The organism is Zhihengliuella flava, assembly GCF_015751895.1.
Taxonomy (GTDB): Bacteria; Actinomycetota; Actinomycetes; order Actinomycetales; family Micrococcaceae; genus Zhihengliuella; species Zhihengliuella flava.
In genome coordinates, this window is the sequence record NZ_JADOTZ010000001.1 from 344,562 (window position 1) to 459,904 (window position 115,343).

General features: G+C 65.6%; 100 protein-coding genes and 6 tRNA genes (2 of these 106 cut by a window edge). 30 read left to right on the forward strand and 76 right to left on the reverse strand.

The genetic code is table 11. From position 1 onward, the window contains the following. Positions 1-446: the 3' portion of a DUF3515 domain-containing protein gene (locus tag IW252_RS01650; RefSeq protein WP_196834981.1), read on the forward strand. Its footprint begins 46 nt before the window's first position; only the last 446 of its 492 coding nucleotides appear in the window; the start codon falls outside the window, past its left edge; its stop codon occupies positions 444-446. A gap of 35 nt (positions 447-481) precedes the next feature. Here IW252_RS01650 and IW252_RS01655 read toward each other — a convergent pair whose 3' ends face one another. The 6 genes from IW252_RS01655 to leuC form a co-directional block, all read right to left on the reverse strand. Continuing rightward, positions 482-1,633 carry a D-alanine--D-alanine ligase family protein gene (locus IW252_RS01655; protein ID WP_196834982.1) on the reverse strand — a complete coding sequence of 384 codons (1,152 nt, stop codon included), beginning with the start codon at positions 1,631-1,633 and terminating at the stop codon, positions 482-484. A 3-nt stretch (positions 1,634-1,636) separates the two neighbouring features. Then, complete coding sequence (locus IW252_RS01660; RefSeq protein WP_408065777.1) at positions 1,637-2,686, reverse strand: NAD(P)H-dependent glycerol-3-phosphate dehydrogenase; 1,050 nt, start codon at positions 2,684-2,686, stop codon at positions 1,637-1,639. A gap of 56 nt (positions 2,687-2,742) precedes the next feature. Continuing rightward, positions 2,743-3,504, reverse strand: coding sequence for a lysophospholipid acyltransferase family protein (locus IW252_RS01665; protein ID WP_196834983.1), 762 nt, complete (start codon positions 3,502-3,504; stop codon positions 2,743-2,745). A 5-nt stretch (positions 3,505-3,509) separates the two neighbouring features. Then, positions 3,510-4,832, reverse strand: a complete 1,323-nt coding sequence (gene murA / locus IW252_RS01670; RefSeq protein WP_196834984.1) for a UDP-N-acetylglucosamine 1-carboxyvinyltransferase — start codon at positions 4,830-4,832, stop codon at positions 3,510-3,512. Between the two features lie 187 nt (positions 4,833-5,019). Next, positions 5,020-5,619, reverse strand: coding sequence for a 3-isopropylmalate dehydratase small subunit (gene leuD / locus IW252_RS01675; RefSeq protein WP_196834985.1), 600 nt, complete (start codon positions 5,617-5,619; stop codon positions 5,020-5,022). Between the two features lie 12 nt (positions 5,620-5,631). Continuing rightward, the gene (gene leuC / locus IW252_RS01680; RefSeq protein ID WP_196834986.1) at positions 5,632-7,080 is read right to left on the reverse strand and encodes a 3-isopropylmalate dehydratase large subunit; all 1,449 of its coding nucleotides are present in this window, start codon (positions 7,078-7,080) and stop codon (positions 5,632-5,634) included. Positions 7,081-7,187: 107 nt separating this feature from the next. Between leuC and IW252_RS01685 the strand changes: the two genes are divergently transcribed. Beyond that, positions 7,188-7,904 carry an IclR family transcriptional regulator gene (locus IW252_RS01685; protein WP_196834987.1) on the forward strand — a complete coding sequence of 239 codons (717 nt, stop codon included), beginning with the start codon at positions 7,188-7,190 and terminating at the stop codon, positions 7,902-7,904. Between the two features lie 19 nt (positions 7,905-7,923). Here the strand turns inward: IW252_RS01685 and IW252_RS01690 are convergent, their stop codons facing one another. The 13 genes from IW252_RS01690 to IW252_RS01750 all read right to left on the reverse strand — a co-directional run bounded on the left by IW252_RS01690 (position 7,924) and on the right by IW252_RS01750 (position 19,429). Then, positions 7,924-8,991, reverse strand: a complete 1,068-nt coding sequence (locus tag IW252_RS01690; RefSeq protein ID WP_196834988.1) for a thiamine-phosphate kinase — start codon at positions 8,989-8,991, stop codon at positions 7,924-7,926. Next, positions 8,988-10,628: a GTPase gene (locus IW252_RS01695; protein WP_196834989.1), complete on the reverse strand. Its 1,641-nt coding sequence runs from the start codon at positions 10,626-10,628 to the stop codon at positions 8,988-8,990. Before IW252_RS01695 ends, IW252_RS01690 begins: the two co-directional genes overlap by 4 nt. Beyond that, the gene (locus tag IW252_RS01700; protein ID WP_196837042.1) at positions 10,625-12,403 is read right to left on the reverse strand and encodes a dynamin family protein; all 1,779 of its coding nucleotides are present in this window, start codon (positions 12,401-12,403) and stop codon (positions 10,625-10,627) included. The genes IW252_RS01695 and IW252_RS01700 overlap by 4 nt, the downstream gene beginning before the upstream one ends. An 80-nt stretch (positions 12,404-12,483) precedes the next feature. After that, entirely contained in the window at positions 12,484-12,906 is a 423-nt protein-coding gene (locus IW252_RS01705; protein ID WP_331271398.1) for a hypothetical protein, read from the reverse strand. A gap of 69 nt (positions 12,907-12,975) precedes the next feature. Continuing rightward, a tRNA-Glu gene (locus IW252_RS01710) sits at positions 12,976-13,048 on the reverse strand. A 91-nt stretch (positions 13,049-13,139) separates the two neighbouring features. Continuing rightward, positions 13,140-13,212: transfer RNA gene (locus IW252_RS01715), tRNA-Glu, on the reverse strand. A gap of 73 nt (positions 13,213-13,285) precedes the next feature. Then, a tRNA-Gln gene (locus tag IW252_RS01720) sits at positions 13,286-13,357 on the reverse strand. A gap of 153 nt (positions 13,358-13,510) precedes the next feature. Continuing rightward, complete coding sequence (gene gltX / locus IW252_RS01725; RefSeq protein ID WP_196834990.1) at positions 13,511-15,025, reverse strand: glutamate--tRNA ligase; 1,515 nt, start codon at positions 15,023-15,025, stop codon at positions 13,511-13,513. Positions 15,026-15,092: 67 nt separating this feature from the next. Beyond that, positions 15,093-15,233, reverse strand: coding sequence for a hypothetical protein (locus tag IW252_RS13425; protein WP_231365865.1), 141 nt, complete (start codon positions 15,231-15,233; stop codon positions 15,093-15,095). Positions 15,234-15,381: 148 nt separating this feature from the next. Continuing rightward, a complete protein-coding gene (locus IW252_RS01735; protein ID WP_196834992.1) occupies positions 15,382-16,143 on the reverse strand; it encodes a fumarylacetoacetate hydrolase family protein in 762 nt (253 codons plus the stop codon). 10 nt (positions 16,144-16,153) lie between these two features. Further along, entirely contained in the window at positions 16,154-17,182 is a 1,029-nt protein-coding gene (galE, locus tag IW252_RS01740) for a UDP-glucose 4-epimerase GalE (protein ID WP_196834993.1), read from the reverse strand. Positions 17,183-17,189: 7 nt separating this feature from the next. Further along, complete coding sequence (locus IW252_RS01745; RefSeq protein WP_196837044.1) at positions 17,190-18,278, reverse strand: branched-chain amino acid aminotransferase; 1,089 nt, start codon at positions 18,276-18,278, stop codon at positions 17,190-17,192. A gap of 89 nt (positions 18,279-18,367) precedes the next feature. Then, positions 18,368-19,429, reverse strand: coding sequence for a 3-isopropylmalate dehydrogenase (locus tag IW252_RS01750; protein WP_196834994.1), 1,062 nt, complete (start codon positions 19,427-19,429; stop codon positions 18,368-18,370). 84 nt (positions 19,430-19,513) lie between these two features. On the opposite strand from IW252_RS01750, the gene IW252_RS01755 reads away from it, so the two are divergent. Both IW252_RS01755 and IW252_RS01760 read left to right on the forward strand, forming a co-directional pair. Next, positions 19,514-20,719 (forward strand): sensor histidine kinase, encoded by a 1,206-nt coding sequence (locus tag IW252_RS01755; protein WP_196834995.1) that lies wholly within the window; start codon positions 19,514-19,516, stop codon positions 20,717-20,719. Then, positions 20,716-21,402 carry a response regulator gene (locus tag IW252_RS01760; RefSeq protein ID WP_196834996.1) on the forward strand — a complete coding sequence of 229 codons (687 nt, stop codon included), beginning with the start codon at positions 20,716-20,718 and terminating at the stop codon, positions 21,400-21,402. Before IW252_RS01755 ends, IW252_RS01760 begins: the two co-directional genes overlap by 4 nt. A 10-nt stretch (positions 21,403-21,412) precedes the next feature. Here the strand turns inward: IW252_RS01760 and IW252_RS01765 are convergent, their stop codons facing one another. Next, positions 21,413-22,585 carry an LCP family protein gene (locus IW252_RS01765; protein ID WP_196834997.1) on the reverse strand — a complete coding sequence of 391 codons (1,173 nt, stop codon included), beginning with the start codon at positions 22,583-22,585 and terminating at the stop codon, positions 21,413-21,415. A gap of 97 nt (positions 22,586-22,682) precedes the next feature. Between IW252_RS01765 and IW252_RS01770 the strand changes: the two genes are divergently transcribed. Then, entirely contained in the window at positions 22,683-23,486 is an 804-nt protein-coding gene (locus IW252_RS01770) for an ABC transporter ATP-binding protein (RefSeq protein WP_196834998.1), read from the forward strand. 1 nt (position 23,487) lies between these two features. Then, positions 23,488-25,968 carry an FtsX-like permease family protein gene (locus IW252_RS01775; protein WP_196834999.1) on the forward strand — a complete coding sequence of 827 codons (2,481 nt, stop codon included), beginning with the start codon at positions 23,488-23,490 and terminating at the stop codon, positions 25,966-25,968. A 111-nt stretch (positions 25,969-26,079) separates the two neighbouring features. On the opposite strand, the gene metG is transcribed toward IW252_RS01775, so the two are convergent. After that, positions 26,080-27,636, reverse strand: coding sequence for a methionine--tRNA ligase (gene metG / locus IW252_RS01780; RefSeq protein ID WP_196835000.1), 1,557 nt, complete (start codon positions 27,634-27,636; stop codon positions 26,080-26,082). Between the two features lie 128 nt (positions 27,637-27,764). Beyond that, entirely contained in the window at positions 27,765-29,357 is a 1,593-nt protein-coding gene (serA, locus tag IW252_RS01785; protein ID WP_331271399.1) for a phosphoglycerate dehydrogenase, read from the reverse strand. 382 nt (positions 29,358-29,739) lie between these two features. Here serA and IW252_RS01790 point away from each other — a divergent pair, with 382 nt between their 5' ends. Beyond that, on the forward strand, positions 29,740-31,503 hold the full coding sequence (locus IW252_RS01790) for an S-layer homology domain-containing protein (protein WP_196835002.1): 1,764 nt from the start codon (positions 29,740-29,742) through the stop codon (positions 31,501-31,503). Between the two features lie 105 nt (positions 31,504-31,608). Here the strand turns inward: IW252_RS01790 and IW252_RS01795 are convergent, their stop codons facing one another. The 5 genes from IW252_RS01795 to ilvD form a co-directional block, all read right to left on the reverse strand. After that, positions 31,609-33,480: a SpoIID/LytB domain-containing protein gene (locus IW252_RS01795; RefSeq protein ID WP_196835003.1), complete on the reverse strand. Its 1,872-nt coding sequence runs from the start codon at positions 33,478-33,480 to the stop codon at positions 31,609-31,611. A 114-nt stretch (positions 33,481-33,594) separates the two neighbouring features. After that, positions 33,595-34,620, reverse strand: coding sequence for a ketol-acid reductoisomerase (gene ilvC / locus IW252_RS01800; protein WP_196835004.1), 1,026 nt, complete (start codon positions 34,618-34,620; stop codon positions 33,595-33,597). A gap of 34 nt (positions 34,621-34,654) precedes the next feature. Further along, complete coding sequence (gene ilvN, locus IW252_RS01805; RefSeq protein WP_196835005.1) at positions 34,655-35,173, reverse strand: acetolactate synthase small subunit; 519 nt, start codon at positions 35,171-35,173, stop codon at positions 34,655-34,657. A gap of 2 nt (positions 35,174-35,175) precedes the next feature. Then, the gene (locus IW252_RS01810; protein ID WP_196835006.1) at positions 35,176-37,053 is read right to left on the reverse strand and encodes an acetolactate synthase large subunit; all 1,878 of its coding nucleotides are present in this window, start codon (positions 37,051-37,053) and stop codon (positions 35,176-35,178) included. A gap of 322 nt (positions 37,054-37,375) precedes the next feature. After that, positions 37,376-39,079, reverse strand: coding sequence for a dihydroxy-acid dehydratase (gene ilvD, locus IW252_RS01815; protein WP_196835007.1), 1,704 nt, complete (start codon positions 39,077-39,079; stop codon positions 37,376-37,378). 117 nt (positions 39,080-39,196) lie between these two features. On the opposite strand from ilvD, the gene IW252_RS01820 reads away from it, so the two are divergent. Then, entirely contained in the window at positions 39,197-39,688 is a 492-nt protein-coding gene (locus IW252_RS01820) for a hypothetical protein (RefSeq protein WP_196835008.1), read from the forward strand. Positions 39,689-39,691: 3 nt separating this feature from the next. Here the strand turns inward: IW252_RS01820 and IW252_RS01825 are convergent, their stop codons facing one another. Further along, positions 39,692-40,654, reverse strand: a complete 963-nt coding sequence (locus tag IW252_RS01825) for an NAD(P)-dependent oxidoreductase (protein WP_196835009.1) — start codon at positions 40,652-40,654, stop codon at positions 39,692-39,694. A 165-nt stretch (positions 40,655-40,819) separates the two neighbouring features. Here IW252_RS01825 and IW252_RS01830 point away from each other — a divergent pair. The 7 genes from IW252_RS01830 to IW252_RS01860 all read left to right on the forward strand — a co-directional run bounded on the left by IW252_RS01830 (position 40,820) and on the right by IW252_RS01860 (position 46,796). Then, positions 40,820-40,892: transfer RNA gene (locus tag IW252_RS01830), tRNA-Lys, on the forward strand. An 85-nt stretch (positions 40,893-40,977) separates the two neighbouring features. After that, positions 40,978-41,448: a thioredoxin-dependent thiol peroxidase gene (gene bcp / locus IW252_RS01835; protein WP_196835010.1), complete on the forward strand. Its 471-nt coding sequence runs from the start codon at positions 40,978-40,980 to the stop codon at positions 41,446-41,448. Positions 41,449-41,536: 88 nt separating this feature from the next. Further along, a tRNA-Leu gene (locus IW252_RS01840) sits at positions 41,537-41,621 on the forward strand. A gap of 343 nt (positions 41,622-41,964) precedes the next feature. Then, complete coding sequence (locus tag IW252_RS01845; RefSeq protein ID WP_196835011.1) at positions 41,965-43,494, forward strand: ABC transporter substrate-binding protein; 1,530 nt, start codon at positions 41,965-41,967, stop codon at positions 43,492-43,494. A 78-nt stretch (positions 43,495-43,572) separates the two neighbouring features. Continuing rightward, a complete protein-coding gene (locus IW252_RS01850) occupies positions 43,573-45,063 on the forward strand; it encodes a malate:quinone oxidoreductase (protein ID WP_196835012.1) in 1,491 nt (496 codons plus the stop codon). Positions 45,064-45,214: 151 nt separating this feature from the next. Continuing rightward, entirely contained in the window at positions 45,215-46,339 is a 1,125-nt protein-coding gene (locus IW252_RS01855) for an LLM class flavin-dependent oxidoreductase (protein ID WP_196835013.1), read from the forward strand. A 22-nt stretch (positions 46,340-46,361) separates the two neighbouring features. Then, positions 46,362-46,796: a MarR family winged helix-turn-helix transcriptional regulator gene (locus tag IW252_RS01860; protein ID WP_331271400.1), complete on the forward strand. Its 435-nt coding sequence runs from the start codon at positions 46,362-46,364 to the stop codon at positions 46,794-46,796. 24 nt (positions 46,797-46,820) lie between these two features. Here the strand turns inward: IW252_RS01860 and IW252_RS01865 are convergent, their stop codons facing one another. From IW252_RS01865 to IW252_RS01885, 5 genes are read right to left on the reverse strand one after another with little or no spacing between them, the layout of a single operon-like run. Next, the gene (locus IW252_RS01865) at positions 46,821-47,960 is read right to left on the reverse strand and encodes a cysteine desulfurase family protein (protein WP_196835015.1); all 1,140 of its coding nucleotides are present in this window, start codon (positions 47,958-47,960) and stop codon (positions 46,821-46,823) included. Continuing rightward, positions 47,957-48,892 (reverse strand): carboxylating nicotinate-nucleotide diphosphorylase, encoded by a 936-nt coding sequence (nadC, locus tag IW252_RS01870; protein WP_196835016.1) that lies wholly within the window; start codon positions 48,890-48,892, stop codon positions 47,957-47,959. Before nadC ends, IW252_RS01865 begins: the two co-directional genes overlap by 4 nt. Continuing rightward, the gene (locus tag IW252_RS01875) at positions 48,870-50,519 is read right to left on the reverse strand and encodes an L-aspartate oxidase (RefSeq protein ID WP_196835017.1); all 1,650 of its coding nucleotides are present in this window, start codon (positions 50,517-50,519) and stop codon (positions 48,870-48,872) included. Before IW252_RS01875 ends, nadC begins: the two co-directional genes overlap by 23 nt. Beyond that, on the reverse strand, positions 50,516-51,784 hold the full coding sequence (gene nadA / locus IW252_RS01880; protein ID WP_196835018.1) for a quinolinate synthase NadA: 1,269 nt from the start codon (positions 51,782-51,784) through the stop codon (positions 50,516-50,518). Before nadA ends, IW252_RS01875 begins: the two co-directional genes overlap by 4 nt. After that, positions 51,781-52,599, reverse strand: coding sequence for an NUDIX hydrolase (locus IW252_RS01885; RefSeq protein WP_231365866.1), 819 nt, complete (start codon positions 52,597-52,599; stop codon positions 51,781-51,783). Before IW252_RS01885 ends, nadA begins: the two co-directional genes overlap by 4 nt. Positions 52,600-52,789: 190 nt before the next feature. On the opposite strand from IW252_RS01885, the gene IW252_RS01890 reads away from it, so the two are divergent. The 5 genes from IW252_RS01890 to IW252_RS01910 all read left to right on the forward strand — a co-directional run bounded on the left by IW252_RS01890 (position 52,790) and on the right by IW252_RS01910 (position 58,594). After that, positions 52,790-54,274 carry a fumarylacetoacetate hydrolase family protein gene (locus tag IW252_RS01890; protein WP_196835019.1) on the forward strand — a complete coding sequence of 495 codons (1,485 nt, stop codon included), beginning with the start codon at positions 52,790-52,792 and terminating at the stop codon, positions 54,272-54,274. After that, positions 54,261-54,947: a GntR family transcriptional regulator gene (locus tag IW252_RS01895; RefSeq protein ID WP_196835020.1), complete on the forward strand. Its 687-nt coding sequence runs from the start codon at positions 54,261-54,263 to the stop codon at positions 54,945-54,947. The genes IW252_RS01890 and IW252_RS01895 overlap by 14 nt, the downstream gene beginning before the upstream one ends. Positions 54,948-54,970: 23 nt before the next feature. Further along, positions 54,971-56,473, forward strand: coding sequence for a 5-carboxymethyl-2-hydroxymuconate semialdehyde dehydrogenase (hpaE, locus tag IW252_RS01900; protein ID WP_196835021.1), 1,503 nt, complete (start codon positions 54,971-54,973; stop codon positions 56,471-56,473). A 73-nt stretch (positions 56,474-56,546) separates the two neighbouring features. Beyond that, entirely contained in the window at positions 56,547-57,650 is a 1,104-nt protein-coding gene (hpaD, locus tag IW252_RS01905) for a 3,4-dihydroxyphenylacetate 2,3-dioxygenase (protein WP_196835022.1), read from the forward strand. Between the two features lie 188 nt (positions 57,651-57,838). Further along, the gene (locus tag IW252_RS01910) at positions 57,839-58,594 is read left to right on the forward strand and encodes an IclR family transcriptional regulator (RefSeq protein WP_196835023.1); all 756 of its coding nucleotides are present in this window, start codon (positions 57,839-57,841) and stop codon (positions 58,592-58,594) included. Here IW252_RS01910 and IW252_RS01915 read toward each other — a convergent pair. The 3 genes from IW252_RS01915 to IW252_RS01925 all read right to left on the reverse strand — a co-directional run bounded on the left by IW252_RS01915 (position 58,551) and on the right by IW252_RS01925 (position 64,120). Then, entirely contained in the window at positions 58,551-59,759 is a 1,209-nt protein-coding gene (locus tag IW252_RS01915; protein WP_231365867.1) for an MFS transporter, read from the reverse strand. The genes IW252_RS01910 and IW252_RS01915 overlap by 44 nt on opposite strands. Positions 59,760-59,906: 147 nt before the next feature. Then, complete coding sequence (locus IW252_RS01920) at positions 59,907-62,960, reverse strand: AAA family ATPase (protein ID WP_196835025.1); 3,054 nt, start codon at positions 62,958-62,960, stop codon at positions 59,907-59,909. Further along, positions 62,957-64,120, reverse strand: coding sequence for an exonuclease SbcCD subunit D (locus tag IW252_RS01925; RefSeq protein ID WP_196835026.1), 1,164 nt, complete (start codon positions 64,118-64,120; stop codon positions 62,957-62,959). The genes IW252_RS01920 and IW252_RS01925 overlap by 4 nt, the downstream gene beginning before the upstream one ends. A 66-nt stretch (positions 64,121-64,186) precedes the next feature. Here IW252_RS01925 and IW252_RS01930 point away from each other — a divergent pair, with 66 nt between their 5' ends. Then, the gene (locus tag IW252_RS01930; RefSeq protein WP_196835027.1) at positions 64,187-65,044 is read left to right on the forward strand and encodes a hypothetical protein; all 858 of its coding nucleotides are present in this window, start codon (positions 64,187-64,189) and stop codon (positions 65,042-65,044) included. A gap of 52 nt (positions 65,045-65,096) precedes the next feature. Here IW252_RS01930 and IW252_RS01935 read toward each other — a convergent pair whose 3' ends face one another. The 7 genes from IW252_RS01935 to clpS form a co-directional block, all read right to left on the reverse strand. After that, positions 65,097-66,101, reverse strand: coding sequence for an exonuclease domain-containing protein (locus IW252_RS01935; RefSeq protein ID WP_196835028.1), 1,005 nt, complete (start codon positions 66,099-66,101; stop codon positions 65,097-65,099). Between the two features lie 58 nt (positions 66,102-66,159). Next, positions 66,160-66,780 (reverse strand): RdgB/HAM1 family non-canonical purine NTP pyrophosphatase, encoded by a 621-nt coding sequence (gene rdgB, locus IW252_RS01940; protein WP_196835029.1) that lies wholly within the window; start codon positions 66,778-66,780, stop codon positions 66,160-66,162. Then, positions 66,777-67,565 (reverse strand): ribonuclease PH, encoded by a 789-nt coding sequence (gene rph / locus IW252_RS01945; protein WP_196835030.1) that lies wholly within the window; start codon positions 67,563-67,565, stop codon positions 66,777-66,779. Before rph ends, rdgB begins: the two co-directional genes overlap by 4 nt. A gap of 67 nt (positions 67,566-67,632) precedes the next feature. Continuing rightward, positions 67,633-68,538, reverse strand: coding sequence for an MBL fold metallo-hydrolase (locus IW252_RS01950; protein WP_196835031.1), 906 nt, complete (start codon positions 68,536-68,538; stop codon positions 67,633-67,635). Then, a complete protein-coding gene (murI, locus tag IW252_RS01955) occupies positions 68,535-69,467 on the reverse strand; it encodes a glutamate racemase (RefSeq protein ID WP_196835032.1) in 933 nt (310 codons plus the stop codon). Before murI ends, IW252_RS01950 begins: the two co-directional genes overlap by 4 nt. A 43-nt stretch (positions 69,468-69,510) precedes the next feature. Beyond that, positions 69,511-70,140, reverse strand: a complete 630-nt coding sequence (locus IW252_RS01960; protein WP_196835033.1) for a DUF2017 domain-containing protein — start codon at positions 70,138-70,140, stop codon at positions 69,511-69,513. Then, entirely contained in the window at positions 70,140-70,439 is a 300-nt protein-coding gene (clpS, locus tag IW252_RS01965) for an ATP-dependent Clp protease adapter ClpS (RefSeq protein WP_231365868.1), read from the reverse strand. Before clpS ends, IW252_RS01960 begins: the two co-directional genes overlap by 1 nt. Before the next feature lie 99 nt (positions 70,440-70,538). Here clpS and IW252_RS01970 point away from each other — a divergent pair, with 99 nt between their 5' ends. Together IW252_RS01970 and IW252_RS01975 are read left to right on the forward strand one after the other, a co-directional pair. Next, positions 70,539-71,846 carry a nicotinate phosphoribosyltransferase gene (locus tag IW252_RS01970; RefSeq protein WP_196835035.1) on the forward strand — a complete coding sequence of 436 codons (1,308 nt, stop codon included), beginning with the start codon at positions 70,539-70,541 and terminating at the stop codon, positions 71,844-71,846. Positions 71,847-71,949: 103 nt separating this feature from the next. Continuing rightward, the gene (locus tag IW252_RS01975) at positions 71,950-72,552 is read left to right on the forward strand and encodes an isochorismatase family protein (protein ID WP_196835036.1); all 603 of its coding nucleotides are present in this window, start codon (positions 71,950-71,952) and stop codon (positions 72,550-72,552) included. Here the strand turns inward: IW252_RS01975 and IW252_RS01980 are convergent, their stop codons facing one another. From IW252_RS01980 to IW252_RS02005, 6 genes are all read right to left on the reverse strand, one after another. Further along, positions 72,553-74,322 carry a DEAD/DEAH box helicase gene (locus IW252_RS01980; RefSeq protein ID WP_196835037.1) on the reverse strand — a complete coding sequence of 590 codons (1,770 nt, stop codon included), beginning with the start codon at positions 74,320-74,322 and terminating at the stop codon, positions 72,553-72,555. Positions 74,323-74,391: 69 nt separating this feature from the next. Then, positions 74,392-74,676, reverse strand: coding sequence for a DUF3039 domain-containing protein (locus tag IW252_RS01985; RefSeq protein ID WP_196835038.1), 285 nt, complete (start codon positions 74,674-74,676; stop codon positions 74,392-74,394). A 25-nt stretch (positions 74,677-74,701) separates the two neighbouring features. Then, positions 74,702-76,276 (reverse strand): transporter, encoded by a 1,575-nt coding sequence (locus IW252_RS01990; RefSeq protein ID WP_196835039.1) that lies wholly within the window; start codon positions 76,274-76,276, stop codon positions 74,702-74,704. Continuing rightward, positions 76,261-77,052: an ABC transporter ATP-binding protein gene (locus IW252_RS01995; protein ID WP_196835040.1), complete on the reverse strand. Its 792-nt coding sequence runs from the start codon at positions 77,050-77,052 to the stop codon at positions 76,261-76,263. Before IW252_RS01995 ends, IW252_RS01990 begins: the two co-directional genes overlap by 16 nt. A gap of 72 nt (positions 77,053-77,124) precedes the next feature. Next, the gene (locus IW252_RS02000; RefSeq protein WP_196835041.1) at positions 77,125-78,036 is read right to left on the reverse strand and encodes a tetratricopeptide repeat protein; all 912 of its coding nucleotides are present in this window, start codon (positions 78,034-78,036) and stop codon (positions 77,125-77,127) included. Positions 78,037-78,055: 19 nt separating this feature from the next. After that, the gene (locus IW252_RS02005; protein WP_196835042.1) at positions 78,056-79,831 is read right to left on the reverse strand and encodes a hypothetical protein; all 1,776 of its coding nucleotides are present in this window, start codon (positions 79,829-79,831) and stop codon (positions 78,056-78,058) included. A gap of 573 nt (positions 79,832-80,404) precedes the next feature. Here IW252_RS02005 and nucS point away from each other — a divergent pair. The 3 genes from nucS to IW252_RS02020 all read left to right on the forward strand — a co-directional run bounded on the left by nucS (position 80,405) and on the right by IW252_RS02020 (position 82,782). After that, positions 80,405-81,100, forward strand: coding sequence for an endonuclease NucS (gene nucS, locus IW252_RS02010; protein WP_196835043.1), 696 nt, complete (start codon positions 80,405-80,407; stop codon positions 81,098-81,100). A gap of 29 nt (positions 81,101-81,129) precedes the next feature. Further along, positions 81,130-82,374 carry an N-acetylglucosamine-6-phosphate deacetylase gene (locus IW252_RS02015; protein ID WP_196835044.1) on the forward strand — a complete coding sequence of 415 codons (1,245 nt, stop codon included), beginning with the start codon at positions 81,130-81,132 and terminating at the stop codon, positions 82,372-82,374. Positions 82,375-82,578: 204 nt separating this feature from the next. Further along, positions 82,579-82,782, forward strand: a complete 204-nt coding sequence (locus IW252_RS02020) for a cold-shock protein (RefSeq protein ID WP_196835045.1) — start codon at positions 82,579-82,581, stop codon at positions 82,780-82,782. 72 nt (positions 82,783-82,854) lie between these two features. Here IW252_RS02020 and IW252_RS02025 read toward each other — a convergent pair whose 3' ends face one another. The 21 genes from IW252_RS02025 to argS form a co-directional block, all read right to left on the reverse strand. Further along, the gene (locus IW252_RS02025) at positions 82,855-83,229 is read right to left on the reverse strand and encodes a DUF2550 domain-containing protein (RefSeq protein ID WP_331271545.1); all 375 of its coding nucleotides are present in this window, start codon (positions 83,227-83,229) and stop codon (positions 82,855-82,857) included. Between the two features lie 58 nt (positions 83,230-83,287). Next, entirely contained in the window at positions 83,288-83,572 is a 285-nt protein-coding gene (locus IW252_RS02030; RefSeq protein WP_196835046.1) for a F0F1 ATP synthase subunit epsilon, read from the reverse strand. Between the two features lie 2 nt (positions 83,573-83,574). Then, complete coding sequence (gene atpD / locus IW252_RS02035; protein ID WP_196835047.1) at positions 83,575-85,035, reverse strand: F0F1 ATP synthase subunit beta; 1,461 nt, start codon at positions 85,033-85,035, stop codon at positions 83,575-83,577. Positions 85,036-85,086: 51 nt separating this feature from the next. Continuing rightward, the gene (locus IW252_RS02040; protein WP_196835048.1) at positions 85,087-85,980 is read right to left on the reverse strand and encodes a F0F1 ATP synthase subunit gamma; all 894 of its coding nucleotides are present in this window, start codon (positions 85,978-85,980) and stop codon (positions 85,087-85,089) included. Between the two features lie 71 nt (positions 85,981-86,051). Beyond that, complete coding sequence (atpA, locus tag IW252_RS02045) at positions 86,052-87,689, reverse strand: F0F1 ATP synthase subunit alpha (protein ID WP_196835049.1); 1,638 nt, start codon at positions 87,687-87,689, stop codon at positions 86,052-86,054. A gap of 103 nt (positions 87,690-87,792) precedes the next feature. Further along, on the reverse strand, positions 87,793-88,605 hold the full coding sequence (locus tag IW252_RS02050; RefSeq protein ID WP_196835050.1) for a F0F1 ATP synthase subunit delta: 813 nt from the start codon (positions 88,603-88,605) through the stop codon (positions 87,793-87,795). After that, positions 88,605-89,156 (reverse strand): F0F1 ATP synthase subunit B, encoded by a 552-nt coding sequence (locus IW252_RS02055; RefSeq protein ID WP_196835051.1) that lies wholly within the window; start codon positions 89,154-89,156, stop codon positions 88,605-88,607. The genes IW252_RS02050 and IW252_RS02055 overlap by 1 nt, the downstream gene beginning before the upstream one ends. Positions 89,157-89,213: 57 nt before the next feature. Next, positions 89,214-89,426, reverse strand: a complete 213-nt coding sequence (atpE, locus tag IW252_RS02060; protein WP_102159851.1) for an ATP synthase F0 subunit C — start codon at positions 89,424-89,426, stop codon at positions 89,214-89,216. 87 nt (positions 89,427-89,513) lie between these two features. Then, positions 89,514-90,323: a F0F1 ATP synthase subunit A gene (atpB, locus tag IW252_RS02065; RefSeq protein ID WP_196835052.1), complete on the reverse strand. Its 810-nt coding sequence runs from the start codon at positions 90,321-90,323 to the stop codon at positions 89,514-89,516. 78 nt (positions 90,324-90,401) lie between these two features. Beyond that, positions 90,402-90,650: a hypothetical protein gene (locus IW252_RS02070; protein WP_196835053.1), complete on the reverse strand. Its 249-nt coding sequence runs from the start codon at positions 90,648-90,650 to the stop codon at positions 90,402-90,404. Next, positions 90,637-91,119 (reverse strand): hypothetical protein, encoded by a 483-nt coding sequence (locus IW252_RS02075; RefSeq protein WP_196835054.1) that lies wholly within the window; start codon positions 91,117-91,119, stop codon positions 90,637-90,639. Before IW252_RS02075 ends, IW252_RS02070 begins: the two co-directional genes overlap by 14 nt. 91 nt (positions 91,120-91,210) lie before the next feature. Next, on the reverse strand, positions 91,211-92,332 hold the full coding sequence (locus tag IW252_RS02080) for an MraY family glycosyltransferase (RefSeq protein ID WP_196835055.1): 1,122 nt from the start codon (positions 92,330-92,332) through the stop codon (positions 91,211-91,213). A gap of 6 nt (positions 92,333-92,338) precedes the next feature. Continuing rightward, positions 92,339-93,100: an L-threonylcarbamoyladenylate synthase gene (locus IW252_RS02085; RefSeq protein WP_196835056.1), complete on the reverse strand. Its 762-nt coding sequence runs from the start codon at positions 93,098-93,100 to the stop codon at positions 92,339-92,341. A 72-nt stretch (positions 93,101-93,172) separates the two neighbouring features. After that, positions 93,173-94,051 (reverse strand): peptide chain release factor N(5)-glutamine methyltransferase, encoded by an 879-nt coding sequence (gene prmC / locus IW252_RS02090; protein WP_331271401.1) that lies wholly within the window; start codon positions 94,049-94,051, stop codon positions 93,173-93,175. Positions 94,052-94,058: 7 nt separating this feature from the next. Next, complete coding sequence (gene prfA / locus IW252_RS02095; RefSeq protein ID WP_196835058.1) at positions 94,059-95,141, reverse strand: peptide chain release factor 1; 1,083 nt, start codon at positions 95,139-95,141, stop codon at positions 94,059-94,061. A 177-nt stretch (positions 95,142-95,318) separates the two neighbouring features. Then, a complete protein-coding gene (gene rho / locus IW252_RS02100) occupies positions 95,319-97,391 on the reverse strand; it encodes a transcription termination factor Rho (RefSeq protein WP_196835059.1) in 2,073 nt (690 codons plus the stop codon). A 256-nt stretch (positions 97,392-97,647) separates the two neighbouring features. Next, complete coding sequence (gene thrB / locus IW252_RS02105; RefSeq protein ID WP_196835060.1) at positions 97,648-98,613, reverse strand: homoserine kinase; 966 nt, start codon at positions 98,611-98,613, stop codon at positions 97,648-97,650. A gap of 24 nt (positions 98,614-98,637) precedes the next feature. Beyond that, on the reverse strand, positions 98,638-99,738 hold the full coding sequence (thrC, locus tag IW252_RS02110) for a threonine synthase (RefSeq protein ID WP_196835061.1): 1,101 nt from the start codon (positions 99,736-99,738) through the stop codon (positions 98,638-98,640). Continuing rightward, positions 99,739-101,037, reverse strand: a complete 1,299-nt coding sequence (locus IW252_RS02115) for a homoserine dehydrogenase (RefSeq protein WP_196835062.1) — start codon at positions 101,035-101,037, stop codon at positions 99,739-99,741. An 8-nt stretch (positions 101,038-101,045) separates the two neighbouring features. Beyond that, positions 101,046-102,461 carry a diaminopimelate decarboxylase gene (gene lysA, locus IW252_RS02120; RefSeq protein ID WP_196835063.1) on the reverse strand — a complete coding sequence of 472 codons (1,416 nt, stop codon included), beginning with the start codon at positions 102,459-102,461 and terminating at the stop codon, positions 101,046-101,048. Between the two features lie 3 nt (positions 102,462-102,464). Beyond that, on the reverse strand, positions 102,465-104,105 hold the full coding sequence (gene argS / locus IW252_RS02125) for an arginine--tRNA ligase (RefSeq protein WP_196835064.1): 1,641 nt from the start codon (positions 104,103-104,105) through the stop codon (positions 102,465-102,467). A 145-nt stretch (positions 104,106-104,250) separates the two neighbouring features. Between argS and IW252_RS02130 the strand changes: the two genes are divergently transcribed. Further along, a tRNA-Arg gene (locus IW252_RS02130) sits at positions 104,251-104,323 on the forward strand. A 91-nt stretch (positions 104,324-104,414) separates the two neighbouring features. Here IW252_RS02130 and IW252_RS02135 read toward each other — a convergent pair. The 3 genes from IW252_RS02135 to IW252_RS02145 form a co-directional block, all read right to left on the reverse strand. Beyond that, positions 104,415-105,206, reverse strand: coding sequence for an ABC transporter ATP-binding protein (locus tag IW252_RS02135; RefSeq protein ID WP_196835065.1), 792 nt, complete (start codon positions 105,204-105,206; stop codon positions 104,415-104,417). Next, entirely contained in the window at positions 105,199-106,143 is a 945-nt protein-coding gene (locus IW252_RS02140; protein WP_196835066.1) for an ABC transporter permease, read from the reverse strand. The genes IW252_RS02135 and IW252_RS02140 overlap by 8 nt, the downstream gene beginning before the upstream one ends. A gap of 125 nt (positions 106,144-106,268) precedes the next feature. Continuing rightward, positions 106,269-107,276, reverse strand: a complete 1,008-nt coding sequence (locus tag IW252_RS02145) for an ABC transporter substrate-binding protein (protein ID WP_196835067.1) — start codon at positions 107,274-107,276, stop codon at positions 106,269-106,271. Positions 107,277-107,763: 487 nt separating this feature from the next. Here IW252_RS02145 and IW252_RS02150 point away from each other — a divergent pair, with 487 nt between their 5' ends. Both IW252_RS02150 and hrpA read left to right on the forward strand, forming a co-directional pair. After that, the gene (locus IW252_RS02150; RefSeq protein ID WP_231365870.1) at positions 107,764-108,978 is read left to right on the forward strand and encodes a D-alanyl-D-alanine carboxypeptidase family protein; all 1,215 of its coding nucleotides are present in this window, start codon (positions 107,764-107,766) and stop codon (positions 108,976-108,978) included. Positions 108,979-109,021: 43 nt separating this feature from the next. After that, positions 109,022-113,104, forward strand: a complete 4,083-nt coding sequence (gene hrpA, locus IW252_RS02155; protein ID WP_196835069.1) for an ATP-dependent RNA helicase HrpA — start codon at positions 109,022-109,024, stop codon at positions 113,102-113,104. On the opposite strand, the gene IW252_RS02160 is transcribed toward hrpA, so the two are convergent. Further along, a complete protein-coding gene (locus IW252_RS02160) occupies positions 113,101-113,529 on the reverse strand; it encodes an HIT family protein (RefSeq protein WP_196835070.1) in 429 nt (142 codons plus the stop codon). The genes hrpA and IW252_RS02160 overlap by 4 nt on opposite strands. Before the next feature lie 141 nt (positions 113,530-113,670). Here IW252_RS02160 and IW252_RS02165 point away from each other — a divergent pair, with 141 nt between their 5' ends. After that, positions 113,671-114,114 (forward strand): Fur family transcriptional regulator, encoded by a 444-nt coding sequence (locus IW252_RS02165; RefSeq protein WP_196835071.1) that lies wholly within the window; start codon positions 113,671-113,673, stop codon positions 114,112-114,114. Here IW252_RS02165 and IW252_RS02170 read toward each other — a convergent pair. Beyond that, on the reverse strand, positions 114,111-114,986 hold the full coding sequence (locus tag IW252_RS02170) for a metal ABC transporter permease (protein WP_196835072.1): 876 nt from the start codon (positions 114,984-114,986) through the stop codon (positions 114,111-114,113). The genes IW252_RS02165 and IW252_RS02170 overlap by 4 nt on opposite strands. Continuing rightward, positions 114,983-115,343, reverse strand: partial view of a metal ABC transporter ATP-binding protein gene (locus IW252_RS02175; protein ID WP_231366111.1) — the 3' end only. Its footprint extends 434 nt past the window's final position; 361 of the gene's 795 nt are visible here — the last part of the coding sequence; the start codon falls outside the window, past its right edge; its stop codon occupies positions 114,983-114,985. The genes IW252_RS02170 and IW252_RS02175 overlap by 4 nt, the downstream gene beginning before the upstream one ends.

Sequence of the window (115,343 nt, forward strand, 5' to 3'; positions counted from 1 at the left end):
TCGTTGTGACCGGTCTGCTCGCCGGCTGCAGCTCCATGGTGGACGTTGAACCGGCGCCTGATGCCAATAACCCGGCCTGCGCCGACGCCATGGTGTTCCTGCCGGATACGGTCTCCGACTACGAGCGGCGCGAGACAACGAGTCAAGCCACCGCTGCGTGGGGTGACCCCGCGGCGATCGCGCTACGCTGCGGCGTGACGCCACCGCCGAGTGCTACCACCGACGCGTGCGTCGACGCCAACGGGGTGGATTGGATCGCCCAAGAGGGCGAGGACGTCTGGACCCTCACCACCTACGGCCGAGAGCCCGCCATTGAGGTCCTCTTCGACCCGAATAAGGTCCCCTCGTCCAACGTGCTGCCGGAGTTGGCGCCCTCGGTCCAGAAGATCGAGGCACAGAGCAACTGCCTCAGCTACGAAAACTCCACCGAACTCCCGGAAAGTTAGACTCCGCCCCCCTGCCGCTCGGCGCGGGGCCACGACTAACGCAGGCCGGTGCGGCGCTCCAGTGCCAGCTGGATGAGCTCGTCAATCAAGTCGGGATAGCTCAGTCCGGTCTTTTCCCACATTTGCGGGTACATGCTGTGCGGAGTAAAGCCGGGAAGCGTGTTGATCTCATTGATCACCCACCGACCATCGGGCGTATAGAAAAAGTCGACCCGGGAGAGCCCCTCGGCCCCGATGGCATCAAACGCCGCCGCGGCCAGTTCACGCACGCGGTCTAGCTCGGCATCGGGCAGTGAGGCCGGGCAGCTCAGTTGCGCAGCCGCCCCGTCCACATACTTCGCCTCAAAGTCGTAGAACGTGTGGGAGCCATCCGCCACGGCGATCTCCCCGGGCAGGGTCGTCCGGGGTGCGGCAGCGCCGCGACCCTCGAGGACGCCGCACTCGATTTCCCGCCCCTCGATGCCCTGTTCGATCACCACTTTGGGGTCATGCTGACGGGCTTCCTCGACCGCGGCGCGCAGGCCCGCCGGTTCATCGACCCGCGTGATTCCCATCGAGGAGCCAGCACGGGCCGGCTTAACGAACAAGGGATACACGAGGTGACCGGCCGACGCCAGCGCTACCTGCGGGTCGCGTCGCCACTGCTTGTCCGTGATGACGGCGTACGGCCCCACGTCGAACCCGGCCGCGGCAAAGGCAACCTTCATATGGTGCTTGTCCATCCCGATGGCGCTCGCGGCCACACCAGCACCCACATAGGGCATGTCGGCCAGTTCGAGCATGCCCTGGAGCGTGCCGTCCTCACCGAACGGCCCGTGCAGGAGCGGGAAGACGACGTCGATCCGGCCCAGGCTCTCGGCGCCGCCTCGATCCCGTTCGGCAGACGGCGTCGACGCGGAGACCGTCAGCTCAGCGCCCCGTTCGTTGGCGGCCGCATCGAGGGACAAGTGCGCCGTCAGCCCATTGGCCGTAACCTCCGGCAGCGCCCCCGATTCGAAGCTCCACTGCTCCGGCGTGGCTGCGACCGGCGTCCACGTTCCATCCTTGGTGATGCCCACGGCCACGACGTCGTAGGTGGCCGTGTCGATCGCGGAGAGTACGCCGGCCGCTGTCACGCAGGAAACGGAGTGTTCCGACGAGCGGCCGCCGAACAACAGGAGAACGCGCGGCAGGGAAGCGGAAGTCATCGTCTAGTGGGTTTCCTTTGCGGGTCGTTCGGACTTCAGGTCTCGGCCAAGGAGGCGGGCACCCATTTGCTCGGGGGTAATCTGGCCTTCGAGGACCGCCACCACGGCCTCGGTGATGGGCATTTCGATGCCGCGTTGGGCGGCGAGGTGCAGGACGGCCGGAGCGGACTTGACCCCCTCGGCGGTTTGCGTCATCGCCTCGGCCACTTGGTCCCGGGTCCGTCCCTCGCCGAGCAGGCGTCCGGCGGTGCGATTGCGTGAGAGCGGCGAGGAGCAGGTCGCCACCAAGTCTCCGAGCCCGGACAGTCCGGCCATCGTTTCGAGACGCCCGCCGAGGGAGAGCGCGAGTCGGGTGGTCTCCGCCAGGCCCCGCGTGATGACGGAGGCTTTCGTGTTGTCCCCCATGCCCATGCCGTCACAGATGCCGACGGCGAGGGCAATGACATTCTTGACGATGCCCCCGAGTTCCACCCCCGCCACATCGGTGTTGGTGTAGGGGCGGAAATAGGGTGCGCTTGCCGCCTGTGCGACGGCCGTCGCCACGGACTCGTCCGCCGCGGCCACAACGGACGCGGTGGGCTCCTCGCGCGCGATTTCGAGGGCCAAGTTGGGGCCGGAAACCACCGCCAAGTGCTCGGGCGCGATCGCCAGCTCCTGCATGATGACCTCGGACATCCGAGCATCCGTCCCGCGCTCGAGCCCCTTCATCAGGGACACGACGACGGCCCCGGGCTCCACCGCGCTGGAGACCTCGCGCAGCTGCTCTCGGAGCGACTGCGCGGGAATCGCCAAGATCACGAGTGCCGCCCCCTGCAGGGCCTCGGCGGCGTCCACCGTGGCGCTGACGTTCCGCGGCAGTGCAATATCCGGCAAATACCGGACATTGGTGTGCTCACCGTTGATCTCTTCCGCGGCTTCAGCCCGACGCGCCCAGACCGTCACGTGCGCCGCGTGGTCACCGCGGGCCAGAGCCGCGTCACCGAGCACCTTAGCGAACGTGGTGCCCCAGCTACCGGCGCCGAGGACGGCGATGCGCCGAAAGTCAGCCTGCATGTTCTCTCCGTCCATCTGCTGGTTCACCTGCTGAACATCGTCGTGCTGTTAACTGGTCACTGCGGAGCCGCGCCGGACGGACCCGATTCGAAATCTCGGCCGGTGAGTTTCTGCCCCTGAGCGGCCGGGTCCCAGAGCTCCGCGGGAGCCGTTTCCCCTCTCAGGGATTCCATCTCCGCACTCACGGCCCGCATGATCCGGTCCGTGGCCTCCAGGAGGACCGTCTTGGTCAGCGGCTTTCCGCGCAAATCCTCTAGGTCCACCGGCGGGCCCATCCGCACGACCACCCGTTTGCGCGGGAAGACGTGAAGTTTCTTGGCGTACCGGGGCAAGAGCTCCTGGGCTCCCCAGTGCGCCACCGGCACCACGGGCGCGCCGGTCTGCAGCGCCAGGCGGGCGGCCCCGGTGCGGCCGCGCATGGGCCACAAATCCGGGTCCCGGGTGAGCGTTCCTTCCGGATAGACAATCGCGACGCCGTCGTTGCTAATCAGCTCCTGCGCCGCCTGCAGGGAAGCGTTGGCGCCTTTGGAGGAGCGCGCGACGGGGATCTGGCGCGTCTTGCGCAGCACCATTCCCACCACCGGAATCTTGAACAATGATTCTTTAGCCAGAAAGCGCGGGAGTCGACCGGCACCGTACACGGCATGGCCCACCACTAACGGATCAATCTCCGTCAGGTGATTGGGGCAGGCAATGTAGCCGCCCGTTGGCTGATGCTCAAAGCCCTCCCATCGCTTGCTGAGCAGGACGTTGAGCAGCGGCCGGGCGATTCCAGCAACAATCCCGAAGGTGATTCGGGACCCCAGCGTTTCACTCATCGCCTTTAGCCCTCCGTCAGTTCGACATCCGCGCCGAGACCCTGCAGCTTCTCGAGGAAACGCTCATAGCCGCGGTTGATCAACTCAATCCCGGTGACGTTGCTGACGCCGTCCGCAGCAAGGGCCGCGATGAGGTGGGAGAAACCGCCCCGGAGATCCGGGACGTCGATATCCCGGCCAGACAATTCCGACGGGCCGGTGATCACGGCCGAGTGCAGGAAGTTTCGCTGGCCGAAGCGGCACGGGACCGAGCCGAGGCACTCGCGGTGCAGCTGAATCGTGGCCCCCATATCGACGAGGGCCTTGGTGAAGCCAAATCGGTTTTCATACACCGTCTCGTGGACGATGGAGACGCCCTTGGCCTGCGTCAAGGCCACCACCAACGGCTGCTGCCAGTCCGTCATGAACCCTGGATGGACGTCCGTTTCCAGTACCAGCGGCTTGAGCTCGCCTCCCGGATGGTAAAAGCGGATCCCGTCGTCGTGTACTTCGAACGCACCGCCGATCTTGCGGTAGGTGTTCAGGAAGGAGGTGAGATCAAACTGGTTGGCCCCCTCCACAAAGATATCGCCACGGGTCACCAGCGCTGCGGAAGCCCAAGAAGCGCCTTCATTGCGGTCGGCCAGGGCGCGGTGGTTGTAGCCGCTCAGCTGCGGCACGCCTTCAATCCGGATCACGCGATCCGTCTGGACCTGAATGATGGCCCCCATTTTCTGCAACACGGCGATCAGATCCATGATCTCCGGCTCCACCGCGGCGTTCTTCAACTCGGTGATGCCCTCGGCGCGCACCGCCGAGAGCAGGACCTGCTCCGTGGCGCCCACGGAGGGGAACGGCAGTTCCAGTTTGGCGCCCTTCAGGCCGTGCGGGGCCGTGATGGCGATGCCGTCCACGCGCTTGTCCACCACGGCACCGAAGGCGCGCAAGACGTTGAGGTGGAAATCAATGGGGCGATCACCAATCCGGCATCCCCCCAGATCCGGGATGAAGGCCTCACCGATGCTGTGAATGAGGGGGCCACAGAAGAGGATCGGGATCCGCGAGTCCCCCGCGTGGGTGTCAATTTCCTTACTCGTGGCACGCTTGGCGCCCACCGGATCCAGCGTGAGGTCCCCCGAATCTGGGTCCTTCTGCACGCTGACGCCATGGATCTGCAGGAGCGAGGTGACAATCTCGACGTCTCGAATCTCCGGGACGTTGCGCAACAGGGACGGGCTGTCACCCAGCAGGGCCGCCACCATCGCCTTGGGCACCAAATTCTTCGCGCCCCTGACACTGACAGTCCCCTTGAGGGGTACGCCGCCACGAATTGTCAGGACTTTGCCCATGGAAAGAAAACCTCGCGTTCGTTGGGTGCCCGGAGGTCACCGGGAGCTCCACGTAAGCATACAACTAGGGACTTGGCGTACCGGGCACCTCCACACGTGCGGCCCGCCACTGCCTCGGGCAGTGGCGGGCCGCTTGGCTCGGTGCACGACGGCGGAGCTCACCGGCGTCGCACACGTCGCGGAAGGCTTACGACTTCGCTGGGAGCGTAGCCGGTTTGAAGGCCGGCCGCGTCGCCTCGTAGGCCGTGATGTCCTCTTCGGTGGTCAGGGTCAGCCCAATGTCGTCGAGGCCCTCCATGAGCCGCCAGCGGGTGTAGTCATCGATCTCAAAGTCTGCCGTTATAGCGCCACACGTGACCCGACGAGACTCGAGGTCCACCTCAATCTCGGCGCCGGGGCTGTTCTCCAGCTCCTTAAAGAGCAGCTCAATATCCGGCTCCGCCATTTGGCCCGCCACGAGGCCCTGCTTCCCGGCGTTGCCGCGAAAAATGTCCGCGAAGCGAGAAGAGAGCACCACCCGGAAACCGTAGTCCTTCAGCGCCCAGACGGCGTGCTCGCGGGACGAACCCGTCCCAAAGTCTGCCCCGGCCACCAGCACGGTCCCGCGATTGTAGGGCTCTTGGTTCAAGATGAAGTCCTCCTTGCGCCGCCACGCTGCAAAGAGGGCATCCTCAAAGCCCGTGCGGGTAATCCGCTTGAGGTAAACCGCCGGGATGATCTGGTCCGTGTCCACGTTGGACGCACGCAGCGGAACGCCAATGCCCGTATGTCGCGTGATCTTCTCCATGATTGCTCCTCCTTAGGCGGCCGCAGCGGCCGGGGTCGCGAGGTCGGACGGGCTGGACAGGGTGCCTCGAATGGCCGTCGCCGCAGCGACCACTGGGGAGACCAAGTGCGTGCGGCCCCCCTTGCCCTGGCGGCCTTCAAAATTGCGGTTGCTGGTGGAGGCGCAACGCTCCCCCGGTTCCAGCTGGTCGGGGTTCATGCCCAGGCACATGGAGCAACCAGCGAACCGCCACTCGGCGCCGAACTCCGTGAAGACCCGGTCCAGCCCTTCGGCCTCGGCCTCGAGGCGAACGCGGGCTGAGCCGGGGACCACAATCATGCGTACGTTCGGATCCTTGCGCTGGCCACGAATGACGTCGGCAGCAGCACGCAGGTCCTCCATCCGCGAGTTGGTGCAGGATCCCAAGAAGACCGTGTCCACGCGGATGTCCTTCATCGGTGTGCCGGGCGCCAGGTCCATGTACTCCAAGGCGCGGCGGGCAGCGTAGGCCTCGTTCTCATCCCCCATCGCTTCCGGATCCGGCACGGACTCGGACAAGGAGATGCCCTGACCGGGGTTCGTCCCCCAGGTGACAAAGGGCTCCAGCTCGTTGGCGTTGATCGACACTTCCGCGTCAAACTCCGCGTCGGCATCCGTCACCAAGGTCTTCCAGTACTCGACGGCGGCATCCCAGTCCGCGCCGGACGGCGCGTGGGGGCGGCCCTGTACGTACTCGAAGGTGGTCTGATCCGGCGCGATCATGCCGGCGCGAGCTCCGGCCTCGATGGACATGTTGCAAATCGTCATGCGCGCTTCCATGGAGAGCGCCTCGATGGCCGAACCGCGGTACTCCAACACGTACCCCTGCCCGCCGCCGGTGCCAATCTTGGCGATGACGGCCAAAATAATGTCCTTGGCGCTGACCCCGTCCCGCAGCTGGCCATCGACATTGATCGCCATCGTCTTGAACGGCTTGAGGGAGAGCGTCTGCGTCGCCATGACGTGCTCCACCTCCGACGTGCCGATGCCCATAGCCAGCGCTCCGAAGGCGCCGTGGGTGGACGTATGCGAGTCGCCGCAGACCACGGTCATGCCCGGCTGCGTCAATCCCAATTGGGGGCCGACGACGTGCACGATGCCCTGCTCGGCATCACCCAGTGGGTGCAGGCGGACCCCAAATTCCTGACAATTCGCGCGCAGGGTCTCGATTTGGGTCCGGCTGGTGGGATCGGCGATCGGCTTATCGATCTCCAACGTGGGCGTGTTGTGATCCTCGGTAGCGATCGTCAAGTCGGGGCGGCGCAGCTGCCGGCCCGCGAGTCGGAGTCCCTCGAAGGCCTGCGGTGAGGTGACTTCATGCACAAGGTGCAGGTCAATGTAGATCAGGTCCGGTCGGCGGGCCGCGCCCTCGCCCTCGCCGCGCTTGACGACGTGCGCGTTCCAGACTTTCTCGGCCAGGGTCTTGCCCTGCGTCTCACCCATGGTGTCCTCCGTGGTGTAGTGCTCGGTTATTCAAGAGAACCACCACCCGCGCGGGGGCGCCACACCTTCGGCGTGCATCTCGAATGTTGAGACGTTAGTATCAAACCATGGACGGATCAAGTGGAGTCGGCGTGCTGGACAAAGCCGCCATGGTGCTGGACGCGCTCGAGGCCGGGCCGACGTCGCTAGCGCAGCTCGTAGCGGCTACTGGGCTATCCCGCCCCACGGTGCATCGCCTCGCCCAGGCCCTGGTGCACCACCGCCTGCTGGGCAAGGACATACACGGCCGCTTCGTGCTCGGGTCACGGCTGGTTGAGCTCGCCTCGGCCGCGGGTGAAGACCGCCTGATCGCCGCGGCAGGCCCCCTCCTCGTGCAGTTGCGTGACGCAACGGGCGAGTCGAGCCAAGTCTTCCGCCGGCAGGGCGAGAATCGCGTGTGCGTGGCGTCAGCCGAGCGGCCCGTCGGCCTGCGGGACACCATCCCGGTGGGGACCCAGCTCTCGATGAAGGCCGGTTCTGCCGCCCAGGTTCTGCTCGCGTGGGAGGACCATCAGCGCCTCCTCGACGGCCTCAACGGTGCCCGCTTCACCCCCACCATTCTCGCGGGCGTTCGCCGTCGCGGCTGGGCCCAGTCGTTGGGCGAGCGCGAGCCGGGCGTTGCCTCCGTTTCCGCCCCCGTCCGGGGACCCAATGGGCGGGTCATCGCGGCCGTGTCCATCTCCGGGCCGATCGAGCGCCTGAGCCGTCAACCCGGAAAGATTCACGCGGAGACGGTCGTCCAGATCGCCGCCCAATTGTCGTCCGCGCTGCGTTCCAGCAACTAGGCCGTTCCCTCGGGGCGGATCAGCTGGACTCAAAGGGGTCCCACCCGGCGGGCGCGGCGTCACGGAGCCAGTCCGCTGCGGGGCGTGACTGCACGGTGACGCTGTCCTCGGCCCGCTCGCGGACGCGGCCAATTTCGTCCCACCCGTCCGGCACCGCACCGTCGGCGAACGTGGCCAAGAGAGCGTGGCTCTCGCCGCCGCCGTAGGCCCACGCCCGGGCCAGATCCCCCGCGGACTCGCCGCGCTGGGCCAGATGTTCGGCAACGCGCGCGAGCACTGGCTCTCGATCAGCGATGTCCCCGGCGAGCTCCAACTGCACCCCGGAAGCCGCCGCCACGCGTCCAGCATCCTTGAGCAGTCCATCCGAGACGTCCAGCAGGGCCGTGCCCCGCTCCCGCTGAGGAGCATCGAGGGCCGGCCGCGGGCGCAGTTGCCGTGAGACGACGAACCGCACGTCCGCCACCGGATCTCCAGCAGCCGGTTCGTCCCGGCCACGGGCTGCCCCATCCTCGGCGCCGAGGGTCAGCCGCCCCGAATCGAGGCAGGCCCATCCGGCCGCCGCGGCACCGAGGGAACCGCACACGGCCACCGCATCCCCCACCTGGGCTCCCGCGCGGGTGACCGGCGGGCCCATCAGTCGGCCGAACGCCGTCGTGCTGACCGACAGCTCGCTCCCCCGCCCGAGGTCGCCGCCGGAAACGCGCGCCTGCCTCGCGCCCGGCATCGACAAGGCATCCGCGAAGCCGTGCGCGAAGTCCGCGAGCCACCCGGCGTCGATCTCCTCGGTGAGCGACAGGCTCGTGAGGCAACCGGTGGGAACGGCACCCATGGCCGCCACGTCCGCGAGGTTTTGCGCGGCCGATTTCCACCCGATGTCATAGCCCGTGCAGGCGTAGCCGGAGGCGTAGCGGCGGCGGAAGTCCTGGTCCTCGGTAATGGTGTCGATGGTCATGACCAAGTGCCCAGTGGGTACGGGCACGACGGCGGCGTCGTCACCCGGGCCGGCCAGACCAGCGGCGAGGACCCCGCGCTCCCGATAAACACCGAGGAGGGCTTCGATCAACGACGATTCAGACGCGCGGGTCATGAGGCTGCGGCTTTCGCTAGGGCGGAACGGAAGTCATCGGCGCGCCGCGCCGCGGCGGCGGCCGGACCGATCACCTGTTGCTGGGCGACGTCGGCGAGGCGGCGAAGCAACACTCGGCGGGCCCTGCGCGCCCGGGAGCGGGCAGCGATGGCAGTGAAAACGCGGCACAAGAGAGCGAGGACGATGCCCGCGAGCAAGCCACCGATGAGCAGCAGCGTCGGGACGGGGAACCCTTCCACCCGCGGAGCGTCCGCGACGTCGAACTGGAGGTAGTTCAGAACGCCGAGCCCCAGCAGCCAGAGCGCGCCCGCCGCCGCGAGCGCCACGAAGAGCCACTGCAATGATCCCGTGACCGCCCACCACCACGAGCGGTGCTGCTGGCGCAGATCGGCTCCCGCGACGGCCTGATCGAGGGCGTCGGCGAAAGCCTCGGGGTCAGGGCGCCCGGCGCGGTGGATCTCTTCGGCCCAAACCTCGGGCGCACCCTCGGCGGCTGCCCCCAGGTACTGGCGCACGGCGCTCGACTGCTGCGCGCGGGCGGCCGGCGAGGCTTGGGGCAAGGAGGTACGGTTGACCGAGGGCGCGTCGTTGCGCGCCAGGCCAAGCCGGCGCATCGGGTCGGGGCGGAAACGGACTAACCACCGGGTCACGGGCCAACCGGTGGCCGCCGTCGAGCGCTGGCGGTAGGACCGGGCGACGGCGCGGGTCACCATCTCGACGCCGGAGGCTTGAGCCAGCCCGGCAGACAACTCGCTCGCCGCGCCCTCCAGCGGCCGGGACGCCAGCGTGGCCGAGGGGGCCAACGGCTCCAATTCACGCACTGCAGCACTCAGGTCCGCCGTCAGCCGTTGGTTCGTGGCCTCGCGGCGCGCGGCGATCCGCGCCAGGTGGGCCGCCAGTTCGTCAATGCCCTCACCCGTCGTGGCAGAGGTGGCGACGAGGTGCGCATGGTCCAGCCCGTGGCTGTTCACCAAGGCCCGCAACGACCCGAGCACGGCGGCGCGATCAGGGGTGCTCACCCGATCGATCTGATTCAGCACGATCAGCGTGACCGCCTCGTGCCCGGCCATAGCAGCCAAAAACTCGCGGTGAACCACCGCGTCAGCGTACTTTTGCGGGTCCAACACAAAAACCAGAGCATCAACCTGACCAGCGAGGCGCTCCGCCGTGCGGCGATGCTCGGCGACTGTGGAATCAAAGTCTGGAAGATCGAGGAGAACCAACCGGCTCGCCCCGGACGCGGACGATCGCCCCGCCGGCGCGGACAGGGGTCCGCCGGTGAGCTGGTGCCGTTCCGAGACGTCCAACCAGTCCAACAGTGCATCGGCGCCATCCCCGCTGCCTCCGACGACCGCCATGGGGGCGCTCGTCGTCGGACGGCGGGCGGCCACGCGGGCCAGCTGCCGCCCGGCCACCGCGTTGAAGAGGGAACTCTTTCCCGAACCCGTGGCACCGAAGAACCCGATCACGGTGTGCTCGGAGGAGAGGGAACGACGCCGGCTCGCGCGTTCCAGCAGGTCGAGAGCCCGGGCGCGCAGGCCGTCCGGAATGACTCCGTCCCCCAACTCGGTGGCGGCGTGCAAGGCGGACAGGCGCTCTTCCAGTGCAGCGGCTGTGCGTTCGGAGCGGTGCTTCACCCGTTCTCCTCCCCCGTCGCCGATGCGCCAGCGCTGAGTTGATCGGACAGCGCGGCCAAGCGCCGGGCCACATCGTCGAACTCTGCTGGCTGCGTGGGCGCGTCACCCAAAAGGTCGGTGAAGCGTCGGGCGTCCGCCTCCAGCAACGCCCGGACCCGCTCGTCCAGTTGGCCGCGGGCCTTCTTGGCGAGCCGGCGAACGGCATCCTCCCCGAAAATCGACTCCAAGAGCTTTTGGCCGACGACGGCGGAGCCACCCGCGATGCCGATCTCGAGGCCGGTGAGCCCGGCCGTGGACGCAAAGACCACCACCATGAGGGCCACCGCGATCCCGTTGACCCCCAGGGAAAGCATCCGGGCGGCGAACCGCTTGCCCTGCCCCTCGGCACGAATCAGCTCCAGCAAGTCCCCCTGCCACGCGCGCACCTCGGTCGCCGCACGCTCACTGAATCCTTCGCCGTTCACGTCTAGGCGCCGTCCGGCGATGAGCTCCCTGCCCGCCGGAGTGGTGCGCCAGCGCGCTGCGGCCCCTTCGGCCGCGCCCGCCGCGGCGTCAACGATCACGGCGTGCAAGCCCGTCTCGATGGCCTCCTCGACGCTGTCCACGGGGGCCGGGCGCCCCGTGAAGAACGCGCCGACCCGGTCTCGGACTCGGGAAATCGTGGATTCGACCGAGCGAAAGAACTCGCCCGTGCCGACGACGTCCTGCCACCGGGCCAGCACTTCGCCGCGCAAGAGCGTGCCGTTGGCGCTGGCCTCAGATATGGCCTGGGCCGCCTCGGCATAGGCCTGACGGACCTGCTGGCACAGTTCGCCCTCCGCATCCCGCTGCTCGGCCACCGCCTCGGCGAGGCGGGCGACGTCGTCGGACGCCTGGCGCAGCGATCCGGCGAGCGTGCGCGCAGCGATGGCACGCCGCGCCTCGGCATCGGAGCCGAGGTGCGTCAACCATTGCCTCAGCTCGGCGACGGAATCGTCCGGAAGCATGCGCTGTTCGTCCAACGGTTGCTCCGCGATCACGAACAGGCGCGCGTGCGCGAGGCCGCGTTCGATGAGCATTTCCCGCAAGTGCGCCGAAACCTCGCCAGCGGCCCCCTCCGGCACGCGGTCCAAGACCACGGCCACCGTGACGTCCCGGGCCGCGGCGTCGGCCAGCAGCCCCCACCCTACGGCGTCAGCGTAACGATTGGCCGTCGTGACGAACATCCACAGATCTGCCGCGGCGAGCAATTGCCCCGCCAACTGGCGGTTGGCATCCTCCACGGAATCGATGTCCGGGGCATCCAGCAGGCCCAGGCCTCTCGGCACGGCACCATCCTGAACCATCAGGAGGCCGTCTGTCGCGGCGTCGCTCGACGACGGCGCGCGGTCGTCGCTTGGCGTCGCCTGTCTCCCGGTGTAGCTGCCGCGGGTACGCCGCAGACCGGGCAGGACGTTCTCCCCGAGAAACCACGGCGCATCGTCCGCCGCGTGGATCAACACCGGCTGGCGGGTCGTCGGGCGGATAGCGCCCGCACGGGTCACGGGCCGCCCCACCAACGCGTTGACCAGGGTCGACTTTCCCGCGCCGGTGGAACCGCCGACGACGCACAGGAGCGGGGCTCCGAGCGTGGACAGCCGAGGCCGGACGTGATCGCGCAGCCGGAGAGCGAGGTGGCGAGAGAGGTCCCTCGCTGCGGCTGCCGCCGGCGCGGCCAACGGCAGGTCCGTGGCGTCGAGGAGGCCGAGTGTCTGGTCAACAAGCCCGGTGGCGCTAACTGTGTTCACCCCACCCATCTTGCCGTAGATGACGCCCTCGGCCCCAGATCGCGTCAGGCGCGGACCGTGGAGCGGCACAACAAGCCACCAAACGCCACCTACTGGCTGCCCGCAGTACGGTCGGCGGGCTGCAACGCCTCTGGCGCGGGGAACGGCAACTGGTGAACAGCCGCTCGGGAGCCGACGACGGACGCGGACCCCAGCGCATCCTCCACCACGCGAACGCCTTCCGAGCTGACCTCCGTGATCCGAACGCGCGTCTGCCGGCCATCCGCGTGACTCAGGACCCACGGGTCGGCAAGGTAGCCGAGGCCGAGCCTCTCCAGCCGTTCCTCGGCCTCGAGCCAGTCGACCCGGCCAGAGATTTCACGCCCCAGGGCGTTGATGGCGACGAAGTCCTCGCCCACCATGCGAATCCAGCCGAGGCGCTCACCGTCCGAGCGTCGGCACTCAATCCAGCTGGGGTCCATGACATCACCGTACACCGGTGAGGGGATCGCCGCCCCTGGCCATCGATTCACGGCATTACGGTAGGAGAGCCGACTTAAAGCAAAATCCCGGAAGCGTCTCGCTTCCGGGATTTTCAAGGGTGACCCCAGCGGGATTCGAACCCGCGTTGCCGCCGTGAGAGGGCGGAGTACTAGGCCGCTATACGATGGGGCCCTTGGTGACACAAGCACAAGATCCTGAACCGTGTGCATCACCACCGCGTGGGTCGTGATGCATATGAACAGCCATCAACTGCTTGCGCTCGTGACCCCAGCGGGATTCGAACCCGCGTTGCCGCCGTGAGAGGGCGGAGTACTAGGCCGCTATACGATGGGGCCGAACGCTTGTGGCGACCGGCGGACCGCTCTCCACATTGCTGAGGAATCCCACGTCAGACGTGGAATTCCTGCGCTGGGGTACCAGGACTCGAACCTAGAATGACGGTACCAGAAACCGTTGTGTTGCCAATTACACCATACCCCATGGTGTTACCTCGGCGGCCGGTTAGTCATCCGTGCGGATTCCGTTTCCAGCGCCTCAGCACGAGTAAATACTCTACACACAGTGCGCAGGAAATCCAAAACGGCCCCCAGCCGCCGAGGTGGTGTTCCTGCTCACACCCCGGCGGCTCACGCTCTAGCGGTTTGCGACCACGTCAGCGAAGGCACGCAGCCGGACGAGGCACGACTCCCGCCCCAAGATGACCATCGACTCGAACAAGGGAGGCGAGACGCGGCGGCCGGAGATCGCCGCCCGGACGGGCCCGAAAGCCTTACGCGGCTTGAGCTCTAGTCCATCGATGAGCGCCCCGCGCAGCGCCCCCTCGATCGCTTCCTGATCCCAGGAGTCGACGGCCTCCAGGGCCGAGATGGAGGCGGACACCACCTCTGGCAGGTTCTCCGGCATGCCCTTCAGCGCATCGTCAGCCACCTGCAGGTCTGCGTCAGCCACGAACAAGAAACCGGCCATCTCTGGCGCCTCGCCGAGCAAGCCGATGCGCTCCTGCACCAGCGGGGCGACCGCATCGAGAATCTCCGCTTCGCGCTCGGTCAGCTCCTCCCCCGTGAGGGAAGCCGCGGCAAAGTAGGGAACCAGCCGGTCCCGGAAATCGGCCGGGTCGAGTCGGCGAACGTGCGTCCCGTTGATCGCCTCGGCCTTTTTCAGATCGAAGCGGGCCGGGTTCTTGAGCACATCGGCCACGTCAAAGGCCTCGATGAGCTGCTCGCGCGTGAAGATATCCTCGTCTGCCGAGAGGCTCCAGCCCAGCAGCGAGAGGTAGTTGAGCAGGCCCTCGGGGATGAAGCCGCGGTCCCGGTGAATGAACAGATTGGACTCGGGGTCACGCTTGGACAGCTTCTTGTTCCCCTGGCCCATGACGTAGGGCAAGTGGCCGAAGAGCGGCATGTACTGCGCGACGCCGCACTGGATCAGCGCCCGGTAGAGAGCAATCTGCCGCGGGGTTGAGGACAGCAAATCCTCGCCGCGCAGGACGTGAGTGATCCCCATCAGCGCGTCGTCGACCGGATTGACCAGCGTGTAGAGCGGCTTGCCGTTACCCCGCACCACCACAAAGTCCGGCGTCGAGCCGGCCTTGAACGTGATCTCTCCGCGAACCAGATCCGTAAACGTGAGGTCCTCGTCAGGCATGCGCAGTCTCAGGACCGGCTCGCGCCCTTCCGCGCGGAAGGCGGCCTTCTGCTCGTCAGTCAGGTCGCGGTCAAAATTGTCGTAGCCGAGCTTCGGGTCGCGGCCCGCCGCGCGATGGCGCTCTTCAACCTCTTCCGGCGAGGAGAACGATTCATACACGTGACCGCCGGCCTTGAGCTGCTCGATGACCTCGGCGTAGATGTCCGCGCGCTGCGACTGACGGTAGGGCTCGTGCGGGCCGCCGACGCCGACTCCTTCGTCCCACGTGATCCCGAGCCAGTCCAGGGCGTCGAGGAGCTGCTGATAGCTCTCCTCGGAATCGCGGGCGGCGTCCGTGTCCTCGATGCGGAAGATCATCTTGCCGCCGGTATGGCGGGCGTAGGCCCAGTTGAACAAGGCGGTGCGAATCAAGCCCACATGGGGCGTGCCCGTCGGAGACGGGCAGAAACGAACGCGGACGGGGGTTTCTTCGGTCACTGTCGGCAGTGTGGTGGCGCTAGTCATGATGTGTCCCATCCTAGCGCCGCACGCCCCGGCGGGCGCAGCCGCAACGTCCCTCAGCGGCGATCTGCTAGCGGCGCCGGTTCGCCCGGCCCGAGGAACCGCGCACGACGCGCGCGATCCGAACCCAGAGCAGCGCCAGTGCCCCCGTCACGGCGATGAGGATCAGAGCCAAGACGACGACGTCGTGCGCGCCCCCGCGGTGGGCCACCCGAGCAGCGCCGCCACACAACAGCGCCGCAGCGAACAAAACACCAGGGCGGCGCCGGACGAGTGATGCCAGCCGCTGCCAGGCCCCGCCGCGCCGCGGATCGGAGCTGCGGGACCGTGGCCTGCGCGTGGTCACCGAAGGGCCGGGCTTAGCGCCGGAAGTGGTTGATCAGGGTCCCGATGCCCTCGATCTCCACCTCATACCGCTGGCCCTCGCGCACCAGGCCTACACCGGCCGGGGTTCCGGTCAGGATGACGTCGCCGGGCAGGAGGGTGAACGCCTGCGAGGCGTAGGACACGAGCTCCGCGGCCGTCCAGATCATCTCCGCCGTGGACCCTTCCTGAACCGTCTCGCCGTCGAGGCGCCCGGCGATGGCGACGTCCTCCGGGTCAAGGTCCGTCTCAATCCACGGGCCGATGGGGCAGGAACCATCCCACCCCTTGGCCCGGGCCCACTGGCCGTCGGTGCGCTGAGCGTCCCGAGCGGTGAGGTCGTTCGCGCAGGTGTACCCGAACACCACGTCAGCGACCTTCTCCGCCGGCACATCCTTACAAATGCGTCCGATCACGACGGCCAGTTCCGCCTCAAAGGACACCTCGTCGGAAAATGCGGGCAGCGTCACCGGATCGCCCGGGCCGGTGATCGCGGTGTTGGGCTTGAGGAACATCAGCGGCGAGGTGGGCACCTCGTTGCCCAATTCCTTCGCGTGATCAGCGTAGGTCCGCCCAAAGCAAATGACCTTGGACCGGGGAATGATGGGCGCGACGAGGCGGACGTCGTCCAGCGCGAACTTATTCCCAGTGGGCTGAATGCCCTGGTAGAACGGGTCGCCGGCAATTCCGACGATCTGGTCACCATCGACGACGCCGTACTGCGGGTCGGCGTCTACTACAAAACGTGCAATGCGCATGGATCCCACCTTACGCGGTGTAGCCCCCCGGATGCTTGCGCTGCCACGCGAGGGTGTCCCGGACCATCTCGTCGAGGCCGCGTTGCGCTCGCCACCCCAGCTCCGTGGCCGCCTTGCGGCAATCGGCGTAGGAGACGGCGACGTCTCCGGGCCGTCGCGGCCCGATCTCATAGGCAATCTCCCGCCCAGCCACAGCAGCCGTGGCACGAATCACCTCCAGCACGCTGGTGCCGCGGCCCGTTCCGAGATTCCAGATCGCGGCCCGCCCGGGCGACGTCGCCGCGCGCGCCGCGACGGCGTCGAGGGCACGCAGGTGCCCTTCGGCGAGATCCAGCACGTGGATGAAATCGCGAATGCCCGTCCCGTCCGGCGTCGGATAGTCGCCTCCGTGGATCTTCACGGCCGCCCGGGATCCAACAGCTGCGGCAGCGATGAGCGGCATGAGATTGCTCGGCTCACCCGCCGGTGACTCCCCGAGGTCGCCGGAGGGATGAGCGCCGACCGGATTGAAGTACCGCAGAATCGCCACCTGAAACTCGGGGTGCGCCGCCGCCAGATCGCTGAGCATCGCCTCGCAGACCGCCTTGGTGCGTCCGTACGGGTTCGCCGGCGCGAGCGTTGCCTCCTCGCTGACCGGCATGGAGTCGGCCCGGCCGTAGACGCTCGCGCTCGAGCTAAACACCAGCCGGCTGCAGCCAGCCGCGAGCATGGCATCCAGAACGTTGAGTGTGCCGCCGACGTTGACACGGTAGTACCGCTCTGGTTCGGCCACAGACTCCCCCGCCGCCTTGAGCCCAGCAAAATGCACGACGGCGTCAGGCGCCGCCGCGACCACCGCGCGGGTCAGCGCGTCGGCATCGAGCACGTCGGCCACCGCTACCTCGACTCGGCGCCCCGCCAAAGCCTCAACGCGGCGCAGGGCTTCAGCGGAGGCGCCCGAGAAGTCGTCAACGACCGTGACTCGATGCCCGGCCTCGAGCAGGACCAGAACGGTGTGGGAGCCGATATAGCCGGCCCCGCCGGTCACCAGAACGTGCACGCGCCCGCTAGGCGAGACGGGTCAACCAGCCATGCTGGTCCGCCACGGCACCGGTCTGGATGCCAAGCAGCTGCTCGCGAATGCTCAGCGTCAGGCTCTCCTGCGGAAGCGCCGGCGACGCGATGTCCCCCTCCGTGGTTTTCAACAGGCCGATGGGGGTGATCACGGCCGCGGTTCCGCAGGCAAAGACTTCCCGAAGCTGACCGTTCTCCGCGGCGCGACGCCACTCGTCCAGCGTGAACTTGCGCTCCTCGACCTTCAGTCCGCGATCCTTGAGCAACTGAATGACGGAGGCGCGCGTTATGCCGTGCAGAATGTTTCCGTTCAACGCCGGCGTGACAACCGTGCCATCGGCCATGACGAAGAAGACGTTCATGCCGCCGAGTTCTTCCACCGCGTTGTCATTGAACGGGTCGAGGAACAGGACCTGCTGGCACCCGTTCTCCTCGGCCTCCAGCTGGGCCGCCAAGGACGCGGCGTAGTTCCCGCCGCACTTGGCCTCGCCGGTGCCTCCACGGCCAGCACGTGCATATTTGGTGGCCAACCAAATGGAGACCGGCTTGAGTTCGCCGCCGAAGTAGTTTCCGGCCGGGGAGGCAATCAGCCGGTACGAGACCTCGCGCGCCGGGCGCACGCCCAAGAAGGCCTCGGTCGCGATCATGAAGGGGCGCAGGTAGAGCGCCTCGCCATCGCCGGAGGGGACCCACGCCCGGTCCGCTGCGACGAGTTCTTTGAGGGACGTCACGAAGGCTTCGACGGGCAGTTCGGGCAGGGCCAATCGCCGTGCGGACGCATTGAAGCGCTCCGCGTTGGCCTCGGGGCGGAAGGTCCACACTGTGCCATCGGCGTGGCGGTAGGCCTTCAAACCCTCAAAGATTTCCTGACCATAATGCAGGACGGATGCGGCCGGATCGAGGCTGATGGGGCCGTACGCCTCGATGCGAGCGTTGGACCACCGGCCGCCGTCGGAGGTGTGATTCCAATCGATCACCGCAGTGTGGTCGGTGAAGTGGTTACCGAACCCGGGGTTGGCGAGTACGGCCGCGCGCTCCTCGTCGCTCCGAGGGGTGGTGGAGAGCTGCTGGGAGAATTCCATGGTGCCGGCGATGCTTTCTCTTGAACGGTTCGTGGCCACGAGCGGGTTTTCGGGCGACAGTGCCCCGACGTGCCCGCTCAGCAGCCAGCTTAGGCTACGAGCCCGGCGATCGCATCGCCGATTTCCGAGGTGCCGCGCTCATCCGTGAGCTCGGCGCGGGACGTAATGTCCTCCTCCACCGCTCGGGTGACGGACGCGGCGGCGTCGTCCATTCCGAGGTGCTCCAGCAGGAGAGCCACCGACAGGATGGCGGCCGTTGGATCGGCCTTTTGCTGGCCGGCAATATCCGGAGCCGAGCCGTGGACGGGCTCAAACATGCTGGGCTCGGTCCGGTCCATGTTGAGATTGCCACTGGCGGCCAGCCCGATTCCTCCGGTCACGGCCCCCGCAAGGTCGGTCAGGATATCCCCAAAGAGGTTATCGGTGACGATCACGTCGAAGCGGGACGGGTCGGTGGTCATGAAGATGGTGGCCGCGTCCACGTGCATGTAGTCGTGGCTCACGTCGGGGAACTCCGCGGCGACCGCCTCGACGGTTCGGCGCCACAAGTGCCCTGCATGCACGAGGACGTTGTGCTTGTGCACCAACGTGACCTTCTTGCGCGGCCGCTGCGCGGCGCGGGCGAACGCGTCGCGCACCACGCGTTCGACGCCGTGGGCGGTGTTGACCGAGACTTCCGTGGCGATCTCGTGCGCGGTCCCGACGCGCAAAGCTCCGCCGTTGCCCACGTACGGCCCTTCCGTGCCCTCGCGCACCACCACGAAGTCGATCTCCCCGGGGTGCGCTAGCGGGCTGGGGACGCCCGGGAACAGTTTGGCGGGGCGCAGATTCACGTAGTGGTCCAAGCTGAAGCGCAATTTCAGCAGCAGGTCTCGCTCGATCAAGCCCGAGGGAATTCGCGTGTCCCCCGGCGCTGCGCCGACGGCTCCGAACAGGATCGCCTCGTGGCCGCGGATGGAAGCCAGCGTGTCGTCGTTCAGCACCTCGCCGGAGGCCAGCCAATGCTCGGCGCCCAAGGCATATTCCGTGAGGTTGACGCTGACGTCGGCGGCTTCAGTGGCACGGTGCAACACCTTGACCGCTTCGGCGATCACCTCCGGCCCGATGCCGTCTCCCGGGATGACTGCAAGATCAATACTGCGGTTGCTCATGCCTCCAGCCTACTCAGGCAGTCCGCATGATGATCACCTTGTCTCACATCATGAACACGCCGGGGTGGCCCTAGGATATTCGGCATGGCATGGCATCGCAGCGCGGACGAATGGCTCCGCTCGCATCCGGCACACGTGGACGCGGCGGTCGCTGGAGCGCTCTGGCTTGTCTGCGCCCCATTGAGTCTGCTCTTCGTGGCCCCTTGGACGGACGGCACCGGCCTCGTCCTAGCGTTCGCCATCAGTTCACTTGAAATCCTGCCCCTCGCGTGGCGGCGCACCCGCGTGACGGTCTCCGCTGGCGTGATCGTCTTGGCGTGCCTGCTTCACTTGGCACTTTTGCCCACGTACCTGCCCTCAGTGATCACGGTCCCCCTCGTCGTGTTCACGCTGGCCAAGTACGGGCGACGCTGGGAATCAGCCGCGGGGTTGGCCCTCTCCCTGCTAGGCGCCGTCCTCTCCACCATCGCCTTCGGCGCCGTACAGGGCAGTTTCAGCACCACCTATCTGGTCTTCAACGCACTCGTCATCATGCTCGGCATGCTGGTCGCCTGGACGTGGGGAGATCTCTCCCGCACCCGCCGCCTCGCCTTGCAGACGCTGCAGGAACGGGCAGCGAGGCTCGAACGCGAGCACGCCGCCGAGCGCGCCGCGGCCGCGGCGGACGAGCGCGCGCGCATCGCGCGAGAGATGCACGACGTCGTGGCGCACTCCCTATCCGTCATGATCGCCCAAGCGGACGGCGGTCGCTACGCGGCCGCCACCTCACCCGACTCGGCACGCCGAGCGCTGGAGACCATCGCCTCCACGGGCCGTGACTCGCTCGCCGAGATGCGGCGACTGCTCGGCGTCCTCCGAGACGACGACGCCACCACCTACCGGCCGCAGCCAGGGCTGGACGACCTCGACGGCCTGCTGGACACCATCCGATCGACTGGACAGGCGGCCGAGCTTCATGTCGTGGGATCCGCGGCCGGGGTCCTCCCGCAGGGCGCCCCGCTCGTGGCCTATCGTGCCGTGCAGGAAGCCCTGACCAACGTCCTCAAGCATGCCGGGCCCGCGGCCGACGCCCGGGTGGAGGTCCGCTACGGCCACGATGGCCTCTCCGTGAACATCACGGACAATGGCCGCGGCACGAGCAGTCGCAGCGAGCACCCCGCAGGCTCCGGCCACGGGCTCGAGGGCATGGCTGAGCGCGCTAACCTCTATGACGGCACGCTCACCGCGGGCCCCTTGCCCCGCGGCGGATTCGCCGTCCGCCTCTTCATCCCCTACTCGGAGGAAGCATGACCCACGCACCGGGACCCATCCGGATCGGCCTCGTAGACGACCAGCAATTAGTGCGCAGCGGATTCAAGATGCTCATCGACTCCCAGCCGGACTTAGAAGTCGTGGCCGAGGCCACCGACGGGCGTGAGGCCCTCGCCTCGCCGGCGTTGGCGCGCGCCGACGTCGTGCTCATGGACGTGCGGATGCCGGAGATCGACGGGATTCGGGCGACCGAACGCTTGCTGGCGAAGGCCGATGGTGCGGGGCCAAAGATCGTCGTCCTGACCACCTTCGACCTCGACGAGTATGCCCTCGCAGCCATCCAGGCCGGCGCGAGCGGGTTCCTGCTCAAGGACGCCCCGCCGGAGGAACTGCTCGAGGCGATCCGAACGGTGCACCGCGGAGACGCCGTCATCGCCCCGTCGACGACGCGGCGCCTCCTGCAGCACGTGGCACCGCTGCTGCGTTCCCAGACTCAGGAAGAGTCTCCGGCCCACGCAGCCGTCGCCTCCCTCACGGCCCGCGAGCGCGAAGTCTTTGAGCTCATGGCCGCTGGCGATTCCAACCCGGAGATCGCCACCCGGCTGTTTCTCTCCGAGGCCACCGTGAAGTCCCATGTGCGGCGCATTCTGGCCAAGCTGGACGCCCGGGACCGGGTGCAAGCCGTGGTGATCGCCTATAGCACGGGCGTCGTGGCACCCTAGGCTCCTCACCTCACTCGCCCAAATGACCGTCCGCAAAGTCGTCAAAGACGGACTGGACGCCGTCGTCGTTCACCAGAATGGATTGCCCGTCCGCGCTCGTGCCAAAAGGTGCATCCGGGACCGTATGGCCCACCTGCGTCAGGTCGGTGCGGTAAAGCCATGCGGCGAAGGTGAGCATGTCCTCGGCTGAAACGTTCGTTACCACGTGCGGGTCGACGAGTGACAGGGCTCCGGCGAGCGCCTGGGGACCTTCGAGGAGGGCGTTCGCGCCGAAGCCGAGCAGGGCGATGCCCTGATGGAAACTGCGATCGAAGTCTCCGCCCGGCAGCGTCTTACGTTCTCGCACGTACATCAACGCGTCCACGGGGTTCAGGAGCACCTCGCCCGCAGAGACATTCTTGACGGGGACGGGTGCGTCCATGGGGAGGCCGCCCGCCTCCTCGACGATCGCCTGAAAACCCAGAAAACCGGTGAGCACGTATCCGTCCAGCTCGAACCCCGTGGCGTTCTCTACGGCCTGTTGCTGCCCTTCGGGACCGTCAAAGACGAGTGCGGCGTTGATCTTGGCGTTGCCACCGCTCGCCATCGGCACCCACAAGTCCCGCGGGATGCCGACGATGGCGCCGCCGCCCATGCCGTCGACCCCGACGACCTGCAAGGCATCGGCGCGAGCACGCGTGATGTCTTCACCTTCCTTCTCCCGCGCGTCCGAGCCCGCGAACAGGAGGTGGCGCGGCCCGTCCCCGAGGGCGGGCTGATTGAGGCCTAAGCTGGGCCACCACCCGCCGACGATGGTCCAGCCCTCGGCGGCGGAGACGGCGAGGGTCACGTCATCGCCGGCCGTGAGGACGGCCACCTCCTGGCCGTTCCACGTGCCGGTGGCGGCGTCCACGGTGAGGTGTCCGGACGACGTCGTCCGGGCCTGCGCGGCGGCGGTGGCACGGTCGCCGACGGGGACGAAGGCGCCCGTGTACCACTGAGTCGCCAGCTCGCCGAGTTCGGCGCTCAGGCCGCTCGTGTCCACCGATGGGACCTGTGGCGTGGGCGTCGGTGTGGCCGACGCACCCTCCGTCGAGGCCGGCGGCTCGGGATGGGAGCTGTCACCGGAGCACCCGGCCAGGCTGAGGGCCAGCGAGGCGGTGAGAGCCAGGCCGCAGTAGGTGCGTAGACGGGGTGAGTGCATAGGTTCATCATGTCATCCCCTGGGCTGAAGTCCTGGCGCCCTTTTCACTCCCAGGGATCGATGTGTCCAGACACAGCTCAAACATAGCGTCGTGGTCATGACTGACGCCTTTTCCCCATCAACACCCATCCCCACCGGTTCCGCCCCCGCGGTCTCAGCACGAGGCCTCACCAAGGTCTACGGACAGGGCGAGACGCAGGTACGCGCCTTGGACGGGATCGACATCGACTTTCCGGCCGAGCGGTTCACGGCCATCATGGGGCCGTCCGGATCCGGAAAGTCCACGCTGATGCATTGCCTGGCTGGTCTGGATACCGCCACCAGCGGGCAGGTCTTCATTTCAGGCCAAGACCTCACCAGCTTGAATGACGCGGGGCTGACTAGGCTGCGGCGTGACAAGGTGGGCTTCATTTTTCAGTCCTTCAACCTCGTCCCGACGCTCACCGCAGAGCAGAACATCGTCCTGCCATTGGACCTTGCCGGGACCACGTACGAACAGGCCTGGTTTGACCGGGTGATCGGCGCCCTCGGCCTAGAAACGCGGCTTCGGCATAAACCCCATCAGCTCTCCGGTGGACAGCAGCAGCGAGTCGCGGTCGCGCGGGCGCTGCTCACCCGCCCCGACGTCGTCTTCGGCGATGAACCGACCGGAAACCTCGATTCGGCGACGGGAGCCGAGGTCCTGTCCTTCCTGCAGGCGTCCTCGCGCGACTTCGGGCAGAGCATCATCATGGTTACTCACGATCCGGTGGCGGCCAGCTACGCCGACCACGTCGTCTTGGTCCGCGACGGCGGCGTCGTCGGGCGATTGGATGAGCCCTCCGTCGATTCGGTAACGGCCGCCCTGGCTGAGCTCTCCGCGGGCACCTCCACCCCGGCCCCACGTAGGGCAGGTGCCTAGGATGCTGACGCTGGCTCTGGCGAATATTCGCACGTACGCACGGCGGTTCGTCGCCGTGGTCCTCGCCGTCCTCATCGGGACCGCGTTCTTGGCCGCCGCCCAGATGGTGAACGCCTCGACTCAGGCCTCTCTAGAGAAAAGTATCGGTGAGTCCTACCAAGGCGTGGACGCCGTCGCGGAACTCGACTGGGCGCGGTACTCCGGCGATGGGACCGGTCAGCTGACGACGTCGGATGTTCAGGCCGCGGCGGCGGTCAACGGGGTCGCGGCCGTGCGCGGCGAGGCCTCCTACGGTGCGCGTCTTGACACGGGGACGACGTCGCTGGCCGTCGGCGTGAGGCAGGTGTCAGAGGAGCCGTGGGAGCCGGTGAACGTCGTCGAGGGTGACACGCCCACGAGCAATCGGGAGATCCTCATCGATGCGATCTCCGCCGAGGAGGCGGAGCTCGCCGTCGGCGACACGGTGACTCTGCTGACGGGAGACTCCAGCACCGAGGTGCGGGTCACGGTCTCGGGCCTCGCGGCGCCGAGCATGAATCCCCTGACGGCCGCCACCGCCCAGGTCTACGCCCTCCCCCACCTCATCACGGCGACTCAGCCGCCGGAGGCGCGCCGGACCGTGGACGCCCTGCACCTGCTCCTCGATGACCCGGCGAGCGCCGACGTCGTGCTGCCCCGAGTCGGCGAGGCACTTGCGGACTCTGCTGCGGGGCCGGTGTCGGTGCGCACTGCACAGGAACAGACCATGGCGGAGGTCAACAGCATGGCCGGCGGTGATGAGGCCGTCACGTGGATCCTGCTGGTCTTCGTCCTCATCGCCTTAGTGGTGACCGCGTTGGTCGTGGTGAACACCTTCTCCGTCCTCTTGGCCCAGCGCTCGCGCGAGCTGGCGTTGCTGCGCACCGTGGGAGCCTCCCGCCGGCAGTTGAACCGGTCGGTGCTGACCGAGGCCTTCCTCGTGGGCCTCGTCGCGTCGGTGCTGGGCGTCGCGGTGGCGTGGGGCGTGATGTCGGTGTTGGCCGCCGTGGCCCGGACCGCGCTGGAGGCGCCATTTGTCACGATTGCCGTGCCTCCTCTGGCGATGCTCGGCACGGTCGCCGTGGGCATCGTGCTCACCATGTCTGCCGCGTGGTGGCCGGCGCGCAGGGCCACCCGGGTGGCCCCCTTGGAGGCGATGCGCCCCCAGGAGGCGGCGACAGAGTCGGCGCGGCTCGGCTGGTTCCGCCTCAGCCTGGGCGGGCTTCTGGCGCTCGGTGGCTCCGGGCTGCTCGCGTGGGGCGCCCTGGGCGGCGAACTCTTGCTGGGTTTCGCCGGCGGCGCCCTGTCTTTCATCGGAGTTCTGCTGCTGGCACCACTCGTGATTCTGCCTGCAGTACGTGGGCTGTCTCGACTCACGGCACGCGGGGTCCCCTCCCGACTCGCCGGGCTCAACGCGGCCCGCAATCCCGCTCGCACCGCCGCCACGGCCACGGCGCTGATGATCGGGGTCACTCTGGTGACGATGATGATGACGGGCGCGCAGACGGCCAAGGCCACCTTCGATGCACGGCTGGCTTCGGAGTATCCCGTGGACGTCACCGTCGATGGCCAACTGGCGGGCGTCGCGTTCGATCAGCAGGATGTGGACGCGGTCGGCGGTCTGGACGGCGTGACGGCCGCCGTGCTGCTGACCCCGGCGGCCGTGTCTCACGCGGGGCTGCCGCTCTACGCAGCGGCCACGGAGAGCCTCGCCCGGGTTGTCAATCAGCCTGATTACTTGCCCGCTGCCGGCCAGGTGGTCCTGCCGCAGGGCTATCGCGAGGACGTGGTCGTCAACACGGCGGACGGCGAGCGCACGCTGGAGGCCATCGCGTCGCAGGCCGTGACGCTGACCCCCATCGTGACTCCGGCGACCGCAGCGGAGATCGTGGGTGAGGGAGCTGGGGACCACCAGCCGGTGCTCTGGCTCAAGGTCGACGATGCGCTGACGCCCGCCCAGGCGCTCGACGTCCGTTCTGCGGTGGCCTCCACGCTCGGCATCGACGAATATTCCGTGAGCGGTGGGGCCATCGAGAAGGGGCTCTTCACACAGATCATCGACGCCCTCCTCATGGTCGTCGTCGGCCTGCTGGCCGTCGCCGTCCTCATCGCCGTCGTGGGTGTGACCAACACGCTCAGCCTGTCCGTCCTCGAACGAACGCGTGAAAATTCGCTGCTGCGCGCGTTGGGACTGCGCGCCGCCCAATTGCGGCACATGCTCTCGGCGGAAGCCATCCTCATCGGCACGACGGCGGCCTTGGTGGGTACGGTTCTCGGCAGCATCTATGGGGTGCTGGGGGTTCAATCGGCGCTGTCACGCATGGCGGACACGGTCATCTCGCTGCCGTGGTGGCAGCTGGTAGGAGTGCTCAGCGTCGCCGTTCTCGCGTCGTGGCTCGCGTCTGTGGTCCCGGGCCGACGATCGGCCCGGCTCTCGCCCGTGGAAGGGCTCGCGAGCGACTAGCAGAACCGGTTCGCAGATGAGGAGGGCGGGGCCTATGCGATGCGTATCGCACAGGCCCCGCCCCTGGTTCTTCCTCTCTGGCCGCGTCGCGTCGACGCGGTGCAGCACCGACTACTCGGCGGGTTCCTCATAGCGGGGGAAAATCGGGCTCGGCGCGGGCAGTTCGCTGCCTGCCGTCAACGGCTGTCCGAACGCGGCGAAGGTGCGCGCCGCGCCGTCGGGCTGGCCCAGGACGTCGAGCAGCTGGCTCGCGGCGTCGGGCATCACGGGCTGGACCAACAGCGCGACTTTGCGGACCACCTCGAGCGTCACGTAGAGCACCGTGCGCATGCGCTCCTCGTCGGTCTTGCGCAATACCCACGGGGCCTGCTCCGCAAAGTAGGCGTTGGCGTCGCCGAGGACGGCCCAGATCTCTTCCAAGGCCCGGCTGAATTCCTGCTTCTCGAAGCGGTCCCGCACGCCCTTAAGCAGCGCCTCGGCCTGCTGCAGGATCTGCTCATCGGCGGCGGAGAACGCGGACGGTTCAGGCACCTGCCCGCCGCAGTTCTTCTTCACCATGGACAAGGAGCGCTGAGCGAGATTGCCGAGGTTATTGGCCAGGTCGGCGTTCATTCGCCCGACGATGGCCTCATGGCTGTAGGAGCCGTCCGCCCCAAAGGGCACTTCGCGAAGGAAGAAGTACCTGATCGTGTCGAGGCCATATTGACCGATGAAATCGGCTGGAGCGATGACGTTGCCCAACGACTTGGACATCTTCACGCCGTTATTGTGCAAGAAGCCGTGGATCATCACCCGCTCCGGCAGCTCCAGCCCGGCGGACATCAGGAACGCGGGCCAGTAAATCGCGTGGAACCGGGAAATATCCTTGCCGATCACGTGGACGTCGGCGGGCCAGTACTTCGTGAAGCTCGCCGCGTCCGTGTCGGGGAACCCGGCGCCCGTGAGGTAGTTGGTCAGCGCGTCGACCCAGACATACATGACGTGCGCATCGTTGCCGGGGACTGGCACGCCCCAGTCAAAGGTGGTGCGGGAGATGGAGAGGTCTTGAAGGCCGCGCTCAACGAAGCGGATGACCTCGTTGAATCGCGAGCGCGGTGCCCCGAAATCCGGATGGTTCCGGTAGTGCTCCAGCAACTTATCTTGGTAGGCGGACAGGCGGAAGAAATACGACTCCTCTTCCGTCCAGGTCACCTCAGTGTCCGTTTCCGTCGCGTAGCGCAGGCCGTCCTCGCGAAGTTCGGTGTCCTCCTCGGCGTAGTAGGCCTCGTCCCGCACCGAATACCACCCGGCGTACTTGTCGAGGTAAATGTCGCCGTTCGCCTCCATGCGACGCCAAATCTCTTGCGCGGCGTCGAGGTGATCGGGATCGGTCGTGCGAATAAAGCGGTCGTAGCTGATTCCCAACTCATCGTTCATCTGTTGGAACGCATCCGAGTTACGCTGTGCCAGCTCACGCGGCGAGACGCCCTGCTGCTGGGCGGTCTGCAGCATCTTCTGGCCATGCTCGTCCGTGCCGGTCATGAAGAAGACGTCGTACCCGTCCAGGCGCTTGAACCGCGCCATGGCGTCGGTGGCGATGACCTCGTAGGCGTGGCCAATATGGGGCACACCGTTGGGGTAGGAGATCGCGGTCGTGATGAAGTAGGGGTTCAGCTCGGTGGAAGTCACCCCACGAATCTACCGTATGTGCGCTGCAGGATCGGAGTCGGCCGAGCGCGTGAAGCCCGGTTAACGCACGACGCCGCCGGGCACCAGATCCGGTGCGCGACGGCGTCGTCCGCGGGCAGAAATACGGCCTAGGTGAGGTCCACCTCGCGGGCGAAATCAGCGCCCACGGCGTGGCGAACCTGCTCCAGCGTCCCCTCCGGCAAGGAATTGTCCACGGTGAGGACCACGAGGGCCTCCGACGTCTCGGCATTCGGTGCGACCTGCATGCCCACGATGTTGACTCCGCGCTCGCCGAGGATCGCACCCAACGAACCCACGACGCCGGGGCGGTCCTGGTAGCGCAACACCACCAAATGCTCGGCGATGGGAATCTCGATCTCGAATCCGTCAATGCCGACGAGCTTCTCGATCTGCTTCGGGCCGGTCAGCGTGCCAGAGACGGCGATCTGCGTGCCATCGCTCGTCGAACCCCGCAGGTTGAGGACGTTGCGGTATTCCGGTGAGTCCGTGGTGGTGATCAAGCGAGCCGCCACACCGCGCTGTTCGGCGAGGACCGGGGCGTTCACGTAGGACACCTGCTCGGAAACAACGTCTGTGAAGACGCCCTTGAGCGCGGCCAGTTCCAGTGCCTTGACGTCGAGGGTGGAGATTTCCCCGGCCACCTCGATGTCGAGGGAGACCAGCGAATCGCGCGTCAGGGCCGTGAAGATCCGACCCAGCTTCTCGATCAAGGGGATCCCCGGGCGGACGCTCTCGTCGATGACGCCGCCGGCCACGTTGACGGCGTCCGGCACCAGTTCGCCAGCTAGGGCCAGGCGCACGGACTTGGCCACGGAAACGCCCGCCTTCTCCTGCGCCTCTTCGGTCGACGCGCCCAGGTGCGGGGTCACAATGACGTTCTCAAACTCGAAGAACGGCAGGTCCGTGCTCGGCTCCTTGACGAAAACGTCGATGCCGGCGCCAGCGATCTGCTGGTCCTTCAGCGCGGTGTACAGCGCGTCTTCGTCCACCAGGCCGCCGCGGGCCACATTGACCACGTACGCCGAGCTCTTCATCTTGGAGAAGGCGTCAGCGCCGAGCATGCCGAGGGTCTCCGGCGTCTTCGGCATGTGAATGGTGACGAAGTCGCTGGTCGCGAGCAGCTCATCGAGTTCAACCAACTTGACGCCCAGTTGCTGCGCGCGCGCTGCCGTGATGTAGGGATCAAAGGCCACCACATTCATCCCGAACCCTTGCAGACGCGCTGCGACGAGCGCGCCAATGCGGCCGAGCCCAATGATGCCAGCCGTCTTCTCATACAGTTCGACTCCGGCGTACTTCGAACGCTTCCATTCGCCGTTCTTCAGGGCCGCGTTGGCTGCCGGGATGTGACGAGACAGGGAGACGACATGGCCCACGGTCAGTTCCGCGGCGGAGATGATGTTGGAGGTCGGCGCATTGACCACCATGACACCGGCCTGGGTGGCGGCCTTGATGTCGACGTTATCCAGTCCGACGCCGGCGCGGGCGATCACCTTCAGCTGCTGAGCAGCCGCAATGGCTTCCGCGTCAACTTGTGTAGCGGAGCGAACGAGGATCGCATCCACGTCCGCAATGGCGCTCAAGAGCTCCCCGCGGTCGGCACCATTGGCACGGCGGATCTCAAAATCCGGGCCGAGGGCCGCGATGGTCGCGGGCGAAAGCTCTTCGGCGAGCAAAACGACGGGCTTGGTTTCTGACACTTCGGTGGCACCTTTGTTTCGTGTGGAGGCGAATTCGAGACGGCGGATCGTCGCCAGGCCCAGATTATCGGCGTTCCCGGCGCCCTGCCGAACGACGCTCCGTACTGTTACAGCCGCGCCCGCCATCTCGCGACATGTCCTGACGGACACAATGGTGCGGCCGTCACCGACTCGATGCTCCAAGCGGCGCAGGGCAAGCTAGGCCGCCATCGCTAGCGCGTGATTGCTGTGCTTCAACCTGTGAACTCACGGGACGTTCCATGAATTTGACGCCTTGATGCGTGTCGATAAACACGGAAAGACCTTGAAAGAGGTAGTCAAGTGGTGTAAAGCGGTTCGAGAGACCGCGCACTCGCACCTTCCCCACCTTTGGAGCTGTCCTATGGCGCCCCCGTACGCCCCCACCCGTCGACGTTCTACTCACGTCCTCGCCACGACGGCAGCCTTAGCTGTCCTCGCCACCATGCTCGCTCCCGCCGCTATCGCGCAGCCGGCAGCGACACCCCAGGCGTCAACACCCATGGCGCCTCAGCCGAGCGCCAACTCATCAGCCGACGTCGTGGAGACCACAGCCGCCGCCGACGGCGATGAGACGGCCTCCCTGACTCTGAACCCTGACGATGCCGTCGTCTTCGCCGCCTCGTGGACTGGCGAAAACCCTGACATTGAATACCGGATCCACACCGCCGACGGCTGGCAAGAATGGCAGCCAGTGGACCCAGAAGTAGACGGTGCCGATCACGCACATGATCACGCGGACGGGGGCGATGCAAGCACTAGTGGCGAGCCAAGTACGGAAGACGAACGTGTCTCGGACGCCCTCATTGTGGCCGACGCGGATCGCCTCGAAGCGCGAGCAGCCAACGAAGCCTACGCTGGCGCACTTGACATCACCGCCTACACGTCACAGGTGACGCAGACAGACCGCAACGTCACTGCGCCCATCGCCAGCACCTACAGTTCCGGCAACGAGTCCGTCCTCGATCGTGTGATCCCCCGCTCCAGCTGGGGCGCAGCGAATGCCCTCTGCAGCCTGGGAACGACGCCCAAGAAAAAGGGCGTCCTGATCCATCACACTGCGGGCAGCAATGATTACTCACGCGATCAGGTCCCCGGGATCTTGCGTGGTATCCAGCAGTTCCACATGTCCAAGGACCCGACGTGGTGCGACATCGGTTACCACATGCTGGTGGACAAGTGGGGCAATATCTACGAAGGACGTGCTGGCGGTCTCAACCTCGCCGTCGTCGGAACCCATGCTGCGGGGTGGAACGGTGACATGTTTGGCGTGTCCGTGATGGGCGACTACACCTACGCCACGCCGTCCTCCGGGGTCATTAAGTCACTCCAAGAAGTGGTGGGCTGGCAGGCCAAGTATTGGGGCTACGATCCCCGTGCGCGCGCCACCATGATCGCCGGCGGCGGCGGTAAATACGCGGCCGGCCAATCCGTGACTCTCAACCGTGTGAGTGGGCACAGAGACGTCGGCTGGACCTCCTGCCCGGGCGCCAACCTCTACGCCATGATGGACACCATTCGCTCAGGTGCCGTGCAGTACATGGCTCGCGAACACGTCAAGGTTGGCCCCTTCCTCGATGTCGGCGGGACAGCGTTCGCCCAGCACATCTTGTGGCTTTGGCAGGAGGGCGTCACTTCTGGTTACACCGACGGCACGTTCCGGCCGACGCGCTATGTTTCTCGCCTTGAGATGGCGACGTTCTTGTACCGCTATCACGGCCCCACCGGCTACAGCGGCCCCAAGGTGGACCCCTACACCGATATCCCGAAGACACACAGCTATGCCGAAGAAATCGGCTGGGCCAAACTCAAAGAGATCACCAGCGGGTACACGGACGGGCGATTTGGCCCACAGGACACGATCACGCGCGGCCAAATGGCCTCGTTCCTGTACTCGTACACGCAGAATGTCTGCCGGATCAATCGTGGCTACACACCACCGAACACCTCGCGATTTGAGGACATGAACGTCGGCGGAGCGTTCTACGAGGCCGTCTCCTGGGCGGCAGCCCGCGGGATTACCTCTGGCTACAGTGACGGCACGTTCCGGCCAAGCAAGCCAACCACCCGCGGCGAGATGGCAGCGTTCTTGAAGAACTTGGACGACTTCGTCGGCAATCGCTGCTAGCGTTCAACCCCACCGACGCGCCGCGGGGCGCCGTCCCAGCACCTGCTGCGGACGGCGCCCCGTGTGCGCGTGGCTGACCGCTCGGTGGCGACGGGCACGGCCTGCTTAGCAGGGACCGCCGGTATAGCTGTCCAGGCGGTACAGGAAGGCGGCCATCTCGCCGCGCGTTGTGGACTTGCTGGAGCGATAGGTTCCGTCGCCGAAGCCACCGGTGATTGACGTGCTGTTGAGCCAAGAGATGGCCTCGTAGAACGCGCCCCCGGGCCGCACGTCGGTAAACGCGGAATTCGTTGGTGCGGTAAACCCGCGGTCCTTGCCGCAGACATTCTGCGTGTAGGCGTAGAGGAAGGCGGCCATCTGACCCCGGGTGATCGTGTCCCGCAACCCGAATCTGCCGTCCGTATAACCGCTTGTTATGCCGCGATCGGCGGTCCAGCCGATTTCCTGCGCGTAGCTATGGCCCTCAGGGACATCGGTGAACACGTCTGCTGATGGCTCGGGGAAATTCGGGCTGCTGTAGCGGTACAGAAAAGTGGCCATCTCGTAGCGGGCGACGTATTGCTGGGGCCGAAAGGTTCCGTCCGTGTAACCGCTGGTGATGCCCTCCCCCGCGAGCCATTCCACGTAGCGCTCGAACGTGGTGCCTTGGATATCCGTAAACGTCGGCGGCTCCCCGTAGAACGCACTTTTGAGCCCCAGTGCCCACCGCACCGCATCCTTCGAAAGGGTCTTGGATACGCCCCCGCTGCTCGTCGCGGTCACTGAGGCCACGGCGTCGTCGGCACCATGGCGCAATTGCACCGTGGCCACATCAGGCAGCCCAAAGGCCGAACGCATCTTCGCCTGAGACACGGAGGCCGACCACGTGCTGTTCGGGTTGGTGCTGGCCAGCGACCAGGGATCAGGGTGAGATTTCAGGTACGGCACCGCGGAGGTCCACACGGATTCTGAGTTCCTAGTGTGGCCGCCGGAGGACGAATGATAGACGGCATCTATGGGGTAGCCGGCATACATCATCACCCGCGAAGCCGTGGGAACACCCTGACTGCTAAAAATGACGGTCCCATCGACGGCGTTCTTCCACTTCTTGCCGTAGACGCCATTGGTCCCCTCATTCTCCTTGGCCCAACCGGTGAACTTCTGGGAGGTCACCGAATCATAGACGTGGCAATTGCAGTTGGACTTCAACGACCCCATGTTCCGTAGCGCGTAAGAGCGCCCGGCCACAGCCTGGGCCGCGAGCGCGGCCGTCTGCCACGAGGACGGAACCTCGGCGAGGCCGTAGAGGTATTCGTCATTCATGCGGAGCGTGTTCACGAGGTTGATCTTGCCGCCGAGCACCTCGGCGCGCATGCTGCCGTGGCGATACTCCCCCGTGCTGCCGGAGTTCGCGCCGGCCACCTTGAGCGTGGTCTGCTGGCTGCCCTCCGTCCAAAATCGCGTGTTCTGCCACTGGATGCCCACCGAGCTGGCGTTGAGGACCTTCTCCTCGTCCTTGCCATCATTCGGCGTCATGTCGCCAAAATTGGCCTCGATCTTGCCCTCGACGAGCCTCAGTTGGACAGACGAGGTAGTACGGTGCCACTGACCATTGATGCTCAACCGCATGGCACCGTTGGTCGGGACCAGCGTGGTGGACTGGGCGTGAAGCAATTGGACCTTGATGTTCTCGGCCGCACGCAGCTTGCTGGTCACCAATGAGGCGGGCGCGTAGTAGTACTCGAGGATCTGTTCATAGTTCCAGCCGTCCAAGGCCTGCCCCTGGGCACCGTACTGGCTCATACCGACGCCGTGGCCCCAACCGGCGCCGTCGAACTCGAACGAGCTGGGCACCGAGGCCGCAGCCGGCGCTGCGGTGCCCGCGACCGCGCTGACTCCAAGCCCCACGGCCAAGAACCCGGCCAGCAGACGGCGACGTCGGGGCAGCCGAGCGGGCCCTGTGTGATCCGGTAAGCGGCGAGTGGCAAAGATCCTCATGAACTTAAGTGTAGTTCGCTCGTTCGGGCGTGAAACGACTGGTGAGCACAGCAAAACCCGGCCCGAAAAGCTCGGGTCCGGGTTCTGCTGTGACCTTAAGAGTGGGCGATGGCCTTAGCGCGCCGCGCTACCCTCGGTGTAGTCGTCGTCCTGCTGGCTCCAGGAGAAGTGCGAGCGCAAGGTCTTGCCCGTCGCCTCGATCGGGTGACCTGCTTCCTGCTCGCGCAGCTTGAGGAACTCCTCAGCGTTGTTGTCCTGATCATCGATGAAGCGCTTGGCGAAGGCGCCGGACTGGATGTCAGCGAGGACGGCCTTCATGGACTCCTTGACCTCCGGAGTCACGACGCGCGGACCCGAGACGTAATCACCGTACTCAGCGGTGTCGGAAATGGACCAGCGCTGCTTGGCAATGCCGCCCTCCCACATCAGGTCAACGATGAGCTTGAGCTCATGCAGTACCTCGAAGTAGGCGATCTCCGGCTGGTAACCGGCCTCGGTCAGCGTCTCGAATCCGGCCTGCACCAGGTGGGACATGCCGCCGCAGAGCACCGCCTGCTCGCCGAAGAGGTCCGTCTCGGTTTCCTCGGTGAACGTCGTCTTGATGACGCCCGCGCGCGTGCCACCGATGCCCTTGGCGTAGGACTTGGCGATGTCCCATGCCGTGCCGGACGCATCCTGCTCCACGGCGATGATGTCCGGGATGCCACGGCCCGCCACGAATTCGCGACGCACCGTATGGCCCGGGGCCTTCGGCGCCACCAAGATGACATCGACGCCGGCCGGCGGCTGGATGTAGCCAAAGCGGATGTTGAATCCATGGCCAAAGACCAGCACGTTGCCATCGGAGAGATGGGGGGCGATGTCCTCGGCGTAGACGTGGCGCTGGACCTGATCCGGTGCCAGGATCACGACGACGTCGGCCCACGCCGAAACCTCAGCCGGCGTGCCGACCGTCAGCCCCTCGTCCTCGGCCTTGACGCGCGACGTCGAGCCTTCCTTGAGGCCGACGCGCACCTCGACGCCGGAGTCACGCAGGTTCAGCGAGTGGGCGTGGCCCTGGGAGCCATAGCCGATGACGGCTACCTTCTTGCCCTGGATGATCGACAGGTCGGCGTCGTCGTCGTAATACAGTTCAGTCACTTGTTTCGCTCCTTAGCGTAGGACGGGTCTTGAGTTAGGCGGAGGCTGCACGCAGCGCGCGGTCTGACATGGACTTGGCGCCGCGGCCGATGGCCAACGTCCCGGATTGCACGATTTCCTTGATGCCAAACGGCTCGAGGACCTCCAAGAGAGCATCGAGCTTTTCGACGGTGCCAGTGGCCTCGAGGACGAGCGAGTCGGTAGACACGTCGACCACTGACGCGCGGAAGAGGTCAGCTGCCTGGGTTACCTGCAGCCGGGTGACCGCGTCCGCGCGGACCTTGACGAGTATGTGGTCGCGCTGCACCGAGGATTCGGGTGTCAGCTCGACGATCTTGAGTACATTGATCAGCTTGTTCAATTGCTTGGTGACCTGTTCCAGCAGGTCACCCTCGGCGTCGACCACCACGGTCACGCGGGAAATCCCGTCGTGTTCGGTGGGACCGACAGCCAGCGAATCGATGTTAAAGGAGCGGCGCGCGAAGAGCCCGGCCACTCGGGTCAGGACGCCCGGGACGTCCTCGACCAGCACGGAAAGCGTATGGCGTGCCATGTCTAGTCCTCCTGCTCCCAGTCGGGAGTCATGTTGCGGGCGATCTGGATCTGGTCGTTGGACACGCCGGCCGGAACCATGGGCCACACCATCGCATCACGGCTGACCACGAAATCGACGATCACCGGACGATCGTTGATCTCATTGGCCTGCTGGATCGTGGCGTCGATGTCCTCCGCACGTTCACAACGGATTCCGACGGCGCCGTACGCCTCGGCCAGTTTGACGAAGTCGGGGACACGAATCGTCCCGTGCCCCGTGTTGAGGTCGGTATTGGAGTAGCGGCCGTCGTAGAAGAGCGTCTGCCACTGCCGCACCATGCCGAGTGACGAGTTGTTGATGATGGCCACCTTGATGGGGATCTGCTTGATGACGCAGGTCGCCAATTCTTGGTTGGTCATCTGGAAACAGCCGTCGCCGTCGATGGCCCACACCGTGCGGTCGGGATTACCCACCTTGGCGCCCATGGCGGCGGGAACGGAGTAGCCCATGGTGCCGAGCCCGCCGGAGTTCAACCACTGGTGCGGCCGCTCATACTTGACGAATTGGGCTGCCCACATCTGGTGCTGGCCAACGCCCGCGACGTACACGCCTTCGGGACCGGTGAGCTCGCCGATGCGCTGAATCACCTGCTGCGGGGCGGTCAATCCGTCGTGCGTTTCGGTGAAGCCGATCGGATAGGTTTCCCGTAGGCGGTTCAGGGTGGCCCACCAAGACGTCAGATCCGGCTTCCCGGCATCGGCCAGGTGCGTTCTCAGCGCGGAGAGCAGTTCCGGCATGATTTCCTTGACGTCGCCGACAATCGGCACGTCCGCCACGCGGTTCTTGGAGATTTCCGCGGGATCGATGTCTGCGTGAATCACCTTGGCATTCGGCGCGAACGTTGAGAGGACTCCGGTGACCCGGTCATCAAAGCGCGCGCCCAGAGTGATCAGTAGATCGGACTGCTGGAGCGCCGTCACCGCAGAAACCGAGCCGTGCATTCCGGGCATTCCCACATGCTGTTCGTGGGAATCCGGGAACGCGCCGCGCGCCATCAGGGTGGTGGTGACGGGGGCGCCGACGAACTCGGCCAACTCCTTCAGCTCGGCCGAGGCATGACCCTTGATCACACCGCCACCGACGTAGAAGACCGGTCGCTTGGCGGCAGCAATCAGCTTGGCCGCTTCCCGCAGCTGCTTCGCGTGGCCCTTGGTCACGGTGCGGTAGCCAGGTAGATCGATCTTCGGTGGCCACGAGAACGTGGTCATCGCCTGCTGGGCGTCCTTCGTCACGTCGACCAAGACGGGTCCGGGGCGCCCCGTCGAGGCAATGTGGAACGCCTCGGCGAGCACTCGAGGGATCTCCGCCGGATCGGACACGAGGAACGAGTGCTTCGTGATCGGCATGGTGATGCCGACGATGTCCGCTTCCTGGAAAGCGTCAGTGCCAATAAAGGCACTATTGACCTGCCCCGTGATCGCGACGAGCGGCACGGAGTCCATGTGCGCGTCGGCAATCGCCGTGACGAGGTTGGTGGCGCCCGGCCCGGAGGTAGCGATACAAACGCCCACCTCTCCGGTCACCATGGCGTAGCCCTGCGCTGCATGGCCTGCGCCCTGTTCGTGACGAACCAGCACGTGGTTAATCGCGCTCGAGTCCATCAGGGGGTCGTAGGTCGGGAGGATGGCCCCACCCGGCAACCCGAAGACGTCCTTGACGCCCAGTTCTTCCAGTGAGCGGACGATGGCTTGTGAGCCAGTCATCTCGGTGGCGGCAACGGTGTTGCCCGGCCCCTGTACGGGGTTCTCCGCCACGGCGGAAGAGACAGGAGCAGCATCCTTGGCGCGACTTGCAGCCTTGGCCATCAACGCGGGGCTGATGTCGGTTCCGTTAGTCATGGATTCTTCCTTCTCTTCGCAATCTTTCGCGCATAAAAAAACCCCTCTGGCCGTCACGGCTTCAGTGGGGATTTAGCGCGTCACCTGTCCAGCCAAGGAGGCTGTCCGTGTGGGATCAGGCCACGCGCTTGGTAACTCGTAGGACGGTGATGATGTTCTGCATGTCACTTAGTTTTCCCGCCCCCACGACGGGTGTCAACGAGCGGTACCGACCGTCTCATTATTTGGACAATGCTTTCACTCTTTGGACATGCGGCGGCGACCGGCGGCCAGCGCGGGTGCGCTGGCCGCCGTCGACCTCCTCACCAAGAGGACTCCTGCTTTAGCCGCAGTACGCGCCAACGCTGGCCGACTGCACCAACTTGCTGTACTTGGCCAGGACGCCCGTGGTGTACCGGGCCGGCAGCGGGGCCCACCCCTCCTTGCGCGCCTCGAGTTCCGCCTCATCGACCAACAAATCGAACGATCGCGCGGCAATGTCGACCCGAATCTTGTCGCCATTCTTCACGAAGGCGATCGGCCCGCCGTCGACGGCCTCCGGCGCCACGTGGCCGATGCACAGACCCGTGGTCCCACCGGAGAAGCGACCGTCGGTGAGAAGCAAGACGTCCTTGCCGAGCCCGGCTCCCTTGATGGCTCCGGTGATGGCCAGCATCTCCCGCATCCCCGGGCCACCCTTGGGGCCCTCATACCGGATGACGACGACGTCGCCGGCCTTGATCTGTCCTTGGTCGAGGGCATCGAGGGCGCCCTGCTCCCGCTCGAAGACGCGAGCGGTGCCCTCAAAGACGTCGGCGTCGAATCCGGCCGATTTCACGACGGCGCCCTCCGGCGCGAGGGATCCGTGAAGTACCGTCACGCCGCCGGTCTGGTGCAACGGGTTATCGAGGTGCCGCAGAATCTTCCCGTCAACGTCCGGCGGCGCAATGTCGGCGAGGTTCTCGGCGACCGTTTTGCCCGTCACGGTCAGGCAATCCCCGTGCAGCAGGCCCGCGTCCAGCAGGGCCTTCATGACCACCGGCACGCCGCCGATCTTGTCCAGATCGAACATGACGTGCTTGCCGAACGGCTTCATATCCGCCAGGTGCGGCACCTTGTCACCGATGCGGTTGAAATCATCAAGGGTCAGCTCAACTTCGGCCTCGCGGGCGATGGCCAAGAGGTGCAACACGGCATTGGTGGAGCCGCCGAAGGCCATGGTGACGGCGATCGCGTTCTCGAAGGCCTTCTTGGTCAGGATGTCCCGCGCGCGGATGCCCTGGCGAAGCATCTCGACGACGGCTTCACCCGACTTGTGCGCGTACATGTCACGCCGGCGGTCCGCCGACGGCGGAGCCGCCGAGCCCGGCAGCGACATGCCCAGTGCCTCGCCGATCGAAGCCATGGTGTTCGCGGTGTACATGCCGCCACAGGCGCCCTCGCCCGGGCAGATCGCGCGTTCGATGGCGTCCAAATCCTGCTCGCTCATGGTGCCGGCAGCACATGCACCCACGGCCTCGAACGCGTCAATCAGCGTGACTTCGCGCTCGCTGCCATCGGACATGCGGGCGAAGCCCGGCATGATGGTTCCTGCATACAAGAACACGGAGGCGAGGTTGAGGCGGGCCGCCGCCATCAGCATGCCGGGCAGGGACTTGTCACAGCCTGCCAGGAGTACGGATCCGTCGAGGCGTTCCGCCATCATGACGGTTTCCACGGAATCGGCAATCACTTCTCGAGACACCAAGGAGAAGTGCATTCCCTCGTGGCCCATGGAAATACCGTCGGACACGGAGATCGTTCCGAACTGCATCGGGTACCCGCCACCGGCGTGCACGCCCTCCTTGGCGCCCTGCGCCAAGCGGTTGAGGGACAAGTTGCACGGGGTAATTTCATTCCACGAACTGGCGATGCCGATCTGCGGCTTGGCGAAATCGTCGTCGCCCATGCCGACGGCGCGGAGCATGCCGCGTGCTGGAGCTGCGTGGATGCCGTCGGTGACCGCGCGGCTGCGGGGCTTGATATCTGGTGAGGAGTCCTGCGTCATAGCCGCGATTCTAGGCACGTCACATCGGCATCTGAGAACGCATGACTTCACCCCGTAACGATGTGCCCGGTCCTCGATGTCCAGCAATCTGTCAGGACATTCCCATAGACTGGCGCCATGGCCACCGAGAGCACCGCAACCCGCAACGACGCCGCCCTCAAGGCACACCTGCATCGAGCGTTCGACGATCAAATACCGAACTTCGGCAGCTACAACTTGGTCTATGGAGCGGGCAACGCCGGGGGATCCGGGTGCTTCATCATCGGATTCCGCCGGCAACCGCTGGAACTAGTCGTCGCACCCGTTGATCCGGCAACCTTGGCGCCGCGGGAGGCTGCCGTCTCCATCAACCTCACCAACCTGTCCCATCTGGCTGAAGTGCGCGATGGCAGCTTCGAGGTGGGGGTGAGCACGGGTCGGGTATTTCGCTTTGAGGTCACGCGGTCCCCCAGCGTCGAGGTGCCCCCGTCCGTCTCACCCGACGGCGGCACCCGAACGCTGCTGGAGCAATCCTTGGATGCGGAAGATTTCATCAGCTTCATGGACGAGTTCATGACCCGCATCGATGAGCTCGCTGCGGCCGAGACTTCCTCGCCGGCTCACTCTTAGCGGCTAGGCTACGTCCTCGCCCGTCAGCCGAGCGCCCGAGTGCACCAAGTTCTCTGGTACGTGGCCGGCCGCCAAGAGCGCCACCTGACGCTTGATGAGGTCGCGGATGCGCGGCTCGAAGGCCCCTGAGTTACCGCCCACATGCGGCGCAATGAGAGCCCCCGGAAGATCCCACAGCTCATGATCCGCGCCCAACGGTTCCGGATCGACGACGTCGAGCGCGCACCGCAGGCGCCCAGAGGCCACCTCTTGCGTCAGGGCGGCGGTGTCGACGACGGGTCCCCGGGCCACGTTGACCACCAAGGCGCCATCTGGCAGTCGAGCGAGCATCGCGGCGTCGAGCAATCCGTACGTCGCCGCAGTCAGGGGAACGATCAACACGATGATGTCCAGGCTCGGTGCCACGTCACCGAGCTCATCGATGCCATGGATCCGCCCCCGGTCATCAGTGCGGGCTTGGGAAGCGAAGCGGACGATCTCCACCTCAAACGGCTCCAAGCGCCGGCAGATTTCTTCGCCGATTCCCCCAGCCCCGACGACGCCGACCCGGCGATCAGCAAGCCCCGCATACCGTGCGGGAGCCCAGTGCCGATGGCCCTGGTTCCGGACAAAGTCGGGAAGACCGCGCTGCGCGGCCAGGATGAGCGCCAGCGCGAGTTCGGCCGTACCGGCCGCGTGCACCCCGGCCGCGCTCGCGACGGCGACGTCCGCACCCACCGCCTCCACGACGCCGTCGTACCCCGTGGATTGCAGCTGAACGAGGCGAAGGTGTGGCGCCTGACGCACCCGACCGAAGGTGATGCCCGGTTGGGCATACGGCATGATCACCGCTTCGATGTCCTCCAGCTCGACGCCGACCGGCGCCGAGCGCAGATCCCAGACCCCGGCGGTCACGCCGTCGGGCAGCGGACGGCAGGCGTCCAAGAGCTCGTCATCAGGAAAGGCGAAGTGAGTGACTGGTTTCATGTCCAAAACTGTGCCACAGTTCACGCCGCAGCGAGGGCCGCGACTGGATGTGTGAAGTACACCTCACGGAGCCCGCTCGAGTTGCACGGCCGAATCGTGGTGTGTATTGTTTTATCTCGTTGCGAACGCGACGGGCACCGAAAAGGTCCGGTCGCTCAGCAGTATGCGCCTCTAGCTCAATTGGCAGAGCAACTGACTCTTAATCAGTAGGTTCCGGGTTCAAGTCCCGGGGGGCGCACAGTACAAAGGGAGGTCATCCGGTGGATGACCTCCCTTTTTTTCGTTCCTCCGCACGTACCACTATTGACCCCAAGGAGCTGATCATGGGTGAGCGACTCATCCCCGGCGCCGCCGCGCCGGACTTTGCACTGCCGACGTCCGATGGACAGACCGTCACGCTAGCTGAGCTGCGTGGCCACAAAGTCATTGTGTACTTCTACCCGGCGGCGTCCACACCGGGCTGCACCAAGCAGGCCTGCGATTTCCGGGACAATTTGGCCTCCCTGAAGGCCGCCGGGTACACGGTGCTCGGCATCTCCCCCGACGCGCCGGCCAAGTTGGCCACGTTCGTCGACAAGGAACAGCTGACCTTCCCCCTGCTGTCCGACGAAGACCACGCGGTCGCCGAAGCGTATGGCGCGTGGGGCGAAAAGAAGAACTATGGACGCACGTACGAAGGGCTGATTCGTTCGACCATCGTCGTGGCAGAGGACGGAACGATTGAGGTGGCGCAGTACAACGTGCGCGCCACCGGGCACGTGGCCAAGCTTCGCCGGGACCTCGGGCTCGACTAGGACTCGGCGCCCGCATTCTGTGCGGACCAGCCGAGTTCCGCTAGACTAGGTTGGTCCGCGCGGACGGTGAACGGCGCGAGGACTACAGGCGAGCGTGGCGAAATTGGCAGACGCGCTGGATTTAGGTTCCAGTGTCTTCGGACGTGGGGGTTCAAGTCCCCCCGCTCGCACCATCACCGCTGGCCGGCAGGCGCCGCACACGGCATCCTCGCTGGCCAGCCGAGTATGACCCCATCCCGCTCGGCCGGGGCGAAGTTCAGGCCTCGCACCCCGAGGCAGCAAGGAGTCCGTCCATTGAAGTCTCACCCGCGCCGTCATGGGAATCAATGGACTTCGCTGGGCCCGACCCCGAACTCGGCGAACCAGATCAGCCGGCGCGGACTCCTGAGTGGCGGAGCCGCGTTGCTCACCCTGACAGGCCTCACTGCCTGTGCCCCACAGGCCCCGGTGGTCCCCCCGGCGTCGGAAACGCCCCCGCCAGGCGGGCCGACGCTCTTTCGGTTCGGCACGCCAGCGATGCCTCTCTCGCTCGATCCTGCCGTCGTCACGGACACGGAATCTCACCGCGTAACGCGGCAGATTTTTGAAGGCCTCGTGGGCGTGGATCCGGCCAGCGGCGAGCCCCGCCCCCTGCTCGCCACCAAGTGGAACGTCTCTGGCGACGGCCTCACGTATCGGTTCACCATTCGCGAGGGCGTGACCTTCCACGATGGCAGCGAGCTGACAGCCGACGTCGTCGTGCATAATTTCGAGCGATGGGCCAGCCTCACCGAGGATCCCGACTCGAACGACGCTCTCTCCTTCAACGCCGTCTTCCATCATCGGGCCAGCGAGCTCCCAGCACCGAACGCGGAGGCCCCCTCGCTCGGAGATCTGACCGACTCCATCTTGAACGAGTCCCCCGAGATCCCCGATTCGATCGCTGAGGGCGAGAGCTACTTCGCGGGGTGCCACGCCGAGGACGCCCACACGTTTGTCTTGGAACTGAACGCACCGCTGACCGGACTCGTGCAGGCGCTCACCATTCCTGGCCTGGCTATGGCCGCTGTAGGTTCCACCGCGGAACAGCCTCTGGGCAGCGGACCTTACGAATTCGTCGAGACTGGGGACGGGCGGTACAGCCTCGCTCGATTCGCTGATCATTGGGGCGGTACTGAGGGCGTGGAAACGGTTGAGTTCCGCGTCCTCCGTGACGGCCCCTCACGGCTGCGCTCGTTGCTTAATGGTTCGTTGGACGGGTACGACGCCGTCACGACCCGTGAGATGCGGGAGCTCGTCCGCTCAGGACAGCAGATTTTGCAACGAGATCCCTTCTCCGTGCTGTACCTCGGGATGAACCAGTCCTCCGGACCGCTGGCCGACGTCCTGGTGCGCCGGGCGGTCTCGCATGCCATCCGTCGCAACGACCTTTTGGCTGACCACTTCATTGCCGGCTCCGAGGAAGCGCGGTCCTTCCTTCCGCCGAGCCTGGGCGTGGAGAACCCCCACTCGTACTATGCCTACGATCTCGATGAGGCCCAGCGGCTTCTCGAAGAGGCCGACTACGACGGCGAAGAGATCGAGTTCCTGTACCCCTTGAACGTCACGCGTGGCTACCTCCCGCTGCCGGAGCTGACCTATGCCGTTCTTGCGGCCCAGCTCACAGAGGCTGGGTTCAAGATCAAACCTGTCCCGCTCGGCTGGTCCGACGGCTACCTCGAGGCCATTTATTCTCAGGAGCACACGGGCTTTCACCTGCTGGGCTGGTCTGGCTCGTACCGGGACCCGGATCACTTCCTCAGTTCCATCTTCGCCTCCGCCGAACTGCAATTCGGGTATGACTCCTCGCGGCTGCGACGTCACATCGCTTCGGCCCGTTCGATGCCGGATTCGGCCGAACGCACCGCGCTCTATGGTGCGATCAGCGAGCTGATAGCTCAGGATCTGCCCGCCTTGCCACTGGCTTATCCGATCTCCGCGCTGACGGTCACCCCTTCGGTCACCACCTACCCGGTCAGCCCTGTGCTGGACGAGGTCATCGACAACGTGAGGATGACCACAAGCTAGCGACTTGAGGAACCTCTGATTTCGGCGGCATCGGCGAACCGCGCTAACCTTTCGGTAAAACCACACCTTCGATGGAGAATGCCTGTGCCCGCCACACCCGTCACCCAGAACCTCGATGTCGCCTTGATCGGTGGTGGCGTCATGTCCGCCACGCTCGGTACCTTGCTCAAGCAGTTGGAGCCCCAGTGGACGATCAGCCTCTTCGAAAACTTGGACGAGGCCGGCCTTGAGTCGTCCGGCCCATGGAACAACGCGGGCACGGGGCATTCGGCGCTGTGCGAGCTGAACTACACGCCCGCCGCAGCCGATGGCAGCGTGGATCCCGCCAAGGCCGTCGGTATCAACGAACAGTTTCAGGTCTCCCGTCAGTTCTTCTCCTACATGGTGGATCAGGGCCTGATCGGCTCACCGAAGACGTTCATCAACCCACTGCCACACATGAGTTTCGTCATCGGCGACGAGCACTCCGCGTACCTCAAGACGCGCTACGAGGCCTTGCGTTCCCAGCCGCTCTTCGCGGACATCGAGCACACCGAGGACCTCTCCACCATTGACGCGTGGGCTCCTCTCGTCGCGGAAGGGCGAGACGAGTCCCAACGCGTGGCCGCCTCGCGCATCACCTCCGGAACCGACGTCGACTTCGGCTCCCTGACCCGTCAATTGACGCAGTACCTCGCCTCCGCCGGCGTCGAATTGCACTTCGGCCACAAGGTCGTGAGCCTGAGCCGCGACGGGGCACGTTGGAACATCGACGTCAAGAACAACGCGACGGGCGAGAAGTCTCGGGTCTCAGCAAAGTTCGTCTTCGTGGGCGCCGGCGGCGGTGCCCTCGCCCTGCTGCAATCCGCGGGGATCAATGAGATCAAGGGCTTCGGCGGCTTCCCCGTCTCCGGCCAGTTCCTGCGCAACACGAGCGAGGACACGATCGCGCGCCATCACGCCAAGGTGTACGGCCAGGCATCGGTCGGTGCCCCGCCTATGTCCGTTCCCCACCTCGACACCCGGTTTGTCGACGGCAAACGCTCGCTGATGTTCGGGCCGTACGCAGGCTTCTCGACGAACTTCCTGAAATCAGGTTCGTACTTGGACCTACCGCTGTCCATTCGCCCGCACAACATCGGCCCGATGCTCCGCGCCGGCGTCGACAATCTGGGCCTGACGAAGTACCTGATTTCCGAGGTCCTCAAGTCCCGCGGCCAGAAGGATGAGGCCTTGCGGCAGTACTTCCCCCAGGCTGTGTCCGACGAGTGGGAACTCATCACGGCGGGCCAACGCGTCCAGGTCATCAAGAAGGACCCCACCAAGGGCGGCATCTTGCAGTTCGGCACCGAGGTCATCACCAGCGCAGACGGGACCATCTCCGGCCTGCTGGGAGCATCGCCGGGCGCCTCGATTGCTGCTCCCGTCATGATCGAGGTTCTTCGCCGGTGCTTCCCCTCCCGGTTCTCCGGCTGGGAGTCCACTCTCACCGAAATCATCCCGAGCTTTGGCCGCAAGCTCAACGAGGATCCGGCCCTCTTGGCCGAGGTCACCGCAGCCACCAATACGTCGCTCCAGCTAAGCTCCTAGCGGCGCGGGGCAGGCTCCTCACCCGGCCTGAGCCTGCCCCACGGCAGCCGGAATGCCGGACTCCTGCGGTGCATCCCGCACCGGCCACAACATATGCAAATGCATATAAATCTGGCATACTAGGGGCAGACCCCTAGCTCAGGAGCAGACCATGCAGATTGGCGTTTTCTCGGTCAGCGACATCACGACTGACCCGACCAACCACACCACCCCCTCCGAGGGCGAGCGCATCAAGGCGTGGGGGCAGATCGCCCGCAAGGTCGAAGAGATCGGCATGGACGTCTTCGCCATTGGCGAGCACCACAATCCGCCGTTCTTCTCGTCCTCGCCCACCACCACGCTGGCGCACGTGGCCGCGCAGACCGAGCGCATCATCCTCTCCACTGCGACGACTCTGATCACCACCAATGACCCGGTCAAGATCGCCGAGGATTTTGCGATGCTGCAACACCTCTCCGATGGCCGCGCAGACTTGGTGCTCGGCCGCGGAAACACCGCGCCGGTGTACCCGTGGTTCGGCAAGAACATCCAAGACTCCGTCGAGCTGACCGTGGAAAACGTCCACCTGTTGCACCGATTGTGGAACGAGGAATCAGTCACCTGGCAGGGTAAGCACCGCACCCCGCTCCAAAGCTTCACCTCGACGCCCCGCCCGCTCGACGACGTCGCACCCTTCGTGTGGCACGGCTCCATCCGTACGCCACAGGTCGCCGAGATCGCGGCCTATTACGGCGACGGATTCTTTGCCAACAACATCTTTTGGCCCAAGGAGCACTACCAGCAGCTCATCGGCCTCTACCGAGAGCGGTTTGAGCACTACGGCCACGGGCGCGCCGACCAGGCGTTCGTCGGCCTCGGCGGTCAGTTCTATCTGGCAAAGAATTCCCAGGATGCGGTGCGTGAGTTCCGGCCCTACTTTGACAACGCCCCGGTCTATGGCCACGGCCCATCGCTCGAGGACTTTACCGACCAAACCCCGCTGACGGTGGGAAGCCCGCAACAGGTCATTGAAAAGACCCTGTCTTTTCAGGAGTACTTCGGGGACTACCACCGGCAGCTCTTCCTCATCGATCACGCCGGATTGCCGCTGAAGACGGTCCTGCATCAGTTGGACCTCTTCGGCGAGTACGTTCTGCCCGAGCTGCGCCGGGAATACGCCAAGCGCAAGCCGGCTGACCACCCGGACTCGCCCACGCACGAGTCCCTGCTCGCAGCCCGGCAGGCCGGCATCAAGCCGGCCATGATGAAGAACGCCGCGGGGCCCGCCGATGCCTGAGCCGCAGGAAGAGGCGCCGAGCGTGCGCGAAACAGCGGAGGCCTGGGAGGCCCTCTTCCGCTGTCAGGTCACCATCATGCGTCAGCTCATCACGCTGCCCGAGTTCAAGCAGCTCGGGATGCGCGAATACGATGTGCTCTTTAATCTGCGCCGCGCCCCCGACTGCGGAGTCCGGCTCGGCGACCTCAACGAGCACCTGCTCCTCAGTCAGCCCAGCTTGTCCCGCATGATCGATCGGCTGGTCGCCCGCGGCCTCGTCGAACGTGGGCCTGACCCGGCTGATGCCCGGGCCATCCTCATCACCTTGACCCCGGAGGGCGCGCGCATGCAGCAGGAAATCGGGCGCGCTCACGTCAGGCACATTAACGAGGTCATGGCTCAGGGGCTAGATCGGGAAGAACTCGAGCAACTCCGCGGCCTCACCCAGCGCCTCGCCGACGCCATCACCGACGAATAATCGCTCGGGCGTCAGGGCGGCTGCTTAGGTCCCGGCGACCGCGTTGACGGCTGCGACGACGGCGCGGACCGTTTGAGTGATCTCAGCCTCCTTCACCCCGCGGCTGAAGCTCAATCGGACGGAGGTAAGGGCCACGTCGGGGCTGAATCCCATGGCTAAGAGAACGGGCGAGGGTTCCTCGCTGTCGGCGTGGCACGCAGAACCCGATGAGCACAGCACTCCCCGGCGCTCCAGCTCGAGGAGGACTGCTTCGCCACTGGTACCGGGAAAGCAGAAGGAAACGATCCCCGGGACCCGCTGGTGCGGGTCGCCCGTCGGCAGCGCGCGCTCCCCCACGCCACGGACGACGCCGTCGCGCAAGTACTCAGCGAACCGCTGCGCCGTGCCGTCGTCCTCTGCCGTGGCCACCACGGCGTTTTTCAACGCCAAGGCGGTGGCCACGGCCCCAGCGACGTTCTCCGTGCCGGACCGGCGTCCCCGTTCCTGGCCGCCGCCGGAGATCTGCGAAACCAACTCGTGGCGCGCGCGGACCATGAGGACACCGGCGCCTTTAAGCCCACCCAGCTTGTGCCCGGAGATGCTCAAGGCGTCGACCTGGGCGGCGAGCTGCGGTACGTCGAGCCAGGCCGCGGCCTGCACAGCGTCGGTGTGCATCAGCGCGCCGGCATCTTTGGCGACTGCCGCAATCCGGGAGATCGGCTGCACCGTGCCGACCTCGTTATTGGCCGCCATGACGGATACCAGCGTGGTGTCGGCCCGCAGAACGCGCTGGACGTCCGCCGGGTCCACAACGCCGGACGCGTCCACGCCGACGACGGACACGTCGAACCCGTGCAGGCGCTCGAGGTCCTCCGCAGCGCGGTGAATCGACGAGTGCTCGATCTGCGAGATCACCAGATGCTTGCCGCGGGGTGCGGCCAACGCCAGCCCCTTCAGGGCGAGATTATTCGCCTCCGTTCCGCCGGAGGTAAAGACGACGTCGGATCCGCGCACACCGAGCGCGTCGGCCGCCGTACCGCGGGCGTAGTCCAGAGCACGGGCCGCGGAGGCGCCGAGTTCGTGTCGACTTGATGGATTACCAAAGTCGTGGCTGAGCAGGGGCCAGATCGTCTGCAGAATCTCTTGGTTCACCGCCGTCGTGGCGGCCGCATCCATGTAGATCATCGATGCCCCGCGCTGGTGCTGACCTCGAAGTCGAGCCCCAAGTCAATGGCGCGGACGCTGTGGGTGAGCGCGCCCGAAGAAATCACGTCCACCCCCGTCGCGGCCACGTCGGCGATCGTCGCTCGCGAGATGTTCCCCGAGGCTTCCACGAGGCATCGACCTCGCACCGCGCGTACTCCCGCGGCGAGATCCGCGAGCGTGAAATTGTCGAGCATCACCGTGTCCACCCCGGCGGCGACCACGGATTCCAGCTGATCGAGGGAATCGATCTCGACCTCGAAGTGCACGGTGTGCCCCAGGCGACGCTTGGCGGCGCGCAGCGCTTCCGTCAGGGCGGGGCCGGTGCCGAGCAGCGCGAGGTGATTGTCCTTGGCCATAACCGCTTCCGACAGGTTGTCCCGATGATTGAACCCGCCGCCGCAGCGCACCGCGTACCGTTCCAACGCGCGAAGCCCCGGCGTCGTTTTCCGGGTGTCTGCAACCCGGATGCGTTCGCCGGCCGCCGACCGCGCGTCTCCCACCGCCTTGACCAAGCCCGCGGTCGCCGTGGCGATCCCGCTCAAGCGTTGGAGCAGGTTAAGACCCACGCGCTCACCGGTGAGGAGCGCGCGGGCAGGTCCGGTCACCGTGGCCAACGTCTGACCGCGCTCGAACGCATCCCCGTCCGCCGCCACGGGCTGCACGATGGCGGCGGGGTTGACCTGCCGCATCGCCTCGGCGAACGCGGCTAGCCCGGAACAGACGCCCGGTTCGCGGGCGACCACGTGCCCCGTGGCCTCGGCATCGGCGGGGATCAGCACGTCAGCGGTCACATCCCCCGCTGGTGCGTCTTCGTCCAATGCGGCCGCAACAACGCGTTCGACGACGGCGCGCGCTACCGGCCGTGGCGCGTGCCACGCGTGAGTTCCGCTAGGCGTGGGACAGGTGCTCATGTACTTTCTCCTGATCCATGGTGGCGTCGAGGCGGCAATGGGCCCCGAGGGAATCGGTTCTGGCCAACGCAGCCTCGGCAATGAGGCTGGCGACAAGGGCACGGTTGGCCAGCTCGGACGCCGCGCGGTCCACGCCGCTCGCTGCCGCGACGCGAGCGTCAGCGATGGCCCGCAGGCGGTTCAGCTCCGTCAGAGCTCGCCGCAACCCCGCGGCGCTGCGCACCACGCCCAGTTCCGCGGAAGCGATCTCCTGGACGTGACGGGCCAGCTCGGCCGTGACGAGCTGGCCCGTCACGGCCGAGCTGTCGGCCGGTGATCCCGGCGCTCTGGGGGCTGGCTCGGATCGTTGCTCACCCGGCGTGCCGAGCGGCGGGCCGGCGAGCGCGGAGGCGACCGCCCGGCGGGCAAAAACGAGGGCCTCGGTCAGCGAGTTCGAGGCGAGCCGGTTGGCACCGTGCGCGCCGGTGTGCGCTGTTTCCCCCACGGCAAAGAGGCCGGGGACTTCCGTGGCACCGTCGAGGTTCGTGGCGACTCCGCCCATCCAATAATGCTGGGCCTCCGTCACGGGGATCGGCTCGCGGGCGGGATCGACGTCGAAGTGTTGCAGGCCAGCAACCAGTTGAGGAAACCGGTGGGCCAGGTAGCCGGTCCCTCGTTGACGCTCAACGGGACGCGCGTCGAGCCAACAGGCTCCCGTGGTCCGCCGCGCGTGGTGGATGGCGCGTGCCACGACGTCTCGCGGGGCCAGTTCCGCGCGCGCATCGATGGCGGGCATGAAGCGAGTTCCGGTGCCATCCACGAGGAGGGCCCCATCGCCGCGCACCGCTTCGGTCACCATGAGCGCGGGACGATCTGCGGGTAATCGTCCGGTGAGCGCGGACGTATCGACGAGGGTCGGGTGGAACTGGACGAATTCGGCATCAGCCAGTCGAGCCCCGGCGCGCCAAGCGAGGGCGGCGCCGTCGCCCGTGGCCCCCCGAGGATTGGTGGTGGCGGCAAACGCTTGACCGATTCCTCCGGTGGCCAACAAGACCGCGTTGGATCCGACCTCGACGGGAGGCTGGCCGTGGACGGCGAGGCGAACGCCCGTGGCGGCGCCGCCACGGGTCACCACCTCCGTGGCGAACGCCTCCGTGGCGATGTGCAGATGACCGTTGGCTTCAGCCTGCCGGCAGGCAGCGATCAGCGTCCGGGCGATGCCAGCCCCGGTCGCGTCACCACCGTGGTGCAGAATGCGCGCGTAGCGGTGGGCCCCTTCGAGCCCGAGGGCGTACCGGTCGCCGTCGCGGTCAAAGTCCGTCCCGAGGGCGATCAGGCGGTGCACGTCCTGCCAACTTTCCCGGCACAGGACGTCCACGGCGGCGGGGTGACCCGCCTGCGCGCCAGCGGCGAGCGTGTCCTCGATGTGCGCCGCAATACTGTCTCCCGCGGCGACGGAGTCTGGGCTGACCGCGGCAATCCCGCCTTGGGCGTACCACGTATTGGAGTCCTGTAACCGGTCCTTCGTCACCAGCAGCGGCAGCGCCGTCCGGTGCCGCTGGGCGTGCTCGGCGGCGCACACGGCAGCGTACAGGCCCGCGATCCCCGAGCCCACGACGATGAGACTGACGTGCTGCGGCAGATTCATGGCTTCGCGTCGAGCATGCGCCTCAGGGCGATCTTCGCCTCGCGCGTCGACTGGGGGTCGACCGTGATCTGGTTGACGACGCGCCCTGCCACCAGTTCCTCGAGGACCCACGCGAGGTAGCCCGGGTGAATGCGGTACATAGTGGAACAGGGGCAGATGACCGGATCGAGGCAAAAGATCGTGTGCTGGGGATACTCGTCGGCGAGCCGATTGACCATATTGATTTCGGTACCGATGGCGAACACCGTTGGCTCGGTAGCAGCGGCGACGTCCTTGCGAATAAAGTCCGTCGAGCCCGCCGCGTCGGCCGCGTCGACGACCTCCATAGGGCATTCCGGATGAACAATCACCCGAGCGTTCGGGTATTGCTGGCGCGCCGCATCGATCTGGCCCACCGTGAAGCGCTTGTGAACGGAGCAAAAACCGTGCCACAGAATCACGCGAGCGGCACGCAGCGTGGCGGCCTCGTTGCCGCCGAGGGCCCGCCGCGGGTTCCAGAGCGGCATCTGATCCAGCGGTACGCCGAGTGCCTTGGCCGTGTTGCGCCCCAGATGCTGGTCGGGAAAGAACAAGACGCGCCGCCCGCGTGCGAACGCCCAGTTGAGCACGGTGGTGGCGTTCGAGGACGTACACACGATGCCGCCGTGACGGCCCACGAAGGCCTTGAGCGCCGCGGAGGAGTTCATGTAGGTCACCGGAATCACCGGGGCCTGATCGCCGTCTTCGTCGGCGTAGAGCTCCATGAGCTGCTCCCAGCACTCCTCGACGCTGTCCGTGTCGGCCATATCGGCCATCGAGCAACCGGCAGCAAGGTTCGGCAGAATAACCGACTGGTCATCGCGGGAAAGAATGTCTGCGGTTTCCGCCATGAAGTGGACCCCGCAAAACACGATGTGCCGGGCGTCCTGGCGCGTGAGGGCGGCGTTAGCGAGTTGGAAGGAATCGCCCACGAAGTCCGCGTGCTCTACCACTTCGTCCCGTTGGTAAAAGTGCCCCAAGATGACGACGTCGTCCCCCAAGGTGGACTTGGCGGCGCGGATCCGCTCGGCCAGCTCCGCGTCACTCGCCTCACGATACTCCGCGGGAATGCTGCCCTGGCGAGGGGTGGTGGCGGGGGCGACGTCGTCCATCGACGAGCCCGGCCCGTAGGCCGGCGACCCGACGTCAAAGTTCCACGGTGAGCGGGCCAAATCTGGGGTGCAGGTGCCCCCCGTGGCGTCTGTCGCCGAGACGCGGCTCTGGATCGTGACGTTGACGCTGCTCATGCGCGGCTTCCTTCCTGGGCGAGCGGGCGGGTGCCGCTCGGGTTTGTGGTCTGTTCTGCTTCCGACTGCTCTGCACGTGGCTCCGGCTCGACGTAGCGGTAGAGCTTGGGCGGGCGGTGTTTGACACCGTGGAGATATTCGCCGGTGTCCTCGAGTCCCGCCGCACCCATGAGCTGGCGCCGAAAGTTCGCCGGGTCGAGGCGCCGGCCCAAGACCGCTTCGTAGACCTCGCGGACCTGGCCGAGCGTGAAGGTCTCCCCCACGAAGCGATTAGCAATCTGGCCATAGGTGACCTTGTTGCGCAGCCGCCATAGCGCGTAGTCCACGATGTTCGAGTGATCAAAGGCAAGGCCCTCCCGCACCTGAGGAGAGTCCACGGGGAACCACGCCACGTTGGGGTCGTCACGGATTTGGGAGCTGACGGTCCGCGCACCCCACGCCGTGCCGAAGAGAGCATCTCCGCCGCTCTCGTCCTCGCGCACGAGAGCCCAATAGGCAATCGTGACCACTCGCTGTGTTGGCGAGCGGTCCACACCGCCGAACGTGTAGAGCTGTTCTAGGTAGCGGGGCACGAGTCCCGTCGTCGTGCGGAGGTTCTCCGCGGCGGCACCTTGCAGCGATTGGTGGGCCGCGAGCGGTCCCCCCGGCAGGGCCCATTGACCGCGGTACGGCTCGCGGGTCCTGCGTACCAAAGGAATCCAGAGTTGAGCCGAGGCCGATGGCTCGCAAGTGCTGCGGCGCAGCGAGAAGATCACGGTCGACACCGCGACCTCCGGGCTCACGGCCGCCCGCTCCGAGACATTCAGATGGTCCATCACTACTCACCTCCGCGGCTTATGGTCATGGTGACTATAACTAACGACGGCCTGCGGCGGTAGTTGCGAGACGGCTCGTGTCCGGCCCCGCACGAAAAATCTCTGGCGACCGCTTGACTTCCCGGGTGACTCCGACCACACTAATCGTATACGATTTCATACACGAGACAGATTTCTTCTTGGAGGGTTCGTGAATTCCACCGCAGCGCAGATCCGCGAGAGGGCCGGAAAGGTCCTCGCCGTTCACCTCGCCTACCGCTCCCGCGCCGAGCAGCGCGGCCGCACCCCGAAATTCCCCTCCTACTTCATGAAGGCCGCCTCCTCGCTCGCCGGGACGGGCGGCACGGTGGAGCGCCCCGCGGGTACGGAACTACTCGCCTTCGAGGGAGAGATTGCCCTGATCATGGGATCGACGGCGCGCCGCGTGACCCCCGAGGCCGGATGGGACTTCGTCAGCCACGTCACCGCCAGCAACGACTTGGGCCTCTACGACATCAAGTACGCCGACAAGGGGTCCAATGTGCGTTCCAAATCAGGCGACGGCTTTACCCCGATCGGCCCCGAGCTGCTCGACGCCCGCACCATTGATCCCACGCAGCTTCGGCTCCGCACCTGGGTCAACGGGGAGGTGGTTCAGGACGCCACTACCGAGGAACTGCTCTTCTCCTTCGGACAGATCGTCGCGGATCTGTCCCAGCAGATGACCCTTGAGCCCGGCGACGTCATCCTCACCGGCACCCCAGCCGGTTCCTCCGTCATCGTGCCCGACGACGTCGTCGAGGTGCAGGTGGACGACGTCGCCTCCGGCGCGTCGACGGGCCGGCTGACCACCACGGTGACGGCAGGCACGGCGGGATTCGCCGCATTCGGCAACCCCATCAAGGTCACGGACGCCGATCGCATCGACGCCTTTGGCACGGCCACTGCGGCTGGCGTGGAACGCCCCGTCACCGGGCGCGAAGCGCTGACCGATACCGTGCGGGCTCAGTTGCAGGAGGTGGCCACGGCCACGATCTCTGCCTCGCTGCGCAAGCGCGGACTGAACAACGTCGCGATCGAGGGCCTCACGGCGACGAAGGGAACACAGAAAGTGATCGGCGTGGCCAGGACCCTGCGCTACGTGCCCAACCGCGAGGACCTCTTCGCATCCCATGGCGGCGGCTATAACACGCAGAAGCAGGCCATGGACTCGCTGCAGCCGGGCGAAATCCTGGTCATGGAGGCTCGGGGCGAGACGGGTTCGGCCACCCTGGGCGACATTCTCGCCTTGCGCAGCCAAGTCCTCGGCGCCGAAGCCATCATTACTGACGGCGGCGTGCGGGACCTCTCCGCCGTTGAGGCACTCGACATCCCGCTCTTCCACAACGGCGCTCACCCCGCCGTCCTCGGCCGCAAGCACGTGCCGTGGAGTATCGACGAGACGATCGGATGCGGCGGGACCACGGTGCAGCCCGGCGACGTCGTGGTGGCTGACAGTGACGGCGTCTTGGTGATCCCACCGACGCTGGTCGCCGAAGTCGCTGCGGAGGCCGCCGAGCAGGAACGCCGCGATGCCTTCGTCTTCGCCCACGTCAAGAAGGGCCATCAGATCGAGGGCCTGTTCCCGATGAACAAAGAGTGGCTCAAGAAGTACCACGAGTGGGTGGACTCGGGAGCCGACGTTGACTCCCTCTAAGTCCCAGCAGGCGTACGAGCTGCTGGCGGAGAAGATCACGTCCGGGGAGTACTCCCCCGGCTACCGGCTGGTGCTCAGTACGATTGCCCAGCGCTTGGGGTGCTCCGTGGTCCCGGTCCGCGAGGCCATCCGCCGGCTCGAGGCGGAAGGTCTGGTCAACTTCGAGCGGAACATCGGTGCGACCGTGGCCCATGTGGACGCGACGCTGTATCTGCACACGATGCAAACCCTGTCCGTTCTCGAGGGCGCGGCGACGGCCTTGGCGGTACCGCACCTCACCAACGATGATCTGGCCCAGGCCCGGCGCCTCAACGCCGAGCTGGCAGCATGTCTGGACCGCTTCGATCCGCAACGATTCACCCAACTCAACGATGCGTTTCACGCGGTGATTTACGACCGCTGCCCCAACCCGCACATCTTGGACTTGGTGCAACGCGGCTGGAAGCGAATGCGGGCCATGCGCGCCTCCAGCTTCACCACGATCCCCGGACGCGCTCATCAATCTGTGGCCGAGCACGCGGCACTCATCGACCTGATTGACTCGGGGGCCAGCCCCGCCGAGGTCGAGGTCGCCGCTCGCGCCCACCGCACCAACACGCTGAACGCCTATCTCGAAGCGGCCGGTCTCCCGGCATCGCCCCTCTATCTGCCCCAACCAACCACTACTGCCTAACCTTCAACGACGAAAGGAACTTGATGAGCAAGCAATTCGTGCCCCAGAACCTGCCGACCGCCATTCAGCACTACATCGGCGGCGAGCATGTTGATTCGATCGACGGCGAGACCTTCGACGTCCTCAACCCCGTCACCAACGAGGCCTACATCCAAGCGGCTTCCGGCAAGAAGGCGGACATCGACGCTGCCGTGGCCGCCGCCAAGGAGGCTTTTGACAACGGGCCGTGGCCACAGATGCTGCCGCGAGAGCGCTCGCGCGTGCTCCACAAGATCGCCGACATCATCGAGACTCGCGGTCGCGACCTCGCCGAGATGGAGTGCTTTGACACGGGTCTGCCGATCAAGCAGGCGCTGGGTCAGGCCCACCGCGCCGCCGAGAACTTCCGCTTCTTCGCGGACCTCATCGTCGCCCAGCACGACGACGCGTTCAAGGTCCCGGGGCGGCAAGCGAACTACGTCAACCGCAAGCCGATCGGCGTCGCGGGCCTCATCACGCCGTGGAACACCCCGTTCATGCTCGAGTCCTGGAAGCTCGGCCCGGCCTTGGCCACGGGCAACACCGTGGTGCTCAAGCCTGCTGAGTTCACCCCCCTCTCGGCCTCGCTGTGGCCGGAGATCTTCGAGGAGGCTGGCCTGCCGGCGGGCGTCTTCAACATCGTGCACGGCTACGGAGAGGAAGGGTTCGCCGGTGATTCCCTCGTCAAGCACCCGGACGTTCCGCTGATCTCCTTTACGGGCGAGTCCCGCACCGGCCAAATCATCTTCGGAAACTCGGCGCCGTACCTCAAGGGTCTGTCGATGGAACTCGGCGGCAAATCGCCGGCCGTCGTCTTTGCCGACGCGGACCTGGATGCCGCGATCGACGCGACGATCTTTGGAGTCTTCTCACTCAATGGCGAGCGCTGCACCGCCGGCTCCCGCATCCTCGTCGAGCGCAGCATCTACGACGAGTTCGTGGAGCGCTACTCCGCTCAGGCGAGCCGCGTGAAGGTGGGCCTGCCCGAGGACGAATCCACGGAGGTGGGCGCCCTGGTGCACCCTGAGCATTTCGAGAAGGTCATGTCCTACATCGAGATCGGCAAGTCCGAGGCCAGGCTGACGGCCGGCGGCGGCCGCCCCGAGGAGTTCCCGGAGGGCAACTTCGTTTCTCCGACGGTCTTCGCCGACGTCTCCCCCGACGCCCGCATCTTCCAGGAGGAGATCTTCGGCCCCGTCGTCGCCATCACGCCGTTCGACACGGACGAGGAGGCGCTCGAGCTGGCCAACAACACCCGCTACGGCCTCGCCGCCTACATCTGGACCAACGACCTGAAGCGTTCCCATAACTTCGCCCAGAACGTCGAGGCCGGCATGGTGTGGCTCAACTCGAACAACGTGCGCGACCTGCGGACCCCGTTCGGCGGAGTCAAGGCCTCCGGCCTGGGTCACGAGGGCGGCTACCGTTCGATCGATTTCTACACCGACCAGCAGGCCGTGCACATCAACCTGGGCGAGGTTCACAACCCCGTCTTCGGTAAGGCCTAACCCCCACCCACCGTGACGGCGGCGCCCGACGCCGCGCGCCGCCGTCGTCCCCGACGAACAACAAGGACACATCATGACCACCCTGCCCGAAATCCCTAAGCCAACCGCCCCCGCGCCAGACATCGTCCGCTGCGCATACATGGAGCTCGTCGTCACCGACCTGGCCAAGTCCCGCGACTTCTACGTCGACCTGCTGGGCCTGCACGTGACCTACGAAGACGATGAGCAGATCTACCTGCGCTCCTTTGAGGAGTTCATTCACCACAACCTCGTCCTCACCAAGGGACCAGTCGCCGCGGCCAAGGCCTTCGCCTACCGCGTGCGGACCCCGGAGGATGTGGACAAGGCCGAGGCGTACTTCCAGGAACTGGGCTGCCGCACCGAGCGGCGCAGCAACGGTTTTGTCCGTGGCATCGGCGATTCCGTCCGCGTCGAGGATCCCATCGGCTTCCCGTACGAGTTCTTCTACGAGGTCGAGCACGTCGAGCGGCTGCACATGCGCTACGACCTCTACTCGGCCGGTGAACTGGTGCGTCTGGACCACTTCAATCAGGTCACCCCCGACGTTCCGCGGGGCCGCAAGTACCTCGAAGACTTGGGCTTCCGGGTCACCGAAGACATCAAGGACGAGGAGGGCACCACCTACGCCGCGTGGATGCACCGCAAGGGAACCGTGCACGACACGGCACTGACCGGTGGCAACGGGCCGCGCCTGCACCACGTGGCCTTCTCCACGCACGAGAAGCACAACATCATCCAGATCTGCGACAAGATGGGCGCGCTCCGTCTCTCCGACCGGATCGAGCGCGGTCCGGGGCGTCATGGTGTTTCCAACGCGTTCTACCTCTACATCTTGGACCCGGACGATCACCGTATCGAGATCTACACGCAGGACTACTACACGGGCGATCCCGACAACCCCACGATCACGTGGGACGTGCACGACAATCAGCGACGCGACTGGTGGGGAAATCCTGTGGTTCCGTCGTGGTACACCGAGGCGTCGCTGGTCTTGGACCTCGACGGCAATCCGCAGCACGTCGTCGAACGCACCGACGACTCCGAGATGGCCGTGACCGTGGGTGCCGACGGTTTCTCCTACACGCGCGAGCATGACGAGGACGGCACCTACCGCGGGCAGGCGTCGAAAGGCTTCAAGCTCGGCAACCAGCTGTAACCCTCGAGGCGCGTTCCCCACGCGGCCTCGCACGCCCGCCGGTGGCGGCTAGCTCCTTCTCGACCGACGGAGCTAGCCGCCCTTCGTCGTCAGCGGCGGGTCGGCCTTGTTCGATAGTCGACTGCCGTGTTCTGATTTAGATCAGATGGGTGGGCCGACACGACCCCCGTACAGTTTCCGAGGTGGCCATGACAATTGAGCAGAACGCCGGCGAGTCCGCCGGTTCCAAACCCGCGTCCCAAACGCTCTCGCGCGGGATCCGCATGCTGGAGATTTTGGCCGAATCCGGCGCACCGATGACCATTGCCGACTTGGCGGGGGCCCTAGGGGTCCACCGATCAATCGCCTACCGCATCCTGCGCACACTGGAAACTCACCTCTTGGTGATGCGTGATGGCTCAGGACGCGTCCAGCTAGCCCCCGGCCTGGTCACCTTGGCCCGCGGGGTGCAGCGCGATTTGCAGTCGGCGTCTGTTCCGGAATTGGCCGAGGTGGCAGAGGAATTTGGCGTTTGCTCTTTCGTGGCTGTGTGGGATCAGCGCGATTGTTTCACGCTGGCTAACGTGGAACCGCGGCACGGCGACGCTGCCGTGATTCAGCGTCCCGGATCTCGCCACGCGTTTAATCGCGGGGCCCCGGGCATTGCCATCCAATCAGCACTCTCGGCCGCGGAGTGGAGCGAGCGGATGCCCGAAGAGCCTTATCGAGACGCTTCCCACGAGGCCGCGCGTCTAGGCTACGGTGTCAGCCACGATGAGGTGATTCCTGGCGTGTCGGCCGTGGCCGCACCCATCCGGGTGCCGCATCAACTGCCGGCGGCCGTCGCCGTCGTCTTTGCCACGGCGACGCCGCCCGCCCCGGTCGACGACCTCGGGGCACGCATGGTGCGTGCCGCGGAGGCTATCGAGCGCGCGCTCGGCGCCGCACCAGCGCACTCGCGATAGCCGCCCCCAGCAGCACGAGCGCCGCCGTCATCACGGTGGCAAAGGCACCGGCGCTACCGCCCGCGTCCGCCGCGGCTCCGGCACCAGCATTGCCCAAGGACACGCCCACCACGACGCCGCTGGCAAGCATCGTCATGACCGTGCTCATGCGCCCGGCCGGCGCGGTTTGGCTTCCAATCGTGTAGACGGTCACGAGCACCGGTCCGATCGGAAGCCCAATCAGAAACACGACGGCGACCATCGCCGGAACAGACTCGACGGCGAGCAGAAGGGCCACCGCCGGGACGAGCACGACGGAGCAGGCGAGCCAGCGCGCGGACTGCCCCCAGGCGCTGGGCCAGGCCGACACGGAGAGGGCCGTTGCCGCGGAGGCGACTCCCATGGCCGCGTAGAAGAGCCCGCCGGCGCTCGAATTTCCTCCCTCGCCGGCGAAGGCCACGGAACTGGCCGAAATGGTGCCAAAGAGTCCGCCCATGCCCATCATGCCGACGACGGCCGCGCTCACTCCGGCGATGGCGCGCGGGGTCCAGCGAGCCCGCGCGACGTGGCCCGTGGCCGTTGCACCGTCATCGTGCACGCGTTGAGCCTGCGCCGCCGTGCGGTGTAAGGCGAACCACGGGACCATGACGGCGGTGACAGCTGCGGCGGCGGCCAGCGGCAACCAGGGGCTCGCCAGCGAGGCCAGGAAGCCCACGAGCGCCGGCCCCAGGACAAATGTCAGTTCATCGGCCATCGATTCAAGGCTCAGGGCGGCGGTGAGTTCGCGGCGGCCGGTGGCGCGGCCCTCCGTCAGGCGCTGCCACCGCACGCGGGACATCGACCCGACCTGCGGACACGTGAGCCCGGTCAGGAACGCGATGATCAGCAGCGGCGCGCCGACGTCTTCGGCTCCGAACCCCTGCCACACTAACGCTGCCAGAAGGACGGCATGAGCGGTGGCTCCGGGGAGGAGGACCGTGCGCTGAGTCGTCCGATCGGCGAGGTACCCGGAGAGGGGCCCACCGATAGCCTGCCCGATGCCGGTGATGGCGGCCGCCAGGCCGCCGGCCGCATACGAGCCGGTGGACCACGCGATGAGCGTGAGGACGCCGATGGAGAGGAACGCCAGGGGCAGGCGTGCGGTAAAGCTGATCGGGAGATAAGCCCTGCCCGTCAGGTGTGCCAACGCCCGAAATGCGGGTTGGCGATGTTGATCAGCAGTGGTGCTGGCGCCTGCGGGCGCAGTGGGGTGTGACAAAGTGACTCGTGTCCTTCGCAACGTGCGTAGTGTCCCAGCCAACCCACTACGCGAAACCCTGATAACGAAACTACTTTACGCGATCTCGGCTCCGATGGAGACCTGGACCGTCGATCCGTTGCGCCCCTTGGAGACGATGAGCTGTGCGGCGACTTGCTCCTTGAGTTCGTTAACATGGCTCACGATGCCGACCATGCGCCCACTGGCACGTAATCCGTCGAGCGCAGCCATGACACGCTCCAGCGTGAGCGGATCAAGCGTGCCAAAACCCTCGTCCACGAACAGGGTTTCCATATCGACCCCGCCAGATTCGGCTTGAACAACGTCGGCTAATCCGAGCGCCAGTGCCAAGGAGGCCATGAAGGACTCTCCGCCGGAGAGGGTGCCCGTTTCCCGGCGCTGGCCAGTCCAGGCATCCACGACCTTGAGGCCCAATCCGCCCTTACTGCGGCCCGCCGAGGCGTCATCGTGTACCAAGCGGAAGCGGCCGTCCGTCATAGCCTCTAGGCGTTCGTTGGCCGCGGCGGCGACCGCTTCCAAGCGTGCCGCCAGCACGTACGTGCTCAGCGTCATGCGGTAGCGGTTTTCTCCCGCACCGGTCATCGTGTCGGCCAGCGTCTTGATCAGTTCGTACTCTTCGATGAGGGGACCAGTACGGCGCTCCAGCTCGCCCAGGCACTCCCGTTGGCTCGCGAAACGGCGCGCATGGCCCTCCAGCTGGCCCTGTTCGGTCAAGAGGTCACGGTAGATCTCCTCGGCCTGTTCGAAAGCGGTCTGGGCCTGCTGCTCCTCGGCATCGTTGGGCACGGATCGTCCGGCCTCCTCGTCAGCGACGCCGCGACGCACGGAATCATTCTCGGCGAGGGTCGCCACCCGCGTCGCCTCACGCTCGAAGTCGCGCACGGACGCGGTGGCCGCGGCACGCTCTGCGTCTTCGAGCCGGGCGGCCGTCGCCTCGTCAACACTGGCGAATCCCGCGTCATCGAGCGCCGTGTCCACTTCCCTCCGGCTCGCGCGTTCGTGCTCCTGAAGGTGCTCAAGCGCGTCGACGGCCTGACGCCACCGGTCAAGTAGATCGACAGCTTCTTGGAGTTGGCTCACCCGCTGCGTCAAGGTTTCTGCGCCGGCCGATGCCTCGAGAAGTCTCCGGTCGGCCTGTTCCACGGATACCTGAAGTTGCTGAGCCCGTGTGGTGACCGCTGCGCGCTGTTCACGGGTAGCAGCTTCTGACTGCTGCGCCGTCTTTTCCGCCTTAGCGGCCTCCTGGAGATCACGACGCGCCGTTGCGAGGGCCCGTTGCGCGCCCTCCACGACGGTCAGACGTTGCTGGGCGCGCTCGTGCTGCTCCGTGAGCGCCGCGAGAGACTCACCGCCAGCGCGCTCAGAGAGTTGCTGCTGGCGGGCGTCGGCCGAGGCCCGGGCCTGCGCCGCCGCGTCGGAAGTCCGGGCGAGCGCCTGAACTCGCTCTTGGGCCGACTCCACCTCGTGATCGGTCACGACGTCGTCGCTGTGCTCCGCGCGCGCCGGTGCGGGGTGTTCTGTGGCCCCACAGACGGCGCAGGGCACGCCGGGCGACAAATCGGCGGCGAGGGCTAATGCCGCTTGCCCCAGCCTGGCTGCGACCAGACGCGCATGCCGCTTGAGAGCGTCGGCGTGGGCCGTGGTCTGTTCAACCCATTCGGCCGTGATGCGCGCGTGTTCGTCAGCGTGCGCTTCTCGTTCTTCAGCGGCGCGCAGCCGCTCGGCGGCGGCCCTCACGTTCTGCTCGGCGTCCGGGTCGCGCTCGAGGACCTCACTCTGGGCCGTCACCTCAGCTTGAGCTGACTCCGCGCGCCGGGCTGCCGCCGCGGCTAATTCCTGCGCGTCGGCCAGCTGGCGATCCAATCGGGCGACTCGCTCTTGCGTTTCGGCTAGGTCGAGAGCGAGTTGCTGCTGCTCGCGTTCTACGGGCAGCAGGGCTGCCGCGGACGCTCGTTCCTGTTCAGCGGCCGAACGCGCCACACTCGCCGTGCGCAGCGCCGCGTCATCGCCGTCACGCAGGAATCCGGCCGCGACAGCATGTTGTTCCGCGCGCGCCCGCGCTGAGGCCTCGTGTTCCCTGCCGTTATCGAGTGCGGCGGCAGCACCGCGCAGACGTTCAACAGCATCGAGGACTCGCCCCGCCCGGGCGTCACCCTCCAGTTCCTGCCTCCGCTGAGTCACGGCCTCCGCTGCGGCCTCGTGCTGGGCTTGCGCTTGCCGCCAGCGGGCGACGTCGGCGGCGTCCTGCCGGCGTTGGCGAATCGACTCGCGCGCCGAGCTGGCGGCTTCCCGCCGCGTCGCTGCGGCGGTGGTCGCGTTCTTGACCTGGTCGGCGCTGCGGGCGAGAGCGGAGGCGATCTCTTCCAAGGTTTGCTCAGCGTCCGTCGGGGCGGCCTCCGGATCGGGCCTCGCTGCCGCTGATGTGTCCGTGAAGGAACTGGCGTCAGCGTCCGAGACCATGGACTCAATCAGGTGCCGTCGTTCCGCCGCGGCTTCCCTGGCGCGCTCCGCTAGAGTTCGACGTCGATCGACGAACCACCCTTCGACCGCCCGATACTCGCTGACGTCGAAGAGGCTTTCCAGCAGTTTGTGCCGATCGGTGTCCTCCGCCCGCAAGAAGCGCGCAAACTCACCTTGCGGGAGCATCGCCACGCGCGTGAATTGCTCCAGGTTCATCCCGATGATGCGATGGATCTCGGCGGCCACCTCATCGTTGCGGGTGGACTTCACCTGCCACGCATCATCCACCCATTCGCGAAGCCGGGCTTGAGCTTGCTGGCTGGTGGTGCCCGTCCCGCGTTTCTTCGGCCGATCCCACGACGGGGACCTGGTGATCTCAAAACGCCGCGTCCGGACGCTGAACTCGAGCCGCACCTCGGGCGCGAGTGCGTCCTCGGCGTGTGAACTGCGGATCGAACGTGTTCCTCGCCGAGCTCCAGGTAGCTGCCCATAGAGGCCAAAGCAGAGCGCGTCCAACACGCTCGTCTTGCCAGCGCCCGTTTCCCCATTGAGCAGGAAGAGTCCGGCCGTGCCGAACACATCAAAGTTGATGTTCTCCCGTCCCGCGAAGGGGCCGAACGCTTGCACCTGCAGCTGATGAACTCTCATCGGCTCGTCTCCTCCTCCCGGACGGCGGCAAACGCCTGCCTCATTTCGCGCTCTTCAGCCGCGTTCAGGCGCCGCTGCCGCACATGCTCGACGAAGTCTCCCGTCACCTGTGCCGGGTCGTGGGCTGCCGCGACGCGCGAGGCGTAGGTGGCGGCATCGGCCCGGCGGCCCCGGGGCTCGAAGGCGAGCTTGAGCAGGTACGGGAATCGCTGGCGAAGCCGTTCCAAAGCCTTCGGCGGACGCTCGGGATCGGTCACGGTAATTTGACAGTACGCCGACTCCGCGTCGTCGTACTCGGGACTCGATTCGAGGTCGTCGAGGTCGGCCACGAGGGTAGCGAGCCGGCGCTCAGGGGTCCATTCCACCGGGTCGATGCTGCTCACCCCGTCGGGTCCTGTTGCAACGAGCCAGGCACCCTTGCGATGGTGTTCTTCCGAGAAGGAATAAGCGATCGGCGAGCCGCTGTAGCGCACACGGTGATCGAGGGTCTGCCGACCGTGTAGATGCCCCAGCGCCGCGTAGTCAAAGTCCGTGAACGTGGACACGGCGACGCTGTCCACGCCTCCGATGCTGAGCTCGCGTTCGCTGTCCGAGGGCTCCGCCCCGGAGGCAAAGACATGGGCCATCACCACCGCGAGCGTGGGAACAGAAGCGTGCTTCCGGCGCTCCGCCACATCGGCGCGAACCGCTGCAAGAGCCGCGTCCATGACGGGCTGGTGGCCCAAGTCCTCCACGCCGAGCGCGTGGCGCACCATCCGTGGTTCGAGGTACGGCACGGGGTAGATCGCCACGTGGTGGTCTCCGCCGTCGAACACCACGGGCTCGCCCACGCGCTCGACCTCCGTGCGCACATGCACTCCCCCGGCGGCGAGTAAGCGCGCCCCAAACCCCAGCCGAATCGCCGAATCGTGATTGCCGCTGGTGACCACGACCTGCGCACCGGCGGCCCGGAGGCGCACCAGCGCGTCGTCGAACAGTGTGACCACGTCGACACCAGGCATGGCCCGGTCGTACACGTCGCCAGCAATCAGGACGACGTCGACTGATAAATCGCGCACCGTCCGCACCAGTTCGTCAATGAAGCGGCGTTGGGCGGCCTCCATTCCGGTGCCGTGAAAGGATCGGCCGAGGTGCCAGTCCGAGGTATGCAGGAGCAACATGATTCAACCCTATGCGCCGCTGGCCACAGAATACGCGCGCGTCCTCCGATTCCGTATGCTGGTCGGGTGACTTCTGAGCAGCCCGTGCCCCACCCAGAGACGTTCATGAATCGTGCCGCCGCCATGCTCGCCGCGGGCGCGTACGCCTCCTCCGGAACCATCGACTCGACAGCGGCCTATCCGCTCTTTGTCATGGACGGGTTACTGGAAGCGCTGGAGTGGGCTAACGACGGCGTGGCGAGTGACGAGGCGGCGTGCCTCTGGCTTGCCACGTTGCGGTGGTACCGCGCCAGCACCGGCCAGTTCCCCACGGGCGCCCCCGAGCCGCTGGGCCGATGGATTGATCACCGAATCGGCACGCTTGACGTCCGGCCCGGAGACGAAGCCCTGGTGCGGATGCTGGACACGGTCGATATGCCGACCCGGCAGCACCCGCACCGCACCGGGACGCGTTCTGACCTGGCGCTCGTGGGGGCACTCGTGCCGGGGATGTTGCCTCATGTCAGCGATGGAACGCGCCGCCAACTCGCCGTTGATGCGGCCGCTCTCACGGGAACGGCTGCGGACTTCGACGCCGCTGCACAGTTGGGACCAGCTCTCTTCGAGCTGCTCACTGCCGACGATCCCACCGCCGTGCTGCAATCGCTCGCAGGAACGGCAGTCGAGACCAGCACCGCCGCTTCCTCAAGCGAGGAAGCCGGTGACGACGCCACCCGTCGGGTGTCCGCCGCGGCGGCGGCCGCCGCCGAAGCGAGTCATCTAGACCCGACTCAACTGCCGGAGGGAGCGGAGCATTTGACGGCCGCGCTGATCGGCGCCGCGCGCGGCACCCAAGCACTCGGCGCGTTGTGGGGCGGTTCGCCGATCACCGAGGTCGTCGACGAGGCCGCCGGGCGGTGGCGGCGCCTGGTGCTGCCACGCTAGCTCGAGGCCGGCCGTAGCCTTCGAACCCTCGGGACGTGTGGGGAGTCCGGCGTTAGACCGACGCGGGCCAGGTCCCGCCGACCATCTGTAAGAACTCCGCTTCAGAGACGATTTCGATACCCTGACCGGATTCCCGCTTCTTGAGGACTTCCCGCGCCTTCGACGTCAGACGCCCGCTGCGCAAATCCGAGGCCACGAACCCATCGCCGACCACGAGCACCGTGGTCCGGCGCGTCACCCGGCTCGCGGTCTGCGCGCCGACGGCCGCGGCCCGATTCTTAGCCTCCTGACGGCTCATCCCCAGGTTGCCCGTGAAGACGACGCACTGGCCCGCCAGTGGATGCGCAGGATCGGCGTCGGGGTTGGGGTCCGGATTGCTGCCCTCTTGAGGCCACACTTCCCAGCGGTCAGGGCGGGGAATGGTTCCCGCGGACGCGCGCCAATTCTGCGCGTCGCGGGTAGCGCGCGAGAGGGGATCACCCACTGTGTAGGCCGGGGAACGGCTAAACCCGCTGCCCAGTGTGGCTTCCAGCTCTTCCACGCGCTGGACACCATGGATCTTCCCGATGTCGATCATGATGTTGGCGCAGGCGCGAGCATCCTCAAGGGCGTCGTGGTGGTGTTCGAGCGGCGCCCCGGCGGCCTCGGCGACGAACGGGAGCGAATAGGACGGCAGATCATAGCTCTTGCGGGACAAGATGACGGTGCACGCGTGCCGCAAGGCCGGGCCCGGCAGTTCCGACACCTCGAGAGCCGAACGAATCACTCCGAGGTCGAAGGCGGCATTGTGCGCGACGACGAGATCGTCGCCCATGGCTTGAGCGATCTCCGAGAAGACCTCGCCAAAGCGCGGAGCTTGTCCCACCATCTCCGGGGTGATGCCGTGAATCTGCACGTTTCTCGGGTCGAAGTGGTCGAACCCCTCGGGCGGGCGCATGACCCACAGTTTCTCGTCGACAATGCGTCCGTCGCGCACAGTCACGAGGCCGAGGCTACACGGAGAACCGCGGAATCCGTTGGCCGTCTCAAAATCGATCGCGGTGAAGTTATACGTCATCTGGTGTGTTCGTCTGGCGGCCGCAGGCCGCCCTCCCTCGATGTCGGGTACTAGGGGCTTAGCTCAAGGCCGCGACAACGGCCGGTAACAGCGCGGCAAACGCGCGACCCCTATGGCTGATGGCATTCTTTTCCTCGGGGCTCAACTCCGCGCAGCTCCGGCTCTCACCGATGGGCTGGAGGATCGGGTCATACCCGAAACCGCCGTCGCCTCGTGGCTCCCGCAGCAGTGTTCCCTCGAGCCGACCCGACTCCACCGCGATCTCTCCCTCGGGGCCCGCGAGGGAGGCCGCGCAGACGAACGCTGCCTGACGAAACTCGTCCGGCACATCACTCAGTTGCGCCAACAGCAACTCCGTGTTGGCACGGTCGTCGCCGTGGCGCCCCGACCAACGGGCCGAGAAAATACCCGGCGCTCCCCCGAGCACCTCCACGGCCAACCCAGAGTCATCTGCAATCGCCAACAGGCCCGTGGCACGAGCCACCGCGTTGGCCTTCAGCAACGAATTCTCCGCGAAGGTCACCCCTGATTCGACGACATCCGGTGCGCCGACGGCTGCCGCATCCACGACCTGAGTATCGACATCGAGCCCGGGGACGTGGCCCCGCAGCATCTGCCGAAGCTCTCTGACCTTGCCCTGGTTGTGGGTGGCTAGCACCAACCGTGGTTCCGCGTTCACGCGTCCGCCTCCAGCACGTCCCGCTGAATGCGCGCCAGTTCACTGGTACCCAACAACGCCAGGTCCAGCAGAGCGTCGAGCTCCGCTCGCTTGAACGGCGCCCCCTCGGCGGTTCCCTGGACCTCCACGAAATCTCCGCTGCCGGTGACCACGACGTTCATGTCCGTTTCCGCGCGCACGTCTTCCACGTATGGCAGATCCAGCATGGGCACTCCGTCGATGATGCCGACCGAGACGGCGGAGACCGTATCGGTGAGGACCTGGGCCTTGCGCTTGAGGAGTCCGTTTTCGCGGGCCCAGCGAAGAGACTCGGCCAGCGCCACGAAGGCCCCGGTGATCGCCGCGGTGCGGGTCCCTCCGTCGGCCTGCAGGACGTCGCAGTCCAAGACGATGGTGTTCTCACCGAGCGCGCGGGTGTCAATGACCGAACGCAACGAGCGGCCGATGAGCCGCGAAATCTCATGGGTGCGGCCGCCAATCTTGCCCTTGACGGACTCGCGCGAGCTGCGGGTATTGGTGGCGCGCGGGAGCATCGCGTACTCCGCCGTCACCCAGCCCTTGCCCTCGCCCTTGAGCCACCGCGGCACCCCTTCGGTAAACGACGCCGTGCAGAGCACCCGCGTCTGCCCGAATTCAATCAGCGCTGAGCCTTCAGCCTGCGCGGACCAGCCACGCGTGATCGTGATGGGACGCAGTGCGTCGGTGGCGCGTCCATCCTCCCGCGTGACGTCGGTCGCGGCGGCGTTGGACACAGTGGCGCTGGGGTTCTGTGCGGAGGAAGTCATACCACCAGTCTAGGCGCCCTGGCTCGCACGTGGGGTCCGTGACGAGTGTGGCCCACCGGGGAGATGCTCAGCGCAGAGGACGGCCCGGCCACGTGCGCCGCTCCGTGTCCGGACGAATGACCGAGACGGGGGCCGTGGGCATGTCCCTGGGATCGCCGAGGAGGCGCCCGGACCAGACGCCATACGTCACGCCGGAAACGGCGATGGCAATCCCGCCGTCGTACACTTCCTTGGCCTCATCCACGACGGTATTGATGTCCGTCCAGACGGGAATGTGCGTCAAGAGCAGGCGCTGAACGCCCGCCTCGGTGGCCGCCTGACCCGCGCGTTTTCCGGTCAGGTGCACGCCGTCAATGTGATCGTCGCGCCCCTCCTGAAACGCGGCCTCACACAAGAACATGTCCGCCCCGCGGGCGGCGTCGACCAGTCCGGCACACGAATCCGTGTCGCCGGAGTACGTCAGCACGCTGGTCATGGTGCCGCCTTCCACTGGCTCGGTCGCCTCGACCCGCAGGGCATAGGCCTCTTCGATGGGGTGACGCACCGGGAAAGGCGTGATCGTGAAAGGGCCGACCTCCACAGGCTGGAGGGCACGCCACGTGTTGAAGACGAAGTCCTGATCCATCCCCTCAGGATCATCAGGTGCCAAGCCGTACGCGGTTTCGATCCGGTCTTTGGTGGCCTGGGGCCCCCAGACCTGCATCCGTTCCCGATCCCAGCCGTTCGGATCCCACCGGATACTCACGTGCATCCCGCACAGGTCCATGAAGTGGTCGGGGTGCAAGTGGGAGATAAACACACCGTCGAGGTCGCGCAGGTCCGTGTAACGCTGCAGTACTCCAATAGCGCCGGAGCCGAGGTCGAGGAGGATCTGCCATTCGCGTTCGCCGTCCCACGCGCTGACGAGGTACGACGACGCGGGCGAGCCGGGACCGGGGAGGGAACCGGTGCAGCCGATGATCGTAAGTTTCATGCTCTTCTTCCTGCCGCTGCCCGAGCCATCATGTCATCCGTCACTTGCGAGATAGCTCCCGTCGGATATCGCGCGGCCACGTGATCGACGTGCTCGACGCCCAGCACTTCTGGACCCAGGAAGCGACGTGCCAACGCTTCAAACGTACCTGCGTCACCCGTGGCGATGAAATGATGCGACGGCGCTGTGTCCTCGTGGCGGGACAGCCCGAATCGCATCAACGCCGAGTAAACGTCCTTGGCCGTTTCCTCCGCACTCGAGACCAGCGTGACCTCATCGCCCATGACGAACGACAAGACGCCGGTCAGCAGGGGATAGTGCGTGCACCCGAGCACCAGCGTGTCCACGCCCGCGGCCTTGAGCGGCGCGAGGTATTCCTCGGCCGTCGCCAAAAGCTCATCGCCGGTGGTCACGCCGCGCTCGACGAACTCAACGAAGCGCGGGCACGCGGCCGAGGTCAGGCGCAGATGCGGGGCCGCCGCAAACGCGTCGTCGTAGGCGCGGGACGCCACGGTGGCCGACGTCCCAATGACCCCGATCCGCCCATTGCGGGTGGCCGCCACGGCACGGCGAACCGCGGGCTGAATGACTTCGACGACGGGGATTCCGTAGCGCGCCGTGTACCGTTCACGCGCATCGCGAAGCACGGCGGCCGAGGCTGAATTGCAGGCAATGACCAGCAGCTTGACTCCGGAGTCAACGAGCTCGTCCATAATGCCGAGGGCATTGGCCCGCACTTCAGCGATCGGCAGTGGCCCGTAGGGGCTCCGTGCGGTATCACCCACGTACAGCGTGGACTCCGCGGGAAGCTGATCGATAACCGCCCGGGAAACAGTGAGGCCGCCGACGCCCGAATCGAAAATGCCGATCGGCGCAGACGGGTTCAGGGGCCGTGCCGCAGACTCAGCGGCGAGGTGTTCGACTGCCATGATGCATCGAGAATAGCTGACCTGCGCGGGCTCTCCGCGCGAGTTACCGCTGCCTCAGCGTGTCCAACAGCGCCTGCATGAGCGACTCCTGCACCCAACTGACGAAGTTGTACACCAGAGACAGATAGTCCTCCACTGTGTCGGCCTCAGCCCACTCCTGCAGCTCGTGAATCCGGAGGGCGTCCGCCTCGCTCTCAATATGGAGGCGTTCCGCCAACACCAAGCGGACGTCGTTGAGTGCCGCGGCGAGCCGCTGGGCGTCCGCCTCGCCCATCTCCAGCTGGGCGCCTTCGAGCAGCAGCTGAGCACCTCGCAACGCATCGAGTTTGCGCTGGCGCACACCGTCCTCGCTGATCCCACGGTAGGCGGCAGCTGCGGCGTCGTCGCCCCGCACGGCGTCGGGCAGGAGCCTGAGCAGGGCCGGGTCTTGCGGCGGATGCTTGGGTTCAGGCTCCCGCGCGGGCTGGTCCAGCACAAAGTCCTCGGGAGAAAGCCCGGTGAGGTCCCACAACGGATCGCGTTCGGCGTCCGGCGATTCGTGCGTCGAAGCTGCGGCGTCGTCCGGCTCCAGCATGAGGATCACATCGTCGAACAGGTTGCGCAGCAGATCACGCTCCGACTTTTCCAGCCGACCAATGATTCCCCGAGGCGAGGAACGAAAAGCACGCGCCATCAGGCCTGATCCGCCCGCTTGAAGGTGGCCTGCAGCCCGTACCCATGCATCGCGGCGACGTCGGCCTCGATTTTTTCCAGGGCACCGGTGGCCACGATGGCCCGGCCCTGCTGGTGGACTTGCATCATCAGCTGATCGGCTCGGGCGCGGGAATAACCGAAATAGCTTTGGAAGACGTAACTCACATAGCTCATGAGATTGACCGGATCGTCCCACACGATCAGCACGTAGGGGACGTTAAGTTCCGCGTCGAGGGCGGCCGCGGGGTCGGTGCGTTCGATAGTGTCGGGACTCGGCATGGGCATTCTTCCAGTCTAGTTCGTCCGTGCGGCGAGTACAGTAGAGCGGCGGGCGCCCACGTGCGCCCGGCCCACACGTCACGAGCAGGGAGCCCAAACATGTGGCAGCGGCCCACCGCGCTTTTCACCGACCAGTACGAACTGACGATGCTGCAAGCGTCCCTGAAATCCGGAGCCGCGCATCGCCCAGCCGTCTTTGAAGCCTTCGCGCGCCGGCTGCCCGAAGGGCGTCGTTATGGCGTGGTCGCGGGCACCGGGCGGATCCTTGAGGGGCTCGAACATTTCCGGTTCACCACCGAACAACTGGATTACCTCGCCGCCGAGAGGATCGTCGACGACATCACCCTGGACTACCTGCGCGATTTTCGCTTCTCGGGAGACATCTACGGATATGCGGAGGGGGAGCTGTACTTCCCGCACTCCCCCGTGCTCATCGTCGAGTCAACGTTCGCCGAAGCGTGCGTGCTGGAAACCTTCATTCTCTCCGCCCTGAATCACGACTCCGCGATTGCCTCCGCCGCCTCCCGCATGGTGGCGGCCGCACATGGTCGCCCGTGCGTCGAGATGGGATCACGGCGGACCCATGAGGAATCCGCCGTCGCGGCCGCCCGGGCCGCGATGATCGCCGGCTTCGCGTCGACGTCGAACCTTGAAGCTGGCCACCGCTACGGCCTCACGACGGTGGGCACGGCGGCACACTCCTTCACGCTGCTCCATGATTCCGAACGCGAGGCTTTCGAGGCGCAGGTTGCCTCGCTCGGCCGCGGGACGACCCTGCTGGTCGACACCTACGACGTGGAGCAGGGGGTGCGTACGGCCGTGGACGTCGCGGGCCCCGAACTAGGTGCGGTGCGCCTCGATTCCGGAGACCTGGTCGATCAGGCCCGGTGGGTGCGGCGCTTGCTCGATGACCTCGGCAACCACTCCACCCGCATCATGGTGACCAGCGACTTGGACGAGCACGCCATCGGTTCCCTCCAGTCGGCTCCCGTCGATGCCTACGGCGTCGGCACCTCGCTGGTGACGGGCTCCGGGGCCCCGACGGCGTCGATGGTCTACAAGCTCGTCTCCCGCGTGGGAGCCAACGGCGAGTACGAGGACGTCGCCAAAGCAGCCACAAATAAGGCCAGCGTGGGCGGCAGGAAACAGGCCGTCCGGGCGCTCAACGAGCGCGGCCGAGCGACGACGGAACTCATCGGCATCGGTGAGCGGCCCACCCCGGCCATCGCCGGCCGGGACCTCATGGTCCCGCTGGTTGAGCAGGGCACCCCGGGCGCCGAATACATGGGGGCCGAAGGCGTCCGCCGCGCGGCCGCGCGACACCGGGAGAGCATCAGCGAGCTGCCAGGCATTGCGCGCAAGATGCAGAAAGGCGAAGCAGTCATTGAGACGGAGTTCGTGACCTAATCATCGACGGCGCCAGACGCTCGGATTCAGGCGCTGGCGGCGCTATGCTGACCGCCAGAGATCACGTCAGGTGCAAACCCTGACCGACCCTAGGAGTTCACTCGTGGCCGACGCCCTCATCATCGTGGATGTGCAATACGATTTTTGCCCCGGCGGAGCCTTGGGCGTCGAGGGCGGCGATGACATCGCCACGCGCATCGTCCACCACGTCGAGGCCGAGGACTACGACTACGTCGTGGCCACCCAAGATTGGCACATTGAGCCGGGCTCACATTTCAGCGACGATCCGGACTGGGTGCACTCTTGGCCTGTGCACTGTGTTGCCGGAAGCCACGGCGCCGCGCTGCACGCCCACCTAGATCCTCTAGCCGAAGTCCTCGACGGGGTCTTCCGCAAGGGCGAATACACGGCGGCCTATTCCGGGTTCGAGGGCCGGCTCGCGCTCGCCGAAGGTGCCCAGCCGGGATCCGGCCCTGATGCCTCCCCGACGCCTCTCTTGGCCGATTGGCTCCGCGAACGCCACGTCGACGAAGTGCGCGTGGTCGGCATCGCCACGGACTACTGCGTCCGCGCGACCGTGCTCGACGCCGTCCGCGCGGGTTTTCGTACCGCCGTCGTCCCCGCGCTCACGGCCGCCGTCGTCCCCGACAACGTCCCCGGTGTGCTCAGCGAATGGCGCGAGGCGGGCGTGGAGATTCACGGCTAGCTACTTGCGGCCGACGAACCAGTCCTGCAATTTCTTGATGCGGGACTGCAGCTGGTCGGCACTCGCCTGAGCAACCGGCGGCCCACCGCAGACTTCACGCAACTTGTTGTGAATCGAACCGTGCGCCGTACCGGTCCGCGCTGCCCAGGCCGAGACGTTCTTGGCCAACTGCTGGCGCAGATCCATCAATTCACGGTGATCCACCACGTGTTCGCTGGGGGGCACCGGTTGCGTTGAGCGGCGTGTGGCTTGCTCCTGCTGGCGCTGCCGGAGCAACGTGCCCACTTGGTCCGCGTCCAGCAGACCCGGAATGCCCAAGAAATCCTGCTCGTCCTCCGAGCCGACCTGCCCGCCGAGACCAAACTCGTCACCATCGAAGAGCACCCGGTCAAAGGACGCGTCAGAGTGCAATGCCTCAAACTTTTGCTTGGTCAGCTCGTCGCTCGCCTTGTCCTCGCGGTTGGCTTCGGCGAGCAGCCCCTCCTCCGGGATGAAGTCTGGGTCATCCACGTGCTTCTCCGGGCGGTCCAGAGCGTGGTCACGCTCCACCTCCATCTCGTTGGCCAACGCCATGAGCAAAGGCACCGAGGGTATGAAGACACTCGCGACCTCACCGCGTCGGCGCGAGCGCACGAAACGCCCCACGGCCTGGGCAAAGAACAACGGAGTCGAGGTGCTCGTCGCGTAGACGCCGACCGCCAAGCGGGGAACGTCGACCCCTTCGGAGACCATGCGCACGGCAACCATCCAGCGAGACTCGCCGTCGGAGAACTGCTCGATCTTGCCGGAGGCTTTGGGATCGTCCGAGAGAATGACCGTGGTCTTCTCTCCGCAGATCTTCTCCAGTTGCGCGGCATAGGCCCGCGCAGCGTCGTGATCGGTGGCAATGACGAGCCCACCGGCGTCGGGAATACTCCGGCGCACCTCGGTTAGGCGCCGATCTGCCGCGGCCAGAACCGCGGGGATCCACTCGCCCTCGGGGTTCAGCGCGGTCCGCCACGCGTGCGCGGTGATGTCCTTCGTGAAACCCTCGCCGAGGTTGGCCTCCATTTCCTCGCCCGCGCTGGTCTTCCACCGCATTTGACCCGAGTACGCCATGAAAACGACCGGACGCACCACGTGATCCTTGAGCGCATCTCCATACCCGTAGGTGTAATCCGCCTTGGAACGACGAATCCCCTCCGCGTCCTCGGCGTACTCGACAAAGGGAATCGCGGCCGTGTCCGACCGGAAGGGAGTACCGGTGAGGGCCAAGCGCCGGGTGGCCGGCTCAAAGGCCTCCCGAATGCCGTCGCCCCAGGAGAGCTCGTCGCCACCGTGATGAATCTCGTCCAAAATGACGAGCGTCCGCGCGGCCTCCGTTTTAGCCCGGTGCAACAGGGGCTTCGAGGCCACCTGAGCGTACGTCACGGCGACTCCGATGTAACCGGCACCATGGCGCCCGTCAGCGTTCTTGAAGTGGGGATCGAGTGCCAGTCCGATGCGTCCCGCGGCATCGGCCCACTGGCTCTTGAGGTGCTCCGTGGGAGCCACCACGGTGATTCGGTTGATGACCCCCGCGTCTACGAGCATTCGAGCAACCCGGAGGGCGAAGGTCGTCTTACCGGCGCCGGGCGTCGCCACCGCAAGGAAGTCGCGGGGTTGGTCAGCGAAGTAGCGCTCCAGCGCTTCCTGCTGCCACTGACGTAGCTTGGGTGCGGTGCCCCGCGCGGCCCGATCCGGGTACGCAGGAGGCATAGTTTCGCCCACGGAAAAGAGGGCTTCAGTCACGTTTTGGGGTCCCCTCGTCAATGCTGACACTTGGCATGCATCGTCTCCGGTTAATACCGGAGGGGACCCTTACGACTCGTCGCCGGTGAAGCCCTCGTAGATCTTTTTGCAATCGGGACAGACGGGGAATTTCTGGGGATCCCGCCCGGGAACCCACACCTTGCCGCAGAGGGCGATCACGGGCTCACCCGTGATGGCCGACTCCATGATCTTTTCTTTGCGTACGTAGTGCGCAAAGCGCTCGGAGTCTCCCGGCTCAATGACCTGACGCGTCTCCTCGCGCTCAATCGTGGCGGTACCGCCACCTTGGCCGTCGCGGGGATCGTTTTCGATGGAGTTCGAAGTCAGGCTCATGGGCACTAGTCTACCAACCACCCGGCTACCGGTTGAGAGTCACGGCCTGCATGAGTTCCGGCAGTCGCGCGTCGAACCAGCGCCCGCCCCAACGCAAGCCGAGCACCAATAGGCTGGCTCCCAGCGCCAATCCCACCCCCAGCGTCGCCCAGGCGAACACGGGGTTCTGAGTGACGAAGTAGGTTATCGCGAGCGCGATTTCCGGCACGAGCAGAACCATGGCCGCAGCCATGGTCGCCAGTTGCGTCACGGCAGCGCGAGCGCCAGCGCCCGGTGGGGATTTGAAGGGATTTTCTCCGGGCAGCACGACGGCGTAGGTCCAGCGCGCCGAGGCCACCGACGCGAGGCCGAGGGAGGACAAGAGGCCGCCCAGCGTCAGGCCAACCAACACCACGGCGTCGTTCCCCCGCCCCAGCACCATGGGTGGAATGATCGCTGCCGCGAGGACCAGTGGCGCGGCGATCAGCCCACAGGCCAGGGCACGTCCCAGGCGGTCATGGAACCCCGACACGCCCGAGCTCACGTGCAGCGAGAACGCGGTGGAATCGTAGGAGACATCGGCGGAGATCGAGAAGCCCATCATGATGGCCATCAGTGGCGCCGCAGCGTAGACGAAAAACGGTGTGGTGGCCTGACTCGACGCGTACCAAAAAATGAACGGCAACAGCGGAACAATCACGATGCCGGCCGCGTACCGCGGGTCCTTGATCCAATACGTCATGCACCGCCCCGCGACAGCTCCCCACGGCGTAGCGGGGAACCAGCTCAACGCACCGAGCCCCTCCTGTGCCTTCCCAGAGCCGCCCGACGTCTGGACGGGGTTACGCAGCGAGCGCATGAGCATCACCGACCAGGCCCAGACCGTGAGGGCGAGATAGACCGCGGCAAGCGCTGCCCGGCCAAGGGCTAAGCCCCAGTCGCCGGCGGCGACATCGGCCGGGAGCGCCGCAAAAACCCCCAGCGGCGTCCACGCCAGAACGTCAGCCACGCGGGGCAGCACCGTGAAGATCGCCGAGAGGCCCGCTTCGATGCCGCCGATGATAGGGCCGAGCGCTACCAAGGGGATAAAGACGAGGATGGTGGCGACTTCACGGAAACGCCGCTTGGCCGTCAGGGCGAGCGCCGCCGTCGTCGTCAATCGTGCCACGGCAAGGCACAGCAGGGCCCCGAGAATCCCGCACACCACCGCAACGATGGCGGCCGCGGGGTCGGCACGCCATGCCGCGGCCGTGGCCATGAAGAGGACGAGGGTCAAGGCCCCCGGAGTGCCGACGAAGCCGCTGACCAGCAGGCCTGTTGTGAGCTGGCGGGCGGGGACGGGGAAACCGGCAAATCGTGCCGGGTCGAGCGTCGCGTCTGCACCGGAGAACACCACCGGCACCACGGCCCACGCCACGACGAGAACACTCCCGCACAACACCAGCGTCGTGCGGATCAGCTCTTGGTCCTGAGCACCGAGGGCGAAGAGCCCGATGATGAGCATGACCGCGATGAACAGACCGTACAGGGCGGAGATGATCACCCCGACCAGCTGCCACGGGCTGCGCCGAAACCCGTTAGCCAGTAGCTGAGCCTTGAGGCGAATCAGGTGCGCAACCACGAAAGCCCCTCCCCCGTCGAGCGTCCGCCCACGAGCTCCACAAAGCGGTCCTCGAGGCTGCTACCGGCGCGCACCTCATCCACGGTCCCGGCGGCCAGAACGCTCCCGGAGGCAATCACGGCGACGTGCGAGCACATGCGCTGCACCAGATCCATCACGTGACTCGAGACGATCACCGTCCCGCCGCGCCCAGCGTAGTCAGACAGGATGGACCGGATATTGGCGGCGGAAACGGGATCAACCGCTTCGAAAGGCTCGTCGAGAACCAACACCCGCGGCGAGTGGATCAGCGCGGTGGCCAAAGCAATTTTCTTGGTCATGCCAGCGGAGTAATCGACCACGAGCTTGGAGCCGGCTTCTTCGAGGTCCAAGACGCGCAAGAGGTCCTCGGTGCGTTCCGCGACCGTGTTTTCGTCCATGCCGCGAAGGCGCCCCGAGTAGGTCACGAGCTGGCGCCCCGTCAGGCGATCAAAGAGGCGGACGCCATCGGCCAAGACACCCAAGAGGCGTTTGGCCGCCAGCGTGTCCCGCCATACATCGATACCGTGCACCCACGCAGTACCGGCATCCGGGCGCAGGAGGCCGGTCGCCATCGACAACGCGGTGGTCTTGCCGGCCCCATTGGGGCCCACCAATCCGTAGAACGATCCGGCTGGTACGTCGAGATTGATGCCGTTGACCGCCACTTTGTCGCCGAAGTGCTTGGCCAGTCCCCGCACCGCTAAAGCGGACGCAGCGGGAACGGCCCCCGTAGCTACTGATTCCCCATCCATCATGATGGCTAATGTAGCAACGAGGGCCGTTAATCCACGTCATCCCAGAGAGGGACTTCCGTGGGCGCGCGGTCCTTAGAAGAGCACGCGCGCAAGTTTCTGCCGTGCCGAGACGACTCGCGGGTCCTGCGCTCCAACAATCGTAAACAGGTCCACCAGCCGGGCCCGTGCCGTCTCGCGCTCGTCCCCTCCGTTGCGGCCGATGAAGGCGACCAAACGATTGAACGCGTCATCGACGTGGCCGCCAGCCACGTCGACATCCGCGACGTCGAGCTGGGCCTGCAGATCATCCGGGTGCTCGGCACCGGCCGTGCGAATGCTGGCGAGGTCCTTGTCTTGAACGCGCCCCAGCAGTTCCACGTTGGCCAGCCCGGCCTCCGCCTCGTGGTCGTTCGGCTTCTCCTGAAGCGCCTGACGATAGGCCGCAGCAGCCGCCTCGTAGTCGCCCGCGTTGATCGCCTCGAGGGCCTGCTGATGCAAGGCCGGCAGCTCGGGCTCCTGTTCGGCCTCGCCTCCGGCGGCCGGCAGCACGCCCGTGACACCATGCTGGACGGCCAGCTGCAGCAGCTCATCCAGGAGCGAACGGATTTGCTCCTCCGTGGCAGTACCTTGAAACAGCGGTACCGGTTGACCTTTCAGCATCGCCACGACGGCAGGGACCTGCTGGATGCGGAAAGCCTGAGCGATGGCAGCCTCCTGCTGCGCATCAACGAGAGCCAAGGCCAGCTTGCCGTTGTACGAATCCACGATGCGCGCAAGCAGCTGGTCCAACTCCACCGACGGCGCGGCCTGGGCTGCACCCAAGGAGACGACAACCGGGGCGGTCATCGACTGCTCGACGGCGTCCTGGAATTCCGCTTGCGTCACTCGCCGCGCCCACGACGCGCCCTGCGCGGCCGAACCCGTCCCGGGTGCCGTGGCGGCAAGTGCAGAAAGGTCGATGGCGCCCCGCGTCGAGGCTGGTGTCGGCTGTTGCTCAGTATTCATACCTAAAAGAGTGCTCCCCTTATTCGGTGATCTTGATGTCCTTGAGGACGGAATCGCCCGCCACTACCCGAACCTTATCGTCCGAGCCCTCCGGAGGAATGTAGAGCGCTACGGATTCCGCATACGTAAAGGTGGCGGACCCGCTGGTCTCATCCGTGCCAGCCAGCGCGGTGTACTTCTCGTCGTTCCATGACACAGTACCGCCCTCTTCGCGGGGCTTGGACAACATGGCCGATGTCATCGCACCCGTGACGATGGCTCCCCCATCCGGAGTCGAGAGCGCCGTGAGGCTGTCACCAACAATCCAGCGCTGGAAGTTGACCTGCGCATCCTCGGCGCCTTCGATCGCGGCCGTCTGGGCCGCCTGGAGGTCGTTGACGAAGACGCTCTCCGCGAAGTAGTCAGCCTCGTCAACAGAGGCATTGTTGAGGGTGCGTCGCAAGCCATCCATCGCAGCCTCGGGGCTGTACTTGAGCCCTTCCCCATCGTCAAGAGTCCGTGTCTGCACTGCAGGATCGTCGGCGGCGATCCCCGGGAATTCTGACTCGGGAAGCATCTCCACACTGGAGACGAGCTTGTAGTAGGCGCGGGGGCTTTCCTGGGTGAGCGTCAGCACCCGCGGGTTCTCCACATCGTTCTGCGTCACCACGATGGCGGTGCGCGGCCAGTCGCTGGACGTCGTCACAGCCGAGGACATAATCGGCCCACCGCTGATCGCGGGCTCCAGTTCGACGCCAACGTCCTCAGCGACTTGACGATAGTTCAGTTGACGCAGCATCAGGGCGTCACCGCCCAGACGCGATTCCAGCAGCGAGGCGTCCTGCTCCTCATCGGCTGTCGTCATGGCACGCTCGACATAGGACAAGACGCGCTCGAGCTGGGATTCGAGCAGCACCGGGTAGGCAGCCTCGCCGCCATCAGCGTCGCTCGGGGCCGATTCACTGGCGTTCTCGGAACCATCCTCACTCGACGACGTTGCAGGGCTCGCTGAATTGTCGCCGCTCTTCGACGAGTCTGCCCCTCCATCAGACTCCGTTGAGGCTGAAGGCTCGGACGTCTCAGTTTCCGTGGCATGCGCCGCCGTCGTCCCCCCGAGCGTCAGAGCAAGTGCCGCCGCGCCCGCGGCGACGCGGTGCGCGACGCCTCGATTCGATGCATGGGAGTCCTCTGCTGCTTCCTGATCTGCCGTGGTTTTCGATGAGCCCTGCCCGGGCCAGATCAGACGAAGCAGTCCCAGCAGGACGAGTAGCGCACCGATAATGATGAGCGCCAGAGCGAAGGGGGTGGTGGCGGTGTTTGGGTACTCGACACTGATATCCGTCGGGGCCGCCTGCTCGCCATCGGCAGCGAGAAGGAGTGACCAGTCGCCCTCCGCTGGCTCGGTCCAGGTATAGACGGTCTCGCCGTCCACCGTGTCACGGGCCACCCAGAGGTCTGAATACTGAGGATTCGGCACCGTTTCCTCGGTCCCCTCATGCGACGCCGTCATCACGCCTTCCTCCGTATCGACGCCGGTCACCCGATTAACAGACGCGTCAGCCACCCATGCGTCAACGTCTGCGCTCCGGCCGAGGGCCACGAGGAATTCACCTTCGCTGCGGATCGTGATTTCCACTGGCTCATCCGTAACGTCATCCACGGCGGGCTCGATGACGGTCAGCGGCGCCTCGGTCACCGAATCGGGAACGGCCGCGGTCAAAGTTTCATCGGGCGCCCAGAAGGTCTTTTGGCCGATGCCGACCACTAGCGCGGCCGCACCTAAAACGATGGCCACTAGGGCTGACAAAGTTCGCACGTGCTTACTCACCTATCGAAGGGGATCAGGATCAGGCGTCGAGGCAGCGGACAGTCCACCCAACGACACTCTCAATGATAACGAATTGGTTACTCTTTGTGGTTCCCGGGCAGAGCGAATCGATCGGTGTGAGCTTCCTCGCAGACCACTGAGCGGTGATCAGCACGGGCGCCCTAGCGCCCCAGGCGCGTCTTCCAACAGTGAGTATGCCAGTGTCGCCGCCCAGCTCCCGCGGCCTCATCACCGCGCCAGTCGTCGGCTCGCCAGGCCACAACGTGCTCTGTCCCCGGCTGTATGGGCACAGGACAACCGGGGCAGGTGTACGCCTTTTCTGCGCGCCCGCCGGCAATTCTGCGCACATTCCACGCCCCGTCACGCGCCCGTTCCGTGCTCTGCGCAGCCACCCCCAGGCCCTGAACGGGAGGGATTTCAGCAGCGCGCGCCCACTTGGAGCGGGACGGGGAGCGGGCGGAGCGGCGCGGCCTGTTCGAGCGTGGCATAGAGGCCATTCTGCCGCGAGCGGCGCCAAGGGTTAAACGCAGCGGAACCAAAGAAAAGCTAGAGTAGTCTGCTGTGCGACTCGTGATTGCCCAGTGTTCCGTTGACTACGAGGGCCGCCTCCGTGCCCATCTCCCCCGAGCAACCCGCCTGCTGCTGGTGAAGGCCGATGGCTCGGTCTTGGTTCATTCCGACGGCGGCTCGTATAAACCCTTGAACTGGATGAGTCCCCCCGCCGTCATGCGCAGTGTGGAACCCGAGGAAGAGGACCGCACCGTGGGGGTGACCGAGGTCTGGCAGGTAGCCCATCAGAAGAGCGACGATCGCCTCATCGTTCGCATCTACAACAAGCTTCATGATTCATCCCACGAACTCGGCATAGATCCAGGCCTGATCAAGGACGGCGTCGAAGCCGACTTGCAACGGCTCTTGGCAGAACAAATCGAAACGCTGGGCGCTGGCTATTCCTTGGTGCGTCGTGAGTACATGACGGCCATCGGGCCCGTGGATCTTCTGGCCCGCGATTCGCAAGGCGCCACGGTGGCGATCGAACTGAAGCGTCGCGGCGACATCGACGGCGTCGAGCAGCTCACCCGCTACCTTGAGCTGATGAACCGGGATCCACTGTTGGCGCCGGTGCGGGGAATCTTCGCGGCCCAGCAGATCAAGCCGCAGGCCCGGACTCTCGCCGAGGACCGAGGCATTGAGTGTCGGATCCTCGATTACGACGCCATGCGCGGCGTCGACGATTCCGCGTCGCGCCTGTTTTAGTCGCTCGCTCGAGCGCCTAGGATGGCCCCATGGCGCCAGAGGAGACCACCACATCGCATCCTTCCCCATCCCGTCGATATGCGGTGACTGGCACGCTCGTCACCGACGCTGGCTTGATCGACGACGCTCTCGTCGCCATTGAGGGCGACCGCATCGAATACGCCGGAACGGTGGCAGACTTCACACGCCGCAACGACGCCGGGGATTTTCCCGTGCGAATGAGCGGAGCGCGCATCATGCCTGGCCTCATCGATCTGCATTGCCACGGGAGTTTTGGAGGCGACTTCTCGACGTCGGACGCTCCCACCCTTCGCGCCGCGCTCACCCGACTGCATGCTGCGGGCACGACGACGCTCGTGGCCTCGCTGATGTCCGATCGCGCCGAGGCGATGTTGAGCGCGGCCGAGAGGATTGCTGAGTTCGTCGACGATGGCATGATCGCTGGGATCCATGCCGAAGGCCCTTTTCTTGCTCCCGCGCGCGCGGGAGCCCAAGACGCGACGGCCTTTCGGGACCCCGATCCAGCGTTTGTTGATGAGCTCATCGCGGCGAGCCGCGGTGCACTGCGCACGATGACGTTCGCCCCGGAGCGGCCTGGAGCCGATGCCCTCATCGAACAACTCGTTTCCCACGGAGTCATTCCATCGATCGGGCACACCGACGCCAGCACTGAACTAACCCGCCAGTCCCTCGACCTCGCTCTCGAAGAACTGTCCTCGGCTGGTTTCGATGGCTACACAGAAATCCCCACGGTGACCCATCTTTTCAACGGCATGGCGCCCTGGCACCACCGCACACCGGGGGCGGCTGGCGCGGCACTCGAGTTTGCATTGCGGCGCCGGGCCCGAATTGAAGTGATCGGCGATGGCCACCATCTACACCCGGATACGTTGCGCATGCTCCTCCTAGCGGTGCCGGAGGAGTGCCTCGCGCTCGTAACGGACTCCACCGCGGCAACGGGTATGCCCGATGGTGATTATCCACTGGGGCAGCTCCGCATCAGGCGAAGCCAGGGACAGGTCCACTCGGCTGAGGGACACTTGGCGGGAAGCGCCTCGACCCTTTTGGACGCGGTGCTGTTGTGCGTTGAAGCCGGCGTCGACATGCTACGGGTCCTGCCAGCCGTCACGACCGTGCCGGCGGCTATTCTGGGGCTTCAAGACGAGGTCGGCGCCCTTCATGAGGGCTTCCGCGCAGACCTGCTCGTGCTCGACGAGTCCTTGGATCTCGTCGCGACGATCCGCGCCGGAGAGGTCCTCACAGAGTCACCGTGATTTAACGCAATATTCTCTCATCCGCGTTGCTGCGCACAGACGCATATGTGATGCTGATCTTAGCTTTTGTGATGGTGATCGGCAAGCCCGCAAAGCAGGTTGCGGGTGAGAATTCCGTGGGCCCACCCTGGGGACGCTGGCTTTTCACCTCCCAGCCGCCTCGCCGAAGGGATCGGCGAGAGTGCAACACACAAGGAGAATTGAATGGCTCAGGGAACCGTCAAATGGTTCAACGCGGAAAAGGGCTTCGGCTTCATCACCCCGGATGGGGCCGAGAGTGATGTCTTTGTGCATTACTCCGAAATTCAGTCCAATGGCTTCCGGACGCTCGATGAGAATCAGCGCGTGGAATTCGAAGTCGGCCAGGGAGCCAAGGGCCCCCAGGCCACCGGAGTCGTTGCCCTGTAGAGGCCGGTACAGACGCGAAACGCCCGGTGGGCCCAGACTTAATCTGGGGCCACCGGGCGTTCGTTTGGCTCGCTAGCGCCAAGTTCCAACTCCCACGACGGGACCAGCCTCAAGCCATGAGCTAAGACCGGTGTAGGCGCCATAGTCCATGGCGAGCTCGATCTCGTCGCCTTGGTACCTGAGTAAGGTAATCACCCACCCGGCCGGCAAACGCCGTGCATCACTGCCTTGCACCTCGCGCCACCCGTCCAGTTCAAGGGAACTACGCAGGTAGCGCCGCCGCGGTATGGGAGACAACGAGTAAAGCGCCAGGAACTCCAACTCTCTGTCCGTATAACGACAAACCCCCGCCCGCCATCGCCCTGAGGCGAGGCGGACGGAGGCGTCGAACGTGCCGAGCGCTCGGCGCAGCTGGAACCGACGAAGCGTGAAGGCACCGCACACCACACACAGTGCGGCTACTGCCGCAATGATGAGGAGAATGCCGACGTCGCTCAAGGTCTTCTTATCGGTTTCCTGCCGAGGCAGCGTCCTGGAGCTTCGCGTTGTCTGCCACAATCACGACCCGGTTGTTGTCGACCGAAAAGAATCCACCCTCTGAATCGACCAGGATTTTGGAACCGGCAACCGGCGTGATTTCGAGTTGACCAGCTTCCATGACAGCCAGGACGGGAGTGTGACCCGGCATGACGCCAATGTCACCATCCGTGGTGCGTGCCTTGACCAGGGTCGCGGCGCCGGACCACACGAAGTGATCCGCCGCAACAATCTCAACGTCCAGTTCAGCCATGATTACTTCGTCGATTCCTGGATCTTGGCCCACTGGCGCTCGACGTCATCGAGGCCACCGACGTTGTAGAACGCCTGCTCGGCCACGTGGTCCATCTCGCCATCGCAAATAGCCTTGAAGCCCTCGACGGTGTCCTTCAGGGACACAGTCGAGCCCTCAACACCAGTGAACTGCTTGGCAGTGTAGGTGTTCTGGGAGAGGAACTGCTCAATGCGGCGGGCACGGGACACCGTCACCTTGTCCTCTTCGGAGAGCTCGTCGACGCCGAGGATCGCGATGATGTCCTGCAGTTCCTTGTTCTTCTGCAGGATCTGCTTGACACGCACGGCCACGTCGTAGTGCTCCTGACCCACGTACTGCGGGTCGAGAATACGCGACGTTGAGGTCAGCGGGTCGATCGCTGGGTACAAGCCACGCGAGGCGATGGCACGGGACAGCTCGGTGGTGGCGTCCAAGTGGGCGAAGGTCGTCGCCGGAGCCGGGTCGGTGTAATCATCGGCCGGCACGTAGATCGCCTGCATGGAGGTAATCGAGTGACCCTTCGTCGACGTGATGCGCTCCTGCAGCAGGCCCATCTCGTCGGCCAGGTTCGGCTGGTAACCCACAGCGGAGGGCATACGGCCCAGCAGCGTGGACACCTCGGAACCGGCCTGCGTGAAGCGGAAGATGTTGTCGATAAACAGCAGGACGTCCTGGTTCTGCACATCGCGGAAGTACTCCGCCATAGTCAGCGCGGACAGTGCCACGCGAAGACGCGTTCCTGGCGGCTCATCCATCTGGCCGAACACCAAGGCGGTGTCCTTGAGGACTCCTGCCTCTTCCATTTCAACCCAGAGATCGTTGCCCTCACGAGTACGCTCACCAACACCGGCGAACACGGAGGTACCACCGAAGTTACGGGCAACACGGGTGATCATTTCCTGGATCAGCACGGTCTTGCCGACGCCTGCGCCACCGAAGAGGCCGATCTTGCCACCCTTGATGTAGGGAGTCAGCAGGTCAATCGACTTGATGCCGGTCTCCAGCATCTCGGTCGCGCCTTCAAGATCCGCGAACTTCGGAGCATCGCGGTGAATGGACCAGCGATCGCTGGCTTCAATGGCCGAGGCCTCAACGTCCAGCGGCTCACCGAGCACATTGAAGATGTGGCCCTTGACGCCGTCGCCCACCGGAACGGTGATCGAGGCGCCGGTGTCGTTGACCACCGTGCCGCGGACGAGTCCGTCCGTGGCCTGCAACGAGATGGCACGCACGAGGTTGTCACCCAGATGCTGGCTGGTCTCGAAGGTCAGCGTCTTGGTCACGCCGTTAAGCGTGACCGTGGTGGTCAGAGCGTTGTAGATGTCGGGAAGGGCGTCCGCCGGGAATTCGACGTCGACGACCGGGCCGATGACGCGCGCGATGCGGCCAGTGGCACCGGCGCCCGCGGCGGCGGCTCCCTGCTCATTCAGTTGGGCAGTCATGTCTCTCACTTCGCTTGAGTGTCTAGCGTGGATTACGTGTTTAGCGGCTGGCTAGGACGCGTTCAGTGCGTCCGCACCGCCCACGATCTCGGTCAGCTCCTGGGTGATTTCCGCCTGGCGCGCGTTGTTCCGGAGCCGGGTGTACTTCTTAACCAGCTCGGAGGCATTGTCACCAGCCGCCTTCATCGCGCGCTGGCGCGCCGCGAGCTCGGAGGCCGCAGCTTGCAGCATGGCCGCAAAGATGCGCGATTCGATGTAGCGGGGCAGCAGAGCGTCCAGAACCTGTTCGGGTTCCGGCTCGTACTCATAGAGCGGCAACAGGTCCGAGGCGTCGGTGGCCTCTTCCTCGACCACCTCGAGCGGAAGCAAGCGCGACACCGCTGGCTCCTGCAGCACCATGGACTGGAACTGCGTGTAGACGAAATGGATCTCGTCGACACCACCGTCCGCAAAGTCCGTAGTGAAATCCTCGAGAAGGGCGGTGCCGATCTCACGTGCGGTTTCAAACTCCGGGCTGTCGGTACCGCCGGTCCACACCTGGGCGTACTCACGTCCGCGGAAATCGAAGTACGCCTGAGCCTTGCGGCCAACGAGGTAGTACTTCACTTCCTTGCCTTCGGAGCGCAGTCGCTCAGCCAGGCTTTCGGCATGCTTCAGAACGCTGGCAGAGTAGGCGCCGGCCAGTCCGCGGTCCGAGGACATGATCAACACTGCGGATCGACGAACCTCTTCAGGCTCGTTGATCAGCGGGTGATCGAGTTCGGCCTGGGACGCAGCGGCAGAAACAGCACGGGTGATCGCGTTCGCGTACGGCAGGGAGGCGTTCATGCGTTGACGCGCCTTGCCGATACGGGACGTAGCGATCAGTTCCATCGCCTTGAAGATCTTGCCCATCGACTGAGTCGATGCGATCTTCTGGCGGTAGACCCGAATCTGGGCTCCCATGTTTTTCCTTTCCTTGTCCTCGTCCTGAGGCGGACAAACTTTCGTTTGCCCGCCTCAGGGCTCAGAAGGTGTCAGCGCTTCTGCGTGACGATCTGTTCGTGGCCGACGGCGTCCGCGTCAATCGCCTCGTGCTCTTCGTGGCCTGCGCTGACGAACTTGTCGTCACCCTGACCAAAGAAGCCCGGCTTGAAGTCCGCAACTGCGGCCTGCAGCGACTCCACGGTGGAATCCTCAATCTTGCCGGTCTGAGCCAACGTGGTGAGGATATCGGTGCGGTGACGCAGGTACTCGAGGAACTCACCCTCGAAGCGGCGAACGTCAGAAACGGGAACATCGTCCAGGTGACCGTTCGTGCCGGCCCAGACGGACACAACCTGTTCCTCAACCGGGTACGGCGTGTACTGGCCCTGCTTGAGCAGCTCCATGAGACGCGCACCTCGAGTCAGCTGCTGCTTCGACGCGGCATCCAGATCCGAAGCGAACATGGCGAAGGCCTGCATGTCTCGGTACTGAGCCAGCTCCAGCTTGAGGGTACCGGAGACCTTCTTCATCGACTTCACCTGCGCGGCACCACCCACACGGGAGACCGAAATACCCACGTCGACAGCCGGGCGCTGGTTGGCGTTGAACAAATCCGACTGCAGGAAGATCTGGCCGTCGGTGATCGAGATGACGTTGGTCGGAATGTAGGCCGACACGTCGTTTGCCTTGGTTTCAATGATCGGCAGACCGGTCATCGAACCGCCACCCAGCTCGTCAGAGAGCTTGGCACAACGCTCGAGGAGACGGGAGTGCAGGTAGAAGACATCGCCCGGGTAGGCCTCGCGTCCCGGCGGACGACGCAGCAACAGCGAGACGGCGCGGTAGGCCTCAGCCTGCTTCGAGAGGTCGTCGAACACGACCAGAACGTGCTTGCCGCCGTACATCCAGTGCTGGCCAATGGCCGAGCCGGCATACGGCGCCAGGTACTTGAAGCCAGCGGGGTCAGAGGCCGGGGAAGCGACGATCGTGGTGTACTCAAGCGCACCCTGCTCCTCGAGGGTCTGACGTACAGCCGCGATGGTCGACGCCTTCTGGCCGACGGCCACGTAGACGCAGCGGACCTGCTTGGTCACATCGCCGGACTCCCAGTTGGCCTTCTGGTTCAGGATGGCGTCAACCGCAATAGCCGTCTTACCGGTCTGGCGGTCGCCAATGATCAGCTGGCGCTGTCCGCGGCCGATCGGAATCATGGCGTCGATCGCCTTGATGCCGGTCTGCAGCGGCTCTTCGACGGACTTGCGCTGCGTCACGCCAGGGGCCTGAAGCTCCAGAGCACGGCGGCCCTCGGCCTCAATCTCGCCCTGATCGTCGATCGGGTTACCCAGCGGGTCGACGACGCGGCCAAGGAACTTGTCACCCACCGGAACGGACAGAATCTGTCCGGTGCGCTTGACCTCCTGGCCCTCCTCGATCCCGGTGAAGTCACCAAGAACGACGACGCCGATCTCGCGAGTATCAAGGTTCTGGGCCAGGCCCTGAACACCGTTCTCGAACTCAAGAAGTTCGTTGGCCATGACGGAGGGAAGTCCCTCCACCTTGGCGATGCCGTCACTTGCCGTGGTGACGCGCCCGACCTCGACGCGATCTGCGGTGCCCGGTTCGTAGGACGCCGCGAAATCGGTCAAGGCATTGCGGACGTCATCGGCGTTGATGGTCAAATCGGCCATCTGCAGTCCCTGCTCTCCTGTGTATCTGTCATCGTCCGCACGGAGCGTCGATGACGGGGTTTGATTCAGTCTGTGATGCGGCTGCTGTTCCGCGCCGTGCGGATCAGCTGGCCAATCGACGTCGTAGTTCGCCCAAGCGGGCGATGGTCGACGCGTCCAATACTTCGTCGCCGATGGCCACGCGGATGCCGCCGACCAGCTCAGGTTCGATGCTGACGTTGAGCGTCAGCTCGCGCCCGTAGAGGTTGTTCAGGCCAGCCTGCAGTCGCGTGGACTGCTCCGCCGTCAGCGGACGGGTGACGCTGACGTGTGCAATCCAGCGCTGTTGCCGGTGAGCAACCAACTCGTTGAAGCGGCGGACCAGTTCGACCGGCTTGAGCCCTCGCGGGGCGGAAACTGCCTGGCCGATGAGAAGTTTGGCGGGTTCGCTGGCTTCGGGAACCAGCTTGAGCGCCAAGGTCCGCTTCGCTTCCGCGCTCGCCTGAGGCTCGTCTAGTGCACGCTGGAGGTCATGGCTACCGCCCACGACCTCGGTGAACGCGAAGAGCTCAGCCTCGAGTGCATCCAGACCTTCCACGCCGTTCTGGCGCTCTGCTACGGCCACAGCGGCCGTCGCGGCGAGCACCTCAAGGGCATCCCCGATGTCGCGTGCCGAGCGCCAACGCGCAGCAGCGAGGTCCGCTGCCGTGGCTTCCGCCGCAGCGGAGACCTTGCCAGCCACCAGCCGCGACAACAGTGCGGCCTTGTCCTTGCCATCGCGTGCTGGATCAGTCAGTGCGCGGCGCAGACCAGCGTTGCCGTCTAGGAGGCTCAGGATGGTGAAGAGATCCTCAGCCAGCGACAGATCGGCAGTAGCCAGTCGTGATTCCAACTGCTGCTGTGCCGCTGCCAGTGACTCGCTCGATACGCCTGCCATTAGTTCGATGCACCTGCACTTTGCTGGGACTCGAGGTCCGCCAGGAAGCGATCCACCACGCGGGCCGAACGCTCATCGTCTGCGAGAGACTCGCCCACGATCTTCCCGGCAAGTTCCGTTGCGAGCGTGCCGACCTCGTTGCGCAGCGAGGCGACAGCGGATGCCCGCTCGGCCTCGATCTGGGCATGAGCCTGCTCGGTGATGCGAGCGGACTCGGAAGCGGCCTTCTCCTTCAGCTCTGCCAAGATCTGCGCGCCTTCGGCGCGAGCTTCCTCGCGGATTCGGTTGGCTTCGGTCCGTGCGTCCACCAACTGCTGCTTGTAGTCCTCAAGCGCAGCGTTGGCTTCGGCTTGCGCCGCCTCAGCCTTGGCGATGCCGCCTTCGATGGCCTGCGAACGTTCCTCGTACGTCTTCTCAAACGCAGGAACGACGAACTTGGTCACAATGAACAGCAGCACTGCGAAGCCCAGAACCGTGACGAGAATCTCCCACCAGTTGGGGAGCAGCGGATTGGCTCCCTCAGCAGCTGCGAGAATAACTGCCTCGTTCATTTTTCACCCGTCTTTCTGAAGATCGTATGGATTGATGGTGGGCATGGTGGCCCGAGATCAGTTCCAGACGAAGGCGAACACGAGGCCGAGGATGGCCAGTGCTTCGGTGAAGGCCAGACCCATAAAGGCCAGCGGCTGGAGAACGCGCTGGGCCTCCGGCTGGCGGGCAACGCCGTTGATGAATGCAGCGAAGACGAGGCCCACGCCGATGCCGCCGCCGATAGCGGAGAGGCCGTAACCGATGGCATTGAGGTTGCCGGAGATTTCCATTGTTTTCCTTTCACGATGCCGCCCCGGTGCATCCGGATTGGCAGGTTGGTTCCGTTGTTGTCGACCCCCGCGAAGAGGGACAGCTATTTAGTGGGCCTCTGAAATCGAGCCCTGGATGTAGACCGCGGTCAGCAGCACGAAGACGTAGGCCTGCAGCACCTGGATGAAAATCTCAAACAGGTACATGCCGACGCCACCGGCCATGGTCAGGACACCGAGTACCGGCATGGCGCCGGAGGTTTCAGTGAGCAGAAAGGCCGACCCGGAGGCCGCCAAAGCAATAATCATGTGCCCCGCGAGCATGGTGGCGAAGAGTCGCAAGGAATGCGTCAGCGGGCGGACCAAGAAGGTGGAGACGATCTCGATCAGGATCACGGGCACCAGGAACGCCTTGGGGACACCGGACGGGACCACGGCCACCTTGAAGTAACCGATGCCGTGACGCTTGATGCCGAGGACAATCCACGTGATGTACACCATGCCGGCCAGCGCGTAGGCGGTTCCAACGTGCGAGGTGGTCGGCAGCTGGATGAACGGGATCGAGCCAAAGAGATTATTGACAAGAATGAAGAAGAACAGCGAGACGAGAACGGGAACGAAGGGCTTGAAGTCCTTCTCACCGATCAGGTCCTTCGCCACGTTGTTGCGCACGAAGTTGTAGCCGGACTCGCCCAAGAACTGGAACTTCCCCGGCACCATCTGACGACGGCGCGATGCGGCCACCAAGAACCAGGAAATTAGTGCCACCGAGAGCAGCACCAGCAGCATCTGCTTGCCAAAGCCCTCCCCGTAGTGGGCGCCCCACGGAAGAATTTCCGGTAGGTGCAAGTCATCGATCGTCGGGGCAACGAATCCTCCGGATTCATTGGTAGCCGCCGGAAGCGCAAGCGGGATCAACGCGTTTCCTCTCTGCAGTGTCCGTCTTTGGGCATGTAGGTCTTCCGCTGGACGCGGGATTCCTTAACTTTGAAGTTGTTAGTTCCTGTTGCCGGTTTCGTCTTCGTTCCGCCGTCGATAGGCGGTGCGATGGGCGTTGGCGAGGAGTCCGCCCGCCAGAGCGCCGATGGCGACCCCGGCAATCCATATCCAGCGGGTCTGCAACAGGAAATCCAGACCCCAGCCTACCAAACCGAAGGCGATCGCCCCGCCCACGATGTAGTTGATGAATTCGCGGGTCCACGAGCCATTTGTCGGCTCACGGTAGACCGACTCAAACCGTTCCATGCGCACCTCGCTCCCCCGCGCTAGCCCCGTCGTCGTACAGCTGGAAACGGAAGCGTGAGAAGACCACCATTTCGGTGGCTTGCCACACGATGACGGCCCCCACCGCCGCTCCCAAGAACCACTCACGGACAAGCCAATCGGGCGTGCCCATGAGGAAAACGACCGCGCCAAAACCCACCACCTTGACCAGGTATCCGGCCATAAAAGCCCCGAGGGCGGCGCGGGGGTGGCGCAGGCCAACGAAGTGGCCGATCAGGAGGGTGATGCCAAAGAACACGACGACGAGCGCAGCAGCTGCGAGGACGGAGTACACGGCGTTGAGACCCGAGATGAGGCCCGCCGGGAGAATCGCCGCAACGGTAGCGATGGTGATGACCAGTGCACTGGCGCGCAGAAGGCGCAGCCACGGCTGCGTCGTTTCCCCGGCAGCCGAGGGACGCATCGCTGCGTCGGCTCGAGTCTGGCTCATCAATGTCCCGTCGGTACGTGGTGCTGGCGGAATGAGTCATGTGCCCGTATGGGCACCGAGAGAAATTCTACACGACGTAGAGACGTTCGTGCTACATGCCACGTCTCTGACGGCGCGCACTGACGCTGCGGCGCAACCACGGCCACATGGTCAGGATGGCTGCTCCTACCGTCAGCAAGGCGTTGACGCCGACAATGATATGCCAATCGAACTCTTTGAAAATGAAAGCGACTGAACCGAAGGCGACGATGGCAGACCAGAGATACAAGACGAGGACCGCCTGGCGCTGCGTGTAGCCGCCGTCAACCAACTTATGGTGTAAGTGGCCCCGGTCAGCGGAAAACGGGGAGCGGCCGTTCGCCGTGCGACGGATGACGGCCAGCGCCAGATCTAGGAGCGGCAGCAAGATGACTGCCACGGGGAGCAGGATGGGCATATAGGCCGGAATGTTCCGGAACCGATAGCCCTCCTGTGCACCCACGTCGCCAGTGACCATGATGGCCGCGACGGCCATGAGCAGCCCGATCACCATCACGCCGGACTCGCCCATGAAGATTTTGGCAGGGTTGAAGTTGTGCGGCAGGAATCCGAGGCACGCACCGAGCAGCAGCGCCATCAGCAACGCGGCAAAGTTTGAATTGTCGTACTGATTGATCGTGCGAGCCAGCCAATAGCAGTAGACAAAGAACGCTGTCGCCCCAATGGCACCGACGCCGGCAGCTAACCCGTCGAGTCCGTCGACGAAATTAATGGCGTTCATGGTGAGCACGATGAGAAAGACCGTGAGTAACCACTGCGCTGGCCCAGAAGGGATCCCGATCCAGCCCACCGGCATCGCTTCGAGCCGGATTCCGCCGGAGACGGCCACGGCCCCGATGAGGATCTGGCCGCCCAGCTTGTAGTACCAAGACAGGTCCCGCAGATCGTCGATCACACCGATCACGAGGGCCAAGATGGCCGCGGCGAGGACGCCAAGAACCGGACCGGGATCGCGGAAGGAGCCTTGCAGGAAATCCATGCGAGACGCCACGGCGAGGCCGAGGAGAATCGCCACGATCATGGCAACGCCGCCGAGTTTGGGGATCGGCGACTTGTGGACATCACGTTCGCGGACCTCGGACGGTCCCACGCGCGCTCCGATGCGGCGGACGAGCGGCGTCAGCAGAAAGGAGATCGCAAACGTCAGCCCAATCAGCAGCAGATAGAGTCGCATCGAGCGTCAGGACCTCTCGTCGCCGGAGGTCTTTCCTGTTGACTCGGCGATCTCCGCGCCGCTGTCCCCTGCCTCACCGTCAGATTCAGCCACCGTCTCGGCCGCATCCTCACCTTCGCCCAGGAGGTCGGGAATCACCTCGCGCAGTGCCGCCAAGGAAATCGCGCCTTGGCGAACCACCGCGGGCGGCTCGGCTGTGAAGTCGATGATCGTCGAGGGCAACGCATCCGTCCCCCGGTCGCCGTCGGACAAATAGACGGCCACCGATTCGCCCAGCATGTCTTCGGCCGCATCTGCATGCGTTGCCGCTGGGTGTCCCGTCCGATTGGCCGAGGAAACGGCCAGCGGACCCGTCCGCCGCAGCAGTTCCAAGGCGGCGCCGTCGTCGGGCATTCTCAGGGCCACCGTGCCCTTGGTTTCTCCCAAGTCCCACGTGAGCGAGGGCTGTGCGTGCAGGATGAGCGTCAGCGCGCCCGGCCAGAATCGCTGCGCAGCGGCGCGGGCACTTTCGGGGACATCGACGGCTAGGCCATCGAGCGTCTCTGGCCGCGGGATCAACACGGGCGGCGGCATGGTGCGGCCACGCCCCTTGGCCGCCAACAGGGTCGCGACGGCCTGCGGCGAGAACGCGTCTGCGCCGATCCCGTACACGGTGTCGGTCGGTAGGACGATGCACTGCTTGGCGGAAATGGCCGCCTCGGCGGCCTCCATCCCTGCCTCGCGATCCTGCGGGTCCTGGCAATCAAAACGAGATGTCACGAAGGTCATTCTTCCATGTAGATCGACTATTCCGGCTCAAGGAACCGGCTGAGTGACGGAGCATCCCGCTGCCGTCACGGATCACACTTTGACAGCGGAAGTGCAGCGTGGACGCCCGGTCAGGTCCAGATGCGATTGCGCCCTCACCCACCGACGACGATCCGCAAAGAGGCCTAACGCCAAGCGCTCCTGAACTTCAGCATGCTCCATGGCCACGACACCCCCGGGCCGCAGCAGCCGCCCCGCGCTCTGCTCCACCGCTCGCGGAAGATCCATACCATCCGCTCCCCCGCCATAGAGTGCAAGCTGAGGGTCATGCGTGCGGACCTCGGGTTCCTGAGGCACCGCATCGGGCGGTATGTACGGAGGGTTGGAGACGACGACGTCGAATTCCGCCTCGAGATCGGCATACGCCGTCCGCAGGTCCCCCACCCGCAGCTCCACGCCCCAGGGCGAGAGATTACGCTCGGCCCAGGCGGCGGCGAGCTCGCTCACTTCCACCGCGTACACCCGCGCCTCAGGGACCTCTGCGGCCACCGAAGCGGCCACAGCGCCCGATCCGGTTCCCAAGTCGACGACGATGGCGCGGCCGCTGTGCTCAAGCGCCTGACGAGCGGCATCGATGGCCAGCTGGGCGAGCGTCTCCGTCTCGGGGCGAGGAACGAAGACTCCCGGACCGACGTGTAGCTCCAGATTCCGGAAGTACGCCCGACCGGTCAGATGTTGAAGAGGGATGCGGTCGGCCCGCTGGAGCACGAGCTCCTCGAAGTGGTCCGGGACCTCGGTCCCCAGCAACGCGAGCGCCCCCACGCGGCCACGGCTCACCTCCAAGACGTGCGCCGCCAGCAGCTCCGCATCGGCACGGGGGCTCGGGACGCCGGCGGCAGCCAGTCGAGCCGTGGCCCAGCGGAGGGCCTCGTCGAGGTCCGCACCGGTGCCACCAGAAAATGGGGTATTCACGTGGTGACTACCCGTTGCTTTCGCCCAGCTCCGCGAGGCGCTCGGCCTCGTCCATCTCGATGCAGGAGGCAATGACTGGGTCGATATCACCGCCGAGCACGGCATCCAAGTTGTACGCCTTGTATCCCGTGCGATGATCCGCGATGCGGTTTTCCGGGAAGTTATAGGTGCGGATGCGCTCGGAGCGATCCATGGTCCGGATCTGCGAGGCGCGAGCCGCGGAATTCTCCGCGTCGATTTCGGCCTGCTGATGGGCCAGCAGGCGCGAGCGAAGTACGCGCATGGCCGCTTCACGGTTTTGAATCTGCGATTTTTCGTTCTGCATGGCCACCACGATGCCCGTCGGTAGGTGGGTGATGCGCACCGCGGAGTCGGTGGTGTTGACGGACTGACCACCGGGTCCTGAGGACCGGTAGACATCGATCTTCAAATCGTTCTGGTGAATCTCGATTTCTTCCGGTTCGTCGACCTCCGGCAGCACCAATACTCCGGCGGCCGAGGTGTGGATGCGCCCCTGAGACTCCGTCACCGGAACGCGCTGGACGCGGTGGACGCCACCTTCAAATTTCAGGTGCGCGTACACGCCCTCCGCCGGGTCGCTGGAGGAACCCTTGATGGCCATCTGGGCGTCCTTGTAGCCTCCGAGATCGGACTCGGTGTAGGAGATCAGCTCGGTCTTCCACCCCTTCGACTCGGCGTAGCGGGTGTACATCCGCAACAGGTCTCCAGCGAACAGGGCCGCCTCATCGCCACCTTCGCCGCCCTTGACCTCCAAAATGACGTCGCGTCCGTCGTTCTCGTCCCGCGGAATCAGCAGGCGTCGGAGACGCTCTTCGGCCTCAGGCAACGCGGCCTCGAGCTCTTGAGCCTCCTCGGCAAACTCTGGATCCTCGTCGGCCATCATCTGGGCGGTTTCCAGATCATCGCGCAGGCGCGTCCAGCGCTTGTGGGCCTCGACGATGCCGCCCAGCTGCGCGCTGCGGCGACCCAGTTTCCGGGCGCGGGCCTGGTCCGCGTACACGGCAGGATCGGAAAGCTCCTTCTGGAGCTCGTCATACTCGTCGAGAAGGCCCTGAACGGATTCGAACATCTCTTACTTCTTTCCAGTTGTGCTCAGCTGGCGGTGCCGCTCATGGCAGAACAGCGGCGTCGTCGACAGTTTAGTGCGCCCCGCTCGCCGGAAGGACGAGTGGGCGGTGTTAATGGCAGAACGCCCGGGGTGGCCGGTGCGCATGGTGCGCACGGGCCACCCCGGGCGTTGACGAAGCTAGTTGTCGTTCTTAGAGCCCAGCGTCGTTTTGGAGACAGTCATCAAGAATTCGGCGTTGGATTGCGTCTCCTTGATCTTCGTCGTAAGCACCTCCAAGGCCTGCTGAGTCTCAAAGCCGGAGAGCAAACGACGCAGGCGCCACATGATACGCACCTCGTCTGCGGAGAGGAGGTTTTCCTCGCGGCGAGTACCGGACGCGTTGACATCGACCGCCGGGAAGATCCTCTTGTCCGCGAGCTGGCGGGAGAGGCGCAGCTCCATATTGCCAGTCCCCTTGAACTCCTCGAAGATGACCTCGTCCATCTTGGAACCCGTCTCCACCAGAGCCGTGGCCAAGATCGTCAACGAGCCGCCGTTTTCAATGTTGCGGGCCGCGCCAAAGAACCGCTTCGGCGGGTACAGCGCGGACGAGTCGACACCGCCGGAGAGGATGCGGCCGGACGCGGGTGCGGACAGGTTGTACGCGCGGCCGAGGCGCGTCATGGAGTCGAGGAGTACGACGACGTCCATCCCCATCTCCACGAGGCGCTTGGCGCGCTCAATCGCCAGCTCCGCGACCGTCGTGTGATCATCCGCAGGGCGGTCGAAGGTGGAGGCAATGACCTCGCCCTTGACGGACCGCTGCATATCGGTGACTTCCTCGGGGCGCTCGTCCACGAGGACCATCATGAGATGGACTTCAGGGTTGTTGAGCGTGATCGAGTTCGCGATCGACTGCAGGATCATCGTCTTGCCAGCCTTGGGCGGTGACACGATCAGGCCGCGCTGGCCCTTGCCGATGGGAGCCACCAGATCGATGACACGCGGGCCAACCTTCTTCGGCTCGGTTTCCAGCCGCAGGCGCTCCTGCGGGTAAAGCGGAACCAGCTTGTTGAACTCGACCCGGCCCTTGTTTTCTTCCGGCGTCTTACCGTTGATCGTGGTCAGCTTGACCAAGGCGTTGTACTTCTGGCGGCCTCCCCCGGAGGAGTTTTCGCCGTCGCGCGGGGCACGGATGGCGCCTGCCACCGCGTCGCCCTTGCGCAGGTTGTACTTCTTCACCTGGTTCAGCGAAAGGTAGACGTCATTGGGGCCGGGGAGGTAGCCGGAGGTCCGCAGGAAGGCGTAGTTCTCGAGCACGTCGAGGATGCCCGCCACCGGGAGCAAGACGTCGTCCTCACTGAGCTCGGTCTCGTCCACATCCGGCTGATTGCGGTTGCGCCCGCGACGACGATCGTTCCGGTTGTTCCGGTCGCGGTCCCGCCGATTGCGGTTATTCCGGTCGCGGCGGTTCCGCCCACCCCGGCCGTCGTTATCGTCGCGCTGTTCGCGGTTGTCCTCGCGCTGCTCGCGCTTGTCGCCCTCGCGCTTGTCACCGTCGCGCTTGTCGTCGCTCGCGTCGCCGTTGCCCCGCTGGTCGTCGCCTGAACCACCGCGGCGGTTACGTCCACGACGGTTGCGCCCGGAGCGTTCGGGACGATCGCCGTCGTTCTTCTCCTGCTCGGAGGCCTCCTGCTGGTCGGCCGACCGATCGGCGGACTTCTCCGCCGTCGACTCGCCGGCCGCAGCTGAGGCGTCAGCAGCCTCTTCCTTGCCCTGCGGCTGCGGCTCTCCGGCTGGCTGGGAGGCCTTGCGGGAGCCACGGCGTCCGCGTGAGCGCGGCGCAGCGTCCTCCGCCGCGGCGGAGTCTTCCGCAGGAGCGGCCTGCTTCGGGCTCTGCTGCTCACCCTGGGTACCGGACTCGGCCGGCTTTTCGGTCTTGGCAGCGGCGCGGGAACGCGTGCGCTTCTTCTGGGGCTCTTCCGACGCGGCTTCTCCCGAGTCGGCCTTCGCGTCAGCCTGCGGTGCCGAGGCGTCGCTGGCTGCGGCCTTCGCCGCCTGAGGCGCGGACTTCTTGGCGACCGAACCGCCGCGCTGGTGCTCGGAAATGGCGTCCACGAGGGCGCTCTTGCGCATCCGGGATCCGCCGGTAATGCCCAGCTGCGAGGCGAGGGCCTGCAATTGAGCCAGCTTGAGGCCGGCCAGTCCGGCGTTTTGTGGTGCAGATGATTTGGTGTCCACGCCCGATTCTGGGCTAGTGGTTTCAGTCACGAAGGTTCCTTCTCCCTCGTCGGGCGGGCTGTTCAGAGGCAAGCCCGCGAGATGTCGTCTCGTCGGCACCGCGTCAGATACGGCAGCCGACTGTTGTCGAGAACACGCCACGGAGGCGCTAATACTCACGATGTTCCGGTCATCAGTGATGCACGAACCACGGACAGTGGTAGTCGATGACGCAGTGAGAGCCGCACTAGGGCTGCGGGGCTCAAAGAACGACCCGATCCGCAGCGATACCGATGACTTCCGGTCTCTAGTGCGCCTCCACCATAACACCCGTAGTGCAAACGCCCGGAATTTCAACGCGCCACAGACCTAAACGCGCCGATTCGGACTCAATCCACTGGGCCACGTGCCCTGCCCGGTCGGCGCCGCGCGCCAGAATCAGGACGGTCGGTCCTGCTCCGGAGACGACGGCGGCGTGCCCGTCCGCACGCAGTGCGCGGATGAGTTTCGCTGAACCGCCCATGGCCGCAAAGCGGTACTGCTGGTGCAAATAGTCCTCGGTGCCTACGTGCAGTAGGTCCGGCTCGTGTGTCAGCGCCGTGACGAGGAGGCCAGCCCGGGCCGCGTTGGCGCACGCATCCGCGTGCGGCACGGAGGCTGGCAACAGACCGCGCGCGGCCTTCGTGGACAACTCGACGTCAGGAATCGCGACCACGGGCACGACGTCGTCGTGCAGGTCCAACGGCACCGTGTGCATGGCGCCATGCTCGGCGCCCGCACGAGCGGCTTCCTCGTAGGAAAGGGTGAGGCCCCCGTAAACCGCTGGCGCCACGTTGTCCGGGTGTCCCTCCAGCGCGGCGGCCGCCGCGAAGACGCCGTCGCGCCCCCCAGCTCGCTCGGCCACCTCGGCCGGTAGCAGGGCGTCCGCTGCGGCCAGCGCAGACACGATCGCCGCGGCCGACGAGCCGAGGCCGCGCCCATGCGGGATGCGGTTCGTGGCATCGAGTTCGAGGCCAGCCGGATCCACGCCCAGGTCGCGCCAGCGCTGCAGGATGGTGGCGGCGACGAGGTGGGACTCATCGGAGGGCAATCCCTCGGCGCCTTCGCCGGTGACCCGGACGGTGACGCCGTCGCGCTCCACGGTGCGGACGGTGAGCGTGTCCGTTAGTCCGAGCGCCAGGCCCATACAGTCGAAGCCGGGCCCGAGATTGGCGCTGGTGGCCGGGACGGTGACCGTGACGCCCCGGCCGGGCGCGATCGCTGCGTGCTTCATGACGGGAGCTGTGCCCTCCACGGTTTAGTTCAACCCGAGCGCTTCGGCCACCGCGACGACGTCGAAGGCGACCTTGGTGGGCTCGGCGTCCGTGCCGTCCAGATTCTTCAACGCCCACTGCGGGTCCTTCAGACCGTGGCCAGTGACCGTGATGACGATCGTCTTGCCGGTCGGAGCCGTGCCGGCCTCGTGGTGCTTCAGCAGTCCGGCCACACCGGCGGCGGAGGCCGGTTCGACGAAGACGCCTTCCTTGGAGGATAGCCAACGGTGCGCGGCGAGGATTTCCTCGTCCGTGACGGCATCGATGAGTCCCCCAGACTCGTCACGCGCCTGCTCAGCGAGCTCCCACGAGGCGGGATTGCCGATCCGGATCGCCGTGGCGACCGTTTCCGGCTCCGTGATCGGGTAGCCCTTGACGATCGGCGAAGCGCCCTCCGCTTGAAAGCCCCACATGGTCGGGGTCTTCGTCGCGACCGCCGGCAGCACGTCGCCGGTAGTCGTGGTGTACTCGGCGGCGTACTCCTTGTAACCCTTCCAGTACGCGGTGATATTTCCCGCATTGCCTACCGGAAGCAGGTGGTAGTCCGGAGCGTCGCCCAAAAAGTCCACGACCTCGAACGATCCGGTTTTCTGGCCTTCGATGCGAGCCGGGTTCACGGAGTTCACGAGGAACACCGGGTAGGACTCGCTCAGTTTACGCGCGATGTCGAGGCAGTTATCAAAGTTGCCATCGACCTGGAGCAGCTCGGCGCCGTGAGCAATCGCCTGCGAGAGCTTGCCCATGGCGATCTTTCCGTCCGGCACCAGCACGGCGCAGGTCAGTCCGGCCTGCGCGGCGTAGGCGGCAGCGGAGGCCGAGGTATTGCCGGTTGACGCGCAAACCACGGCCTTCGCGCCGGCCTCAACGGCGGCGGTCATGGCCATCGTCATGCCGCGGTCCTTAAAGGAGCCGGTGGGGTTCATGCCCTCCACCTTGAGGTACACCTCGTTGCCGGTGTGCTCGGAGAGCTTGGGAGCGTGAACCAGCGGAGTGCCGCCCTCCCCCAGCGTAATAACCCGGGTGTCTTTGGTGACCGGCAGACGGTCGGCGTATTCGCGGATGACACCGCGCCACTGATGTGCCATTTATTTTCCTTCGACTCGCACAACGGAAGAGACCGTCTTGACGACGGGGAGCTGTTCGATTTCTGTGACGGTGGCCGTCAGTGCCGACTCACGGCCAGCGTGGGTGATGATGCGCAGACGCGCCGCGCCGTCGTGGGCCTCGGAGCCTACGGTCTGCCGCATCGTTTCAATCGAGACGCCATGGCGGGAGAAAATGCCCGCGATCTCCGCCAACACGCCGGTCTGGTCGGCGACTTCGAGACTGATGCTGTAGCGCGTCGTGGACTCGGCGATGTCCAGCGCGCGGGTGGGCCGCGGCTGAGCTTCCTTCGCCGCGCCACCTCCAGCTGCCACGTCCCGGGCAATAGAGACGACGTCGCCCATGACCGCCGACGCGGTCGGAGCGCCACCGGCTCCCTGGCCGTAGAACATCAGCTCTCCGGCGTTCTCTGCCTCAACGAAGACGGCATTAAAAGCGCCGCGGACGGCGGCGAGCGGGTGCTGACGCGAGAGCAACGTCGGATGCACGCGGACGTTGATGCCTTCGGCACCCGAAGAATCCGTGGTCTTCTCTGCGATGGCCAAGAGCTTAACGACCATGCCAGCGTCCGCTGCGGCGGCGACGTCGTCCGCGGAAATCTCCGTGATGCCCTCGCAATACACGTTCTCCAAATCGAACGTGGTGTGGAAGGCCAATGAGGCCAAGAGCGCAGCCTTCGCGGCGGCGTCGTGCCCGGCCACGTCTGCCGTCGGGTCGGCTTCGGCGTAGCCGAGCCGCTGCGCCTCGGCGAGAACATCCTCAAACTGCGACCCGTGGGTATCCATGGCGTCGAGGATGAAGTTGGTGGTGCCGTTGACGATGCCGAGGACCTTAGTGATGTGGTCTCCGGCGAGGGACTCGCGGATGGGGCGCAGGATCGGGATGGCGCCAGCGACGGCCGCCTCATACAGCAGCTGGGCGCCGCCGGTGTGCGCCGCGGCCGTCAAGTCCGGCAGCTGGGCGGCGAGCAGCGCCTTATTGCCGGTCACCACCGAGGCGCCGCGGTTCAGGGACCGCTTGATGAGGGTGCCTGCCGGCTCGAGGCCTCCCATGAGCTCAATGACGACGTCCGCGCCATCGATGAGTCCTTCGGCGTCCGTGGTGAACAGCTCGCGCGGCAAGTCCCCCTCGCGCGGCGCATCCACATTGCGAACGGCGATGCCCGTCAGCTCGAGCGTGGCTCCGATGCGTGCGGCGAGCTCAGCCTGCTCGTCGAGCAGGATGCGTGCCACCTGCGATCCAACGTTTCCACAGCCGAGCAGCGCAACCTTCAGTGTCATCAGTGTCTCTAAGCTCCCATGTCGCGGGCCAACAAGTCGTCTTCGGTCTCCCGCCGGATCATCAATCGCGTCTGCCCCTCACGCACCGCCACGACAGCAGGGCGGGCTAGGTAGTTGTAGTTGCTCGACAGGGCCCAGCAGTAGGCGCCCGTGGCGGGCACGGCGATCAGGTCGCCGGCAGCGACATCCTCCGGCAGGTAGACGTCCCGCACGACTATGTCACCGGACTCGCAATGCTTGCCAACTACACGAGAAATAATTGCGTCAGTTTCCGTCACACGACTCGCCAGCGTGGCGGTGTAGTCCGCTCCATAGAGCACGGGGCGCGCGTTATCGCTCATGCCACCGTCAACGGAGACGTAGCGCCGTGGCAGGGTCCCCCCGTCGTGTTCCACCGCAACCGTCTTCGTGACGCCTGCCTCGTAGACGGTCATGCCCGCGGGCCCGGAGATCGCCCGGCCCGGCTCGATGGAGATCCGAGGGCACCGAATGGGTAGTTCCGCGATGGTCGAGCGGACGACGGCGGCCAACGCCTCGGCGAGTTCGCTCGCGGGCCGTGGGGTATCCGCCTCGGTGTAGGCAATGCCATGGCCACCGCCCAGATCCAATTCAGGAAGTTCGACGCCGTGCTCATCAGCGATGGCGGCCATAAACCGCAGCATTTTTTGGGCGGCGACGGCAAAGCCGTCCGCTTCGAAGATTTGCGATCCGATGTGGGCGTGCAGCCCCACGAGATTCAGGCGTGGGTGGGACAGCGCCGCGGCCACGGCGCGCTCGGCGGGCGAGCCATCGCCGTCGTCCACCATGGACAGGCCAAACTTTTGATCCTCGTGGGCCGTCGCAATGAACTCATGCGTCGAGGCGTGGACCCCCGGGGTCAGTCGGAGCATGATGTTGGCCCGCTGGCCCGTGGCCTCGGCCACGCGGCCGATGCGCTCCAACTCGTCCAAGCTGTCGACGACGATGCGGCCCAGACCCAACTCGAGAGCCATCTCAATCTCAGCGATCGACTTGTTGTTTCCGTGCAGACCCAACTCTGATGCGGAGACCCCAGCGCGGCGCGCGACAGCGAGCTCGCCGCCCGAGCAGGTGTCCAGACGCAGTCCTTCCTCCGTGACCCAGCGGGCGACGTCGACCGTCAGGAAGGCCTTGGACGCGTAGTAGACGTCGACTCCCCCACAGAGGTCCGCAAAGGCCGCATTAAAAGCGTCACGAAAAGCAACGGCCCGAGCGCGGAGGTCTTCCTCGTCGATGACGAAGAGGGGTGTGCCGAATTCGCGGACGAGGTCGGTGACGCCGACGCCCGCGACGGTGAGCTCACCCGAGCTCGACCGACGCGTGTGGGCAGACCAAATCTTCTCCTCCAGCGCACTGGTGTCTGCGGGGAAGCTCAACCATGCCGGGGCGAGAGGCGATGCGGGCATGCGTTACATCCTCTCCGGTGCGGTGACACCGAGCAGGTGCAGGCCGTTGGCCAGCACCTGGGTGGTGGCGTCGTTCAACCACAAACGGGTGCGGTTCAGGTCGGTCACGCTCTCATTACCCTGCGGGGCCACACGGCAGGCGCCGTACCAGCGGTGGTAGGCGCCGGCCAGCGACTCGAGGTAGCGGGCAATGCGGTGCGGCTCGCGGAACTCGGCGGCCGAGGCCACCTGATTCGGGTACTGGGCCAGCAGGGCCAGCAACTCGTTCTCCGTCTCGTGGGTCAGCAGCGCGGCGTCGAATGCTGTACGGTCTACGCCCTTCTCGCCGGCGTTACGCGCGGCCGCGCAGGAGCGGGCGTGCGCGTACTGGACATAGAAGACCGGGTTGTCGTTCGTCTTGGACTGCAGCAGCTCCGGGTCGATAGCAATGGGTGAATCGGCCGGGTAGCGGCCCAAGGAGTAGCGCAGCGCATCGGCACCGAGCCAGTTGATCAGGTCACGCAGCTCGATGATATTGCCGGCCCGCTTGGACAGCTTGGCGCCGTTGACTGAGATGAGCTGACCAATGAGGATCTCGATGTTCGCTTCGGCGTCGTCACCCGCGCAGGACGCGATGGCCTTCAAGCGGCCAACATAGCCGTGGTGGTCGGCGCCGAGCAGGTAGATCTTCTCTGTGAAGCCGCGGTCCTTTTTGGACAGGTAGTAGGCGGCGTCGGCGGCAAAGTACGTCGGCTCACCGTTGGCGCGGATCATCACGCGATCCTTGTCATCGCCGAAATCCGTGGTGCGCAGCCAGACGGCGCCGCCGTCGTCGAACACGTGCCCTTGCTCACGCAACCGATCCACCGCCTGGCCCACGGCGCCGGAGGCATGCAGGGTCTGCTCCGAGAAGTACACGTCGAATTCGACGCCGAAGTCGCTGAGGGTCTGCTTAATGTCGGCCAGCTGGGCCTGGTAGGCCAGCTCGCGGATCACCGGCAGAGCCGCCTCGGCGTCGAGGTCGCGGATGTCCGGGCGCTCGGCGAGGACGGCGTCGGCGAGTTCGCGCACGTACTCCCCGGGGTATCCGCCCTCGGGCACCGGAAGGTCGTGCATGCGGTTGTAGACCGACTGGGCAAAGACGTTCATCTGGTTGCCCGCGTCGTTGATGTAGTACTCACGGGTGATGCTGGCGCCCGAGGCGCGCAGCACGCGGCCGATCGAATCGCCGAGCGCGGCCCAGCGGGTGTGACCGATGTGGAGCGGTCCCGTGGGATTCGCGGAAACGAACTCGAGGTTCACCACGCGCCCGGACATCGAGTCATTTCTGCCGTAGGAGTCGCCGGCCTCCACGATGGTGCGGGCGAGCTCGCCGGCCGACGCGGCGTCGAGCGTGATGTTCAAGAAGCCGGGACCTGCGATGTCGACGCTCGCGATGCCCTCGGCCGACTCCAGACGGCCCTTGAGGAGCGTAGCGAACTCGCGCGGATTCATGCCGGCTCGCTTGGCCAGCTGCAGCGCGACGTTCGTGGCCCAGTCGCCGTGATCGCGGCTCTTCGGGCGCTCAACCTTCACCGTGTCCGGCAGGTCGACCGAGAATTCGCCCGCAGCAACGGCGTCGGAAAGGGCATGGGAAATGGCGTCGGAAAGCTGTTCTGGTCTCACCCGTCAAGGATAACGGCCCGGCCCGCCCGGTGCCGCATTGCGGCGGGCCCAGCCGTCCCGCGGCGCGCCGGGCCACCTCGGTTCCACGTGAGCGCCGAGTTACTGCTAAGCTCTTCTAGGTCCTGATGCGAACAGCTGATGGCACGCCCTCGTAGCTCAGGGGATAGAGCGTCCGTCTCCGGAACGGAAGGTCGAAGGTTCGAATCCTTTCGAGGGCACCCACCGATTCAGCGGTAGCTGAAGCACACGAGCCGCGGGGCGGAACCTTTCTTGGTTCCGCCCCGCGGCTTTCTTGTGGGCACTTCTCGACTATTGAAGCATCGTCTTATCGTCGAGCTGGGCGCCCTTGATCTTTTCGAACTCGCCGAGCAACCCCTTCACGGTCATCTGGGCCTTTTCCTCAGCGTTCAAGTCCAGAATGATCTGGCCGTCGTGCATCATGATCAGCCGGTTGCCGACCTGCAGCGCCTGCTCCATGTTGTGCGTCACCATGAGCGTGGTGAGCTGGTGGCGCTCCACGATCTCGCGGGTTAGGCGCGTCACGAGCGCGGCACGCTGCGGGTCAAGAGCCGCTGTGTGCTCATCCAGCAAGAGAATCTTGGGCCCGGTGAGCGTGGCCATCAGCAGGCTCAAGGCCTGTCGCTGCCCGCCCGAGAGCAGGCCCACCTTCGTCTTCAAGCGCTTCTCGAGGCCCAACTCGAGGCTCTTGAGCTCCTCCATAAAGCGCTCGCGCTTGGTGGTCGTCACACCAGTGGCCAGGCCGCGGAAGGTCCCGCGCCCGAGTGCGAGGGAGAGATTCTCTTCGATCGTCATGGTCGGGGCCGTACCGGCCATCGGATCTTGGAAGACCCGGCCCAAGTACTTGGCGCGTTTGAAGTCGGCCAGCTTCGTGACCTCTTGGCCGTCGATACTAACGCTGCCAGTATCCGGAAACAGTTTTCCCGCCACCATGTTCAGCACGGTCGACTTGCCAGCACCATTGGAACCAATCACAGTCACGAAGTCGCCCTCGTGAAGCGTCAGGTTGATCCCGCGCAGCGCCTTGCGTTCGTTGACGGTACCGGGAAAGAACGTCTTGTTGAGGTCTTTAATCTCAAGCATTCTGCTTCGCCTCCTGCTGCGATTCGGACGTCTCGTCGATGGCCGAGCTCCCGCCGAACCGGGAGGTGATCTGAATTCGCGATCCAAGCTTCTTGAAGAACTTGAGCTGCGGCAGGATCAGTGCCAGCACCACGAGAACAGCCGAGATGAGCTTCATGTCATTCACCTCAAGGCCGGCGCCGAGGGCGAACTGAATCACCACGCGGTAGATGACGGCACCAAAGACGACGGCGAGCGCAGCGAGCCAGATCCAGCGCTGCGAGAAGATCGCCTGACCGACGATGACGGATGCAAGGCCGATCAGGATCAGGCCGATGCCCATACCGATGTCGGCGTACCCCTGAAACTGCGCGATCACGGCACCGGAAAGAGCCACGAGGCCATTGGACAGGGCCAGACCAAGGATTTTCTGGTTGTCCGTGCTCACACCGAAGGACCGGATCATTTCCGGGTTATCGCCGGTGGCGCGCATGGCCATGCCTACGTCGGTGTGCAGGAACCAGACGATGAAGGCGACGGCCACGAGGCAGCCGACGAACAAAACGCCGATCGAGACCCAGCTACCGAGCAGACCGTTGTCCCGCAGCGGAGAGAGGACGGTGTCCTCGCCCAGCAGGGGCACGTTGGCCTTGCCCATGATGCGCAGATTGATGGAATAGAGGCCGATCATGGTCAAAATACCGGCGAGCAGGCCGTCGATATTGCCCTTCGTGTGCAGGAGGCCGGTGATGACACCGGCCGCTGCTCCCGCGAAAAAGGCGCAGATCGTGGCGAGGACGGGGTTGGTCCCGTTGACGATCAGGATGGCTGCGGTGCCGGCGCCCGTGGTGAAGGAGCCGTCGACCGTCAGGTCGGGGAAGTCGAGAATGCGGAACGTCAGGTAGACGCCGAGGGCCATGATCGCGTAGATCAGTCCCAGCTCAACCGCTGTGATCATGGGTGGATCCTTGTGTTGTCTTACGTGCTGCAGCGTCAGGTGCAGTCGGTGGCATAGTGCGCGGCCGGGGCGTTGAAGACGGCCCGGCCGCGCTCAGAGGCGGCGCGATTCGGCCGCGTCGGGGCTTACTCTTCGGTGGCTTCGTAGACCTCGGCCGCCTCGTCCAGCAGTTCCTGGGGCACCTCGAGGCCCAAGTTCTCTGCCGCAGCGGTGTTGACGTAAAGCTCAACCTCTGACAGTTCCTCGACCGGCATCGTGGCCGGATCCTCGCCCTCGAGAATCCGCACGGCCATCTGCGCGGTCTGCTCGCCGAGCTTCTCGTAGTTGATGCCATAGGTAGCCAACGCGCCGCGCTTGACGGACTCGCCGTCGGCGGAGATCACGGGGACCTCCTTATCGCCAGCAACCTGAAGCAGGCCTTCCAGCGCAGAGACCACCTGGTTATCGGTCGGCACGTAGAACGCGTCCACGTCGAGGCTGGCCGCGGCCTGCTGCACCTCGGAAGCGGCTGAAATGGCCGTCTCTTCGATGGTGAGGCCCAGTTCCTCTGCCGCTTCCTTGGCCCACTTGACCTGAACCTCGGAATTTACCTCACCGGAGGAATACACGATGCCGACCGACTCGGCGTCCGGCGCGAATTGCTGGATCAGCTCAAGCTGCTCCATGACCGGGTTCTTGTCGCTCGTGCCCGTCACGTTGGCACCGGGCGCCTCAAGGGAATCGACGAGCTTGGCTTCGACGGGATCGGTGACGGCGGAGAACAGCACCGGTACGTCAGAGAGAGCCTGAGCGGAGGCCTGAGCCGAAGGAGTGGCGATAGCGAGAGCTAGGTCCAGATCGCCATCCGCGGCAAACTGACCCGCAATGGCGGTGTTCGTCGCCTGATCGGCCTGGGGGTTCTGCTCGTCGTACTCGACGTCCTCGTAGCCGGCGGCCTCCATGCCGGCCTTGAAGCCCTCGGCGACGGCGTCAAGCGACGGGTGTGTGACGAACTGGTTGATGCCGATCTTGATCTCTTCACCGGCCGCGCCTCCCGAGCCATCGGCCGGCTCTTCGGAGCCGCCGCACGCGCTCAGGACGAGAGCCGACGCCGCCAGGCCAGCGGTCAGCTGGAATGCTTTTGCGAGTTTCATGGTGGTCCTTTCCACGCGGGGCGCCTCGCCCCCGACTGAAGCCGAGTCGTCGTCGACTCGTTCACGAACAACGCCACCGTCTCTCGGCGGTGGGGATTCATGCTTGGTACTCCAGCATCCTACCTGTGCTGAACATCACTTTGAATCACGTATCGGCCCGGTCTTGGACCTTTTTCTGCTCCATCGCACGATGTGACGACAGATTGGATCTCAGAGGCCGCCAAGTTCCACTGATCATCTCCAGCAGGGGCCAACTTGCATGCGGGTCACTGGACGAACCGACTATTTGACGCCGCTCGGCGGGCTCTGCCTCGGAACTCTGTTCAAGCAGCCGGAGTGGCGCTAGATTGTGGTGGGCTGACAGGCCCGACAACGTTTTGGAGGGCACATTTTGGTGGATCAGGTCCGGTCGCCGCGGCGAAGCAGCTCACCAACCTCACGGCACACGACGGCACGGCGGTGGGTGCGCACGAGTCTGGCCTGTTGTTTGGCGGTCTGGCTCTTCATCGCAGGAGTCTTTCCGGCACGCGCCGCCGATCCGCTGTTTGAAACCGCACCCCCGGTAACAGTGGAGCAGACCCGAACGACGGGACACACGGCCTTATTGACCAACCGTTCGCGACCGATCTCCCCCTCACGCTACGTTCCATCCCACCTGACGAGCGTCTACGGCGTGTATCTCACGGCGCCTGCCGCGTCGGCGCTGCGAGACTTGGTCGGAGCAGCCAGCCGCAACGGTCACTCGCTACGCGTCGTCAGCGGTTATCGCTCCTACGATCGGCAGCAACAGCTCTATAACGCCTACGTATCCCAGTACGGCCAAGCGTATGCGGACAGCATTTCTGCCCTGCCCGGCACCAGCGAACATCAACTGGGCTTAGCCGTCGACGTCGGATCGCTCAGCGGCTCCTTCGGCTCGTCCCCCGCCGGACGCTGGGTGGCTGCTCACGCGCACGAGTTTGGGTTCGTCATTCGCTACCCGCAGGGGCTGGAGCACATCACTGGATACCGGTACGAACCGTGGCACCTGCGGTACCTCGGCAAACCGCTGGCCCAGCATCTGACGTCGTCCCGCTATCCGACCTATGAACAGTATGTCTCGGCGCTGACCACGTGGGAGGCTACGCCCCGCCCCGATACCGTCGGGCACACGTTCAAGCGTTCCATCGACTGGCTCTACTCCCAGCACATCACCGGCGGCTACTCGAATGGGCTGTTTGGACCGGATGATCCCGTAAGCCGTCTGGAGATGGCAACCTTCCTGTACCGCTACGCCAGCCGCTACCCCGCCGCGCAAACCGGGGCGCCCCCTACTCAGCCGCCGTACGTGGGTATCGGGATCGACCATTCCTACGCGGAGGAACTCGGGTGGTCCAAGCGTTGGCGCATCGCGAACGGATACACGGACGGCTCCTTCGGCACCGGCGACCCCATCACCCGTGGCCAGCTGGCCGCGTTCCTCATGAATTACGCGGAGAATGTCCACGGCGTTTCCGCACCCGAGCCTCCTCGCTCCTCGCCCTTCACGGATGTTCGGCCCGGCGGTGCGCACTACGAAGCCATTACTTGGCTGGCCTCCACCCGAATTACGGGCGGCTACGCTGACGGGGCCTTCCGGCCCTGGAAAACGACGACGCGCGGCGAAATAGCCGCCTTCCTTCAGCGCCTCGATACGTACCTACGCCATCACGCTTCAGCGTAGGAGTCGCGCGGCGGCTCATGTGCGCCGATAGACTGGTCGGACCATGGCTCTCACCCTGACTTATCCCGAATCTCTGCCCGTCAGCGCACGCCGCGAGGACATCACCGAAGCCATCCGTGAGAACCAAGTGGTGGTGATCGCCGGCGAGACGGGCTCCGGTAAGACGACGCAGCTGCCCAAGATGGTGCACGAGGTTTTGGAAGCCGAGCGCGCTGGCCAGAAGAGCGCGCGCCGCCGCGGACAAATCGGCCACACGCAGCCACGGCGCATTGCGGCGCGCTCCGTTGCGGAGCGCCTGGCCGAAGAGACGGGCGTGAAGATCGGCGAGGAGATCGGTTACCAAGTCCGCTTTACGGGCGAAGTCTCCCGGGCGACCCGCATCAAGGTCATGACGGACGGCATTCTGCTCGCCGAGATCCAACACGACCGCCTCCTCCGCCGCTACGACGCGATCATCATCGATGAAGCCCACGAGCGCAGCCTCAACATCGATTTCCTGCTCGGATACCTCAAGCAATTACTCCCCCAGCGCCCTGATCTCAAACTCATCATCACCTCGGCCACCATCGATCCGGAACGATTCGCCCGTCACTTCGGAACGCCATCGGACAACGCGGCAGCCGAGGACGGCGTCGTTCCGGCACCCATCATTGAAGTGTCGGGACGCACCTTTCCCGTGGAAATTCGCTACCGCCCACTGAACGCGGCGGCCCCCCAGGAACAGGATGGGCTCGAATCCCACACGGCCGAAGACGATCGCGATCCACTCGATGCCATGTCCGATGCGGTCGATGAACTGACGGCCGAGGACCCGGGCGACATCCTCGTCTTCCTCTCGGGCGAGCGCGAGATCCGCGATGCGGCCGATGCGCTGCGCGCCAAGGTCGCCGCGTCCAACCGCCTGCGCGGAACCGACGTGCTGCCGCTGTTTGGGCGCCTCTCCATGGCTGAGCAGCACCGGGTCTTCTCCCCCGGCGCGAACCGACGCATCGTGTTGGCGACCAACGTCGCAGAAACCTCGCTCACCGTCCCCGGCATCAAATACGTGATTGATGCCGGCACGGCCCGGATATCTCGCTATTCGCATCGCACCAAGGTCCAGCGCCTCCCGATCGAGCGCATCTCCCAGGCCAGCGCCAACCAGCGCTCGGGCCGCTGTGGCCGCGTCTCCGACGGCATCGCCATCCGGCTGTATTCCGAGGAGGACTTCACCTCCCGCCCCGAATTCACCGATCCCGAAATCTTGCGCACCAACCTCGCCGCCGTCATCCTGCAGATGACGTCCATGGGCATCGTGTCCTCCCCCGCCGACGTGGCCGCTTTTCCGTTTGTGGAGGCACCTGACGCTAAGGCCGTGAACGACGGCGTAACCCTCCTGCGCGAGCTCGGGGCCGTGACGAGTCGAGGCGACGTCAAGATCACGAAGATTGGACGGCAGCTAGCCCAATTGCCTCTCGACGTGCGACTCGGGCGCATGATCGTCGAAGCGGGACGCCGCGGGGTGGCCAAAGAAGTCATGGTTCTCGCCGCAGCGCTGACCATTCAGGATCCGCGCGAACGCCCCAGCGAGGAAACCGGCCTGCGCACCCAAGCGGCAGAATCGCATGCACGCTTCAAGGATGAACGCTCCGATTTTTCCTCATTCCTGTTGCTGTGGCAGTACCTACAGGAACAACAGAAGGAACTGTCCTCCTCAGCCTTCCGGAGGATGTGTAAGCGGGAATTCATCAACTACCTGCGGGTCCGCGAGTGGCAGGACCTCTTTGCCCAATTGCGCCAGCTCGCCAAGCCACTCGGCCTGACGCTCACCTCTGGCCCCGTCGACCCTGTCGGGACTGAAGAGCCCGTGCACCAGAGCCTGCTCGCGGGCCTGCTCGGACACATTGGCCTGTGGGACGAACGTCAGCGCGAGTACGCGGGCGCCCGGGGCACGCGATTCGCCATCTTCCCCGGTTCGGCGCTCTTCAAGAAGCGGCACGAGTGGGTCATGGCCGCCGAGCTCGTCGAAACCTCCCGACTCTGGGCGCGGACAGCCGCCGTCTTCAAGCCGGAATGGGTCGAGGAAGTCGCCCCCGACCTCGTGAAACGCAGCTACTCGGAACCACACTGGTCCCGCAAGCAGGGCTCCGTCATGGGGTATGAAAAGGTCACGCTCTTTGGCGTACCCCTCGTGGCGCAGCGCCGCATTCAGTACCGACGCGTCGACAAACGCGCCGCGCGTGAGCTCTTCATTCGCCACGCCCTCGTTGAGGGGGACTGGCGCACGCGCCACACATTCTTCCATCGAAACCGCAAGCTACTCGCTGAAGTCGAGGAACTCGAGAGCAGGATGCGCCGCCGCGACCTGCGCATTTCCGACGAGGACTTGTTTGAGTTCTACGCTGCCCGCGTCGGCGAGGACGTGACGAGCGAGCGGCACTTCGACCGCTGGTGGAAGCAGGCTCGCGCGAAAGATCCATCACTGCTCGACTTCGACCCGGACGCGGTCCTCGCCGTGAATGCCGACGACGTCGACGAGTCCGCCTACCCCACCAAGTGGCGCCACGGCGACCTCGAACTGGACCTCACCTACGATTTCAATCCCACCGCAGCCACCACCACCAGGGGGACGGGCGGTCACGGAGCGGGCCCGGGCCAGGCGCTCCCCCGCGACGGCGTGACCGTCCGCGTGCCGGTCCTGTTCCTTAACCAGCTGGATCCGGAGAGATTCCGCTGGCAAGTCCCCGGCCTGCGCACCGAGCTCGTCACCGCGCTCATCAAGTCGCTGCCGAAGCAGGTCCGCAAGAACTTTGTGCCGGCGCCGGACGTTGCCGCGCAGGCGGTCGCCGCCCTGACCACGGACTTCGACGCCGCAACAGACCGCATGGAGGAATCACTCGAGTTGGCGCTGCGCCGGCTGCGCGGATTCGTCATCCCGCCGGGTTCGTGGGACTGGTCGGCGGTGCCCGCCTACCTGCTGCCGACCTTCCAAGTGGTGGATAGTCAAGCCAAGATTGTGGGCGAGAACAAGGATCTGGCCGGGCTGCAGGAGCGCCTCGCCGACGCCAACCGTTCGGCCCTCGCCGCCTCGCTCGGTGCCGGAGGCGAACGATTGGCGGCCTTTGCTGGGGAGCACACCGGGAACGGAAAGACCGGCGGCACCACGCCTCGAGCCGCTCGGCCTGCCCCCGCCGCCTCCACGACGACTGCAGCGGCGCACGGCCAACGCGCGACGTCGTCGCCCGCCCCGTCAACTACTCGCTGGGAGGCCACCGGCCTGACCACCTGGACCGACGCGCTAGGATCCGCAGGCACCATTGAACGGAAGGTCAGTACCACGGTGGCCGGACAGACCGTGACTGGCTTTCCGGCGCTGATCGATGCTGGCTCCAGCGCGTCGCTCACGGTCTTCCGCAACGAGGCCGAACAGCTCGCGGCCCACCGTGGCGGCGTGATCCGCCTCCTGCAACTGCGCGTTCCGTCGCCCAACCGCTACGTCACCGATCACCTCAACAACCGGGAGAAGCTGGTCTTCACGCAGAATCCGCACGGTTCGGTGGATTCGCTCATCGCTGACTGTGCTGATGCGGCGATTGACAGGCTCGTGCCCGAGGAATTGCCGTTCACGCAAGCCGCGTTCGATGCGCTCTACGAGCACGTGCGGGCCGAGCTGATCGACACGGTCTTTTCCGTCACCGCGATCGTCGCGGACGTCCTAGACTCCGCCCGGCGCATCGAAAAACGCATCAAGAAGTCGTCCTCGCTGGCCCTCATGCATGCCTTGGCAGACGTCCGGGCCCAGCTCGAACAACTGGTGTACCCGGGCTTCATCGCGGCCACCGGGTATACCCAGTTGGCGCACTTGCCCCGCTACCTCAAAGCCATCGAGCTACGCCTCGACAAATTGGAAGGCGGCGCCGTCACGCGCGACAACCAGCACATGCTCGCCGTGCAAGCCCTCGAGGATGAGTACGACGCCGCCTTGGATCGGGTGCCAGCCGGCGCCCGAACTCCCCCGGCGCTGGCGGCCGTCAAATGGATGATCGAGGAACTGCGCGTCAGCCTGTTTGCGCAAGAGCTCGGCACGGCGCACTCAGTGTCCGCCAAGCGCATCCGCACGGCTTTGCGCCAAGCGACAGCGAGCTAGTCCGCAGGAACGGCCGTTCCGTGGCCGTCCTCGCGCAAGCCGCTGCGAAGCCGCTCCGCAGCTACGTCGAGCGCTGCGGCGTCGGCATCGCCACGGGGATTCGCGAAGTCGTAGTCAGCCATGGAATTCACGGGCCACACATGCACGTGGAGGTGCGGGACCTCAAATCCCATGATGGTGGTACCAGCGCGCTCGGACCCGAAGACGCGCACCTGACTCGCGCCGATCTTCTGGGCTACCGCTGTGATCTTGGCGTAGAGCCCGGCGTCGGCCTCCGTCCACTTGTCCACGTGGGCCCGGGGAACGACGAGCACGTGGCCGTCCGTTTGCGGGCGCACGTCGAGAAACGCCACGACGTCGTCGTCCTGCCACACAAATCGGGCCGGAATCTCGCCCGCAATGATCTTGCTAAACAAAGTGCTCATAGCCGCATCCTAGGCGAGGCGGCGGGGTTCCAGCACCTATGGATCGTTCCATTGCTGCCCGCCCCACCACGCTTGGTAGGCTAGAACCGTTCTCAATTTTGGAGCTCACCGCCCCATCACCGCGTCAGGAGCCTCTTCAGCATGACCAACTCTCCGTCCGGCGCCACGCGCGTGACGAAGCAGCGCTTGGCCGTCAGCGGCGCGCTGGAGGAACTTACGGACTTCGTCAGTGCCCAGGAGCTCTACCGATGGCTGCACGAGCAGGGCCACAAGGTCTCGCTGGCCACGGTGTACCGAATTCTGCAGTCCATGGCGGACGACGGCGCAGTGGACGTGTTGCGCTCAGGAGATGGCGAGGCCGTGTACCGGCAATGCGCGGTGGAGGCCCACCATCACCACATTGTGTGCCGGTCCTGCGGCACGGCCGTGGAGATCGAGGCACCCTCGATTGAAACCTGGACGCGGCAGATCGCAGCGGAACACGGTTTCACTGCCCCAGGCCACACGATCGAGATTTTTGGCCTCTGCCCAGACTGCACAGCGGCCGCGGGTGCCTCCACTGAGGACCACCCAGCACAGACCTAGGCCGCGGCCGCCACCTGCTTCCGGCGGCGAGTCCGCGTACGCCGGTAGGCGATGATGCGGCACACCACGTAGATTGCAAAAGAAATCGTGGTCACGTACGGGCTGATCGGCAGCCTCCCGGCCAGGGCCAACATGATGCCGCCGACCACCGATGTGCACGCGAAGAGAACGGACAAGACGACGGACAGCCCTGGACGCGCGGTGATCCGCAGCGCCGCGGCCGCGGGAGTAATCAGCAGGCTGAGCACCAGCAAGGCACCAACAATCTGAATCGACAGCGCCACCGCGAGCCCCAACAACACCATGAAGGCGGCTGAGAGCCAGCCGGCCGGGACGCCGCGGGCAGCCGCCACCGCAGGATCGACGCTGACGAACGTCAACGGTCGCCACAGGATGATGAGCCCCACAATGACGATCACGGAACAGGCCGCGAGCAGGCCCAGCTGCACGTCGTCGACGGCGACGATTTGGCCGGTGAGTAGACCGAACTTATTGGCACTGCGGCCTTGATACAGGGCGAGGAACAGAATGCCGAGGCCCAGCCCAAAGGGCATCATGACGCCGATGATGGAATTGCGATCCTTGGCGCGCGCGCCCATAATCCCGAGCACCAGGGACGCCACAATGGACCCGATAATGGACCCGCCCACCACGTTGGCACCGATCAACAGGGCGAAGGCGGCACCGGCGAAACTGAGCTCCGCGATGCCGTGCACGGCGAAGGCCATGTCCCTCATCATGACAAAGACGCCAATCAGCCCGCCGACCACCCCCAGCATGGCACCCGCAATGATGGAGTTCGCCACGAGCGGGAGCAGCTCGGAGTAATTCTCGAACGTAAAGATGGTGTTGAAGAGTTCATTCGGCGTCATCGCAGGTGCCCTTCGTCGAGTGCGTCCGAATGACCCGTTCCGTGGGGGTGTTCCACGGCCTCGGGGATGCCAAGGACCACGATCCGCCCGCGCGTGCGGAAGACCTCGATGGGGCTCTGGTACAAATCGGACAGCACCTCGGAGGTCATGACTTCGTCGACGGTGCCGATGTGGAAGCGGCCACCGGCAAGGTACAGCACACGATCGATATTCTGCAGGATCGGATTGATTTCATGCGTGACAAAGACAACGGCGGCGCCATGATCACACGCTTCGTGATGAATCATCGACGTCACGGCCCGCTGGTGGTGCATGTCCAAGGACAACAACGGCTCATCGCACAGCAGAAGGTCCGGG

Coding starts and splice junctions, on each gene's coding strand:
- IW252_RS01655 (WP_196834982.1), bottom strand. CDS start 1,633: ATGACTTCCGCTTCCCTGCCGCGCGTTCTCCTGTTGTTCGGCGGCCGC.
- IW252_RS01660 (WP_408065777.1), bottom strand. CDS start 2,686: ATGCAGGCTGACTTTCGGCGCATCGCCGTCCTCGGCGCCGGTAGCTGG.
- IW252_RS01665 (WP_196834983.1), bottom strand. CDS start 3,504: ATGAGTGAAACGCTGGGGTCCCGAATCACCTTCGGGATTGTTGCTGGA.
- murA (WP_196834984.1), bottom strand. CDS start 4,832: ATGGGCAAAGTCCTGACAATTCGTGGCGGCGTACCCCTCAAGGGGACT.
- leuD (WP_196834985.1), bottom strand. CDS start 5,619: ATGGAGAAGATCACGCGACATACGGGCATTGGCGTTCCGCTGCGTGCG.
- leuC (WP_196834986.1), bottom strand. CDS start 7,080: ATGGGTGAGACGCAGGGCAAGACCCTGGCCGAGAAAGTCTGGAACGCG.
- IW252_RS01685 (WP_196834987.1), top strand. CDS start 7,188: ATGGACGGATCAAGTGGAGTCGGCGTGCTGGACAAAGCCGCCATGGTG.
- IW252_RS01690 (WP_196834988.1), bottom strand. CDS start 8,991: ATGACCCGCGCGTCTGAATCGTCGTTGATCGAAGCCCTCCTCGGTGTT.
- IW252_RS01700 (WP_196837042.1), bottom strand. CDS start 12,403: ATGGGTGGGGTGAACACAGTTAGCGCCACCGGGCTTGTTGACCAGACA.
- gltX (WP_196834990.1), bottom strand. CDS start 15,025: ATGACTAGCGCCACCACACTGCCGACAGTGACCGAAGAAACCCCCGTC.
- IW252_RS01735 (WP_196834992.1), bottom strand. CDS start 16,143: ATGCGCATTGCACGTTTTGTAGTAGACGCCGACCCGCAGTACGGCGTC.
- IW252_RS01745 (WP_196837044.1), bottom strand. CDS start 18,278: ATGGAATTCTCCCAGCAGCTCTCCACCACCCCTCGGAGCGACGAGGAG.
- IW252_RS01750 (WP_196834994.1), bottom strand. CDS start 19,429: ATGAGCAACCGCAGTATTGATCTTGCAGTCATCCCGGGAGACGGCATC.
- IW252_RS01755 (WP_196834995.1), top strand. CDS start 19,514: ATGGCATGGCATCGCAGCGCGGACGAATGGCTCCGCTCGCATCCGGCA.
- IW252_RS01760 (WP_196834996.1), top strand. CDS start 20,716: ATGACCCACGCACCGGGACCCATCCGGATCGGCCTCGTAGACGACCAG.
- IW252_RS01765 (WP_196834997.1), bottom strand. CDS start 22,585: ATGCACTCACCCCGTCTACGCACCTACTGCGGCCTGGCTCTCACCGCC.
- IW252_RS01770 (WP_196834998.1), top strand. CDS start 22,683: ATGACTGACGCCTTTTCCCCATCAACACCCATCCCCACCGGTTCCGCC.
- IW252_RS01775 (WP_196834999.1), top strand. CDS start 23,488: ATGCTGACGCTGGCTCTGGCGAATATTCGCACGTACGCACGGCGGTTC.
- IW252_RS01790 (WP_196835002.1), top strand. CDS start 29,740: ATGGCGCCCCCGTACGCCCCCACCCGTCGACGTTCTACTCACGTCCTC.
- IW252_RS01795 (WP_196835003.1), bottom strand. CDS start 33,480: ATGAGGATCTTTGCCACTCGCCGCTTACCGGATCACACAGGGCCCGCT.
- ilvN (WP_196835005.1), bottom strand. CDS start 35,173: ATGGCACGCCATACGCTTTCCGTGCTGGTCGAGGACGTCCCGGGCGTC.
- IW252_RS01810 (WP_196835006.1), bottom strand. CDS start 37,053: ATGACTAACGGAACCGACATCAGCCCCGCGTTGATGGCCAAGGCTGCA.
- ilvD (WP_196835007.1), bottom strand. CDS start 39,079: ATGACGCAGGACTCCTCACCAGATATCAAGCCCCGCAGCCGCGCGGTC.
- IW252_RS01820 (WP_196835008.1), top strand. CDS start 39,197: ATGGCCACCGAGAGCACCGCAACCCGCAACGACGCCGCCCTCAAGGCA.
- IW252_RS01825 (WP_196835009.1), bottom strand. CDS start 40,654: ATGAAACCAGTCACTCACTTCGCCTTTCCTGATGACGAGCTCTTGGAC.
- bcp (WP_196835010.1), top strand. CDS start 40,978: ATGGGTGAGCGACTCATCCCCGGCGCCGCCGCGCCGGACTTTGCACTG.
- IW252_RS01845 (WP_196835011.1), top strand. CDS start 41,965: ATGCCTCTCTCGCTCGATCCTGCCGTCGTCACGGACACGGAATCTCAC.
- IW252_RS01850 (WP_196835012.1), top strand. CDS start 43,573: ATGCCTGTGCCCGCCACACCCGTCACCCAGAACCTCGATGTCGCCTTG.
- IW252_RS01855 (WP_196835013.1), top strand. CDS start 45,215: ATGCAGATTGGCGTTTTCTCGGTCAGCGACATCACGACTGACCCGACC.
- IW252_RS01865 (WP_196835015.1), bottom strand. CDS start 47,960: ATGATCTACATGGATGCGGCCGCCACGACGGCGGTGAACCAAGAGATT.
- nadC (WP_196835016.1), bottom strand. CDS start 48,892: ATGAGCACCTGTCCCACGCCTAGCGGAACTCACGCGTGGCACGCGCCA.
- IW252_RS01875 (WP_196835017.1), bottom strand. CDS start 50,519: ATGAATCTGCCGCAGCACGTCAGTCTCATCGTCGTGGGCTCGGGGATC.
- nadA (WP_196835018.1), bottom strand. CDS start 51,784: ATGAGCAGCGTCAACGTCACGATCCAGAGCCGCGTCTCGGCGACAGAC.
- IW252_RS01885 (WP_231365866.1), bottom strand. CDS start 52,599: ATGGACCATCTGAATGTCTCGGAGCGGGCGGCCGTGAGCCCGGAGGTC.
- hpaE (WP_196835021.1), top strand. CDS start 54,971: ATGAGCAAGCAATTCGTGCCCCAGAACCTGCCGACCGCCATTCAGCAC.
- hpaD (WP_196835022.1), top strand. CDS start 56,547: ATGACCACCCTGCCCGAAATCCCTAAGCCAACCGCCCCCGCGCCAGAC.
- IW252_RS01910 (WP_196835023.1), top strand. CDS start 57,839: ATGACAATTGAGCAGAACGCCGGCGAGTCCGCCGGTTCCAAACCCGCG.
- IW252_RS01920 (WP_196835025.1), bottom strand. CDS start 62,960: ATGAGAGTTCATCAGCTGCAGGTGCAAGCGTTCGGCCCCTTCGCGGGA.
- IW252_RS01925 (WP_196835026.1), bottom strand. CDS start 64,120: ATGTTGCTCCTGCATACCTCGGACTGGCACCTCGGCCGATCCTTTCAC.
- IW252_RS01935 (WP_196835028.1), bottom strand. CDS start 66,101: ATGACGTATAACTTCACCGCGATCGATTTTGAGACGGCCAACGGATTC.
- rph (WP_196835030.1), bottom strand. CDS start 67,565: ATGACTTCCTCCGCACAGAACCCCAGCGCCACTGTGTCCAACGCCGCC.
- IW252_RS01950 (WP_196835031.1), bottom strand. CDS start 68,538: ATGAAACTTACGATCATCGGCTGCACCGGTTCCCTCCCCGGTCCCGGC.
- murI (WP_196835032.1), bottom strand. CDS start 69,467: ATGGCAGTCGAACACCTCGCCGCTGAGTCTGCGGCACGGCCCCTGAAC.
- IW252_RS01960 (WP_196835033.1), bottom strand. CDS start 70,140: ATGGCGCGTGCTTTTCGTTCCTCGCCTCGGGGAATCATTGGTCGGCTG.
- clpS (WP_231365868.1), bottom strand. CDS start 70,439: ATGCCGAGTCCCGACACTATCGAACGCACCGACCCCGCGGCCGCCCTC.
- IW252_RS01970 (WP_196835035.1), top strand. CDS start 70,539: ATGTGGCAGCGGCCCACCGCGCTTTTCACCGACCAGTACGAACTGACG.
- IW252_RS01985 (WP_196835038.1), bottom strand. CDS start 74,676: ATGAGCCTGACTTCGAACTCCATCGAAAACGATCCCCGCGACGGCCAA.
- IW252_RS01995 (WP_196835040.1), bottom strand. CDS start 77,052: ATGATGGATGGGGAATCAGTAGCTACGGGGGCCGTTCCCGCTGCGTCC.
- IW252_RS02000 (WP_196835041.1), bottom strand. CDS start 78,036: ATGAATACTGAGCAACAGCCGACACCAGCCTCGACGCGGGGCGCCATC.
- IW252_RS02015 (WP_196835044.1), top strand. CDS start 81,130: ATGGCGCCAGAGGAGACCACCACATCGCATCCTTCCCCATCCCGTCGA.
- IW252_RS02020 (WP_196835045.1), top strand. CDS start 82,579: ATGGCTCAGGGAACCGTCAAATGGTTCAACGCGGAAAAGGGCTTCGGC.
- IW252_RS02030 (WP_196835046.1), bottom strand. CDS start 83,572: ATGGCTGAACTGGACGTTGAGATTGTTGCGGCGGATCACTTCGTGTGG.
- atpD (WP_196835047.1), bottom strand. CDS start 85,035: ATGACTGCCCAACTGAATGAGCAGGGAGCCGCCGCCGCGGGCGCCGGT.
- IW252_RS02040 (WP_196835048.1), bottom strand. CDS start 85,980: ATGGGAGCCCAGATTCGGGTCTACCGCCAGAAGATCGCATCGACTCAG.
- atpA (WP_196835049.1), bottom strand. CDS start 87,689: ATGGCCGATTTGACCATCAACGCCGATGACGTCCGCAATGCCTTGACC.
- IW252_RS02050 (WP_196835050.1), bottom strand. CDS start 88,605: ATGGCAGGCGTATCGAGCGAGTCACTGGCAGCGGCACAGCAGCAGTTG.
- IW252_RS02055 (WP_196835051.1), bottom strand. CDS start 89,156: ATGAACGAGGCAGTTATTCTCGCAGCTGCTGAGGGAGCCAATCCGCTG.
- atpE (WP_102159851.1), bottom strand. CDS start 89,426: ATGGAAATCTCCGGCAACCTCAATGCCATCGGTTACGGCCTCTCCGCT.
- IW252_RS02070 (WP_196835053.1), bottom strand. CDS start 90,650: ATGGAACGGTTTGAGTCGGTCTACCGTGAGCCGACAAATGGCTCGTGG.
- IW252_RS02075 (WP_196835054.1), bottom strand. CDS start 91,119: ATGAGCCAGACTCGAGCCGACGCAGCGATGCGTCCCTCGGCTGCCGGG.
- IW252_RS02080 (WP_196835055.1), bottom strand. CDS start 92,332: ATGCGACTCTATCTGCTGCTGATTGGGCTGACGTTTGCGATCTCCTTT.
- IW252_RS02085 (WP_196835056.1), bottom strand. CDS start 93,100: ATGACCTTCGTGACATCTCGTTTTGATTGCCAGGACCCGCAGGATCGC.
- prfA (WP_196835058.1), bottom strand. CDS start 95,141: ATGTTCGAATCCGTTCAGGGCCTTCTCGACGAGTATGACGAGCTCCAG.
- thrB (WP_196835060.1), bottom strand. CDS start 98,613: ATGAAGCACGCAGCGATCGCGCCCGGCCGGGGCGTCACGGTCACCGTC.
- thrC (WP_196835061.1), bottom strand. CDS start 99,738: ATGGCACATCAGTGGCGCGGTGTCATCCGCGAATACGCCGACCGTCTG.
- IW252_RS02115 (WP_196835062.1), bottom strand. CDS start 101,037: ATGACACTGAAGGTTGCGCTGCTCGGCTGTGGAAACGTTGGATCGCAG.
- lysA (WP_196835063.1), bottom strand. CDS start 102,461: ATGCCCGCATCGCCTCTCGCCCCGGCATGGTTGAGCTTCCCCGCAGAC.
- IW252_RS02135 (WP_196835065.1), bottom strand. CDS start 105,206: ATGCTTGAGATTAAAGACCTCAACAAGACGTTCTTTCCCGGTACCGTC.
- IW252_RS02140 (WP_196835066.1), bottom strand. CDS start 106,143: ATGATCACAGCGGTTGAGCTGGGACTGATCTACGCGATCATGGCCCTC.
- IW252_RS02145 (WP_196835067.1), bottom strand. CDS start 107,276: ATGAAACTCGCAAAAGCATTCCAGCTGACCGCTGGCCTGGCGGCGTCG.
- hrpA (WP_196835069.1), top strand. CDS start 109,022: ATGGCTCTCACCCTGACTTATCCCGAATCTCTGCCCGTCAGCGCACGC.
- IW252_RS02160 (WP_196835070.1), bottom strand. CDS start 113,529: ATGAGCACTTTGTTTAGCAAGATCATTGCGGGCGAGATTCCGGCCCGA.
- IW252_RS02165 (WP_196835071.1), top strand. CDS start 113,671: ATGACCAACTCTCCGTCCGGCGCCACGCGCGTGACGAAGCAGCGCTTG.
- IW252_RS02170 (WP_196835072.1), bottom strand. CDS start 114,986: ATGACGCCGAATGAACTCTTCAACACCATCTTTACGTTCGAGAATTAC.